This is a genomic window from Castellaniella sp. S9, assembly GCF_027257175.1.
Taxonomy (GTDB): domain Bacteria; phylum Pseudomonadota; class Gammaproteobacteria; order Burkholderiales; family Burkholderiaceae_B; genus Castellaniella.
Genome location: NZ_JAPFGD010000005.1, coordinates 225,209 through 338,261, shown reverse-complemented (window position 1 = coordinate 338,261; position 113,053 = coordinate 225,209). Strand labels below are relative to the sequence as shown.

Genomic DNA, 113,053 nt, shown 5'->3' with positions numbered 1-113,053 from the left:
CTCGCGGGTCTCGTAGACGTGGAACTCCATCCGGTCCAGTTCGCGCAGCAGGTCGTTCGGAAACTCGATGTCGGCCTTGTCGATCTCGTCGATCAGCACGACGGTGGGCCGCTCGGACTCGAAGGCCTGCCACAGCACGCCTTGCACGATGTAGTTGCGGATGTCGTGCACCGAGGATTCGCCCAGTTGCGAGTCGCGCAGCCGCGACACCGCATCGTATTCGTATAAACCCTGATGCGCCTTGGTCGTGGATTTGATGTGCCATTGCAGCAGGGGCCGGTCCAGGGCTCGCGCCACCTCCTCGGCCAGCAGGGTCTTGCCGGTGCCCGGCTCGCCCTTGACCAGCAGCGGCCGTTGCAGCACAAGGGCGGCGTTGACCGCCATTTTCAGGGCATCCGTGGCGACGTAGCGCTCGGTGCCGTCAAAGCGTTCGGTGGCGGGCGGCTGGGGATTCGTGCTCATGTCGAAGAAGATTTCCCGGCGCCGGCGCGCGGCCGGCTGCTATAAGGTTCAAAGTTTCAGGACTGCATGCTTGGTTGCAATTATCGTACAATCATCAGGCCGCATCGGTCATGTGGGTTTCCAACCGATCGCATTTTCCGCAGCCTGGCCGCCCCAAGGTAGAAAGTCGGCCCCTTTAGGGGCAGCACGCGGAGGGCGCGGCGTGGGGCCTTTTTTAGCTAACAAAGAGACAATATGAAGTTGCGAATACAAATCGAGCGCTGCCTGGGCCCCCTGGCGATCGCGGCATCCTGTTTGTTTGCAGGGCAGGCCGTGGCGGCGGATGCCGCGCCGGTGACGGGCGATGCGCAGGCGGCAAAGGACAAGATTTCGATGTGCATCGGTTGCCACGGGATCCCCGGCTACAAGGCCGCCTATCCCGAGCTCTACCACGTGCCGATGATTGCCGGGCAGAACGCCGCCTACATCGTCGCGGCGCTCAAGGAATACGCCAGCGGCGCACGCTCGTTCGCCACGATGGAGGCCATCGCCCGGACCCTGTCCGAGCAGGACATGGCCGACGTGGCCGCCTATTATTCCAGCCTCAAATAATAAAGCCGGGGACCTCATGAAGAAATTGACGATCGCCTTGCTCGGCTCCCTTGCCTTTGTCGCTGCCGGCGCACAGGCCGCGGATCTGGCCGCCGGCCAGGCTGCCTTCCAGAAATTCACCTGCGCCTCCTGTCACGGCGAGGATGCCAAGACATCCATGATGCCAGAATACCCGATCCTCGCGGGACAGCACGCCGACTACCTGGCCCACGCCCTCACGGCCTACCAGCGCGGCCAGGCCGGAGCGCCCGTGTCGGCCAATGTGCGCAAGAACCCGATCATGGGCGCCATGGCGGCCCAGCTCTCGCCCACGGACATCGAAAATATCTCGGCCTGGCTGGCCAGCCTGCCGTCCCCGTTGGCGATCCGCAAGTAATCCGCCACGCATTCCGGTGGGCCCCTGAACCAGCGGATCCACCGGAAACACACCCTTCACAAGGCTGAAAACTACGGATCCTGCGTCGCGCGGCGCCGGATCAGGTCCAGGTATCGGTCATTGTCCAGCGGCACGCCCATGCGTTGGGCCTCCCAGACCACCTCGCCCAAAGCCTCCATGACCACGTGCGCGGCCTCGTGCTCGTCGCGGGTGCCCAGCAAGGCGCGCCACGCCGCACGGATGCCCGGCGGATGGTCGATCGAGACCTGCTCGGCGATCGCCAAGTGCATGGACAGGTGCAGGAAGGGGTTGGTGCGACCCGCCTCGACCGGATAGTCGCGCGCGGCGGCCTCGGGATCCTCGAGGTCGGCGTGGTATTCCGGGTGCAGACGGATCAGGTCCGCCGCCATGGTCTCCAGCGGCGTCAGGACGGCGCCGGCGCGTTCCTTGCGCCAGGCCTCGGTGAAAAATTCGCGGACTTGCTCGCGGGTGGGGTTGAACATGGCTGCCTGCTTGCGTGTTTCGACCATTTTACCGCCTTGCGGCGCCGCCCACGGCCGGCCTGAACGGTAGAATAAGGGGTTCGCGCGCCTCAATCCCGCGCGTTTGGGCTAAACTCTTATATAAGACTAAAATCCCCCCTTTCGTCATCATCCTCCCCCAGAGCAAACTGGAGCTTCCATGTCCTATCAACACATCAAGGTCCCGACCAGCGGCCAAAAGATCACGGTCAACGCCGATTCCTCGTTGAACATCCCCGACCAGCCGATCATCCCCTACATCGAAGGCGACGGCACGGGCCTGGACATCACGCCCGTCATGCTCAAGGTCGTCGACGCTGCGGTCGCCAAGGCTTACAACGGCCAGCGCAAGATCCACTGGATGGAAGTCTACGCCGGTGAAAAATCCACCAAGATCTACGGCCCCGACGTCTGGCTGCCCCAGGAAACCCTGGAGGCCGTGCGCGACTACGTGGTGTCGATCAAAGGCCCCTTGACCACCCCGGTGGGCGGCGGCATCCGGTCCCTGAACGTGGCCCTGCGCCAGGAACTCGACCTGTACGTCTGCCTGCGCCCGGTGCGCTACTTCAAGGGCGTGCCCTCGCCGGTGCGCGAGCCCGAAAAGACCGACATGGTGATCTTCCGCGAGAACTCCGAGGACATCTACGCCGGCATCGAATTCGAGGCCGAATCCGAGCAGGCCCGCCAGATCATCGAATTCCTGCAGGACAAGCTCGGCGTCAACAAAATCCGCTTTCCGGCGACCTCCGGCATCGGCGTCAAGCCCGTGTCGCGCGAGGGCACCCAGCGCCTGGTGCGCAAGGCGATCCAGTACGCCATCGACAACGACCGCCCGACCGTGACCCTGGTCCACAAGGGCAACATCATGAAGTTCACCGAGGGCGGCTTCCGCGATTGGGGCTACGAACTGGCCCAGCAGGAATTCGGCGCCCAGTTGATCGACGGCGGCCCGTGGTGCAAGTTCAAGAATCCCAAGACCGGCCGCGACATCGTGGTCAAGGACGTCATCGCCGACGCCTTCCTGCAGCAGATCCTGCTGCGCCCGGCCGAATACGACGTCATCGCGACGCTGAACCTCAACGGCGACTATGTCTCCGACGCCCTGGCGGCCCAGGTCGGCGGCATCGGCATCGCCCCGGGCGCCAACCTGTCCGATTCGGTCGCCATGTTCGAGGCCACCCACGGCACCGCCCCCAAGTACGCCGGCAAGGACTACGTCAATCCCGGTTCGGAAATTCTCTCGGCGGAAATGATGCTGCGCCACATGGGCTGGACCGAGGCGGCCGACCTCATCATCAGCAGCATGGAAAAGGCCATCCTGTCCAAGAAAGTCACCTACGACTTCGCCCGCCTCATGGAAGGCGCGACCCAGGTGTCCTGCTCGGGCTTTGGGCAGGTGATGATCGACAATATGTAATCGGTTTTTGATCGATTCATCGAAGTCCAGAAAGGCCCCGCTTTCATAGGAGAGCGGGGCTTTTTAGTGTCCGGTAGGGTATGGCTAAATCCGGGGCCATCGCATGAGTTTGGGGCCATATTTTGGGGCCATATTTGCTATCATGGCCCCAAAATTTCAGGATCATGGCCCCATGTCTCGTGCTTTTGCCTATGCGCTGCGCCCCGTCGTCATCAATGCCGCCAAACCCAAGGACAAGCCCTATGCCTTGACGGATGGCGGTGGGCTGTATCTGGAAGTATTGCCTACGGGTACGAAGGTCTGGCGCTACAAGTTTCATTTCGAGGGTCGTCGGGACAAGATCACCATCGGGCGTTACCCGACGGTTTCGTTAAAGGACGCTCGACAGGTTCATGCTGAATTGATGGACAAAGTGCTGAAGGGCGAGAACCCCAAGGCAGGCCGACAGAATCGGCCCGGGAGCAGCGGTGATGCCCCTGATCAGCTGACGTTCGAGACCTATGCCAGGAAATGGGTCGAAGAAACCCTGTTCTATCGTTCTGCCACCTACCGGGCGCAGCAACTGCGCTGGCTGGAAAGCCATGTATTCCCGACGATAGGTGGCCGCCCGCTGGCTGCTGTGGCACCCCGTGAGGTGCTGGATGTTCTGGAGCCTTTACGTACCACTGCCGTTACCGCCGAAGGCGTGCGGTCGCTGATTCAGCGCATCTACAACTACGCGATCCGCAATCTGATGGCTGACTCAAACCCGGCGCTGATGGTGCGTGGTGCGATCAGCGTGCCCAAGCGCACCCACCACAAGCATCTGCTGGAGGCGGAAGTCAGTCGGCTCTGGCGACAGATCCCGCGCCAAGGTGCCCATTTCACGACCCTGGTGGCCGCGCAGATGCTGTTCTATACCATGGTTCGTAAAAGCGAGCTGATCCGCAGCCATTGGGCAGAATTCGATCTGACGACCGGAATCTGGGATATCCCCGCCGAACGCATGAAGATGCGCAAGCGTCATCGGGTTTATCTGCCCCGTCAGGCCGTGGCCTTGCTGCAGGCATTGCAGCCCATGACAGGTCACCAGGATTACGTCTTTCCGACTATCTATACCAGCAGTGGCCGTGTGGCCCCCATGGGTGAAGCCAGTCTGAACCACTTCTTCAAACGGATCGATTTCGGTGTTCAAGGGTTTGCACCCCATGGCGTTCGTGGCACAGCGGCTACGCTGCTGCGGGAGCATGGCATCCGATCCGAGGTGGTTGAGCTGTTGCTGTCTCATGCCCCCAGGGGGCAGGTGGAGGCCGCATACAACCATGCAGAGCTGGGCCAGGAGCGCCGAGAGGCTTTGCAGTTCCTGGCGGATCATCTGGACCGGCTGGCTCAGCGGCCAGACTGAGCTTTTGCCATTGCCTGGATATCGGATAGACGCCACACGACGGTGCGGCCGCCGATCCGCATACCCGGTGGTGCGATCCCTTGCTTGACCCATTCGTACCAGGTGGATCGGCTGATCGGCAGAATGCCTGGCTGACCGGTCTTGGGGTTGCGGCAGATATCGGGCACGCGGACCAGAGTGTTGGAGGCGAAGAGTGGCCGGGTGTTTGCGGGAATGTGCGGCGGTGTGTCCATGGAACGATCCTTCTGTCATGCGTGGGTGGCTGCGAATGGGTAGGGATTGCAACCAGTGCTTTGCGGAGGCGCAATGCAGCGCCTGAGTGGGCTGATGCCGTTTCAGGCAGCCTTGCTGCGCTCGATCAGCGCATGCAGGCTGGCCGCCGTGATGCGGCTGGAGCGCTTGCCGATCTTGATGAGTTCCAGCTCGCCTTCATTGACCAGCCGATAGATGGTGGAGCGCGATACGCCCAGCTTGCGTTCTGCCACGCCGATGCGATAGAGCAAGGTGGTGCCGGTGGGCGGTTGGGGGAATTGAGCAGTCAATGTGCTTGTCATCGTCATGAGTCGATCCTTCTGGATTGCTGGTGAACGTGCCAGGCTGGGCGGTAGGTATGGATTGTGTGGCTTTGGTAGATGCCCGGAGGGACATCGGCCAAAGCGGGCTCGCCGGAGCCCTGGGGGCCGACCCGCCAAGATGCCGCGATGGGGGTCGGGTGCTTGGATCATCTCCGGCAGGGCCAGACGCTGGCCCGCCGGTGGCGGTTCGTCTGGGTGCTGGGGACTGCGGTCTTTCCCGCTGTCGTCAAAGGATTACGTCGCCATCCCTGATGCTGGGCATTCGGATGAATGCACCGGGCGCTTCCTGCGAAGGGAAGTCCCCGCCGCACGCAGCCATCCACGCCCCACGCGAGGGGCTGGCTGCGATTGGCGGATTTCATCGGTTTTGCTTCAACCCCGATGCCTGACAGGTTGCTGCGCAATCGCGTGCCGCGTGATCGGGCAGGGCGCAGTATTCATCGCTTGTTTCTTGTTAAAGAGCTGGTCTGCGTGAAGCAGTTAATGCCATTGTCAGCAATCTGCTAAGTTCTGTCAATAGGCAATCAGCTGATTGATTTTCTAAGCGATTCAAGGTTCTACTGAGGGGTGATTGAGCTTAGCGGCTACCTGCGCGAGCTGGAGATACGGAGCTGGGACAAATTGTTTGTGCCTGTGACTATCCCATGCTCAGGTGATGGTTATAAAATCGCCAATCTCCCTAGGGGGGTCGAAAAAAAGTTTGGTTCAGGCCGGTTCAGCTTGTTTCATGCGATAGGCACCGCGTTTTGACTAGCCGTTACAATTTGGCTGGCTGTAGATGAACCTTCATGCCGCAAAACAGCACAAAACAACAACGCCCCGTCACATCCAAATAACGGATTTATCTTATAAAATCCATACTATTAGTATGGTTATGGAAGCATATGGCCGATTTTCAACCTGTTCGAGATGCCTGTGAAGTCATGGGCGGAATGACCCCGTTGGCCAAGAAGCTGGGGTTGCCTGTACAGGTGGTCAGCAGCTGGGCAGCAGGGACGCGTCCGGTGCCCATTATTCGCTGCGTGGAGATCGAGGAACTGACAGGGGGGGAAGTCACCCGCAAGCAACTGCGGCCCGATGACTGGTGGCAGATTTGGCCGGAATTGCGGGGGGAAGACTGACTAAGCGGCCTTTCAGCAGAAAGTAGTAATTGATGGCTGCTTGCCATCGACGTGATTTTATTGTCACAGCCGATCCAATACTGTAAAGTGCAGTACATTTTCAGTGGTTGCCGGAGAGGCTATGAGCAATACCAAGACCGCTACGCTCACGTTTCGTGTCGATCCTGGGCTCAAGAACGGGCTGCGTATGGCTGCAGACCAAGAGCATCGATCTCTTTCCAATATGGTGGAGTTCCTGATTCGCGACTATTGCGAGCGTAAGGGGATCCCGGTCTCGCCCTCCGAAGAAGTCAAGAACAACAACGGAGTGCGGTCATGATCAGGACAGTCAAACAGGCCTGCCGATTCAATCCCATCATTCGTGATTACCGGATGAGTCAGGCGATTGAAAACCTCGCGGATCTCATCAACGATGCAGGCGATGGTCGCGAATTTTTCTCGCGCAACTTTGTCACCCACGGTATGGAACAGCTGTTCCGCGAAGGGTTGCTGCGCCTGTCCGGGAAATCCGACCAGGGGGTCTTCGAACTGACTCAGGCCATGGGCGGCGGTAAGACGCACATGATGATTGCGCTGGGGTTGTTGGCCCGACATACCCATCTCCGCAATGAAGTCCTGCCCACTGATCTGGCGTCACGACTTGAGTTTGGTCAGGCGCGCATTGCCGCCTTCAATGGCCGCAATAATCCGGACAATTATGTCTGGGGTGACATCGCCACCCAACTGGGCGAAGCAGAAGCCATCCGGCCCTATTGGGCCAATGGCCCCAAGGCGGTGGACCAGCGTCAGTGGAAAGCCATTATCGGTGATCAGCCCACTCTGATTCTGCTGGATGAACTACCACCGTATCTGGACAACGCCAGTACGCATAAACTGGGAGATGGCACGCTGGCCAACATGGTGGTCTACAGCCTGTCCAGTTTGATGAGTGCGGCCCTGGAACTGCCGAACTGTGCCATTGTGATTGCCAACCTGTCGGGCAGCTACAAGTCTCAGACCAAGGCGTTGACGGATGCGATCTCGAATCTGCAGCAGGAAACCCGTCGTCAGGCGATGACGATCACACCGGTGCAGCTGGCAGGCAATGAAATCTACGAAATCCTGAAAAAGCGCCTGATCGACGAACTGCCGGACGAGCGCACGATTTCCGAAGTGGCTGAGGAGTACGCACAGCAGGTTAAGAGGGCCGAAGATGGTGGTTACATCATTGCCAGTAGCATCGAGCAGATTGCCGAGCAGGTCAGGGAGACCTATCCCTTTCACCCCTCATTCAAGCACCTGGTGGCACTGTTCAAGGAAAACGAAGGGTTCCGCCAGACACGGGGGCTGATGCAGTTCACCGCCCGCCTGCTGAAAAGCGTGGACGAACGTGCGGCCGATGACGTTTTCCTGATCGGCACCCAGCATCTGAATCTGAACGATGACCAGGTCAAGGACGAGATCGAGCGTATTGCGCCAAAGCTGATGCCGGCGGTGACGCGCGACATTGCCGATGCAGGCAACGCCATTGCAGAACGCATTGATCTGGACCTGGCCAGCGACGCGGCACAACAATTGATGACGATCTTGCTGTCGTCCAGTCTATCGAGGGCCGTTGGTGGGCGTATTGGCTTGTCGGAAAGCGAGCTGATCGAATTTCTGGCGGCCCCGCAGCGCAAGCCAGACGAGTTCCTGCATGCCTTGCAGCAGTTGCGTGAATCTGCCTGGTACCTGCACCGTGAAGAGCAGCGTTTCTTCATCAAGGAAACGGAGAATCTTTCACGGCAGATCGAACGCAACGCTAAAGAAGTTCCCCAGCCCAAGGTGGATCAGGCGCTGATCAATCGCCTGACCGGGGTGCTGTCACCCAATAGCCGCATCGCCTATCAGGATGTACAGGTCTTGCCACGGTTTGAAGATTTGCGGCTGGGCGGCCCGCGCACGCTGATTGTCGTCAAGCCTGATGGCAAGGTGCCTCCCAGCGAGCTGCAGAATTTCTTTGATTATCAACAGGAAAAAAACAATCTGCTGGTCCTGACTGGGCAGGACAGCCTGATGGCGGATGCTGTAGAGGAACGGCTGCGCGAACTGTATGCGATCGAACAGATTTCCAAACGCTTGAAATCCGGCGATACCCTGTACGAAGAAGCGCGTGACCGCCTGGAAGAAGCTGAAGGCCGCTTTGGCAAGGCCCTGTCCGCCGCCTACAACTGCCTGTATGTGCCCATGAATGACGCGACTGACGGGCGCGACGTGCTGGGCAAGGTCAGCATCGATCAGGGACTCAAGCTGGGGCAGGGGGACCAGTCTGCTGAGGCGCAGATTGAAGCGCTGCTGGCCAGCCCACGGGCCGACTATAAACTGATTGCCGCGCTGGGCAGAGACAATTTTGATGAGTGTTTTGCCTTGGCAGAGACCTACCTGTGGCCCTCGGGCAGGGATAATCGGCGTACCCCCTGGAAGGACGTGGCCGCGCGTGCCAAATGCTCGCCCATCTGGCCCTGGATGCCGGGGGCCGGTGGCCTGGATGCGCTCAAGGCCGAGGCGCTGAAACAAGGCCGTTGGCGTTTGGGTGAGGATGGCTATGTTGAGAAGGGGCCGTTCCCCAAAGACAAGGCCACTGTCAACGTGTCGGTGATCAATGTCCGGCAAGAGACAGGTGAGACCGTCCTGTCCCTGACCCCGCGTCATGCAGGGGACAGCCCTGCCGTCTATTGGTCTACGCGCCCCGACGTGTCCGAGCAGGATCAGCGGGTGGATGATCTGGATAATTTCAGCACGGGTGAAGGCACCGTGTACTTTGTCGTACGTGAGCCGACGGGGCAGTACGAGAGTGGTCCCGCCACACGTTGGCTGGCTGACCTGAAGATCCGCCACCAGGTCGAACCCATTGCGGATAAGCGCAAGGTGACCTTGGCGGTGACGCCCCATGCAGAGATTTTTTACACCCTGGACGGATCCAATCCCAAGGACGGCATCCGCTATGAAGCACCGTTCGAGATTGGCTCGGCCAGTTGCCGTCTGCTGGTGTTTGCACAGGCAGGTGAGGCCAACAAGACAGCGGATTTTCCGATCCCCGCCAGTGGTGACAAGACGGTCCAGGTTGTGGATACCGCACCCGCCCGCCTGCAGGGCAAACGTATTTCATTGGATACGACCGAACGTGTCTTTGGTGTCATCAACCGCTTTCGCGATCAATCCGGTGCCCGCTTCAAGGGCGTGCGCGTTGAAATTGGTGAGGGCGAGAACACGGTCAGCATCCGCTTTCAAGAACGTGAAGTCACGGCCGCCATCATCGAGGGCGTGGTCAATAAGCTGCGCGAACTCTTGGGTGAACCGGATGCCTTGGTCAACGTGATGGTTGCCGACGGCATTCAGTTCGATACGGGCTTTGACCTGAAAGAGTTTGCCCGTCTGGCTGGCGTCGAACTGAAGCCGGGTGATGTCAGTCAGGAGCAGTAATCGTGGTAAAGACTGCAGGCAAGACCAAACCCCAGGCGCGTGAGCCCATCCCGCACACGTTGGGCTTTGGTGTGCCTGCCACATCGGATCCTCATCACTTCAGGGTGGTCATCCCCAAGGCCAATTCTGCCAAGGTGCAAATCAGTGAATACCTGGGGCTGCAGGCAGCCAGCCAGGATGCGGCAGTCATAGACCGAGTGTTGCTGGACCGCCCCCGCTGGACGGCGATCCGCGCCGAAGTGCAGCGAGCCTTCAATGCCCGCCTGGCCGCCCATGGCCTGAAAACGGCCACCTGGCGGGTGGGTGATAACCCGGTGGATCGTCTGCTGGGCAAGGAACTCTGCGTTCTGGCTTGGGCTGTCGAGCAGATGGACCCGGACAAGATCCCGGTCGCAGTCCGCAACTGGTTGGCCCTGCGCCCCGAAGAGCGTTGGTGGCTGTTTGGTATGACCGCCATGAGTACCGGCGGTTTGGCTGATGCGGACAGAGGCTGGCGTGCCGCCCTGAAGCACGCCTTGGGCGATGTAGCGCAAAGCGAGCTGCTGGCCCCCAGAGCCCGCAAGGGCAGCCGCAGTCAGACGGAGTCAGTACAGTCCAGCCTGGGGCTGTTCGGCGAGGACGTCTGATGGATGCACAAAGCCTTTTTGATCAGCTTCAGCTGCTGGATGAGTCGGAGCGCGTCGAAGCCAAGACCGCTACCAAGATCGGCACATCGGTGCTGGAGACCGTGTGCGCTTTCGCCAATGAGCCGGGTTTGGGCGGGGGCTGGCTACTGTTGGGGGTCGAGCAAGATGAATCTGCGCGCTTTCCAGCCTATCGGGTCAGAGGGATGGCCGACCCGGACAAGCAGGCCAGCGACCTGGCCACGCAAGCCCGTACCGTTTTCAATACCGCGATTCGTCTGGATATTCGCCCGGAGATCCTGGACGGCAAGACCGTCCTGGTGGTGTTTGTGCCGGAGATCAACTCAGCGGACAAGCCCGTTTATTTCAAGGCCCAAGGTTTGCCCAAAGGGGCATTCCGGCGGATTGGCAGTACAGACCAGCGCTGCACAGAGGATGACCTGGCCCTCTTTTTTGAAGGCCGCAAGCACGAAAGCTTTGATGCCAGCATCGTCCCGGATGCGATGGTAGAGGATCTGGCACCAGAGGCCATCACAGTTTTTCGCACCGCCCGCGAACGCATCAGCCCGACTGCCGAAGAGCTGCATTGGAATGATGATGAACTGCTGCAATCGCTGGGGGCGCTGCGCCGTGATGATGCGGGGGCCTGGCAGCCGACGGTCGCCGGGCTGATCTTGTTCGGCAAGCAGGTTACGTTGCGCCGCGTGTTTCCCATGACGCGGGTCGATTACATTCGCGTGCCGGGCCGTGAATGGGTGCCCGACCCCGACCATCGGTTCGATACCCTGGAACTGCGGGATTCCTTGCCCCGCTTGGTCCGCCGAGCCCAAGCCGCGATTATGGACGACCTGCCCAAGGCCTTTGGCTTGGCAGAAGGCGAGATTCAGCGGCAGGACCGGCCCTTCATGCCGGATCGTGTCATTCGGGAAGCCGTCGTCAATGCCCTGGTGCATCGCAGCTATCGCTCGCACGCGCCCGTGCAGATCATCCGCTACAGCAACCGTCTGGAGATCCGCAATCCGGGCTTTTCGCTGAAGGCCCTAGAGCATCTGGGTGAGCCTGGGTCCGTGCCGCGCAATCCGAAAATTGCTGCCGCCATGTATGACGCGGGCTTTGCTGAGACCAAAGGCAGCGGCATTCGTGTCATGCGCGACTTGTGTCGGGAAGCGGGCCTGGTCCCACCGCTGTTCGAGTCCGATCGTGGACAGGATCAATTTGTTTTGCGGCTTTTCTTCCATCATTTTCTTGGGGAAGCCGACCTGGCCTGGCTGGCCCGATTCAAACGCCTGCATTTATCTGACGATGAAGCGCGGGCGCTGATTGTGGCGCGTGAGAGTGGCGCCCTGGACAATGCCAGCTACCGTGAGCTCAATCGGGTGGATACGCTGACCGCCAGTCAGGCGCTCAAGCGACTGCGGGATGCCGGGCTTCTGGAGCAAAAGGGGCGTGGTTCGGCTACCTGGTATCGGCCGACTGCCGAGATGTTGGGTGATGCGCCTCAGGGGAATTCAGCGGCCCCGCATGATGTTCCAGACGGCACAGCACCGTTACCTAGGGACTTGGGCTCCTTATCTAGGGACCTGCCCCTCTTGTCTAGGAACCCTGATGCCTCAGCTGGCCCGCTGAATGCGGCCACTGATACGGCCCGCCAAGCCTTGCTGGCCGCGTTGCCAGGGACTTTGGGGGTGAAGATTGGTGGTCTGGGCAAACGTAGTCCACCGGCAGATGTGAAAAATGTATTGCTGGCGTTGCTGATCCATCAAACCTGGTCCCTGAGTGACTTGGGCGTGCTGTTGGATCGCAATCCTGAGTATTTGCGGCAGAAATACCTGCAACCTTTGTTGAGCAGCGGCCAGATCGCGATGATCCGCCCTGACAAACCGAATGACCCGGACCAGGCCTATCAGGCCGTCCATCAAAAGTGATGACTATCCCATGAGTGCACAGACAGCCCCCGCCCTGGTTCCTTTTGCGTTGAAAGATGCACCTGCACTGATTGAGACGGTGTTTCCAGTACAGAAGGTGTCGTTTGAGGCGCAGAAGGAGCGTAAATCTGGATCTGCACAAACGCTGACATCACTTGCGATGTTTTGGAAGGGACGCAAGCCGCTGATTCTGGTGCGCGCCATTGTGCTGGGCAGCCTATTGCCTGCTACTGAAGATGCTCGGGCGGATCTGGACATTTTTGAAAAATTAATGGCCTTTGACGATGAAGGCTTGGCCCGCCGCGCCTTGGCGGCCAATGCTTTTTCGGCCAGTAAGCTGCCTGAGCTGATTTCGGTGCCCGACCCCGAGGCCTATTTCAGCGGACGGGGTTGGCGGCGCGACCTGACGAGTGACGATAAGTTGGTCCTCTACCGGCAGGCTTTGGCGACATTCGACAGCTATGAAGCCAAGGCAGCGATTGCCAAACGGCCGGAAGAAGTGGATCAGGAATGGCTCTACGCGCCAGTGTGGGCCGCTGTCAACCGACATTATGCGCAGTGGGGCTTGGATGCGCATTCTTTCCCAGAATTGATCGAACAATTGGGCATGCTGCGCTATGGCCATCGGCCGCGCGTGGGCGATACGTTTTCGGGTGGTGGTTCCATCCCCTTCGAGGCGGCGCGTCTGGGTTGCGACGTGTATGCGTCCGATCTGAATCCCATTGCCTGCATGCTGACCTGGGGGGCCTTGAACATCATTGGCGCTTCGCCAGAACGCCGGGCTGAGATCGAAACGGCGCAGCGCCGAGTGGCCAATGCCGTGGACAAGGAAATCACGGCCTTGGGCATCGAGCATGATAAAGAGGGCAATCGAGCCAAAGCCTATTTATATTGCCTAGAGGCTCGTTGCCCAGAAACGGGCTGGCTGGTGCCTTTGGCCCCCAGTTGGGTGATATCTAAGGCCCGTAATGTGGTGGTGCAGCTCAGGCCAGATTTCAAGAATAAGCGCTTTGATATCCGTATCGCTAGTGGCGTGTCTGCAGCTGAGATGAAGGCGGCCGAGCAGGGCACAATTCAGGGTGGCGAGATGATCTACACGTTGGATAACAAAGTCTGGCGTACGCCCATCAAGACCCTGCGGGGTGACTATCGTCAAGAAGATGGTTCAACGGGAAATCGTCTGAGGCACTGGGAAAAAGAAGATTTTAAACCGCACCCTGATGATGTGTTTCAGGAACGGCTCTACGCCATCCAGTGGATCACCAAAGAGACCTTAAACGCGAGCCGGCAGGAAACGTTCTTTGCTGCACCAACAGACGCTGATCTGAAGCGCGAGCAATGCGTAGAAGAAATCGTTGCGAAGAGCCTGATCGAATGGCAGGACGAAGGCTTGATACCGGATATGGCGATTGAACCGGGCGACGAGACGACGCGCCTATTCCGTGAGCGCGGCTGGACGCACTGGCATCATTTGTTTAATGCTCGTGCGTTACTACTGCTCGTGTTGCTAAACAAAAGAAACTCAGAAGACATCTGGCCTGCTTTTAATAGCAGCGCAAACTATGTATCGAAGCTATGCTATTGGGCAACATCAGGTAAGAGGTTCTCAAAGGCGGATCCTTCTCAACAAACCGGTGGTGCGAGTGATAACTCTGTGAGTGTTTTCGTTAGCCAAGCCCTGAATCCATTTTATAGCTATTCACAACGTGCATTTAGCATAGTGAAAGATGAGTTTAGTGGGAAATATCCTTCCGGCAGAGGGAGGGTTGCGTCATCAGTAGTGGTGAAATCAGAGGCCGCTGCCATGGTAAATGCGACTCAGGATATTTGGATCACTGATCCTCCCTATGCTGACGCAGTCAATTATCACGAAATCACCGAATTCTTCATCGCCTGGCTGCGTAAGAACCCACCCAAACCTTTCGATAAATGGATCTGGGACTCGCGTCGTGCACTGGCGATCAAAGGATCGGGCGACGAATTCCGCCACGGGATGGTAGCCGCCTACAAGGCGATGACGGAGTATATGCCCGATAACGGCATGCAGTGCGTCATGTTTACGCACCAGAGCACGACCGTCTGGGGCGATCTGATTGGCATTTTCTGGGCAGCCGGTCTGCAGGTGGTGGCCGCCTGGTATATCGCCACCGAAACCTCGTCAGAGTTGAAAAAAGGGGGCTATGTCCAGGGTACCGTCACCTTGATGCTCAAAAAGCGTCCTGCAGGTGAGCGTGTCGGTTTCAAGCAGCGCCTGTTGCCTGCAGTACGCAAAGAGGTCGAAAAGCAGATCGAAACCATGCTGCACCTGAATGACTCTGTTCGGGATCAGCACGGAGAGCCAGTGTTCAACGATTCTGACCTGCAGATGGCCGGTTACGCAGCTGCTTTGAAGGTCTTGACGGCTTACACCAAAATTGGTGACGAGGATGTCACGACCTTTGCCTTGCGCCCACGCGCAAAGGGTGAAATAACCGTGGTTGATGAAATCGTGCAGCAGGCGGCAGAGACAGCCTCCAATTTATTGGTACCTGAAGGCCTGGCACCGGATGTCTGGCAGCGTTTGTCCGGTATCGAGCGTTTCATGCTGCGCATGATGGACATGGAGACAGCAGGGGCTGCCAAGCTGGACAATTACCAGAATTTTGCCAAGGCATTTCGGGTAGGTGACTATGCCCGCGTGATGGGCAGTATGAAGCCCAATAGTGCCCGTCTGAAGCGGGTGACGGAATTCGCTTCGCGCGATCTGGGTGACACCACGGAATTGGGTGCAACACATCTGGGGCAGCTCATCATCGGCCTGCAGCAGATGCTGAAAGACACCGAGGCGCAGATCGTCGTCGATCAGCTGCGTGCTGACATGGCCGACTTTCTGGAGATCCGGCCACACCTGGTTGAGTTATTGACTTTCATTGAGCACGCCACTCAGGAGCCGGAGGTGCGCAGTGCGGCCGAGGTGCTGGGTGCGCGCCTGAAGAACTTGCGGCTGGGTGATTGAGGCGTGCAGGCATGAGCATCCGACGCTTCTCCTCGCGTACGCATCGTCTGGATGCCAGCTTTCTGATGCCGCATCTGGCTGGTGCCAAGAGCTACAAGCGTATCGCGGGTTATTTCACTAGTTCCTTGTTTGAAGTCTCGGGCGAGGTGCTGGAACAGATCCCCGAGGTCAAGATCGTCTGCAACGTGGATATCCATCCGGATGATCTGAAGGTCGCCCAGTTGCGAGAGAGCAAGATCCTGGGCCGTTGGAACGAGCGCAGCCTGGAAGCAGAAGCCCTGCTGAACCGCGAACGTTACCGGCGTCTGGATGCCTTCCTGGCCCGTCATGGGCAGGCGGTGCGCATTGCCCCGGATGAGGTATGCGGGTTCGTGCACGGAAAGGCGGGCGTGATCACCCTGGCCGATGGCCGACGGCTGGGCTTTATTGGCTCGATGAACGAGACGCGCAACGGCTGGCAGCGCCACTATGAAATCCTCTGGGAGGACGAGTCGCCCGAAGGGGTGGCCTGGGTCGAGGCAGAATTCGACTTTCTCTGGAATGCTGCCAAGCCCTTGCCGCAGGCAGTGATCCGCGAGGTCCACCGGCGCAGCTACCGGCGCGAGATCGAATTTACAGAGGTCGACGACGATGAGGCGCTGGCGCCAGCCGCCTTGGTCGAATCCCCGCTGTACCGCGAGGGCCAGCAACTGCAGCCGTGGCAACAGGGGTTCCTGACAGAATGCCTGCGGCATCAGCGGCTGTATGGCGTGGTGCGGCTGTTGCTGGCTGATGAGGTCGGCCTGGGCAAGACCTTGTCGCTGGCGACGGCTGCTTTGACGCTGTGCCTGCTGGCCGACAAAGAACAAGGCCCCAGGCGGCCGGTCGTGATCTTTGCCCCGGCCACCCTGACCGAGCAGTGGCAAACCGAGATGCTGGACAAGCTGGGCATCCCCACCGCCCGCTGGGATACCGTGGGGAAAGCTTGGCTGGATGCGGATGAACGGGTGATTTCCGCCGCAGGACGTGAGCAGATCGTGCATTGCCCACTGCGTATTGGCATCGTGTCCACCGGCCTGATGATGCGCGATTCGCTGGAAAAGCAGCACTTGCTGGGCATGCGCTTTGGCGTTGTCATTCTGGATGAGGCGCACAAGGCCAGAAGCCGCCAAGGGTTCAGCAGGGATGCAGGAACACCGAATGCGCTACTGGCCTTTATGCGCGAAATTGCTGCCCGTGCGGATCATGTGCTGCTGGGTACGGCGACGCCTATTCAGACAGACCCACGTGATTTATGGGATTTGCTGGGGATCCTGCACCAGGGCCAGGGGCATTTCGTGCTGGGGCATGATATGGCACCCTGGCATCGCCCAGAAGAGGTGCTGGGTATTCTGGCGGGGAGTTCGCGGGTACAGTCTTTGGATCATGCCTGGAGCTTGCTGCGTTCGCCGCTGCCGCGTACCGAGTCCACCACTGAATCTCGTGCACGGCGTCTGTTTTCTGCGATCCGTGAGGATTTGGGACTGCAGAACGGAGAATGGCAGACCAATCGTGCTTTGGCTGACCTCAGCGAAGATACTCGTGAAATCCTGGAAGAGGAACTGGACCGACTGGTTTCTGGAGCCAGCCTGTTTCAGCGTGAGAACCCCATCGTTCGCCATGTCGTATTGCGCAAGCGCCAGCAGCTGGAACAGGCCCGGGATGCATCGGGGCAGCCGTTGTTGACCCCGGTGGGCGTTGCCGTGTATCCCGACCGGTCGTTGGTCAAACAGCCGCGTGCCTTTGATGTTCTATTTGAAGGCAAGGCATTGCGAACCTCAGAAGATTTTCGTGCTGCCTATGATGGTGCCCGTGCTTTCGGCCAGGTGCTGGCCAAGCGTGGCCGAGGCAGCGGCTTCATGAAAAACATGCTGGAGCAGCGAATCTGTTCCAGTATCTATGCCGGGCTTTCGACAGCCCGGCGCCTGGTGCAGGGTGAGTCCGTGCACGATGAGGAGGACGAGCAGGAAGAAGATGTCCAGCTTAAGACCCAGGAGGAGCACGAGGTGCTGGATGCGTTGATCGCCCGACTGGAACGCCTGGATGGTGATCCCAAGATGCAGGCGGTTGTCCACTTCCTGGATGCAGAAGGGTGGCGAGAACTGGGTGTCATCATTTTCAGCCAGTATTACGACACCGCCAAATGGCTGTCTGATGCCTTGGCTGCCCGGTACCCCGATGAGGTTATTGGCCTATACGCCGGAGCAGGGCGTAGCCGTCTCTACCAGGGGGGTGATAGCGTCAGCGCCGAGCGGGAAACGCTCAAGCGAATGGTGGCCGAGCATCAGATTCGTATCATGGTGGCGACTGACGCCGCCTGCGAAGGCCTGAATCTGCAGACTTTGGGCACCCTGATCAACGTGGATCTGCCTTGGAACCCGACAAAGTTGGAACAACGGATTGGCCGAATCAAGCGCTTCGGTCAAACTCGAAAGACCGTGGACATGCTGAATCTGGTGTTTGAACAGACCGTGGATGAAAAGATCTATGGGCGTCTGTCAGAGCGCATGAAAGACCGTTATAACCTGTTTGGGGCTCTTCCGGATACCATCCGCGATGAATGGATCGAGGATATCGAGACCCTGGGGGAGCGATTGGATGAGTATATCAACGCCCAGAAAAACGCCACGGGTTTTGATTTGCGGTACACAGGCACCATGATTCCACCTGAAAAAGACTGGCGAGAATTCACCGATGTGCTGTCGCGGCGAGACCTGGCTACGCTGATGAGTGCGGCGTGGGGGTGATGATAAGATCGTAATCGGAGGACTAGGCGGCCCGCTACTACCGCCTAATTTTACCCACCACCCAATTGATATAGGAGAAGGGAGGGCGCTTGTGTGTGGGCTGCCAACAGCCATTAAGGGTAAAGCGGAGCGCCGACGCTAATATACCTCACGGCTGCGTTTCGCGTCCAGCTCTTTCCCAAGATCAAATTTATTACCCCAAGCAGTAAACCAGTAATCGTTGGAGGACTGCACAGAGGAGAGACCTACTGCATCCAGGCCAAAAATCCGTCCGATACTTTCCTTGGTGGCGACACTAATGTAGGGACAGGCTATCAGATCGAGCATCAGCATCAACGTCTCGGCATCACGGTTGCAATGGGCCCTCATGTGTTCAAATTTGGCTATTATGTGTTTTTCCACGAAGGCCCTCAGCTTGTCATAGCGAACTTTGTCTTTTATATAGGACAGAAGAACCGTAATGGAAAAGTGATTCATGAAGCCAGCTGGACGAAAATAATCATCTGTATTTCCATCTTCTTTTATTAGGAAGTGTCGGAGAAGGACGGAAACAGGTAGCCAATATTCTCGACCTATCTTTGATAGGCAAATGAGGAGATAGAGGCTTTCAATCTCGCGATGTGTGCTCATCGTGTTTTTTTCGAGCAGTTGCATCACGTTGTCGTGAATGTATTTGAACAGCACATGCTTCAATTCGTATGGTAGGCCCTGGGCATGTAGGAAGTCTACTGTGGTCGTAATTATCCGGCACAGGCGGATTGTATGATTAACTTTCGGGCTCGCAGAATACGTGAAAAATGAAAACTCCATGATTGCCAGCAATGCATTAGAGAGACGCTTACGGTCACGATCCGATCTGTCGCTGGCAGCGTAGGCCTTGAGGAGTTTCTCCGTCTTATTTTCGGCTATGGCGAAGGTATAATTCAGTAGATCGCCATAGGTGACACCCGCCTCCTTGATGGCCGATTTGTACCGAATAATTAGACTGCTTGTGTTTATGGGGCATGCCAAGTTTTGCTTCGACGGCATGGAAGGGTCGGCTGGGGGCTCCTCCTCGCATACCGGATTTATTTCGTCATTAAGAAGGGTCGAGATACGCTCTTTGGCGATAGTGATCTCTGTAATGATTGGCTTTTGATAGTGTTTTATTTTTGCAGTATTAATACTTAGTTTTTTCGATTTGAGAATTTCCTGAAGTGTCTCAAATATCTTTAACTGCGTAGCCTCATCGTTGTAAAAAACGAAGAAATCGTCTACATACCGGAAGATTTCATAATCTACCTTGTGGGTTAAGTTTTGTCCTTCAGCTAGTTGCGTGACCAGTTCCGCATCGATCGACTGCAAAATGATCTCAGCGAAAATCCGAGAAAATTCTGGGCCAATGACAATACCGTTAGTCTCGTTATGGTTCAGGTTTTGCATGAGGGCATCGAACCGCCCTCCGAAAGTAACCTTTGAATCCTGCAGGCTGAATTTTGTCTGGTCCTTACCCAGAACAGACCAGGGCAGCGAGTGAGTGTAGATACTATCGAAGCACTTGTTTACGTCTAACTGCATCAATGCATTATATTTTTTCTCACTACAATGATATTTGTACGATTCAAAAAATCGATGAATATTCCGATATTTCTTGTAGACGAAATAAGAGCCAAGCTGTTCGTACTCGCGTTCCTCCTCTTCAACCCCGACAGTGGTGTCCATGCGCTCTTCATGGAGTTTGTCCTTGAAGTAAGCATAGCGCGACACCGATACTGGACGGCGAATCGAAAACTCGCTGATAGATGTGTAATATAGGATCAGTGCGCTGTGTGTTGCGTAGAACCTCGCCACATCAACCTGATTGCGTGGGTGAACGACACTCAGCGTTCGTCCATCAAGATTATGAGCGACACGAAAGTTGAAAGGGATAGTCGCCATCTTGCATTCTTTGATGGGCACGGAGCGGTACGTTTTTTCTTTACCCCACTCGATCACGACTTCGTTCGAAAAAACGGCCTTTGAGTCGATTCCGAATAGTAGTTGCATTGTCAAGTCGAGATTGTTTGTCTCGCAAATCCAGCGCAGCTTCTTATTTTCGATTTCGACATTGTGTTTCCGCAAGAAGCGATAATACCCTCGGTTGGAGAATGTGGGTGGCACCTCGAACGGTAGCATGTCCGTCAGCACGGACCTTTGCTTCCTGTGAGTGAGGGAGACGCGCCGCTTAGCCATATTTCCAAACCCTCACGATCGTCTGCAGTTCTCCTGTACCGAAATTATGGTACCTACGTTGCTCAAAACCTTTCGTAAATCTGAAATCTTTCAGTTGCTTTTGCAGGCTGGGTCGCTTGAGTTCAGAAATGCGTGACTTGAGCCGTTTATCAAGCAGCTTGAAGCTGGACAAGTTGGTTGCAACCGAATTGTTGAAATATATTCCGGTGACTGCGCATGACTTGCTATTAGAAAGGCGAGTGTTTCCTGTCAGAAATTTTATGCGGCCGACTAACTTTCTGAAAGCGCCCCTTGGATTTACTGGCTTCTCCCGCCAGTAGTCCGCAAACGTCGCATTCATCCGTGCCCGATACTTGGCTACCTTCGCTGCGCTTGGGCTGATTTCGAACCTTCCTGCTTCAATGAGAAAACGATAGCCAAGATACTCGAATTTCTTTAGGCTTGTATCGGCCAGCATGAATTCTGAGGTTTTGCCTGCGTTGTGCTTGAGCCCATTGTTTTCAAGGATCTCGATGATCAGGTCTTTGTACGAGCCGGGGTTTCCACCAGCTGGCGGTCGTGCGAATACCGCTACGATGTCATCAACAAATCGGCAATATAGAACCAAACCGGGGATTGCACGGATCGTCTTGTCTACTGGCGTCAGAAACAGCTCTGCCAGGTATGCGCTGATGCCGACACCTCTAGGAATACCGGTCAATGTGCCAGATATCTCGCCGTATGAGACTAGGACCTGCTTGATGTATTTCTTCGACGCAGGGCTTAATACGTGGTCACGATCCAGCTTTTCGACCAAGCGCTTACGGTCAATACTTTCATAGAAGGATGCGATGTCAGTGCGGACCAGTTCAAAAGGGAATTTGCTGCCGAGCATATCGCGGAGCTGACAGACCAAGTCGTGACGATTAGCCTGTTTAACACCATATATACGATGGATGTTACGCTGAAGCTGCTTGATGACAAAGAAGGTCTCAGGCTCCGCATCGATGCAGAATACTGGCTTTCCCTTTGGCCCATTTTTTTGGGAGAGGCTGATCTTGAAGCTCGGCTTGAGGATCCTCTGGCTGAGTTCATCCATCAGGGCATCAATGGCGGACGATTTAGTCGCTTTTAATGCAACTAAATCGTTCTTCAACGCAAGTAACTGCGCCTCGAGATCATCAGCTGTTAGCGTGCCTTTTGCTTTTCGTAGATCACGGATGGCCTGCACCTTGTCACGTATGGCTAGCGTGTGCGGTTCAAGCGTCGGGAAATAACGAGTTGCCAAGTCGGCACCCTTGCGGTTCTCGGTATCGTAGATGCGGCGAAAGTTCTCCGCAGTGAACATCTGATCGGGCATTGCTGGAAATTTATTCTATTTGGCAGTTAGTGGCGTCGCTGCTTCATCGACATAGCGGGGGTGTTGGAAACTTTGTTAACTCGATGTTACTGCAGCATCAGTCAGACCGTCCTCCGTCCGGTAGCAGCGCTCAGCCGCGCGGCCGGTATTCGCAGTCCATCTCCACGGGCGCGGGCAGCCATTGCCCTGATTTCGTCGCCTAAAACGCCGACTGTATCACTGCGCTCCTTTCTGCAAGGGGTGCGCTTCGCCGGGTACTCACCCGGTCCCTTCGTCTCTCTTCGTTCTCCTTCGGGCTGCGGCTTGCGTGCCCGCCCCTTTCCGGTCGTCCCTTCGTGATCCAGCGCGGCAAGGCGACGAACTCACGGCAACGGTGGCACTCCGGGCCAGACGTAGGTCTGCGGACACCGCAAAACCTACGAAAGGCTCGGAATCTTCGGCCCCGGTAGCCGATCAACCCCGAAAGGAGAAAGCACCCATGAACACGAATAGCACCGCCGCGCTGAGCTATGACAACATGAATGACGCACACCCCCTGTATGTGCGCAGCCCCAGCGGGCGCTATCGGCCCGCGACCGATGACCAGATCCTGGCCGCAGGCCGGGTGGCGGCCGAAAGCCTGATTGCCACTGATGATGCCATGTCACAGCCTGGCCGCGTGGCGAAGTTTTTCCAGTCCAAGCTGTCCGGACTGGGGCATGAATGCGCCGCGTTCCTGTATCTGGATTCGCAGCTGAAGCCCATCCGCTACATCGAGCAGGCCACCGGTACGCTGAGCCACGCCAGCATCTACCCGCGCGAGATCGTGAAGACCGCGCTTCGCTTGAATGCCGCCGCGCTGGTCATGGCCCATAACCACCCATCCGGGATTGCAGAACCCAGTCCGGCCGATATCAACATGACGCGGCAACTGAAGCAGGCGCTGGCCCTGATCGATGTGCGGGTCCTGGATCACATCATCGTCGCGGCGACCGATACCACATCACTGGCGGAACGCGGCCAGGTGTAAGGGATCGGGGCAGGGCGGGTGGCCGCCCTGCCATTTTGGCCTGATCGGCATCGTCGGCCCCTGACGGGCGCCTAGGGTCGCCCGTCAGGGGCCGGGGAAAGAGCGCAATTCAAAAGCAACAAAGCCGACCGGGTCATGGGTGCCCCGGTCGGCTTTGTCGTCTGGTGCCTGTGGCAAGGGCCACTGCGGGGACGCGGGCCATGGCCCAGTCAGAGCCCCGAGGGTGCGGGGCTAGGGGCGCTTGCCGCGCGGCTGCCGTGCGGGGTCATCGCCTGGGTCGGGCCGTCATCCCGTCTTCCGTGACTCCCGCCGCCTGAAACGCCGACGTGTACCACTTCCGCTTCTCCCTGCAAGGAGTTCGCTTCGCCAGGTACTCACCCGGTCCCTGCGCCTGCGGCTACGGGCTGCGGCTTGCGTGCCTGCCCCTTTTCGCTCGGCGCTGCGTGGTCCAGATCGGCACGGCGACGGAACTCACGGAAGACGGCGGCAAGACCGGAAAACCAGCGTAGACCCCACACGGAGGATATACGTTCCGGCTCAAGAATCTTCGGATCCGGTCAGCTGAAAAAGCAGTTCAACCCTTATTTTGGAGAATCAGACCATGAACACCTACGAAGCCAAACAGGCAGCCCGCAAGGCCCGCTATGAAGAACGTGCGGGGCAGGCACATGCACAATCGGATGCAGTCGCATCCCAGGCCAGCCGCATGGCCGATGCCATCCCCATGGGCCAGCCCATCCTGCTGGGGCACTATTCCGAAGGCCGCGACCGTCGCTATCGGGAACGAATCAGCCGAGGCTTTGAACAGTCCGTCGAGCTGCAGAAAAAGGCCGAGTACTACGCCAACAAGGCCGCAGCCGTGGGCAAAGGCGGGATTTCCAGCGATGACCCGGCCGCTATCGAGAAACTGCAGGCGAAGCTCGCCAGCCTGCAGGCGATTCAGGAAACCATGAAGGCCATCAATGCCATTTTGCGCCGCCATGCGAAGGCCGGGGCCGATGCGCAAGTGGCCGCCCTGGTTGCATCCGGCCTGACCTACGAAGAACGCGCCCGCGAGTTGGTGACGCCCGACTATGCCGGTCGGACCGGCTTTGCTCCGTATCAGCTGCAGAACAACAACGCCAACATCCACCGCACCACGGCTCGCATCAAGGAACTGGAATACGCGGCCGAGCGCACCGAGACCGAGCAGGCAGGCGACGGCTACATCTACCGCGAGGATTCGCAGGAAAACCGCGCCATGTTCCTGTTTGACGGTAAACCGGCCAAGGACACCCGCGACGTGCTCAAGCGCTGCGGCTTTCGCTGGAGCCCGACGCGCAGCGCCTGGGTACGCCAGCTGACCGGCAACGCCCAATGGGCCGCCAAGGACGTGATCCGCCACCTGGACGCCTTGAACCAGGCTTGACCACCTTATCCGCCCTGGGCCGGATCCCGGCCTGGGGCATCCCCCCAGACTTTCAATATTGGAGAATCACCATGGCATCATTGAACCGCGCGACCCTCATCGGCAACCTGGGCAAGGACCCGGAGATCCGCTATACCCCGGACGGCGCTGCCGTCTGCAACGTGTCGATTGCCACGACCAGCACCTGGCGTGACAAGGCCAGCGGCGAGCGCCGCGAAGAGACCGAATGGCACCGCGCCGTCTTCTACGGCCGCCTTGCTGAGATCGCTGGCGAATACCTGAAGAAGGGCCGCACCGTGTTTGTGGAAGGGCGCCTCAAAACCCGCAAATGGCAGGACAAGGAGAGCGGCACCGACCGCTACAGCACCGAGATCATCGCCGACCAGATGCAGATGCTGGGTGGACGGGATGACGGCCAGACGGGAGAGGCGAAGGCAGCGGCCGCAGGCGGCAGGACGAAGGGACGTAGTGGGCAGACTGCGGCTGCAGCCCCGGCGGCTGGATCCGCTGCACTGGAGGAGTCGGATATTCCGTTTTGAGAGACTGCATGAGCCCGGCTGGGTGATCCCGGCCTGGTCCTGCGTGGCACCTGGCCCGGCTTTGTCCGGGCCTTGTTGCGTTCTGGCTTGGTGGCTTTTGTGGGCTGCTGCTGATGGGCCAGGTGGTGGCCATTCTGGATCCGCTCTGTGCATCCTGTGGCCTGCCTGGTGCTGATGCTTGGCCCCGTTCCCAGGCTTCGCCTGGGGCCCTGTGCTGTGACGCTGCCTGCCCGGTTCCCGGTCAGGCTGGGCCGTTTAGTCCCCAAATTCGCTGCGCTCATTTGTGGCCTTAAACGTCCCACACATGACGCACCCCTGGCGGGGTGGGGAAAGGTTTTGTGGATCAATGACTTGCTGGAAACGGACCAGTTTTGGTGATGTAGGACAGATAGGGCACTGGAATGGCGCAAGCCATTGATCCAGCGGGAAGAACGGCGGCCACGACTGTGGCCGAATGGCGTGTAGACATTCTGGGCAGGACAAGAAATTTCATTTTGGAGACATGCCGGATACACCACAGAGACGAACCGGATACGCGACTGAGCTAGAGCGGCTACAGCTTCAGGACGGGATAAGGATACTTCGGAGGCGATTAGGGGCCATCCTTGGGGCATCCAGCAGGCAGTTTGGGTGCAGAAAGGCGTCAACTGATCTCCATTGAAGGTTCTGCCGCCTGTTCCAGGGCTGCATCGGGCCTCTGCAGGTGCAGGGTAGGGCTTTCGACTTGCGCCGTGGCCAGGTCATGCGCCAGCCCCTTGGTCCCCAGCCGGTCCACCCGCTCGGGCAGCTTGTCGGCATCATCCGTGAACACCGCAACCTCATGCCTCTCGCGTGAGATGCTGACGTAGTAGGTATCCTGGGCCGTGGTGCGGCTAAAGCTTTCCGCGTTGTATAGCACTCGGTCGCAGGTCAGGCCTTGGGCGCTGTGCGCCGTGGTGGTGTAGGCGTAGTCCAGGTGCAGCGGTCGGTCGGTGGGCAGGGTGATGCTTCTGTCGCCAGTTTCGATGGTGACGGTGCTGGCCTCGATGGCGACGACCTTCGCCAGCTGGCCGTTGACCAGGTCATGCTGGGCGTCATTGCGGGTGACGCGTACCTGATCGCCCACGGACAGTTCCGATTCGTTCAGGTGATAGACCGAGAGCTTGCCCATGGTCCGGGGGATGATTTCGATGGGCCCAGGTTTTGATGCGCCAGGGTTCACCGCCTGCACCGTGATGCGATCATGGCGGGGAATACTGGTCACCTGGTACAGTTCGCCGCGCTTCAGGCCGCACTGGTAGTCACGTTCCGGCACGACGATATCGCCCACGGTGTAGTACCGGGCGACACTGCGCTCGGCTCGTGTGGTGTCGTGGCGGGCAAGCAGCTCGCAGCGCTGACCCTTGCCCTCCAGGCCGCGCAGGGCGTGGATGCGGGCATTGATCGCCTGGCGCGAGGCGTTGGTGCCGGTCACGACAATCGTGCTGGCCTGTTGATCGACAGGCAGCCCCACATAAGCCTGGGCGATAGCCTCGTACCGGGCCGAGCTGTCGCGGGTCTTCTGGCCGTGTTCATCGACACTGAACTGATCCGGGATGGTCAGCACCCGATCCAGCAGCGGCAGAGAACGGCTGGCCTGGCCACTGGCGGCCAGCTGCACCGCTTGGCGCAGCCGTTCGGACCGCTGGCGCTGGATGTCGCCCATGAGCACGGTCTTCATGCCGTGTTCCTGCAGCATGGCAAAGGCGCGGCCCGCCTCGATGGCCTTGGTCTGGGCCGTGTCGCCCAGCAGCACCACCTTCGCGCCGGTGGGCTGGATGAGTGCCAGCAGTTTGTCCATCTGGCGCACAGGTACAACCCCGGCCTCGTCGATCACCACCACGGTCTGCGGGCCCAGCTGGCTGGTGAAGGGCCGCTTGTCGCTGGCGGCCAGCACCGAGGCTACGGTATTGGCCGGGACACCGTCCTTGCGGAGGTTCCGCACCATGCCACCGTAGGGGGCAAGCGCTACCAAGCTGTGGCCCTGCTGCTGCAGAATGGCCTGGGTGTTTTGCAGCGCGAAAGACTTGCCGGTCCCGGCCAGGCCCTGGATGCCGGCGATCTGATCGGTGTCGCTGGCGATCAGCATCACGGCTTCGCGCTGGCCTGGGGTCAGGCGCTCATCCAGGCCGGCCTCGGCTGCGGTGCTGGCGATGGGGGCCTGCCAGGCACGGCGGCCGCTGGCTTCAGCCGCCAGGATGCGGGATTCTGCCTCATAGGCCTTGCGTGTGGTGTAGCGCGGGCTTTCCATCAGGAGCCGCCCTTGGGTGATGGCCTGATCAACCAGCTGCAGGGCTGCATCCTGCGAGACCCCGCGCAGGCGCACCGCATCAGCCGCCCAGCCGTCACGGGTCATGGGTGCCGCCTTTGTGTCCTGGGTGCTGCGATAGTGCGGGGCTTCCTGGATCAGTGTCTCTGCCTGTACCCGGGTCTGGATGGCTGACTGGATGGCAGCGATGTCCGTATAACCGCCCGCGTGGCGCACTGCGCTTTGCAGCAAATCGGCCAGCGGCATGACGGATTCGCGCTCGGCCAGGTGCTGGATCGCCCAATCCAGCGATGCTTGGGCCACCAGATCGGAGGTCTTGCTGGTGCCGAGTCGTGGCTGCGCGCTTGCTTGCAGGCCTGCCTGGTCAAACCGCATACCGATGGCGTGGGCAGCTGTCTGCCATTCCTGCTGCAGCTCAGCTCGGCTGTAAGCCTGGGTCTTCTGCTGCCGGTGGGCGAGGGTGATGCCCTGGCGCAAGGCGTGCGAGGCCTGATCGCGGCTGGTACCGCGTGCAGCCAGTTCCGCCGTGATCCCCGCGCTGCGCTTGCTGAAAAATTCAATCTGTTCCCGGCTGATGTGGGCAAGCTCGATGTGGTTCTTCTCGTGGCGCACGGCATAGCCCAGCGCCCGGACATTGCGCTCCAGCGTTGCCTGGTAGATGGAGTCCGTCACCCGCAGCAGCTGAAAGATCTGTTCGTTGGACAAGGCCACCCATTGGCCGTCGGCCCGCTGGGTCAGGTTCATGAGCAGCGCGTGGACGTGCAGATGCGGGTCTGGCGCGGCGTCTTCCGTGGGCCGAGCCGTCTCGTGGCGAAACTTGGCGATGATGAGGTTGCCCGTGTGCTCCACCCGCGACTTGCCGCTCTCTTTCATGCGACCCATGGCCAGGTGCTGCTCGACATAGGTCAGGGCCGTGGCCACGGCGTCATCGTTCGCCTGGATCAGGCGCTCGTCGCCACCGATGAGTGCCTGCAGCGTGATGCTTTTGGGGGCACCGAAGGTCAGATCCAGAGCCGCGCGGGCCTTGGCGTCCTTGCGCACGGATTGACTGGCCGTGATGCCATGGCCAAAATCACCCTGCAGCATGGCTTTGAACCGGGCGGGGTCGATGGCCCCGACCGCGCCCAGGCGCCGGGCACCATCGCCTTGCCAGGTGGCGGCGCTGCCATCGCGGCTGTAGTAGTCGTCGGCCTGGTCGGCATAGTAGTGGGTCGCGAGGGCCGCACGGGCCCGATAGATCTGGCTGTGCGAGATCATGGGGTGCTCCGGGAAGTGAGGGGTGGTAAAAGATCAGCCAGCAGGGGCGAAAGGCGCGCCGGTGCTGGCTGTTGGGCGGAAGGGCAGGGGGATTACACAGGGTTTTCCACAGGAATTGTGGATGGCCTAACGACCCACCGGCGACCATCACAGACCTAAAATTGTCGCCGCTAGGCTACAGATAGGAGTCGCACATAGGCAAGCAGAACGGTACCTCTACGTTATAGATAGACGATACTTGCATCTTGTAGAGAACAAGTTGCGTGCGCCATGATCGGACTGTGCGTGGCAGGTGCGACGCGATTACATAGTTTCCCGGGAGGCATGGGTGGCGAAGATAGTGCGAGCTGAGCAAGAAATTTTTGACGAGTTGGCCAGGCTCTGCACCTCGCCCGGCTACGCGCATGCCATCGCCTATCTCTGTTTCCGTGACAACATGATCCGGTATTCAGGCGAGATGAAGGCCGAGGATATGCAGCACCTCTTTTCGAAGAGTCGGCTGATCCGCACTGAGATATTGACTCTTATCGGGCTTATGCTTAAAAGCCCGATTGACTACACGCTCCCGCCCCCCGGGATCCTTGAAAAGTACATCGAAGCTACGGAAACGCTGCTAGAAGAGATTCACCACGCGATGTCGGCTTCGTTTCGGCAGACCATTGATCCCACCAGGATCACCAAGGCAGGTTTCAATCCTTTCACGAGTGGTGCTGCGCTGCGCGAGCCGATCTTCTATGGCGGTGAGTCCGCGTACAGTTTTCAGTACCGGGACTTTGCGTCCGCAAAGTATGCGAATGATGAATCGTGGCTTATTGCGAACAAAGGCTTCTCGATCCTCGACGCGCGCAACGTCGTCTTTGCTATTTCCCGGTTGCAAGACGAAAAGGCTATCGCTGTCATGCACGCCATGCGTGAAAAGCCTCAAGAGACGTGGACTTTCCTGCCCAGCAATGCATTTTCGGTGCAGGAAATCGCAGACTACGGGTACTTCGACTCGGTAATTGTCGATAAGGTCCTCTCCGCTTTCGCGATCCCACCAGACGAATCTAACGAACGGTTCAGGGCGCTGCACGATTTCAATATCGCCAACGCCAGTCCGCTCATCCGCATGCCGGACGGCAATTTCCTGCTCTTCCATATCTACAGCCTCGTGGAAGCGCTGTATGAAGCGCCGTTTTACTGGATGGGGGATGACAAGACCTATGTCAGCACCGCTATGCGGAATCGCGGTATCTTCACCGAGCAGTTTGCCGTTGAACGCTTGCGGCAGGTATTCGGTGCGGAGAATGTGCTTGCCAACATCGATATTTACGAATCGAAGGATACCAAACTTGCAGAAATCGATGTGTTGGTACTGTTTGGCAATCGCGCCCTGGTCTTGCAGGCGAAATCTAAACGCCTGACGCTTGAGGCACGGAGGGGTAATGATTTACAGATCAAGGACGACTTCAAGAAGAGCATTCAGGATTCCAGTGATCAAGCCTATCGCTGCGCGAAGCTGATCGAGGAAGGCAAGTGCTCCTTCAAAGACGGCTCCGGCAACGTCGTGACGCTACCGGCAAGGCTCAAGCGAATCTATGTGATCTGCTTGGTTTCAGACCACTATCCGGCGTTGAGCTTTCAGGCCCGGCAATTCCTAAAATTCACGGCAACCCACACGATTTCGCCGCCCTTCGTCATGGACGTTTTCGCACTCGACGCGATGACCGAAATGCTCAGCTCGCCGCTGCACTTCTTGAGCTACGTGGATCGCAGGACTGGATACACCGACAAGCTAATGGCGTCGCATGAGCTGACGATCTTGTCCTACCACCTGAAACGAAATCTTTGGGTCGACGATGCGCACACCATGGTTATGCTGGACGACGATATCTCCGCCGACCTTGACCTCGCGATGCTGGTCCGGCGCGAAGGCATCCCCGGCAAGGGTACCCCAGAAGGCATCTTGACGCGGCTCGCCACGACGGCACTGGGGAGCATGGTCAAGGCAATCGAAGCCCGACCTGATCCCGCGACTATAGACCTTGGCTTCACGCTACTGACGCTCGGCGAGGACACTGTGCTTAAGGTCAGCGCTGGTATCGAACAGCTTGCCAAGCAGGGTATCGCTGATGGCAAGAATCATGATTTCACCGTCGGTCTGCGCAGTAGTGGCACCGGCCTTACGATTCACTGCAACGACGACCCGATTGGCGTTGCTGGTCCGGCACTGCAAGGGCACTGCTATGCGAGGAAATACACCGAGCAGGCCCAGACTTGGTTCGGGGTCTGTGTGCGGCCAAGTGATCAGATGCTGCGCTTCGGACTCAATCTGGACTTCCCATGGGAGCAGGACGACACCATGGATGCGCTAACGAAAAACATGGGCAAGCCGACCAACTTGACAGCCTTGCTCCGCCAAGCAGCCAAGGTGCGAACTAAGGTTGGTCGCAATGACCCGTGCCCATGCGGTAGCGGCAAGAAGTACAAGAAGTGCTGCCTTGGCTGACGCCCACCCATGGTCAAGTCGGCCACCGAGTGTTCTTGAAGTAGCCCAGTTCCGCCTGGATCTGATCGATTTTCGTGGTCTCGGCCGGATCCCAGTCCGGTATGTTCAAGTAGAGGATGTCCGAGGAGTGGCCTCGCTTTCCCGCTTGCGGCCTGTCTGTGGCAATGCCAACGACCGTTTTCACTGAACTGCATCGGCCACGGACGACAAGGCACCGCAGCATCAGTTCACGAGCACGCAGTTCTCGGTCTGCCGACTCGCCTGCTGTAAAGACGAATGCGACTTGGCAGTCCGCAACGACCACTCTTGCTGCCACGTGTTTGGTGGTCGGCTGCATGAACTCCAGAAAGGCATCCGCAAGGTTGGCGCGGTGACTGCGGGGTTGCATCGCCATCTCGACCAGCGCGAGCTCGTTTTGAGTGACCTCCCTGCGGAACATGTCAAGCATCCCGTCGGTGAGAAGGTCTTCGACAAAATGCTCGATCAGCCGGTCCCAAGCGTAAGAGGACTCGAGATCTTTGTTCCGTGCAAGGTAGTCAGGATGTTTGATCAGAGCCTCCCAGATGCCTTCTTGGATCAGCGCTAGTGCCGGCTCACCCGTGTTTGGATCGAATAGGCCAAAGTCTTCGCCGTTCTGGACATAGAGCGCAAGCAGGTCCTCTGCGCCAGAGCCAACGAAGATCAGCTTGGCGCCACGTTCGAAGATGCGTTCAGCAGCCAACAAGTAGCGAACGAAGTCTGTGATCGTCGTGAGTTCGCTGAAGAAGGCATGCAAGCTGAACTCATCAAGCAGGTGGACAAATCCATGACCCAAATCGCCCCACTTCAGGGGAACATTCCCTCTGCCGCCTAGGGAGACCGTGATTCGATGGAAGCGGCGGTCAGACTTTGGCGCCAGAACAACCTCTCGGCCATCGCTGCGAACCACCCGATCGGTGACGCGTAGCCAACGCTCGGCCCCCCAGATCTGTTGGACCGACTTGTCGATGGCGGCCTTTTGCCACCGCTCCCAACCCACGGTGTCGCCTGTGTCACGAAACTCAATCTCCTTCACAGAGATGATGATAATGTGGGGGCCGCACACCACCAAGCAGTCACACAGTTCTTTTCCGCCTTTGCCGACTGGGTTCGGGTGCGTCCACAGCCTCATGAAGCTGCGGGAGCTCAGGTCGTTGACCAAGCGTTCAGAAGGTGTGAGACCTACATTCATGAATCTGAGAGACGAGATATCCAAGTGGCAATGGGACCTATGGTGCGGCGACGCTGAAGGCCCGGTCAATTGTCTGGCCGTGCTTAATGCCCAGCCGATAAACAGACAGTTATGATAGACCGTTCATGGCTAATTGCAGTCATTTTCCATCCCGGAATGGCGCAGAGAGCTCGTCAAACTGCTGAATCGGCATTTGCACCCTGGCAACCGGCAAATCCCCCGCCAACGCCACATACCCCTCCAACACCGGCAGCGCCTGAATCTGCGCCGCCGTCACCACGTCTTCCACCGTCCGATCCATATTATCCGACGTGTTCCGATGATCGACACTGCGGCTGACGCTGTATTTTGGCCGCTCGACCTCGTGTTTGCCAAGGCTTTCACTCATGTCCCTAGCTGTCTGCGGGTCGGTGCGGGATCCACCCAGCACGACCAGGTTGCGGAAACTAGCCCGAATGGTGGTGGCCATCGTTCTGCCGTACAGGTGTTCCAGCTGGGATGTGCTCTGCAGGCCAGCCACGATGCGCAGTCCGTTCTTGCGGCCTTTGGTCAGACCCGCTTCCAGTGATGGCAGGGCTTCCAGGCTCGCCAGTTCGTCAATGAAAAGCCACCAACGCCTCCCCGTGCCTTCGGGCATGGACAGAATCGACGTGATGAAGACATCAGCCCAGGAGGACACCAGGGGCCGCATGGAGCTCATCATGTCTTCGCGCCAGTTGATGTACAGGTTGCCGCCGTCCGGCCTGTCCAGCCAGTCCCGGATGGAGAAAGGGCCAGGCTTCATGCTGGTGTGCTCGGACAGCTTGTTGGAGAGCACAAACCGGGCTGACGACAGGGCTTTGCTGGCCTCGCTGGATCCGACAAACAAGGATTCCGCCAGGGTGCCATCCAGGAATTGCTTGAGCACCTTCGGGTCTTCGATGGTGCACAGCCGGAACAGATCCATGATGCTGGCCTCGGTGCCTTGCAGTTGGTGCAGCTTCTTCGCGGTTTCGCGTAGCAGCAGCCGTCCGAAATCGTTCCACTCCTCGGCGTTTTTGTCCTGGCTCATGGGCACCAGGGAGTGCGCCAGGCGCTTCCAGTCGTAGTCGGCACGGACTTCGTTGAAGAAAGACCAGCCTTCGCTTCTCATGTCGTAGGGGTTCAGAATCACGTCGCCGGGTTGCCAGAATTTGCTCAGCAGATCGCCATTGGGGTCGATGACGATCATGCGGTCGTTGCGCATGGGTGGCTGGCCGGGCAGTTGGGACTGACGGTTGCGGGAGCGCGCCAGGACGGACGCCGCCATATTGCGCAGCAGCACCGATTTGCCGGACCCGGTGGCACCGCTGACCAGCAGATGCAGGTTCTCGTTCGCAGTAGGCATAGGGATGCCTGCCACGTCGATTTGTTGCCTGCCGGGTTCTGTGCAGAGCTTTGCCAGGTGTTTGGCGGTCGTCATCCGGGTACCGCGCACGAAACGCTTGTAGGCGGCCCCCTCGAAGCCTTCCGTTTTCGCAGTGCGGCCGATAAAGAGGATCAAGGCCAGGGCCAGCACCAGGCCCACACCCAGCGCCCCGTAGAGTAAGGGGTAGCCAGGGGTGAGTTTCACGAAATGCCAAGCCATCTGGCGATTCCAGTCGCGCCAGGCGATGCCGCTGCCGTAGGTGGCCGCCGTCATCCAGGCCCCGATGGGAAAGAGCGCCAGGGAGAAGGCGGCGATACGCCGCCGGGTGATGGGGGAGATCAGGGTAGACATGGATGCCTTTGTGGAATCAGGGGATCAACCACTGGCCCAGCGCCAGGCCTGCCAGCAGCCCGCCTAGCACACCGGCGGCGCCGCCGATGACCACGGCGATGAGTGCCATGCGCCGGGCGGCGTGGTGCGTGATGTGGGCACACTGGGCTGCCTCCTGGGCCAGGTGATCCAGCCGGGTGCCGGTTGCATCCAACATGGCCTGGATGGCCTGCCGGTGCTGCTCGTGGATGGGCTTGGCGGTGGCTTCCAGGGTGGTCGCCAGATGTCGGGCCAGTTGCTGGGGCAGGACCTGCTGGGTGTCAGCCACGGCCTGAACCTGCTGTTGGGCAGCATCCAGGCTTTGGCTGACGGTTTCGAGCCGATCCACGAGGCTGGCGACCTCGCCCAGCACCTCGTGGTACAGCAGGTCGAGCTTGGTGCGGGCGTGGCCCGGAGCCGGGCCTGGGGTCTGGGTCGCGTCCATGGCGGGATCAGGCAAAAAGCGCCGCAAAGGCTGCATTCATCTGCCGATCCACGGGCTGGGCCAGGGCGCGCAGGGCGTGCCGGTTGGAAAGCTGCGAGATCCGCGCATGGTCGCTGCGGTCGGCCGCCTTCAAGAGCGCCCGGTAATCCGTCTGGTCGGCCAGCACATCGGCGAGCGTCGTGCGCAGGTCGGCCAGTAGCTCGAAGACTTCGTTTTCGTAGATGGCGGCTTTGGGGTTGGCCTGCACTTCGCCGGTCTTCGCGGCATAGGCCAGGATCGAGGGGAATTCATCCTCGACACTGGACTCCACCCGGTTGAACAGGATGCGCACGCGCTCAGGATCCACACCCAGCTCGGCCAGGGCGGCCACGGTCTTGATGGTTTCGCGCTGGGCCTTGCCGGTGTTGATGACGGGCAGCACGAAGCAGCTCATTTCCTCGTGGGCTCCTTCGTAGCGCATCATGTGGTTCAGAAAATCCTCGATGTTGCTGGCCCCCACGTCCACGATGGCATCGTCACGGGTCAGCAGTTCTCGAAAGAGCCTGCCGAAGTGTTCACCGCGCAGCTGATCGACTGCCAGGCCCAGGTCTGCGCCGGTTTCGTTGGTGGACTCCACGGCAAAGATCTGGGCGCCATTCATGCGGGGGGCCAGCAGGTGAGAGGCGACGACGGTCTTGCCGACCGATCCGGTGTAGTTCAGGACTGCGACTTTCATGGGTTCATTCCTTGTCGTGTTGGGTTTCGGTGTCTTGCGATGCCTTGGCCCGGTTGGCCAGGCCTTCGCGGCGCAGGGCATCGAGGTCGATGCGCATGTCGCGGATCTTGCGCAGATCCCCTGGGGTCTGGATGCGGCTGGGTCGCCCCTGGATGGCATCCAGTGGCGGGGTGGGTTTGGCGGCGGGTGTCGTGTTGGGTTCGACTGTAGGCGTGGTGGCCGCCTGGCTTACTTCTTCAGCGGCCAGCCGCCTGGCCTTGCGCCAGCGGCGCAGCGTGGTGATGTAGGTGTTGTGTCGCACTGGCAGGCCTGCAGCGGCCAGATCCTCCATGATGGCGGCGTGTGGCACGCCTGCAGCCACCTGGGGCTCGATGAGCGGATAGAGCGCCCGCAGTTTTGCGGCCTGTCGCAGGCGCGGATCCAGGCTTTCCAGCACGGCTCGATAACGGGCGATGGGATCGGGTTTGAGCGGGTTGTCAGTCATGAAATGCCTTGAGTGAGGATTCAGTGATGCAGGGCCGGTAGTACGGCGGCTTGCTTGCCGTCCAGCCAGGCCAGGCCTGCGGCGTGGGCTTCGTCGTAGGCGCATTGATCATCGGCAAAGCGCACGGACTGGCCACGGGCGGGAAAGTGCCCGCAGCCGACTTCCTGGTTGTGATCGAGCAGGCGCAGCAGGTAGCCTTCGCCGTCGCCTTCGCGCGGCACGATCTCGAACGAGAAGCGCAGCCGGGCCTGGGCCAGCTCCATCTGGAACTGGCGGGCAACCGCCGGGATGCGGGCGGCCCAGTCGCAGCCGATACGATCCAGGGCGTCGGCGATGCTGTAGCCGCGCTCCTGCAGCCAGTCGCTGCGATCCAGCACCAGGGCGGCGGTCAGCGCTTCGCCCAGGCTCAGGGCGCCGATGCCCTCACGGGCGGCCCGATGGGCGATGGCGAGCATCTGGGTGTCGAGATTTGCGTGTGGGTTCTGGGACATGAGAACTCCTTGGCCCTGCGGGTTCAGGGCGGTGATGGGGGGATGGGTGAGGTGTGGCCCGAGCGGGCAGATGTCGATCCCTTGCTGACCGATGCAGCCGCTTGGCGGCTGCGCTGCGCGGCGGGCTGAGATGGACTGGGGATGAGGCGATCAGGTCTGATGGCAGACGGACTTATCCACAGACCGCTTCTGGTAGAGATAAGGTAGAAGAAAGGTAGAGCATGATTTGGACGGCTGAAAACCCGCATGAATGCTGCGTTTCAGCACTTGTGCCCGCCTTCTTATTACGACGAAAACGCCTTCTTATTACGATAAAGCGCCTTGTTATTACGATGCGCCCGCCTTCTTATTACGATGGCTGGAATAGCTTATCCACAGGCTGATTTCGGTTGATTTTTGGTCCTGGTGTCAGGCTCTTGAGCGCCTTGTTATTACGATGCTGACCGGCCGTTATTTCGGACCCAGCTGGCCACTTCCCGGCCTTTTTCCAGTCCGATCTGGGGGCTGGCGATCAAGTTCAGATCTGTCAGTTCTTCCAGTGCCTTGAGCAAGGCGGCACGGAAATTTCTCAGATGTCCGGTGTGATGCGCACGATCCTTCAGCCACTGCAGGCTGTAGCGCTGCTGCGTGTCGGCGGAGGTGGCGATCAGGCGTTGCAGGCTGCGGGCGAGATTGCCGCGCAGTTTCTGGCGCGTCTCCCAGTCAATCAGGGCATATTCCCGGTTGCCGAAGATCTGCGCCCAGCGTGGGTCGATCACCAGGGTGTAGACGCCATCTGCGTAGTCAAAGCCGCCCATCATGGGCAGTACCCGGCAGGCCGGATGCATGCCAAAGCTGTATTTGGCTGAGCCATCTGGCCGCCTGGCTTCGATGCACAGGGTAAAACGGGCTAGATCCTTCATGCCTTCATGCAGCCACTGGTAGCTGGCCCCACTGGTATTGCGCCCGATCCCGCGCAGAAAATCCGCGCGGTTTACGATGGGCCGCTGACCTGCGGGGCTGGTGGCTTGCAGGTACATAGCGTGCATCCAGATATCGGCATGGTCTTCGGATAACTGCTCGCCGCTGCCCGTAATCTGGATGTTGCGGGCGGACAGAAAGACGGTTTCCTTGTGCATGATGCTGGCCCCGCGCCGGATGGGTGCAAAGATGCCAGAGCGGGCGATATGGTTGGGAATGGCACGGGAGGTTTCGGAAATACCGGGCACGATGAAGGGCCGGATATCGAGCCCTGCGGTGGGTGACTGGGTTTTGGCCTCTGCGGCCTTACGGTGGGCAAAGCGCATGGCGTCTTCCAGGCGCTTGGCTGCGGCAGCTGGGGATCGGGTTAGGCGGCTGGTGTGGGTCAGCATGAAAAAGCTCCAGACAGGCCCGGATAAGGCCTGCCTGGTCGTGTGCAGTGCCTCACACGGGTACAGGGGGGATAGGGCCAGCAGACGGGGCTGCAGGCCGTGGATGAATGAGAGGGGTGCCTTACCCAGGCCCAAGCCGTCGCGGCTCGAACCACAGTTCCTTCAACCGGAACCGCTCGAAATACAGCACGATGTCCACGGTCTGGCGCAGGAAGGCCTGGATGGTGGCCAGGTCCAAGTTTCCACCCGTGGGCGACTGTTTGATGAGCACGGCCAGTCGGTCGAAGGTATCGGCTGCACCGTTGGCGTGGGTGGTCGTGACCGACCCTGGATGGCCAGTGTTCAAGGCGGCCAGGTAGTCCCAGGTCTCGGGCCCACGCAGTTCAGCCAGAAAGATCCGGTCCGGGGATAGGCGCATGCAGGCGGCCAGGCTGTCGGTGGCCGACACACGGCCTCGCGTGCCGCCATACATGAGATGGATGCAGTTGCGGTGGCGTGGGAGGATGAGTTCATGCACGTCCTCGATGGTGATAAGGCGTTCGTGGATGGGCACCCGGTCAATAAGCGACCGGGCGAAGGTTGTCTTGCCAGATCCCGTGGCACCGGCAACGACCAGGTTCTTGCGCGCCTGAATGGCCGCGTTCAGGAAGGCGGGGATGTCGCCTGCTGATTTGAGCGCCATCAGTTCTCGGTCGATGTCAGACAAACCGCCTGCACTGCATGCGGCTGCTGTGTCCGTCACCGATTCAAAAGCCCCCTGGGCCTGCAGTTCATCCAGCGTGAAGGCCGCCTGGGTGTGCTTGCGGATGTTGATGGCCATCGTCCCATCCAGGCAGGCCGGGGGCTGCACGATCTGACCGCGTTCGCCGCCCGGCAGCAGCACCGACAGAATTGGTGCTTTGGCCATGTGGTTGTAGGCCGCCAGGGCCGTGGCCAGGGCTTCCAGGTGCGGGTAGGTCAGCATCTCGCACTCGTGCAGCAGCCAGGTCCCACGGATGCGGGTGTAGAGCTCACCTGCCCGCACGATGGCGATCTCGGTGACTGCGGGATCGGCCAGGTGGGGGGCGAGCGGCCGCAAAAAGGTCTTGACCGCAATCGCCCGGTCAAAGGGCAGCGGCTCAGGGGATGGGTTCAAGGTCATAGACTTGGCTGAAGTCCAGGTCACGCGCGACCATGATGCCGATGCGTGTGCCCTGGTTCTTGTAGAGGGTGGGAGGGATGTCGAGCGACTTTTCCAGGATCTTGGCCACAACTTCCTGGCCGCCTTCTCGGGTGTTATCGAACCGGATGTTGTTGCTGCCGGACTGCCCCTGATTGGCCGCCCAGCTGCCGAAGTCACCGACCAGTGAGAGCAGGATGGCATTGCCAAAGCGCTGCCAGAAATGATTGTCGATATGGCCATCCAGGCCAGCTTCGCCCAAGGGTCCCGTACCCGGTGACCCGAGGTTCACGATGACGCCTGCTGGAGTTTCCAGCCGGTTCCAGGTGACAAAGGCGCGGGCTTGGCCCTGCACGATACCGCCGGACTGATAGCCCGTGAACTTGGTTCCGGCGTCGATCAGCTTCACTTTGCCGTTGGTGCTCATCACGTCGTGGGTCGCCAGGCAGGTCAACAGCCCCGCCTGGGTGCTGACCAGCTTGGTTTGCAGCGTGCAGTCGATCATGGTGCCCTGGGTGAGCAGGAAATTGCGGTCACCCAGTTGGCCCGCGACAGACGGGGCGAGCTCCAGGGGCCGTAGCTTGTCGGCAAGCGGTCCGGCGTCGGCCAGCGGCCCGCTGGGCCCCGTGGCGTGGCTGACTGCAGCGCCGCCGTCGGCGGCACCAGCATTCAGGGGGCTCGTGAGCCTGCGCTGGGCGACTTCATCCACGGGAGGCGGTGCGGCAGGCATGGGAGGCGGCACATAATAAGAACGGTTCGGCTCCGCGGCTGGTGCCGGAGTCTCGGGCTTGGGCGTTGGGGCCGGGCGTTCGACCTTGGGGGCTGTCAGGCGGTTGGTGATGCCGCTTTGGTCAGCTTCCAGGCCCGTGGCGCTGGTCTTCTCCGTATCGCGGCTCCAGGCCTTGAACAGCACGCCTGCGGCAACTGCAAAGGCCACGAGGAGGGTGAGCCACAGAAAGGCCCGGGCACCGCGCGGGGCACTGCGGCCGGTGTCGCTCAGGTCCAGGGGTTCGCGCTCCAGCGGCTCGCGCTCTAGCTTCGGGTGGGGTTGTTCATCGTTCATGGGATATTCCTTGCTGGGGCTTGCTTCACCCGGCGCTGCACGGCAGGCGATGTCGTCCCGGTATGCGCCGGTGGTGGCGTTGCGCCGTAGGTCTCGTTGTGGATGGCCAGCACCAGATCGCCCAGGCGCAGATGCCACAGGGCCGAAGTGCGATGCAGCACCATGGTGCGGTCGTCTGCCATGTGGAAATTGGTGATGACTTCCTGACCGTCGGGTGTCACTCGATAGACCGCCGGGATGTCTGCGCCAGGGGCAAACTGCAGCCAGGTCTGGCGGCCATCGTCCCAGGCGTGGACCGGGGCAATGGCGGTGTCGCCACTTCGCGTGTAGGCAAGCCAGTTCACGCGGGTGGGGGTTGCCTGCAGGGATCGCTCGATGGCGGCTTGCTGGGCGACCTGGTCGCGTTTGCGGGCTTCTGCGTCCGGGTAACGGATGACCAACTTGTAGAGGGCCGGGGCGCTGCGGCTGTCGCTGTAGGACAGCCGAAAGCTGTAATCGCGCTGGTCGGTCACCACGATCAAGTTGGTGTTCGCGTCCTCGGCCGTGGGCTTGAAGAACAGATGATTGTCTTTGTAGGTGAAGGCATAGGCCTGGCTGTCACCGAAGACGTGATAGACGTAGCGCTCTTCTGGGGCCAGCACGATGTGGGTGGCCACACCGATTACGGCATCCAGCTGGATCACGTCGGCCGCGTTGTAGTTCACGGTGCGCACGCGATGATCCAGGCGCGAGGCTCTGGGGGTTTCCAGGGCCAAGGCGGGCCCTGCAATCGCCAGGCTCAGCATCACGGCCAGTGCCTGACGGCTGGGGAGGTGGTCAAACATGGGATTTCCTTCTGATGCGGGGGCTGCTTTACCGGGACAGGTCGGCCGCCAGGTCATAGCTCGTCACCTGAAAGCCCAGCGGATTGCGCCGGGCCACGGCTTCGGTGAGCGGCACATCGACGTACTGGTAGGCCATGGTGGCGATGAGATGCCGCACCTTGGTGGTCTCGCCCGTGGTCACGTCGCGTTCGGTCTTGGAAAAGCGCACGATGGCGGCCTGGTTGGCCCCCAGGGTGATGGAGTGCACCTGCACGTCTACCATGCCCTGGGTGCCCAAGCGGGTGGTAACGGCCTCCGGGCCTTCAAAGCGTTTGCCGTAGGCCGTCTGAATGGGTGGAGACGACAGCAGGGCGCAGGTATCGAATTGCTCCTGGATGGTCTGCCAGCTGTAGCCTTCGCAGTTCAGCACATAGCTGTTCAGGAAATACTTGGCGATGCGCTGGCCGTAGTCTTCCAGCGGCTGGCCCAGACGGCTGACATGCTCGATGCTGCCCGTGGCATCGTCCACGCGCACCACATACATTTCCGGCGGCTGCTTCAACGGCGTGAGGCCCAGCACTGCGCCCACGGCTACCAGGGCCAGGATGCCAGCACCGGCCGCCACCTGCCAGGCCCGTTTGCGGCTGGCGATGAGTTCGCCCAGATGGTCGCGTTCCAGGCCTCGGGAGCGCTCCAGGTAGGCGGCGATGTCTTCGGATTTGATGGATTCGGCCATGGCTCAGACTCCGTCAAACGAGGGCGGCGTGGCGTTCACCGGCACGCGGGGAGAATCGGCGGGCTGCGGCGGCTGGGGCGCGTGAAAGGCGCAGCCAGCCAGCAGCCCTGTGAATGCCAGGGCGGCGATGAGGGATTTCATGGGTCAAAGGCTCCTGGCCTGCCGGGTGCGGCGGGCGGATCAGAGATGGGGGGGAAGACCGAGCCGTCGGCTGGCCCGGAGGGGATTACTTGGCGCGGGGGCGCAACATGCTGCGCAGGCGCAGCACCGAGAAGGCCCCATGGGCGGCTGCGCCGATGCCCAGACGGGCACCGAAGCCGTTGGATAGGCCAGCAGCCAAGCCGGGCAGCATGATCATGATGACCAGGCTGGCGATGCCGACCAGCATCTGAGCCCCAAAGAGCGACAAGATGTCTTGATCACCGGCATTGATCTGGCTTGCAATCATGCGGATGAGCTGGATATTCATTTGAAGCATCAGGCCAAAGATGAGGCCGGCCAGTAAGGCCAGGAACACGAAATTCAAGGCCTGAGACACCCAGCTGTTGAAAAGCGGCTTGGTGGGTTCAAACAGGGTGGCCGCAATGAAGATGGGCCCGGCGGCTACGACGAGCGCCATGCCCACCTTGCAGACCACAATGATGACCATCACGATGCTGCCCAGGACTGCGGCGTTGATGCGTACCAGAGTGGCCAGGATGCTGACAAGAATCTTCCATGTGGAAGGAAGAAATCCCAGCACAGCTCCATCTTCATCGGCACCCAGCATGATGTTCGAGGTCTTGCTGCTTTCGTTCTGGAGTTTGTCTACTTCCTGGGCCACATTGTCTGTGCCCATCGCGAGCTCAGTCACGTCGTCTGGCAGGGCGATCATGACTTTGGCAATGTCGTTCTGGTACAGCCCACCAGCGCCGAAGAACAGGGAAATGATGACCACCAGGATAGCCTTGCGAAAGAACTCCGTGACGGTCATACCGCCCTGTCCGTGCATCAGGGCAAAGGCGTAGATCACGAACTGCAGGGTGAGCCCCACGACAATGACCGGCATCAGGGCCTCGAATAAAGCTTGCATGGGACTGTTGACCGCATCACTCAGGACATTCTCGGTCTGGGTCATGACCCATTGCGCAATGTCGCTGGGTGCCGTGGGAGGGCTGATAGGGGGAGTCAGGCCAGACATGATGCTGCCTTACTCGGTCGTGCCAGTGGTATCACCAGCTTTGTTGGCATTTCCGAACCAGCCGCCGTAGACGTGTTCAGCACGAGCCTGCAGCAGATTGCGTTCGGCTTCCAGCTGCTGGGAGGCAAGCTGGATCCGGGCCTGTTCGGCCTGGATATTGGCCTGTTCGATCTGGATGCGTGCTTGGAGCTCCGCGATTTCCTTGGGGTTGGTGGTCTGGTTGATCTTGTCCTGCAGGGCGTCCACATTGGCCAGGCGTCGGGTCATGGAGTCGTAGGCCCTTTCGCTCATGGCCTTGGACGTGGCCTCGATGTTCAGCGCCCGTTTGGACAGGGCCTGGCGATCTTCCTGAAAATTTACTGGGCCCATCACCTGATCGGTGATGCGGTTCACGTCCCCATCCAGGCTGGATCCGCCAGACCGGTCCAGCAGATCCTGCGCACTGGCGGGCAGAGCTGCACGCAGCTGGTTACGGATGTCGGGATTGCCCACGACGTTGCCATAGCCGCTGGACTGGGTGAAGGCAGCCAACTGGCTTTTGGCGGTGGCCAGCTGTTCGGTCAGGTTCTTCAGCTGGTCCCGAGCAGTGAGCAGCTGTTCCTGCAGCTGGGCGATGGTGGCGGCATCGATAGTGGGGATGCCACTGGCGTGGGCAGGGGTCATAAAAGCAGCGGACAGGGCGATGCCCGCCGCAAGCAGCTTGCAGCGTGTCATGGGAATACTCCTGGAATGATTACAGGTGGCCGACGGGCATCGGCCTGTGGGATGCGTGAAGTGAGGCTGCCCGAGCGGGTCAGCTCTTGTTGATGACGCTTTGGTATTGCGCTTCGGTAATGCGGTGGGCCTTTGTGCGGCCCGACACGATGGCGTCTTCCTTTTCGTCGTAGGCCAGGTGAAGCGTGTCGGCTACGACCAATACGTTTTCAGCGTCCTTGATGACGGCGGGTACAGTGCGGGTGCGGTACCCCACCTTTCCGACGATGCTCCATGCAGTCTCTTTGAAGAGAAAGCTGTCGCCGTTGCGTGTGATATGAATGAGTGCCGGGTGGTTGCCTTTGTCAGCCTGCCAATACCCCACGAACTTCTCCCCATCCGGTTCCGTCTTGCATCCGGCCAGGAGAGTCAGCAGGGTGGCGCCGGTAGCGGCAATGAAATGTCGTCGATTCATGGGGTGTCCTGTGGTGAGGGGTTGGTGGAGGTCGCCTGGTGCCGTTTGAAGGCGGCCCAGGCATCAGCCACGCTGCAGGCGGGCCCAGCTTTTGTAAGCCAGGTCGCGCGTTCCGATGGTTTCAGGATGTTCCACCAAGCCATGCCCATGGCTTCGTCGGCGGTGGGTGGCCGATCGAGGTTTGCGGGGGTTACAGACATAGGTCGGGGCCCTCCTGTTCATGCGTCGGTGCCTGCAGCTGCAGAGGGTGATCGAAGCGCACGCCTATCAAATCAGCCACACGCTGGATGTCCACCGGTTCCGGCTGATGGCCATCCACTGCGTGGATGTGCAGGCTGTAATACTTGTGTACACCTTCCTCGAAATATTCCTGGTCCTCGCGAGGGGTGCTGGACGAAAACCAGAGATACGGCGTGTGCCGGGGATCGGAGGCAGAAGGTAGATCCAGGCCGTAGTCCTGGCCGATGCGCTGCAATTCGTCGGCATCGACGACTTCGCGTTCGATCTCGGCGGTGCCTTCGCTGAATTGGCCTGCCTCCCGATCTTCCGGTGTCCAGCGTTCGCCATAGATCGAAATCAGGAAGCGCTCTTCCGGGGGATCGGATTCCAGTGCGGGGCCAGTCAGGTCCAGGCGGTCATAAAAGGCGGGGTCGTGGTGATGCCCCCGGGCTGATTGCAGATCGTTTTGTTTTGACTGCTCCAGATCCTGGCGGCGCAATTCGTCCGCGCGCAGCCGATCCTGAGCATGGCGTTCATGCTTCATGGTGTGGTTTCCTTGTAATGGTGGCCCGTGGCGGATCATCTTCGTGGCGTCACGAAAATGATCTGGCAGGCTTTGTGAAGCTGCCTGCTGCGGGCGTCGGTGGCCGAACCGCTTAACAGTGGGCCTGTCGGACAGCAGCCAGATAGACCGGCAACCAGGCGGCGGGATCCGGCCCCGCCTGAGTCACCGCCTGTTCCGCAATCTCGGCCATGTCGGGGCTACCAGAGAAGACCAGCAGCTCGTCTTCGCAGCCAGACAGGTCGAGCTGCGCGACGGTGACACTTGCCCCTTGCTTGACCAGGAATGTGCGGCTGGCTTCACCCAGGCTTTGCAGCAGGGCGAATTCTGCAGGCGTCAGGCCGAACCCTTCGATGTAATCGCGGGCGCGGGCCTTGGGGTTGGGCAAGAGGATGAGCGTTGCGGTCTGCTGCACGAGTGACGGCCCTACGGGGTTTCCAGTGATGGCCCCCGGTTCCTGGGTGGCAAAGGCCAACACGCCGTTCTTTTTGCGGATCGTGCGGCTCGCGTCCTGCATGGACTCCTGAAAATGTGCGTCCTTTAAGGGATGCTGGCACTCGTCGTACAGATTGATGATGCGCCGCCCGTCGTGCAGGGCGTCGATCCGATGCTTCAGATACAGGGTGGCGGCCCCGCGCACGTCATCATCGTCCAGCAGTTCAGTCAGATCGAACCCGAAGATCGCAGGCTTGCCGCTCGTGGTCTCCAGATCCAGGTGATCGCCGGGATTGTCGAACACCCAGCCATACTCCCCGCCCTGACACCAGGGGGCCAGCCGCGCATGGATGGTGCTGTGCGACTCGTCCTCGCTGTAGGGGTTGGGTAGCAAGGTGTTCAGGGTAGACAAGGTCCGGGCAGGCCGGTCGATGAGCGTCACCAGCTGCTGCACCGCCTGGGTGATGTCGGCCCGCTGACGGGTGCTGACTGCTTCGCCCCGACGTTCGGCCAGGAACACCACCAGACGCACCATGAAGGCGATGTTGCCCTTGGTGGGCTCCATCTGAAACGGGTTCCAGCCAGTGGCTTCGCCCAGGCGGATGTTGAAGTAGTGCCCGCCCAGCGCCATGATGAGCACCTGCATGCCCTGGTCCTTGTCCCAGACCACGCAGGTTGCGCCAAACTTCTGGGCTTGGGTGAGCAGCATCCCCTGCAGCACGGTTTTGCCGGTGCCCGTCATGCCGATGATCATGGTGTTGCCAGGTCGCCGCTTGCCCGTCTCGTCCAGGTCTTCGGTGGAGGCGTGAAAGTTGAAGAAAAAGGGCGATCCGGTCTGGGTCTTCAGCATGGTGACCGCCGGCCCCCAGGGGTTGCCTGCGGGCTTGCCAGTCAGCTGGTTATGCAGGCTGGAAAAGCACAGGAAATTCAGTGAGGTGACTGGTACCGGCCGGGGCCGCCAGTGCCAGTTGCCCGGCAGCTGCGCCCAGAACCCCGCTTCCAGAGCCCGATCCAGTGGCCGAAAACCCACGGCATCTTCGGCCAGGGCCGTGGCTGTTTGGGCGAGCGCCTGGCGCACGCCTTCGGCTGTTTCGCCGTAGATGAGGATTGTTGCGTGGTGATCCCCCAGCCCCAGGCGGGCCGAAGTCAGGTCATCCATCACGTCCGAGAGCTGTGCGACTTGGCTGGCCGAATCGTCGCCTGAATCGACCAGCAGCTTGTGGTGCTTTTTCACGAGCTTTTTGGCTGCGGCACCCGTGTGGCTGCCCCAGGACTGGGTGAGCACGAATTCATGGGGCAGGCCAAGCAAGCGGTCCAGGTGGCCAGGCTTGGTGGCCTCGGGATAGTCGCGCAGTTCCATCATGCCAAAGATCCGGGATCCGGCCACGGTGCGCAGTTCGCCCAACTCCCCGTGCCGCCCGAAAATCGGCCGCGCATGGGGTAGGGTTTCGCGCAGGCGCTCCCGGCTGATTGCGATGGGCCGGTGGAGGCCCAAGAGCAGGAAGCCCAGGAGTTCAGCGGTTTCACTGAAGGCCAGACCGTTGCGGTCCACGATGCCGAGGATCTGCGGATCGTAGCGGTACAGGCCTGCAGTCAACGCCCGCAAGGTGTTGGTCAGCCGCTCGATGGACTCGGCCTGCCAGTGCGCCAGGCGCTGCTCGTTGGCTTTCTCCAGGCTGGCGAAGGTGCCCAGCACAGGATCTTCCACTGGATGAACCAACACCGTCAGGTACAGGTCGTTCACCATGAGGCCCGAGGCGTCGAACGTCGCCCGGTAGGCCGCATCGAACTGGGCGGCAAAGGGCTGCGCAAAGGTGCTATCCGGGTATTCCGTGACGCGCCTGCGGATGATGTGCGAATAGAGACCCAACGAACCCATGGGCAGGCCGCGCAGCACGTTATGCAGGGCTTCGATCCATGCTTTCAGTTCCGCCTGGGCGTAGGCGTCCGGGGCACGGCCTGCCACTTTGATGACCGCCAGGTATTCATGGTTGTCGCACGCGATGATGTGGTCTGTGACGTGGTGGGAATAGGGCAGGTAGCGGGAAACCAGCCGTTCATCGACGGCGAGAGCTGCAGCTGCTGTCATGGGTGATTCCTTCGGTGAATAAGGCTGCGCCAGGGGCGATCACGGTGATAGCCCTGGGGGGCGTAGCTGGATCCGCGCCAGAAGCGCTGGTTGCGGTTCATGCGGCGGGTCTTGAGCTCCAGCCACAGAACGTCGAGCGCCTTGTCGTCGTCGCGGGTGAGAATGGCCAGAGCGGGCATCACCACAAAGAGCAACCCCCACCAGGCGAGACCTGCCGTCATGGCTATGACCGCGATGCAGACAAAGGCCCCGAGCATGAGCGTCGTGGGAATGCCCATGAAGGTCGCCTTGCGCCCCAGGCCCTTGAACACGGGGTAGGTGTTGGGATTTTGGTGGGTAGCGGGTGTCTGGGCGGTGGAATCGGGGTGACCTGACCGTGTGCTGGTGGTGTGCGCTGCCATGGCTTACTTCCAGAGCAGCACGACCAGTTCCGCAGCGGAGCCCGCGAGCAGCACGCCGATGCCCCAGCGGATGGCGTCGTCCTTGCGCATGACTTCAGCGGAATACAGCACGAAGATGATGACGCCGATGATCACGGCGGCAATCGGCAGGATCACGTCCAGATTGTCCTTGAGCGTTTGCAGCGTCGTCTGAGCGCGTGAAAGGCCACCCATGGACTGGGCCAATGCCTCCTGATGGCCTGCCGCCAGTATCCAGAGTGTCGCCAGAGTGCGGGCGAATCGTCCTTGAAGTGTCTTGATTTTGATGCGTTGCAGTATCGGCATGGCATGGCTCCTGCCCCAGGCGCTGCGGTGCGCTGGGGTGATGGGAAAAGGAATGGGAAGTGACCGGGTCAGGTCTGAAGCAGGTTTGATGGCCTGGTCAGCGGTCTGGATCAGTCGGGCGAGTGGGAAAAGCCGTCGGCTGTGGGATAGGCAGTGAAGCCGTCCGGTGCGCCCGGAAGGGTGGTTTCCGCGGATTCGTCTCGCTGATTGGGTGAGCGATCTGGATTTTCCGGATCGTTGCCCGCCGTTATGGCGGCCGGATGTGATGCGGCAGTGCCTGTTTCTGCAGCGGCTGCTGGCTCCACCGATGGGCCGCCCGGATGGGCCACGGGTTTTAGGGCCGGTACCTGGATCCCGGCCTGGGCTAGCACCTTGCCCACATAGCCATTGGCAAAGCCCCGGTGAAAATTGCCCGTGTTGTAGCAGGACAGTGCAGCCCGCAGGGCTTGCTGCTGGTCCCGATGACTATTCAGCGCCCTGGCATAGCAATCGGACAGCACCATCTGGGCGGCCGCCAGATTCCGGCAGGGATCGAAGACCGTGGTGCTGGTAAGGCCCAACCAGTCCCAGTTGCGCACATTGATCTGGCCAAGACCCGCATCGAAGTCGATGCCTTGGGCAATCAGCTTTTCAGCTGCCTGGTTGGCTGCTTCCAGATCGTGCGGTTGCTGGGATAAGGCCTTGCCCTTGTGGTTCACGCCAATGGCATACTGCCGAGCACCAGACTCGTGACGGATCAGTGCATCGAGCGTGATTGGGTGGATGTTGGGTGCGCAGGCCAGGGCCAGGGCGGTCAGTTCAGCAAGCATGGATGACCACCTTCAAAGACTGCCACGCTGCCTGGGGTCAGACATCGAGAAGTTCCAGCCCTGGGCCCACTGACCGCCATGATCGGCATCCCAGCGAGCCTTGGCCGCCTCGTAGTCTTCGGCCTTGACCCAGCGCCCACCCATCGTGGGTCTGCCCACATAGCGCACGGACAGTTCATAGGTCCAGTCGTGATCGTTGTAGGCGACGCACCAGGTCGGCAGCTGAGTCAGCGTTACCGTGGACAGCGTCTGAACTTCATAGACGGGCTCCTGATTGCCGGTCGCGGCATCGTATCGATAGCCGCGCTTGCGCCATTTGTAGGCGGTGTCGGCATAGCTGCGGTTCAGGTAGTCGGCATCACACTTGCCCGCGCCGTGCGAGATGGCCTCCACCCGTTCGGGCATGCCGGGATCGGCTGCGGCTGGGCACTGGCCCAGAAAGGACCGGCGGGCAGCAACAGTAGCGTCCCAGTCCAGACCACGGCGGTTGAATCGCTTGATGCCGAAATAATGGTCGAGGGACGGACTGCATTCACCAGGCCGCAAGCTGGAGGACAAGCACAGCGTGGCTTCGCAGGCCAGACGCGGGATACCGGTCAGCAGATCGGCAGAGTCGGTCGCATGGGCAGCTGGAGCCAGAGCGCAGGCGAACGCCAGCGCCCCAGCCCGCAAGACGGGAAGGGTTTGCATGGGGGGTGTCTCCGGGGAAGGGGGAAAAGAGAAAAGCAGGTGGCCGCAATCGGGCCGAGGAGTGGTCAGCGCAAGCGCTGCAGGTTCTGCCGTGCCAGGTCTATCTGTTCAGGCCTGGCCATGGCGCGGACCAGGTGCACGGTTTCCACGGCAGCCCGGTGGGTGTCGCGCAGCTGGCCCAGGTCGGCCACGATCTGGCGCAAAAGCGTCAGTTCTTCCTGCAGGTTGTCGTCAGCCACCAAGCGACGACGAATGTAGTTGGACAGGGACAGCCCCGATAGGGCTGCCGCCTCGCCCAGGCGCGCAGCATGGGACGGGGTCACCCGGATGCGGATGAGCTCGGAGAGAGGTTCGTTCATGGGGCACCTGTTCGAAGGTTGCTCCGGTTTACATGATCCCCAGATTTTCGTGAATCCGCTGGATCAGATCCGGAAAGGTCAGTTGTTCCTGGTAGTACAGGCCCGCTGTTTTGTGAAATTCCTGCGTGAAGCGTTGCAGCAGTTCAGGGTCGTTGAAGATAAAGGCGGGGTTGTGGGCGATGACTTGCTCATCGCCTGTGCGAAAGCGCTGGGCCTTGCGGGCGACATAAGCGGGTTGCCGCATGAAGTCCTGAATCTCGTCCAGCGCCAGCAGGCAGTACACATCGTAGTAGTGGCGCAGGAAATTGGCCGGAAACTGGTTCGAAGCCTGAAGCTGCCGGAACTTGGTGGAAATCGTCTGCAGCTTCTCGACAAAGGTATGAGTGGGTGCGTAGCACAGGACATCCACCGCTCGATTATCGGTGACCGACACCCCGTGCTTGAACGCAGTATCCAGCGCCCAGGATGAAATGGTCACTGCGCGATTTGGGGCTGTGTCGTCAAAGCCCAGTTCCAGCAGTATCCCTTCCTTGATGCCCGCCACCTGCGGCGTCTGCGTGTCATAGAAGAGACGTATCCCGGCGCTGCGCAGCTTCGGGTCATCAAACTGTTTGTCGCGCGTGATGCTTCCGATACCGGGAATGCGAATGCGCTCGGTCAGCATGTCGTAATACGCGCCCCGTGAGGCGATGTGGGCGGGCCGGTCGTGATTCCGACCCGTCATCACCTTGACGTCGTCCGGTGGTTCGATCCGGATGTCGATGTCTTCCGAGAATCGGTGGATGATGCCAAAGCCTTTGGACAGGGATGTGCCGCCCTTCAACTCGAACTGGAAGCCCTGGGCCTGCAACCCCCACAGGCAATGCATGATCCAGTAGTCCTTTTCCACCAGGCTGGGGTCTATGCCCTTCTGATCAGCGACGACCAGGATCAGATCCCTGAAATCGGGGAGTTCATGCAGGAACGAGCTCATCCATCCAGGCCTTGACGTGTTTGCGGGTGGCTGCGTTGCCGTACAGTTCAGCGGCTTGAAGCAGTTTGGGGGATACGCGGGCGGGCCACAGCGTTCGGGCGCGATCCAGAACGTCATCGCGATCTTCGGCCAGTTCGTCCAGGTTGTTGAGCAGGTCAACGAACAGGAATTCAGGCGTCAGCTGATGGGGAAAGCGGGGTTTTACGCGGAAATCGAATTCCCGGTTGCCCAGCTTGAAGACGCCGTGGCGCTTACGGTTGTAGACCAGCGTGCGGTTGTATAGCTGCGTAGTGCCCAGGCCTACCGTGTTGTAGGCGGATGGTGAGAACAGCAGGAAATCCTTGTCGCCGCGTAGAAAGGATTGCACGACTTGACCGTCCTCCGGGGGCAGCAGCCCGAAGCGCGAAGACTTCGGTGCATGGTACAGGCCCTGTGCCAGTTTTTTCAGTCGTCCGGCAGCTACCAGCTTGCCTAGGTCGCGGTCCACCGCAGACGACAGGCGCGTCAGGTCTTCGCGCCGGTAGACATGTCCAGCACGAAGATAGTGGGCCAGCGCTGCCGCCGAGCCCTTCTGAGGTAGGTTGTCGAGGTGGTGTGTACTCATGGTACGATCAAAAACGCATGAAACTCCGTTGATGTTTCATGCATTTTACCTTGATCCATGATTTATCGGGGGGTCAAATGACGGTATCATTGCTCGCGTATACAGGTTGTCAGGTGTTCAACGCGCAGCCCACCAGGTGCATAGCTGGCTTTTTCGCAAGCGGGGCCATATTTGGGGCCATGATGGCGATATCTAAGTTATATCCATCTGATTTATATGAACATAAAGCAAGATTACAGGTTTTGATCGACAATATGTGATAAGCCTGTTGGATCTTTAGCCGGCCGCAAGGCTGGCTGGTCCGGGCCCCACTCTTCTTGGGAGGGTGGGGCCTTTGCTTTGTGCGCCCAGCATGGGCGCACTCCTGCGGGTGCAAGTCCCGCCACCCGACTTCATTGCTAGAATGGCGACCATCGCCGAACTTAACCTTTCCCGTCAATGGCCCAGAGTAACCCGAACGACATCCCTGGTTCGTTTTTTCGTGTCGACCTACGACGCCTTATCCTGTGGATGTGTATGTTCTTCGTATTTTTGGCCTTGGCGAATAGCTTGCATGCCGCTTACCAGGTTCAGCGCGGTTTGCTGCTTCAGCACAGCCTGGATGCGAACCGCAGCTACGCTGAGAAACTTTCACGCGTCACCGATTCGTTCCTTGAAAAGTCTACACAGGCACTCGCTGCCGCCGCGCTGGACGTCGGTGAGAGTCGGCTCGACCCTGCCGCCACACAAAAGGAACTGGATCAGGTCTCCAGTGTCACCGACACCTTCAACGCTGTTATTGCAGTCGACTCGACAGGGAAAATTTTCGCCGCTGAACCCGCGGGGGAATTCCGGGTGGGCAGCTATTTGCAAGCATCACAAGCCCGGGCACTGCTCGAGGCACAAGATTCCGCAGCAATCAGCGGCGCGTTCAGAGGGCCCGGCAACCGGTGGCTGATCCTTATTTCCTATCCCATCCTCACGGATGGACGTTATGCCGGATTCGTTGGGGGCGCAGTGTATCTGCAAGGGGGCAGCGCACTGCAAAACGCGCTGAATAAACTTCACTATCAAGACAGATCTTACTTCTATATCGTCGATGAAACAGGGGCGGTGGTTTACCATCCGGACCCGGAGCTGATCGGAACTTCGTTCAAGGGCTCGAAGCCCGTCTCTGCAGTGCTGCGCGGCGAAGTCGGAACCGAGCGCACCATCGAGAGCGGCGCTAAGGACCAGCTTGTCAGCTACGCACCCATCCCGTCTCCGAGTTGGGGCGTCGTTGCTCACCGGCCCACGGAGGTCGCATTATCGAATATTGACGAACTGTTCTTGCGCACGCTCTATTACTCCTTGCCGGTGGTTATTCTGAGTCTGCTGGCGATCTGGTGGTTATCTCGATTTATTGCCCGCCCTTTACGTGAGCTCGCAGAAGTCGCCGCCAACCTGGGTGATTCCGCGAACTTCTCGCGCATACGGTCTATCAAAGGTTGGTACCTCGAGGCCGCCCTGATCCGAAAAGGGCTGATGCGGAGCTTTTCGGCCATTGGCAGTCGGATGCGCCAGCTCCATATCGAAGGAACGACGGATCCGCTGACCGGCGCCCTCAACCGCCGTGGCCTGGACACTGCCATGGAACGAATCATGGAGGAAGAGAGAAACGCAGCCGTCGTGATGGTCGACGTCGATCACTTCAAGGCAGTCAATGATGAATACGGCCACGCCGTGGGCGACGAGGTCCTCAAAGCCATTACCGCGTCGATCATGGCTGAAGCCCGTAGCGAAGACGTGGTCGCCCGCATGGGGGGCGAAGAATTCGTGATCTTGTTGCCGGATTCGGGAGTCGGCCCAGCCCAGCACTTTGCAGAACGCTTGCGGTCTGCCATCGAAAGGACTGCTTTCGACAATGCGGGCAGCGTGACCATTTCCCTCGGGGTGGCCTGCTATCCGGAGCATGGCACGGACATACACGACGCGCTGGCTCTGGCGGACACTGCGCTTTACCGCGCGAAGGCGGCGGGCCGTAACCGCGTACACCTTGCATAGCGCCTGTCACTCGTTCTGCCGGTAGGTCCATGTCATCGCTCGACATGATGTATGCGATCACCTCGACGTCGAGAGCCCGTTCGGTCGGCTGCGCCCGTCAGACGTACCGCACCTAGGTGCATTCCCTAAGTGTCACATTTAGATGCGCCGTGCATAATGCGGTTCATGCAGGTGAGGAGACAGCCCTGCTTGGGCACAGCCGAAGATACGGCGTAAATCTGGCAGTACCCATAACAAATAGAATCTTGGCGGGGCCGACGACAAAATCGTCGGCCCCGTTCCATTTCAGGCCCGTGGATATGCGGCGAGGGCGAACCCCTGGATTGCGCGCATTGCGCATCCCGCCGTCATTTGTCGGGTATATCCGGCTTTGGCCGGCAACTCGCTGTCTTTGTGTATAATCTATGGTTTCCTGGCCGCCAGCCCCTCGTGCTGTGGCCCTGGGGCGGCGCCATGCCGCATATCGGCTTTTCCTTTCCGCGCGCGCCCGGCGCGGGACCCCGACTAGGAGCACACCATGCAAGGCCTGCATCTCACTGCGGATCTCTATCGCTGCGACTGTGATGGTTTGCTGATGACCGACGCCGAGGCGCTTGCCGGCCTGTGCCGGGAGGCGACGCTGGCGGCCGGCCTCACGATCGTCGGCGAGAAATGGCACGTGTTTCCCGATTACCAGGGCCAGCCGGGCGGGGTGACGGGGACCCTGTTGCTGGCCGAATCCCATCTGGCCCTGCATACCTGGCCCGAGCGCCGGGGCGTCACGCTGGATGTCTACGTGTGCAACTTCGAGGCCGACAATTCGGACAAGGCCGAGCGCCTCATGGGCGCCCTCGAAAGCGCATTCCAGGCCCGCGAATCGCAGCGCGAGCGCATCATGCGCGGCGACCGCGACGGGCCCGCCCGCGCCGGCGGCGAACTGCTGCTGGAATCCCTGAATGAGGACAGCGTGTATGGTTTTCGCTTTGCGCGGCGCCTGCTGGACCAGCGCACCGATTACCAGCACCTCGAGCTGCTCGAATCCGACGAATTGGGGTTGACCCTGCGGCTGGACGGCAGCCTGATGACTTCCGAGGCGGACGAGTTTTTCTACCACGAGGCCTTGATCCACCCGGCGGCGATCGCCCATCCGGATCCCCGCCGCGCCCTGATCGTGGGCGGCGGCGACGGCGGTGCCCTCGAAGAACTGCTGAAGCATCCGGGCATCCAGGCCACGCTGGTCGAACTCGACGGCGGGGTGGTGGACGTGGCGCGCCGGCATCTGGGCCGCATCAATCACGGCAGCCTGGACGACCCGCGCGCCAACGTGCGGATCGGCGACGGCGCGGCCTTCGTCCGTGATACGGCGGAACGCTTCGACCTGGTGTACCTGGACCTCACTGATCCCGAGACCCCGGCGGGGCCCCTGTATACCGAGTCATTCTTCGCCCATTGCCGGCGCATCCTGGCGCCCGGCGGTGCGTTGGTGCTGCACCTGGGCTCCCCCTTCCACGAGCCGGACCAGGTGAGGGGCCTGGCGGAGGCACTGGGCCGGACGTTCGAGCACGTGCGCGGCTATGGCTTGCATATTCCGCTGTACGGCTCGTACTGGTCCCTGGCCGTGGCCTCCGACACCCTTGATCCGGTGACGCTGCCCGCCGCCGACGTTGCAGCCCGCCTCGAGGTGCGTGGCGTCGAGGACCTGCAATACTACAACCCCGAGGTGCATGGCGCCCTGTTCGCCCTGCCGAATTTCTACCGGCGCCTCATGCCCTGCGATGCGGGCGTGCTGGCGTCCGCCTGAGGCGGCAAGGGCGGCACGCCTCAGTGCCCGCCCGACTTCGAAAACACGTTCAGGACGATGACGCCCGCCAGGATCAGGCCGATGCCCAACAGGGCCGGCCCGTCCAGCGCCTGGTGGAAAAAGAAATAGCCGATCAGGGCGATCGCCACGATCCCCGCACCCGACCACACCGCATAGGCAATGCCTACGGGTATGGTCTTCAGGGTCAGCGCCAGCAAATAGAAGGCGATGGCGTAGCCGACGGCGGTGACGGCCGCCGGCAGCGGCCGGGTAAATCCGTCCGAGGCCTTGAGGGCCGAGGTTGCGATGACTTCGGCCAGGATGGCGAAGCCCAACAGGATCCAGTTCATGGGGTGTCCTTGGACGGTGGTTGGCGCAGCAAAGCCATGACGGCGCCGGCCCCGCCTGCGGGCTCGTCGCATTGAATCCAGGCCTGGACGGCATCGAGCCGCGTCAAACGCCTGCGTACGGCATCCTTGAGGATGGCGACGCCGGTGCGCGAGCCGTGGCCCTTGCCGTGGATGATGCGGACGCAGCGGATGCCGTGATCCAGGCAGGATGCCAGAAACCGGTCCATGCGCTCGTCCATGTGCTCGAGTGTGCTGCCATGCAGGTCCAGGGTGGCCTCGATGGGCCATTTTCCGCGCCGCAGGCCGCGCAGCAGGTCCGGCCCGCAGCCGGCATGGAGGAAGTGGCGGGCTTCCGGATCGTACGGGGCGGCCGCCGGCAGCCCGCGCGTGGCGAGCGGGGCGGTGGGCGCCGGCGCGGGGTCCGGTTGGCCGGCGGCATGGGCGCGGCGCGCCCGCAGCCAGTCCTCGGGGGCCAGGCGTGAGGGGCCGGGCGCCCGGACCGTGGCGCTTCGCAGGGGTTGGACGAAGCGCACGGCCTGGCGAAACAGAGCCCGGTCGGCTGGATCCAGGGCGGCTTCGGCGCGCAGGCGCTCGAGCTCGGCCAGGCCTGCTTTAGAGGCCTTCATTCTCCAGCCAGCGTTGCGCGTCGAGCGCGGCCATGCAGCCGGTGCCCGCGCTGGTGATGGCCTGGCGGTAGACGTGGTCCATGACGTCGCCGGCGGCGAATACGCCCGGCACCGAGGTCATGGTCGCCAGCCCCTGCAGGCCGCTGCGGGTGACGATATAGCCGTTCTCCATGTCGAGCTGGCCCTCGAAGATCGCCGTATTGGGCTTGTGGCCGATGGCGATGAAGGTGCCGGTCACGGCCAGGTCCTCGGTGCCGCCCGTCTGGTTGTTGCGCAGGCGCACGCCGGTCACGCCCGAGTCGTCGCCCAGGACTTCGTCGAGTTCGTGGAACAGCTTCAGGCGCATATTGCCGTTGTTCACCTTGTCCATGAGCTTGTCCACCAGGATGGGCTCGGCACGGAACTTGTCGCGGCGGTGCACCAGGGTGACCGTGCGGCAGATGTTCGACAGGTAGAGGGCTTCCTCGACGGCGGTGTTGCCGCCGCCGATCACCACCGCGTCCTGGTTCTTGTAGAAGAACCCGTCGCAGGTCGCGCAGGCCGACACGCCGCGCCCCATGAAGGCCTGCTCGGAGGGCAGGCCCAGGTATTGGGCCGACGCCCCGGTGGCGATGACGAGGCTGTCGCAGGTATAGGTTTCGCCGGTGTCGCCCGTGAGGACGAAGGGCCGCTGGGACAGGTCCACCTTGGCGATGGTGTCGAACACCATTTCGGTGTTGAAGCGCTGGGCGTGTTCCATGAACCGCTGCATCAGGTCGGGGCCCTGCACGCCGTGCACGTCCGCCGGCCAATTGTCCACGTCGGTCGTGGTCATCAGCTGGCCGCCTTGCTCGAGGCCGGTGATGAGCACGGGCGACAGATTGGCCCGGGCGGCGTAGACGGCGGCGGTGTAGCCGGCGGGGCCGGAGCCCAGAATCATCACTTTGGCGTGTTTTGCGCTAGACATCACAGAAAATCCGTTGATCGATAACCCCGCAATTATAATGAGGCCATGGCAAGAATACCCGCACCGACATCCCGCGCCTCGCGCAATGTGCGCAACGGCCCCTCGCCCTTGCAGGCCCGCCTGACCGGATTGTTGCGCGAAGCGCGCTGGATACTTTTTGCCGCAATGGCGTGCTGGCTGATTTTGGTACTGGCGACCTGGAGCAAATCCGACCCGGCCTGGTCGCATTCCGTGCACAGCGGCGTGACGCAGAATCGCGGCGGCACCTTCGGCGCGCACGTCGCCGACTTCCTGCTGTTCCTGTTCGGCTATTCCGCGTGGCTGTGGGTGGTGCTGCTGCTGCGCCGCGTGGCCGCGGGCTTCTATCGGCTGACGCGCGTCGTCCTGCCCAACACCGTGCCCGAGCTCCTGCCGCGCGTGCGCTGGGAGGTCGGCATCGGCTTTGTGCTGCTGTTCCTGGGCTGCATGGGCATCGAGGCCTTGCGCCTGGGGTCCTGGGCCGGCCACCTGCCGGCGGGCGCCGGCGGACAGTTGGGCCAACTGCTGGCCCAGGGGCTGGCGCAGCTCATGGGCCATGCGGGCAGCACGCTGCTGCTACTGGCTTTCATCGTGATGGGTTCCAGCCTGTTCTTCGGCTTTTCGTGGCTCGACATCTCGGAAAAAGTCGGCTTCTGGATCGAGCGCGGCTTGCGCCGCCTGATCGAATTGAAGACCGCCTACGAGGATCGCCGTGTCGGCGCGACCAAGACCGCCGAGCGCCAGGAAATGGTCGAGACCCGCCAGGTGCAGCTGGTCCATGAACAGCCGGTGCGCATCGAGCCCTCGGTCACGACCGTGCCCAAGTCTTCGCGCGTCCAGCAGGAAAAGCAGCAGTCCCTGTTCACGCCCAAGGAGGATCCCGCACTCAGCGGCACGCTGCCCGCGCTGTCGCTGCTGGACCCCGTCGAGGAGGCGCGCGAGACCGTATCGCCCGAGACCATCGAGTTCACCTCGCGCCTGATCGAGAAAAAGCTCTCGGACTTCGGCGTCAGCGTGGTGGTGGTGTCGGCGCAGGCCGGCCCGGTGATCACCCGCTACGAAATCGAGCCCGCCACCGGCGTCAAGGGCAGCCAGATCGTCAACCTCGCCAAGGACCTGGCGCGCGCCCTCAGCCTGGTGCGCATCCGCGTGGTCGAGACCATTCCGGGCAAGAACCTGATGGGCCTGGAACTGCCCAATCCGCGCCGCCAGATCGTGCGCCTGTCGGAAATTCTGGGCTCGCAGGTCTATCACGCCAGCGGCTCGGCCCTGACCATGGCGCTGGGCAAGGACATCGCCGGCAATCCGGTGGTCGCCGACCTGGCCAAGATGCCCCACCTGCTGGTGGCCGGGACGACGGGTTCGGGCAAGTCGGTGGGGATCAACGCCATGATCCTGTCGCTGCTCTACAAGGCCGACGCCAGCCAGGTCCGGCTGATCCTGATCGACCCCAAGATGCTGGAGATGAGCGTCTACGAGGGCATCCCGCACTTGCTGGCGCCCGTGGTGACCGACATGCGCCAGGCCGCCAATGCACTGAACTGGTGCGTGGCCGAGATGGAAAAGCGCTACAAGCTCATGAGCAAGCTGGGCGTGCGCAACCTGTCGGGCTACAACACCAAGATCCGCGATGCGCAAAAGCGCGGCGAGCCCATCCCCAATCCGTTTTCGCTGACGCCCGATGCGCCCGAGCCGCTGGCGACACTGCCCACCATCGTCGTCGTCATCGACGAGCTCGCCGACCTGATGATGGTGGTGGGCAAGAAGGTCGAGGAACTGATCGCGCGGCTGGCGCAAAAGGCGCGTGCGGCGGGCATCCACCTGATCCTGGCGACGCAGCGGCCCAGCGTCGACGTGATCACGGGCCTGATCAAGGCCAACATCCCGACGCGCATCGCCTTCCAGGTCTCGTCCAAGATCGACTCGCGCACCATCCTCGACCAGATGGGGGCCGAGGCGCTCCTCGGCCAGGGCGACATGCTGTACCAGCCGCCGGGCACCAGCCTGCCGACCCGGGTCCACGGGGCCTTCGTCCATGACGACGAGGTGCATCGCGTGGTCGAGGCCCTGAAGGCCGACGGCGGCGAACCCGACTACGTCGACGGCCTGCTCGAGGGCGCCTCCGAGGGCGAGACCGGCGACGGCGTGAGCGCGGTCACCGGCTTCGCCGACCAGGAATCCGACCCGCTCTACGACCAGGCCGTCGAGGTCGTGCTGCGCAACCGCCGCGCCTCGATTTCGTCGGTGCAGCGCCACTTGCGCGTGGGCTACAACCGCGCGGCCCGCCTGCTCGAGCAGATGGAGCGCTCCGGCCTGGTGTCGGCCATGCAACCCAATGGCAACCGGGATATCCTGGTGCCCGCAGGAAATGTCTCAGATGATGATTAAACATTCACCGACGCGCGCGGCGCGACCGGGCCAGGGAATCCTCAAGGCCTGGCTGGCGGGACTCGTGCTGGCCTGTCTGCCGATGATGGCCCTGGCGGCGGATGCGCGCGCGCAGCTGCATGCCTTCATCGCCGACGTGCACACGGCTACCGGACAATTCCAGCAAACCATGGCCGGCGGCCAGGGCGCGGGCCGGACCCAGTCGGGCGAATTCTCGTTCCAGCGCCCCGGCAAGTTCCGCTGGCAGGTGCGCAAGCCCTACGAGCAGTTGATCGTCTCGGACGGCCGTTCGGTCTACCAGTACGATCCCGATCTGGCGCAGGTCACCCAGCGCAGCGCGCGCCAGGCGATCGGCGCCTCGCCGGCCGCCTTGCTGTTCGGCTCGGGCGCCCTCGAGGATTCCTTCGACCTGCAGGCGCAGCCCGAGCGCGACGGCCTGCAGTGGCTGCGCGCCCTGCCCAAGGGCGGCGATGCGGGCTTCGTGCACGTGGACATCGGCTTTGCCGATGGCTTGCCGCGGCGGCTCGAGCTCCTCGATGCGTTTGGCCAGACCTCGCGCATCGTGCTCGAGGACATCCAGGCCAATCCCGACATCCCCGCGGACCGCTTCGAATTCAAGCCGCCGCCGGGCGTCGACCTCGTCCGGATGGACTGACGATGGCGACTCAAGGCGACCTGCTGGGATCGGGGCCGCCGACGGCGGCGCGGGGCGGCGGTGCGCTGGCGGGCGCACCGTTGGCCGAGGCCTTGCGCCCGCGCAGCCTCGACGAGGTGGTGGGCCAGACGCACCTGCTGGGCGAGGGCAAGCCCCTGCGGCTGGCCTTCCAGTCCGGCAAGCCGCATTCCATGATCCTGTGGGGCCCGCCGGGCGTGGGCAAGACCACGCTGGCGCGCCTCACGGCCGATGCCTTCGATTGCGAATTCATCGCGCTGTCGGCGGTGTTTTCGGGGGTGAAGGACATCCGCGCCGCCATCGAGCAGGCCCAGCAGCACCAGGCCATGGGCCGGCGCACCATCCTGTTCGTCGATGAAATCCACCGCTTCAATAAATCCCAGCAAGACGCCTTGCTGCCGTATGCCGAGTCTGGGCTGGTCACCTTCATCGGCGCAACCACCGAGAATCCTTCTTTCGAGGTGAATTCCGCCTTGCTCTCGCGTGCTCAGGTCTATGTGCTGAAGCCGCTGTCCGAGGACGAGTTGAGGGAGCTCCTCGCGCGTACGCGCGAGCGCGCCTTGCCGGGGCTGGAACTGGATGAGGCCGCCATCGACGCACTGGTCGACTTGGCCGACGGTGATGCGCGGCGCCTGCTGAACCTGATGGAGCAGACCGGCACCGCCGCCGGCGCGGCCGGCATCGCGCGGGCCGACGCCGCCTTCGTGCGCGAGGCGCTGACCTTGAATGCGCGTCGCTTCGACAAGGGCGGGGACCAGTTCTACGACCAGATCTCGGCCCTGCACAAGTCGGTGCGCGGCTCGCATCCCGATGCGGCGCTGTACTGGTTTTGCCGCATGCTCGACGGCGGCGCCGATCCGCGCTACCTGGCGCGGCGCATCGTGCGCATGGCCTGGGAGGACATCGGCCTGGCCGATCCACGCGCCCTGCAGGTCGTCAACGACGCGGCCGCCACCTACGAGCGCCTGGGGTCGCCCGAGGGCGAGCTGGCCCTCGGACAAGCAGTGATCTATCTGGCCGTGGCCGCCAAGAGCAACGCAGGCTACATGGCCTACAACCGGGCCCGGGCCTTCGTCCGGCAGGACAAGAGCCGCGAGGTCCCGGTGCACCTGCGCAACGCGCCGACGAAACTCATGAAGGAACTGGGCTACGGGCACGAGTACCGGTACGCCCACGACGAGCCCAACGCCTATGCCGCGGGCGAGACCTACCTGCCCGAAGGCATGGAGGAGCCCGGCTGGTACCGGCCGGTGCCCCGTGGCCTGGAAATCAGGATCGCCGAAAAACTGGCCCAGTTGCGCCAGTGGGACGAGGAGGCTGGGGGCGAGGACTGACCACGCGCCTCAGCCGAACAGCTTGTTGGCGACCTCGGCGACGTGCTTGCCCTGGAAGCGCGCGCCGTCCAGTTCGTTTTCAGTGGGCTGGCGCGAGCCGTCGCCGCCGGCAATGGTGGTTGCACCGTAGGGCGCGCCGCCCGTGACCTCGTCCAGGCGCATCTGTCCCTGGAAACTGTACGGCAGGCCGACCACGACGCAGCCGAAGTGCAGCAGATTGGCGATGATCGAGAACAGCGTCATTTCCTGGCCGCCGTGCTGCGTGGCGGTGCTGGTGAAGGCGGCGCCGACCTTGCCGTTGAGCTTGCCGCTGGCCCACAGGCCGCCGGCCTGGTCGAGGAAATTGGCCATTTGAGAACTCATCCGGCCAAAGCGCGTCCCCGTTCCCACAATGATCGCATCGTAGTCCGCCAGGTCGGCCACCTTGGCGATCGGCGCGGCCTGGTCGAGCTTGTAGTTCGAGGCCTTGGCGACCCCCTCGGGCACCAGATCGGGAACCCGCTTGATGTCGACCGTCGCGCCGGCGGAGCGGGCGCCTTCGGCAACCGCCTCGGCCATCTGTTCGATATGGCCGTAGGCGGAGTAATAAAGGACGAGAACTTTCGACATAGTGGACTCCTGGTGTCGGGAATGGAATGCCTACGATACCGCAGCGGCGGCGGCTGGGATAGCTCGCGGCGCCGAAGGGTTCGGCGTAATTGAATACAATACGGCTTCTCCAATGATTCTATCCCCGGCCCCTCACCATGCTCGATCCCAATCTGCTGCGCAAAGACCTGCCGCGCGTCGTCGGCGCCCTGGCGCGGCGCGGCCTGTCCTTCGATTCCGACCGCTACCATGACCTGGAGGCCCGCCGCAAGGCTGTCCAGGTCCGCACCGAGGAACTGCAGGCCCGGCGCAATGCGCTTGCCAAGCAGATCGGCCAGCTGAAATCCCGGGGCGAGGATGCCAGCGCCGTGCTGGCCGAATCGCAGGCCATCCCGGACGAATTGAAGGCGCTGGAGCACGACCTGGCGGCGGTCCAGCAGGAATTGTCGCAATGGCTGATGACCCTCCCCAACCTGCCGCACGACAGCGTCCCGGACGGCGCCTCCGAGGTCGACAACGTCGAGGTGCGGCGCTGGCTGCCCGGCATCGCCGGCGCGGACGGCAATCCGGCCGGCCTGGGGTTCGAGCCCCGCGACCACGTTGCGCTGGCCGAGCCTTTCGGCCTGGATTTCGAATCGGCCCGCAAACTGGTGGGCGCGCGCTTCATGATGCTGCGCGGGCCGATCGCCCGGCTGCATCGCGCGCTGACCCAATTCATGCTGGACTTGCAGACCGGCGAGCACGGCTACACCGAGTGCTATACCCCCTACATCGTCAACGGCTCGACGCTGTTCGGCACCGGCCAGCTGCCCAAGTTCAAGGACGATATGTTCTGGGTGACCAAGGGCGGGCAGGGCAGCACGCCCGACGAGGATGAAGGCCCGGCCGAGGACCTGTACCTGATTTCCACGGCCGAGATCCCCCTGACGGGCACCGTGCGCGACACCATCCTCGAGGCCCGCGACCTGCCCTTGCGCCTGACTGCGCACACGCCCTGTTTTCGTTCCGAGGCGGGCAGCGGCGGGCGCGACCTGCGCGGCATCATCCGCCAACACCAGTTCGACAAGGTCGAGATGGTGCAGATCGTCCACCCCGAGCGCTCCTGGGAGGCCCTGGATGAAATGGTGGGCCACGCCGAGCACGTGCTGCAGGCCCTCGGCCTGCCGTACCGCGTGGTGCTGCTGTGCGCGGGCGACATGGGCTTCGGTTCGGCCAAGACCTACGACCTCGAGGTCTGGCTGCCGGCGCAGAATGCCTGGCGGGAAATCTCGTCGGTCTCCAACTGCCTGGACTTCCAGGCACGGCGCCTGCAGGGCAGGTTCCGCCCCGAAGGCCCGAAGGCCAAGCCCGAGTACCTGCACACCCTGAACGGCTCCGGCCTGGCGGTCGGCCGCGCCCTGGTCGCGGTGCTGGAGAACTACCAGCAAGCCGATGGCAGCATCGTCGTGCCCGAGGCCCTGCGGCCGTACATGGGGGGGGTGGATCGCATTGCCGCCGAGTGACGGGACGGGTTTCAGCGGGCGGCGGGCCGCCCGCGCCCCGAAGTCTGCCGCCTGGTTTTATGCTAAGATGCGCGACTCGACACGCAATGCATCGTACCCGGAGAGGTGGCAGAGTGGTCGAATGTACCTGACTCGAAATCAGGCGTACGGTAACCCCGTACCGTGGGTTCGAATCCCACCCTCTCCGCCAGAATCCCCCCGTCAAACATTGATTTGCGGGGGGTTTTTGTTTAGAAAAGAATTTCAGACCCACACATAGGAGACAGTGAGTGACCCATTTTCACGTCCGAATTGGCGATAGTGTCCAGTTCACCAAGACCGTTACGGAAACCGACGTCGTCCTGTTTGCCGGGATATCGGGCGACTTTTCGCCCAACCACACCGACGAAGCGTTCATGCAACAGTCGGTTTATGGCCGGCGGATCGCTCATGGCGCACTGCTGGTTGCGTTCATGTCCACCGCGTCGACGCACATGCAGCAGCGGAGCATTGCACAGGGCATTGACACGACCCCGGTGTCCTTGGGCTACGATGGCGTACGTTTTCTGAAGCCGGTGTTTCTTGGCGATACTGTGACCGTGACCTACAAAATCGCGACTGTGGACGACGAACGCTTGCGGACGGTCGCCGACATGGAGGTCCATAACCAGCGATCGGAGCTCGTGGCGGTGGGCAAGCACATCACCAAGTGGGTATTGAATGCACCCGGGGGGCTCGTATGAAGAAGGTCAGCATTGTCAGCGCAGCGCAGGCGGCCGAGCTTGTCGAAGACGGTTCGACCATCGCTATTTGTGGTTGTGAAAACGTTCTGACGCCCGACGCACTGTTGCGCGCGATCGGTGAGCGCTATGCGCGCACGGGCTCGCCGCGCGATTTGACGGAGATCCATCCCATTATCGTGGGGATGGGCGAGAACCTCGGCCTAGAGCATCTCGCACAGCCGGGCATGGTGCGCCGAGCGATCGGCAGCGGCTATAGCTACCTCAAGACCTCGCGCTATACGGAACTGCTGAAACAGGACGCATTCGAGGCGCACCTTGTGCCCATGGGCACGGTTTTCCAGATGATGCGGGACACCGCCGCTGGCAGGCAGGCCACACTGACCCAGGTCGGCATCGGCACCTTCGTCGACCCCGATGTCGAGGGTGGGGGCATCAATGCCCGGGCCGCCAACTCTCTTGCCCGGCGCGTCGATATCGAAGGCGAAACCTATCTGCGCTATGACGTCGAGCCCGTGCACGTTGCTTTGCTGCGCGGCACCACCGCCGACGAATACGGGAACATCAGCCTGGAGGACGAACCGGTATCCCTTGGGGTCAAGACGCTGGCCATGGCGGCCAAAGCCTCTGGCGGAAAAGTCATCGTGCAGGTGCGGCGCATGACCCAAAGCGGGACATTGCACCCTCGCATGGTCGAGATTCCCGGTATCCTGGTCGATGCCGTGGTTGTGGTCCCCGATCAAAGCGTGTCGGGTGGCGACATCCTCAATCCGGCGTTGACAGGACAGATCCGATTGCCCCTGCAGAACATCGAGCCTTTGCCGCCCAGCGTGTCTCGAATCGTGGTGAATCGGGCGGCCGATGAAACCGGTGAGCACCAGATCGTGAATCTGGGGGTGGGCATCCCCGTGAATATTCCAAAAATCCTGATCGAGCGAGGGCGTTTCGACCAAGCCGTTTTCTTTCCCGAGCACGGCTCCATCGGCGGCGTGCCGGGCGAACGGGCCATATTTGGCACCAATATCAATCCGCACGCCATTATCGACTCCACCCAGGTCTTTGAATATTTTAACGGCGGCGGGCTGGATATGACCTTCCTCGGGTTTGGTCAGATTGACGCCCAGGGCAATGTCAATGTCAGCAAATTCAACGGCATCATTCCCGGATGTGGCGGGTTCGTCGACATTACGCATAGAACGCCACGGGTGGTGTTCTGCGGTTTATTTTCCGCCGGTGGTGCGCGCATCGAAGTCACGGACGGGCATCTCGACATACAGACCGAGGGGCGCTATTCGAAATTCGTTCCCCATGTAGAGCAAATTACTTTCAATGCTCGCGAAGCCTTGCGCAAGGGCCAACAGGTTCTCTATGTCACCGAGCGGGCCGTCTTTTCTTTGCAGGCTGACGGTTTGCAAGTCGAAGAAATCGCCCCTGGCGTGGATCTGCAGACGCAGGTGCTGGACCTGATTCCCTTCAAGGTGCGTGTCAGCCCAACGCTGAAAACGATGCCGGCCGCACATTTTTCCTGAATGAAGCCAGGCGGAGTGCCGCTTGCCAAAGGAGTTGACTGAATGAGTACATTTCGCCGCGAAATTCACACAGACGTATTGGTTGTCGGCAGCGGGGGCGCCGCCTTGCGCGCCGTATTGGAAGCCGACGGCGCCGGCGCCGAGGTGCTGGTGGTGATCAAAGGGGAATTCCGCAAAAGCGGCGCCACATTCCATAGTGTGGCCGAGGTTGGGGCGTTCAACGTGCCCGACGCGGCCGGCGACCCCCTGGACAGCCCCGAGGTGTTCCTGCAGGACATCCTGACTGCCGGACAAGGGATGGCGGATCCTCGTCTGGCGGGCATCCTGGCAAACGAGGCCGAAGACGCGCTGCATTATCTGGAGCAATACGGCGTCCATTTCGAACGGCGGGAGGACGAGGACCGCTACCTCACCTATCGCGCCTGCTTTTCCTCGAAATCGCGCTCGCATGTCATCCAGGATCACTTCAAGCCCATCGTCAAGGCGCTGGGCACCGAGGCCTCGCGGCGGGGCATCCGCGTGATGGATCGCCTGATGATCGTCGATCTGATCGCACAGGATGGCCAGTGCCTGGGTGCCGTGGCGCTGGATCACAATGGCGACACGGTGATCATCCGTGCCAAATCAACGATATTGACGACGGGTGGGGCGAGCCAGCTGTTTGCCAAGAATCTTTACCCCTCGGACATTACCGGTGATGGCTATGCCATGGCCTATCGTGCCGGCGCGCATTTGGTCAATATGGAATTCATGCAGGCCGGCGTCAGTGTCATTACGCCTTTCATCAATCTCTTCGGCAATTATCTCTGGGACGCCCGGCCGAATCTGACCGACCGGAACGGGCAGCCCTTCGTGGAGGACTACCTGCCCGAAGGCTTGTCACTGGACGCGGTCATCGCACAAAAAGAGCGTCATTTCCCCTTCAGTTCCAGCGATATTTCCAGATACATAGAGATTTCCATCCAGAAGGCGATAAACGATGGCCGCGGCACGGACGAAGGCGGCGTCTATATGGATTTCATCGGCCGCGATTTCACGCAGATCCTGGCCGACAAGGACCGCAGCATCGCCCGAATGTGGCCGCTGACTTACCAGTGGTATCAAGAGCGTGGCGTGGATCTATACAAAGACAAGATCCAGATCACGTGCTCGGCGCACGCCATCAATGGCGGTCTGAGGATAGACGCGGACGCACAGTCCAACTTGAAAGGCTTGTTCGCGGCAGGAGAAGTGGCGGCGGGCCCGCACGGCGCTGATCGACTGGGCGGCAACATGTCAGTCACGTGCCAGGTGTTTGGCGGACGCGCTGGGCGGGCGGCCGCGGAGCGTGCGCAGCGGTTGGCAGACCATCCGCCATTGAGCAAGGACGTGGCGGAACACTTGCATCCCGCTGCGTTCAGCGGGCAAGGAAAACACTCGCTCGAGACCCTTCGCCAGGACCTGCAGAAGGCGGCGAATCGCTATTTGCTGATCCTCCGGGACGAAACAGGCCTACGGCAATTTCTGCGGGTTTGCCGGCAGGTGCGTCAGGCGTTGCTCGAGGACACGTGCGTCGAAACGGCTGCCCAGAAGGTGGCTGCACTCGAATTGAGCAACATGATCCAGGTGGGCGAGCTCATGGCGACTGCGGCGCTGGCTCGGCCTGAAAGCCGTGGTAGCCACTACCGCGAGGATCATCCCGAATCCGATGCGCGTTTCTCGCGCAACGTCATACTCGACCGAAACCACCCGGATGGCCACTTTATTGCCCGTCTGGCAGACCTCTAGAAAGGACAGTACCGTGCAATTGCTGCAAGCTTTGAACGACGCGGGACAGCGTCAAGTATTGTTGGTTGACGACGATGACCAGGCACGCGTCCTTGATACCGTGCACAGTGTTTATGCGCTGGCCCAGCGGGCCATTGCCGAAGACAGCACACTTGCCGGCCTGGCCATGAAATTTGCCGGCTCTGCGACGGTCGACATTCAGGCTTTGGCGGCTGAAGGTCGCTTGCTGGCACCGCTGGATCATCCCGATCCGGCCCATTTGCTGGTCAGCGGCACCGGGCTGACGCATTTGGGCAGCGCCCAGGGGCGCGACCAGATGCATCGCGATACCGCCAAATCCGAGCAGTTGACCGATTCGATGAAGATGTTTCGGATGGGTGTCGAGGGCGGCAAACCGGCGCAGGGTGAAACGGGCGTCCAACCCGAGTGGTTCTACAAAGGGGATGGCGACAGCATCGTACAACCGGGGGCCGATTTGTTGGTGCCGGAATTTGCCCTCGACGGCAGTGAGGAACCGGAAATCGTCGGCTTATACATCATCGATGCAGACGGTTGCCCACGACGCCTGGGTTTTGCATTGGGCAACGAATTCTCCGACCACATCACCGAGCGCCAAAACTACCTCTTGCTGGCCCATTCCAAACTGCGTTCAGCCAGCTTCGGCCCTAGCCTTTTGCTGGGCGAATTGCCGCAGGACGTCCGAGGGACGTCGCGTATCCTGCGCCAGGGCAAGACCCTGTGGGAGAAGCCCTTCCTGTCGGGCGAAGCCAATATGTCGCACAGCCTGGGCAACCTGGAGGCCCACCACTTCAAATACAAGGGGTTCTGCCGTCCAGGGGACGTGCATGTGCACTTCTTCGGGACGGCTACCCTCAGCTTCAGCGATGGCATCCGTACTGAACCGGGCGACATATTCGAGATCGAGGCGTCGCCGTTCGTGCTGCCGCTGCGCAACGCCGTGCGGCGCGAAGCCGCAAGACGCGTGAGGGTGCGTTTGCTATAGCGAATGTCTCGCGCTGGTGGTGGAATAAGCGGGGCGGCCGGATAGGCGTCGATGGGCAGGACGCCGGCGGCAACGGCTCGAAGTCATTCAACAGCTTCCCTGCGGTGCCGTTCCGGCTGCTCCCTTCTAAGTTCGGCCAGGGTTCTGATCTGCCGCCCGTCGCTATTGAAGTTTTCCATCGAAAGCCATGCGAGGAAGGCTTTTTTGAGTGATGGCCATTCTTTGTCGATGATGGAAAACCACGCGGTGTCACGCGAGCGCCCCTTATAGATCACCGCCTGTCGAAATATCCCTTCGAAGCTGAATCCGAGCCGCTCCGCGGCCTTCCGGGATGGGGCATTCAGACTGTCGCACTTCCACTCGTAGCGGCGGTACCGAAGCTCGTCAAAGACATACTTCATGACGAGGAACTGTGCTTCGGTGGAGGCTCGCTTCTGCTTGAGGAGCGGAGAAAAGGCGATGTTTCCGATTTCGATTGCGCCGTGGCCGGGGTCGATCCGCATCAGAGCGAGTGTGCCGACGGCCTTGCCCAGCGCGTTGTCGATGACCGCATAGTGTTTGGGGTCGGCGCCGCGCGAGATGCCTTCGGCGTAGCGAAGGTATTCGCCGGCATCCCGGAAGGGGCCCGCAAACATATAGGTCCAGTCGCGGCCATCCGGCGCGGAACTATAAGCGGCGTATAGGTCCCGAGCGTGATGCTCCGCATCCAGGGGTTCGAGGCGGCAAAAGGCGCCCTGCAGCGTCACGTCCCCCGGCAGCGGGCGGGTGGACCAGTCGGTCAGCGGTTCGCCGATCGGCTGTCCATATGGATTGGAATTCTGGGCCATGGCTTTCCTTGCGCTCTTTCTTGCTTCGACTGGAGCATTCTAGGAAAATAACGTCCTATTCAATAGGGTCAAGAATTGCGAAAATGACTGGGACATCGACCCTGGACCTGCGAGACTTGGAACCGCGGCGTGGGCTGGACGCGCCGGTCTATCTGCAGCTGTACCGGCGCTTTCGGGAGGCGATTGCCGCCGGCAAGCTGCGCCCGGGGGATCGGGTGCCATCGATACGCAGTCTCGCCAGCGAACTCCACTTGGCGCGGGGCACCGTCGAACTGGCCTACCAGATGCTGACCAGCGAGGGATATTTCGAGGCACGCGGACCCGCCGGCACGGTGGTCTCGCCGCGCCTGGGCAGCCTGGGTGGGACGGGTCGTACGGCGTCGCCCAAGACGCCCAGCAAACCGGTGGAGCAGTCGCGGACGGTATCCGACGAGCCCGCACCCTTTCAGTTCGGTTTGCCGGGGCTGGATGCGTTTCCCCGCAAGACCTGGGCCCGCCTGGCCAACCGCAGCCTGCGCGTTCTCGGTGCCGCTGCCATGAATTATCCCGATCCGGCCGGATACGAGCCGCTGCGGCGCGCCGTTGCCGCCTACCTGGGCATATCCCGCGGCGTCGCTTGCTCCCACGAGCAAGTCTTTATCACGGCCGGCTATCGGGGCGCCCTGGAACTGATATGCCGCACCCTGTTGCGCAGCGACGACCTGGGCTGGCATGAGGATCCCGGCTATATCTATACCCGGGAATTTTTGCAGCACATCGGGATGCGCCTGGCACCCATCCCCGTGGATGAGGAAGGCTTGAACGTCGAGGCCGGGCAGCGGCGGGCCCCGGATGCCCGTTTCGTCGTGGTAACGCCCACGCACCAGTGCCCCATGGGCGTGGCGCTGTCATTGCCCCGGCGGCTGGCGCTGCTGAAGTGGGCGCAGCGACGGTCGGCGTGGATCATCGAGGACGATTATGACAGCGAGTTCCGCTACCATGGCCGACCGCTGCCCGCGCTGAAAAGCCTGGACCGGGATGAGCGCGTGCTATACACCAGCACCTTCAGCAAGGTGCTGTTTCCGGGGTTGCGCCTGGGCTATCTGGTTGTGCCAGAGGCGCGTATCGGACAGTTTCGCGAGGCGGCGAACCACCTTCCCGGTCCAGGATCCATCTGGCCGCAGGCGACCGTGGCCGAGTTCATGGCGGAAGGCCATTTCGCCCGCCATCTGCGCAAGATGCGCTTGCTCTACGCGCAGCGGCGTAACCATCTGGTCGATGCGCTGACACCTGTGTTCGGAGCGAGGCTGCACATCGCAGCGGCACAAGTCGCCGGAACACATGTTCTGGCGATGCTGCAGGGCCAGTGCAGCGACAGGGATTTTGCCGCCGCGGCGCAGTCCCATGGCTTGGCGATCCAGGCGCTGAGCCATTGGCGAATGCGCGGACCGGGGCCAGGGGGCGTATTGATGGGGTTCGCCAACATATCCGGGGCCGAGGAGGCCATGGTGCTGACTCGGCGCCTCATGGAAGCCACCAAAACGGTGTGAGGCCACGCACTCGTTCATGGACGTTCACGCTTGGTAGCATTTTATTCCGGTAGCCCGGGCACAATGGACCTCCTTGTGTGTTGGAGCGAAGAATGAAAAAAATCGTATTGGTATGCGCGATGCTGACGATGTTTTCCGCCTGTGCCGTCTATACGCCCAGCGGTTCGGTGATCGTCGATCCGGATGGCCACGGGCAGCGCCACTGCCCTCCCGGCCAGGCGAAAAAGGGCAATTGCTAGTGCCGTGTCCATCTCTGCTTCAGGCGCCCCGCGTTACACTGAGCACAGGTTTTTTTCCGAATCTTCCATAAGGAGTTGTCCATGCTCAAAGGCAAAAAAGCGGTCGTTACCGGCTCGACCAGCGGCATCGGCCTGGCGATTGCGCAGGAACTGGCGCGCCAGGGGGCGGATCTGGTCATCAACGGGTTCGGCGACGCCGACGCGATTGAACGCGAGCGCGCCGGCCTGGAAAAGGACTTCGGGATCAAGGCCGTCTACTTGAACGCCGACCTGATGGATGAGCAAGCCGCGCGGGACTTCATCGCGCAATCGTCCCAGGCGCTGGGCGGTATCGACATCCTGGTCAACAATGCCGGCATCCAGCACACCGACCTGATCGAGGATTTTCCGGTCGACAAATGGAACGCCATCATCGCCCTGAACCTCTCGGCCGTGTTCCATTGCTCGGCGGCCGCGCTGCCGGGCATGAAACGGCAGAAATTCGGCCGCATCATCAATATCGCCTCGGCGCACGGCCTGGTGGCCTCGGCCAACAAATCGGCCTATGTCGCCGCCAAGCACGGCGTGGTCGGCCTGACCAAGGTCACGGCCCTCGAGAACGCGGGCACCGGCGTCACCTGCAATGCCATCTGCCCCGGCTGGGTGCGTACGCCGCTGGTGGAAAAGCAGATCCAGGCGATCGCGCAGCAAAAGGGCCTCAGCATCGAGGATGCCGCGCGCGAATTGCTGGCTGAAAAGCAGCCGTCCCTGGAATTCGTCACGCCGCAGCAACTGGGCCAGGCGGCCGTGTTCATCGCCTCGGACGCGGCGGCACAGATGACCGGCACCACGCTGTCGATCGACGGCGGCTGGACCGCGCGCTAAGGAGGCCTCGCGATGCTGATGGTGCTGTCTCCGGCCAAGAAGCTGGACTACGACACCCCGGTGCGCACCACGCGCCGGTCGCTGCCGGTATTCCCCGACGATACGCGCGAGCTGGTCGGGGTGCTGCAGCGCCTGTCGGCCGGGGATCTGGCCGGGCTCATGAGTCTGTCGGACGCGCTGGCGCGGCTGAATGCGGAGCGCTATGCCGCCTGGGTGGACGCGCCCGATCACCAGCACGCGCGCCAGGCGGCCCTGGCCTTCAATGGCGACGTCTATGAAGGCCTGCGGGCGGCGGAACTCTCCGATGCGCAACTCGATTGGGCGCAGGATCGCCTGGCGATCCTCAGCGGCCTCTATGGAGTGTTGCGGCCGCTGGACCTGATCCAGCCCTATCGCCTGGAAATGGGGACCCGCCTGCGGACGGCCCGGGGTGCCACCCTGTATGCCTTTTGGGGCGACCGGATCGCGCAGGAACTGAACCGGCGCCTGGACGCCTTGTCAGGCGATCGCGTGCTGCTCAATCTGGCTTCCAACGAGTATTTCAAGTCGATCGATCGCAAGGCGCTGCGCGCCCGCGTGGTCGAGTGCGTGTTCCAGGATGAAAAGAACGGCGCCTGGAAGGTCATCAGCTTCCATGCCAAGCGCGCGCGCGGCCTGATGGCGCGCCACGTCATCGACCATGCGATCGAGGCCGTCGAGGATCTGCGCGGCTTCGAGGCCGAGGGCTACGCCTATGCGTCCGAGGCCTCATCGGACGATCGCCTGGTGTTCCGAAGGCCGGCCTGACGAAAACGCCATGCACAAATTCCTGCCGATCGTCCTGTTGGTCATGTCCAATGTGTTCATGACCATCGCCTGGTATGGGCACCTGAAATTTCCCAACAGCCCGCTGGCCAAGGTCGTCCTGATCAGTTGGTCGATCGCCCTGGTGGAATACTGCCTGGCGGTGCCCGCCAACCGCATCGGACACGCGGTCTATTCGGCGGCGGAACTCAAGACCATCCAGGAAGTCATCACGCTGGTGGTGTTCGCCGGATTCTCGGTCCTTTATTTGAAAGAGGCCCTGACGGTGAACCACGCGATCGGCTTCGCGCTGATCTGCGCGGGCGCGTATTTCGTGTTCAAGGGGCCGTTTTGAGGCCGCATGTAGACGCTATCAAGGCCGCGCCTCGGACGTAGCCGCCGCGGGCGGGACGTCCGGCTCCAGCCCGCGCATCTCGTGGCGGATGAGGCCGGCGGCCTTGACCATCTGGCGCAAGGGGTAGGCCAGGGTGGCGAGCTCGCCCTCGGTCTCGAGGGTGGTGGGTGCCGCCATGTCGCGGTCCTCCAGGTAGGCCTGCGTGGCATCCAGCGCCTGCCGGATGCCGTCGGGGACGTGGTCGAGTTGCGCCAGGATCGGGACGACCGCCGAGATCTGCGAGGCCAGGGCGTGGTGCTGGATCAGCAGGTTGTTGAGTTCGGGGACGTGGCGCTGGCGGCGCACCGGCTCGTCCATCATGCGGTAGAACGCCGAGGCGAAGTTTCCGAATGCGATGTGCACGTTCTTGCGCGCCACGCGCCAGCTCATGTCCGCGTCGCGGGCACGTCCGTCGTTTTCGTTCCCTGCGGCACGGGCCGCCCGCGCGGCCTGGGCATACGCCAGCCCGGTCCTGAGGAAGCGCTGGTTGGCCCGCAGCAGGGCCGCCGCCAGCGGCGTCATCACGTTGCGCTCCCACGCGGGCAGGATATAGCTGCAGCTCAGCGCCAGTGCCGAGCCGATCAAGGTGTCGATCAGGCGCTCGCCCACGACGGCGTTCGATGCGGGGACGAGGAAGTGGAACACCAGCAACACGAACATGGTGTTGAACACGGCCGAAAGCATGTAATTCACCTGCACCAGGCTGTAGCCCAGGATGCTGCACACCACCAGGATGGCCAGCAGCGTGGTGCTGCTGTGGGTCAGGGTGAACAGCCCCAGCGCCGCCGCGCAGCCGATCAGGGTGCCGGTCACGCGCCAGCCGTTGCGCTGGCGGGTCAGCGCAAAGCCGGGTTTCATGATGATGATGACGGTGAGGATGATCCAGTAGCCGTGCGCCGCGATACCGGGTGCCACGTCGCGCAGCAGCGGCAGGGCGCCCAGGATCGCCGCCACGGTCATGGCGAGCAGGGCGGCGATGGCCACCCGCAGGGCGTAGCGGAAATGCGGCGAGTCGCTGCGCAGATTGCTGGTGAGCATGCCCAGGCGCCATTTCTGGCGCGACAGGAAGCGGTTCAGCGACTTGTCCAGGCGCAAATCGGCCGGCGGCGTGTCCCGGTCCACCGCATGCTCGGAATGGCCGGCCATGCGCGCGACCAGGCGCGCCATGTTGCGCATCCGCCGCTGGATCTGGACCAGCAGCGCATAGATTTCCGGGTGCTCGGCCTCCAGGCCGCCGCTGCGCGCTTTCTCCATTTCGTATTCCAGCGCCCGCAGTTCCGCCTTGACGCTGTTGCGCTCGCGCGCGTGGCGGTTGCGGGCGACGTTCAGGGCAATGCCTGACACATTCGCCGCCAGCTTGTTCAGCGCGTCGCGCACGAACAGCAGGATGTCGCTGTCGGGCATGGTGCGCCGCAGGGTGGCGTAGTCGGTGTGCGTGGCCACCATGGTGTCCAGCAGCCCGACCATGTCGACGAAAATGTTCAATGAGCTTTGCCGCAGCCGATCGCCGCGCCCCGGCTTGCCGCGGGGCAGCTCGCGCAGGACCATGTCGCGCGCCGCCTGGTGGGCCTCGGTCATCTGGGCCTGCGTCCGGATCAGCTTGCGGTAGCTGTCCTCGAGATCGAGGTCGACGTCGTAGAAGCGGGCGCGCGCCGACATGTAGTCGGCCGTCGCGAACAGCGCCACCGACAGGGCCTGCTGTTCCTCGCGGTGCCACAGCAGCCGATGGGCGAGGGCGCTGTAGGCCAGGTAGAACACCCCGCCCAGAAATGAATAGGCGGTGTGCTGCAGGACGTCCGCGGTCGACAGCGGCGTGCGCATGGTCAGCGTCATGATCAGCAGGCAGGCGAACCCCAGCAATCCGCCCTGTTTGCCAAAGACCGTGAACATCGAAAACACGAAGCACAGCAGCGGCACCACCAGCCAGACCATCACCGGATGCCCCGAAGCCAGGCCGCTGGCGGCCGCCGTCAGCGAGCCCAGCAGCAGCGCCGCCAGCATGCCGTTGAGGCCGTAGCGGCGCGGCCCGCCGGGCTGGTCGATCACGGCCACGCAGGCCGCGCCGATGGCGGCGACCATGCCGATGGCATACAGCTGGAACAGGCCGACGATGACCAGCGCCGGCAACAGGACGCCCACTGCCTGGCGCAGCCCGCCAAAGAAATAGTGGCTGTAGATGAAGCGCTGGAACTGGGCGATGAATGAATTCATGCGATGGCGCGGCAGGCCGGCGGCAACAAAACAGCAGTATAGGGAAAACGGCGCGTTGTGGCGCGCGCTTGCGGCGATTGCTGCAACGCGGTAAAGTAGCTGGCCTGCCGCCATGCGCGGCCGGTTCCCCACAGGCGCATGCCCGGGCCACACGCCCGGTTTTTTACGCCCGCGATTCGTTTGTCCCTGGCAGGGCCACAAGCCTCGGCCGGGACTTCCATTTCTACCTCCCGCGTTCAATGAACGCTTGCGTCACGTGTCAACGGGTGCAGGCTGGTTCCGCAGGGTGTCCGGGCAAAGCGATTCCGTGAATCGCCCAGCGCCGGTGCATGCTGAGGGTCGCCAGGACTGGCCCAGGCCTTCAGGGGCCGGTTGGTGCGTTGCGCTGGTCATGAAAGGAAAACATCATGGAACTCAATGGCGCCGATATTATCGTGCGTTGCCTCATCGAGGAAGGCGTAGACCATGTCTTTGGCTACCCTGGCGGCGCAGTCCTCTACATCTACGACTCCATCTACAAACAAGACACCTTCAAGCATGTTCTGGTGCGCCACGAACAGGCCGCCGTGCATGCCGCCGACGCGTATTCGCGTTCCTCGAACAAGGTCGGCGTCGCACTGGTGACCAGCGGTCCGGGCGTGACCAACGCGGTGACGGGCATCGCCACGGCGTACATGGATTCCATCCCCATGGTGGTGATCACCGGCCAGGTGCCCAGCCATGCGATCGGCCAGGACGCGTTCCAGGAATGCGACACCGTCGGCATCACGCGGCCCTGCGTCAAGCACAATTTCCTCGTCCGTGACGTCAAGGACCTGGCTGAGACCATGCGCCGCGCGTTCTACATCGCGCGCACCGGCCGTCCCGGCCCCGTGCTGGTCGACGTGCCCAAGGACGTCAGCGTGGCGATGTGCAAGTTCGCGCCCAAGCGCGGCGAGACCGTCATGCGCTCGTACGCGCCAGTGGTCAAAGGCCACCAGGGCCAGATCAAGAAGGCCGTGCAGATGCTGCTGGCCGCCGAGCGCCCGATGATCTATGCGGGCGGCGGGGTGGTGCTGGCCAATGCCGCCGACGAGCTGCGCAAGCTCGTCAACATGACCGGCGCGCCTTGCACGACCACGCTGATGGGCCTGGGCGCGCTGCCCGGCACCGATCCCAAGTTCGTCGGCATGCCGGGCATGCACGGCACCTACGAAGCCAACATGGCGATGCAGAACTGCGACGTGCTGATCGGCATCGGCGCGCGCTTCGACGATCGCGTCATCGGCAACCCGCGCCATTTCGCCCAGGTGCCCCGCAAGATCGTCCACATCGACATCGATCCGTCCTCGATCTCCAAGCGCGTGCGCGTCGACATCCCCATCGTGGGCGACGTCAAGGACGTGCTGCAGGACTTCATCGGCCTGTACGGCCAGGCACTGGCCGAAAAAGGCCCTGAGCCCGGCTCGCTCGATGCCTGGTGGCGCCAGATCGACACCTGGCGTGAACGGAAGTGCCTGGACTACGAGACCTCCGACACCCTCATCAAGCCGCAGTTCGTCATCCAGAAGCTCTGGGAGGTCACGCGCGGCCAGGCCTTCGTCACCTCGGACGTGGGCCAGCACCAGATGTGGGCGGCGCAATACTACCCGTTCCCCGAGCCGCGCCGCTGGATCAATTCCGGCGGTCTGGGCACGATGGGCGTGGGCCTGCCCTATGCGATGGGCGTGCAGATGGCCAACCCGGACCGCGACGTCGCCGTGATCACCGGCGAAGGCTCGATCCAGATGAATATCCAGGAGCTGTCGACCTGCAGCCAATACCGGCTCACGCCCAAGGTGCTGTGCCTGAACAACCGGTACCTGGGCATGGTGCGCCAGTGGCAGGAAATCGAGTATGGCTCGCGCTATTCCGAATCCTACGTGGATGCGCTGCCCGATTTCGTGAAGCTGGTCGAGAGCTACGGCCACGTGGGCATGCGCATCGAGAACCCCGCCGACGTCGAACCCGCCTTGCGCGAGGCCTTCACCAAGCACAAGGACAGGCTCGTCTTCATGGACTTCATCACCGACCAGACCGAGAACGTCTGGCCCATGGTCAAGGCCGGCCGCGGCCTGACTGAAATGCTGCTGGGCTCAGAGGATCTGTAAGGGGGAAACCATGAAACACGTGATATCCGTTTTGCTGGAAAACGAGCCTGGCGCACTGTCCCGGGTGGTGGGGCTGTTCTCGGCCCGCGGCTACAACATCGAGACTCTGACCGTCGCCCCCACCGAGGACGCCACGCTCTCGCGCATGACCATCGTCACCGAGGGGTCCGACGAGGTCATCGAGCAGATCACCAAGCACCTCAACCGGCTGGTGGACGTCGTCAAGGTCGTCGACCTGTCCGAGGGCGCCCACATCGAGCGCGAACTCATGCTGATCAAGGTGCGCGCCGTGGGCAAGGAGCGCGAGGAAATGAAACGCATGGCCGAGATCTTCCGCGGACGCATCATCGACGTCACCGACAAGACCTACACCATCGAGCTCACCGGCGTGCAGGAGAAGATCGCGGCGTTCATCGGCGCGCTCGACCGCACGGCCATCCTGGAAACCGTACGCACCGGCGTGTCGGGCATTGGACGCGGCGAACGCGTACTCAAGCTCTGATCCGGCCCTCTGCTTCCCTTTTTCAACCCGAATCCAAGAACAACCGGAGTCATCCATGAAAGTTTTCTATGACAAAGACTGCGACCTGTCCCTGATCAAGGGCAAGAACGTCGCCATCATCGGCTACGGCTCGCAAGGCCATGCCCACGCCCAGAACCTGCACGATTCCGGCGTGAACGTGACCGTCGGCCTGCGCAAGGGCGGCGCCTCCTGGAAGAAAGCCGAAGGCGCCGGCCTGCAGGTCAAGGAAGTCGCCGAGGCGGTCAAGGGCGCCGACGTGGTCATGGTGCTGCTGCCCGACGAGAACATCGCCGAGGTCTACCGCAACCAGATCGCCGGCAACATCAAGGCGGGCGCCGCGCTGGCCTTCGCCCACGGCTTCAACGTCCACTATGGCCAGGTCGTGCCGCGCGCCGACATCGACGTGATCATGATCGCCCCCAAGGCGCCCGGCCACACCGTGCGCAATACCTACACGCAGGGCGGCGGCGTGCCGCACCTGGTCGCCGTGCACCAGGACGTCAGCGGCAAGGCGCGCGACCTGGCCCTGTCCTACGCCATGGCCAATGGCGGCGGGCGCGCCGGCATCATCGAGACCAATTTCCGCGAGGAAACCGAGACCGACCTGTTCGGCGAGCAGGCCGTGCTGTGCGGCGGCACCGTCGAACTCATCAAGGCCGGCTTCGAGACCCTGGTCGAGGCGGGCTATGCGCCCGAGATGGCGTACTTCGAGTGCCTGCACGAGCTCAAGCTGATCGTGGACCTGATCTACGAGGGCGGCATCGCCAACATGAACTACTCGATCTCGAACAATGCCGAGTACGGCGAATACGTCACCGGCCCGCGCATCGTCACCGACGACACCCGCGCCGCAATGCGTCAGGCCCTGGCCGACATCCAGTCGGGCGTCTATGCCAAGAACTTCATCCTGGAAAATGCCGCCGGTGCGCCGGAACTGACCTCGCGCCGCCGCCTCAATGCCGAATCGCAGATCGAGCAAGTCGGTGGCAAGCTGCGTGCGATGATGCCCTGGATCGCCGCCAACAAGCTGGTCGACCAGTCCAAGAACTGATCGCCGCGGTGTACCGGCCAGGCCTGCAAGCCCGGCCGGTCCCCGCAGCACCCCGGGGGCGCACGGCTGAAATGCCGCGCGCCCCGTTTTTTCCGGCGCCGGCCGACCGTTTTGCGCGGTTGCAAAGGGATGATTCCCCGCCGGGAATTGGGTTATCCTTGCGCCTACCATGAAAACTCCCCCATATCCCCATCCCGTGGTGGCGCGCGAAGGCTGGCCCATCCTGGCCATTGCCGTGCTGGTGTCCGTGCTGGTGTCGCTCTGGTCGGGCTGGGCATCCATCCCATTCTGGCTGTTCACGGTGTTCGCCCTGCAGTTCTTTCGCGACCCGGTGCGCGAGGCGCCCGAAGGCGCGGGTGCCGTGCTGTCGCCCGCCGACGGGCGGGTCGTCTGCGTCGAGGACGCTCATGATCCCTACGCCGGCCGCGACGCGCTCAAGATCAGCGTGTTCATGAACGTGTTCAACGTGCACTCGAACCGCTGTCCGGTCGACGGCCGGGTGCGCCTGCTCGAGTATTTTCCGGGGACTTTCTTCAATGCCTCCCTGGACAAGGCCTCGCTCGAGAACGAGCGCAACGCGATGGTGCTCGACACCCCGGACGGCCACGTCGTCACCGCGGTGCAGGTGGCCGGCCTGGTGGCCAAGCGCATCCTGTGCTATGCCTCCGCGGGCCAGGATCTCTACGCGGGCCAGCGTTACGGCTTCATACGCTTCGGTTCGCGGGTGGACGTATACTTGCCACCAGGGGCGCGGCCCCGCGTGGCCATCGGCGACAAGGTGCACGCCACCAGCACGGTGCTGGCCGAGCTGCCCGAGATCTCCGGCGATGCGCCCGCAGCCGGCCCCGATGCCGAAGCGATCCCTGGACATTGATTCGATGACCGACGAAATCCACCGTCGCCGCAGCATCTACCTGCTGCCCAACGCCTTTACCACCGCCAATCTGTTCGCCGGCTTCTACGCCGTGGTCCAGGCCATGAACGGCCGCTTCGAGGTGGCGGCGATCGCCATTTTCCTCGCCATGGTGTTCGACAGCATGGACGGACGCGTGGCGCGCCTGACCAACACCCAGTCGGCTTTCGGCGAGCAATACGACTCGCTGGCCGACATGATCTCGTTCGGCATGGCGCCGGCGCTGGTGATGTACGAGTGGTCGCTGCAGGGGCTGGGGCGCTGGGGCTGGCTGGCGGCATTCGTCTACGTGGTGGGCGCCGCCTTGCGGCTGGCGCGCTTCAATGCCAACATCGGCGTGGTCGACAAGCAATATTTCCAGGGCCTGCCCAGTCCCGCGGCGGCGGCGCTGGTCGCGGGCTACGTCTGGCTGGCGGTGGACAACAAATTTTCCTTTGCCGACGGCATCCTGTCCTGGTCGGCTTTCGGGCTGACGGTCTACGCCGGCCTGGCCATGGTGTCCAACGCGCCGTTTTTCAGCGGCAAGTCCTTCGCCCTGGGGCGCAGCGTGCCGTTCTGGGTGATGCTGGTGGTGGTGGCGGTGTTCGTGTTCGTCTCCAGCGATCCGCCGGTGGTGCTGTTCGGCCTGTTCGTGCTCTACAGCCTGTCGGGGTGGTTCACCTGGGCCTGGCGGGTGCGTCGCGCCCGCCGGCTGGGGCAGCGCCTGCGCGAGGCGGGCGAGGCGCACCAGGATGAGTCCCGCTGACGCCATTCGCGAGCAGGCCTGCAATCCGCTATAATGCCTTGCTTCGCCTATTTCCCGGGCGAATGATTTCAAGTTGTTATATCCCACGGCAGCGCATCCTCGATGCTGCCGCATGTCATTTGAGGACAATGAAATGTCAGTTGCAAATATCGTCAAGTCCGACATCGTCGCGCAATTCCAGCGCGCCCAGGGCGATACCGGATCCCCGGAGGTCCAGGTCGCCTTGCTGACGGCCCGCATCAACGAGCTCACCAGCCACTTCAAGGCGCACACCAAGGATCACCATTCGCGCCGTGGCTTGCTGCGCATGGTCAGCCGGCGCCGCAAGCTGCTCGACTACCTCAAGGGCCGCAACCCGGATTCGTACCGCGCCCTGATCGAAAAACTCGGCCTGCGCAAGTAATGCCCCGGGGCTTGGCTCCCCGCGCATCAACCGCGGACGTCGCGACATCGGTTCGCGGCGACCGCGGTTTTTTTTCGTAAGAATACGTAAGGATAAACTGTAATGTTCAATAAAGTGAGCAAGTCATTCCAGTATGGCCAGCACACCGTCGTCCTGGAAACCGGCGAGATCGCCCGCCAGGCTTCGGGCGCCGTGCTGGTGTCGGTCGACGACACGGTGGTGCTCGCCACGGTCGTGGCCGCCAGGACCCCGAAAGCCGGGCAGGATTTCTTTCCCCTGACCGTCGACTACGTCGAAAAGACCTATGCCGCCGGCAAGATCCCGGGCGGCTTCTTCAAGCGCGAAGGCAAGCCCTCCGAAAAAGAAACCCTCACCTCGCGCCTGATCGACCGTCCGCTGCGTCCCTTGTTCCCCGAGGGCTTCTACAACGACGTCCAGGTCATCATCCACACGATGTCGGTCAACCCCGAGGTCGACCCCGACATTCCCGCCCTGCTGGGCGCCTCGGCGGCCCTGGCGATTTCCGGCATCCCGTTCAACGGCCCCGTGGGGGCGGCGCGCGTCGGCTACATCGATGGGCAGTACGTCCTGAACCCGACCGTCTCGCAGATCAAGGGCGAATCGCAGCTGGACCTGGTGGTGGCCGGCACCGAGGCCGCCGTGCTGATGGTGGAATCCGAGGCCCAGCAATTGCCCGAAGACATCATGCTGGGCGCGGTGGTGTTCGGCCACGAGCAGATGCAGGCCGCCATCAACGCCATCCATGACCTGGTGGCCGAAGCCGGCAAGCCGGAATGGGATTGGCAGCCGGCCCCGCGCAACGAGGCCCTGGCCACCGCCGTCCGTGCGGCCGCCTACGACGGCCTGAAGGAAACCTACCAGATCCGCGACAAGCAGGCCCGCACGGCGCGCCTGCGCGAGGTCTATGCCGAGGTCAAGACCAAGCTCGCCGAGCACGCCGCGGCACGCGGCGACGCGGCGCCCGACAGCGTCGAGGTCGACAACATGCTGTTCGACCTGGAATCCCAGATCGTCCGCGGCCAGATCCTCAACGGCGAGCCGCGCATCGACGGACGCGATACCCGCACCGTGCGCCCGATCAGCATCCGCCTGGGCGTGCTGCCGCGCGCACACGGCAGCGCGTTGTTCACGCGCGGCGAGACCCAGGCGCTGGTGGTCACCACCCTGGGCACCAAGCAGGACGAACAGATCATCGACTCGATCATGGGCGAGTACCGCGACCGCTTCATGTTGCACTACAACATGCCGCCGTTCGCCACCGGCGAGACCGGCCGCTTCGGCGTGCCCAAGCGCCGCGAGATCGGCCATGGCCGCCTGGCCAAGCGCGCGCTGCTGCCGCTGCTGCCCAGCGCCGAGGAATTCCAGTACACGCTGCGGCTGGTGTCCGAGATCACCGAATCGAACGGTTCCTCGTCCATGGCCTCGGTCTGCGGCGGCAGCCTGTCGATGATGGACGCCGGCGTGCCCGTCCGGGATCACGTCGCGGGCGTCGCCATGGGGCTGATCAAGGAAGGCGGCAAGTTCGCCGTGCTGACCGACATCCTGGGCGACGAGGACCACCTCGGCGACATGGACTTCAAGGTCACCGGCACCGTCACCGGCGTGACCGCCCTGCAGATGGACATCAAGATCCAGGGCATCACCAAGGAAATCATGCAGGTCGCTCTGGCCCAGGCCCGCGAAGGCCGGCTGCACATCCTCGGCAAGATGCGCGAGGCCATCGACGGCTCGCGCAACGAGCTGTCCGATTTCGCGCCGCGCATGCTGCGCCTGAAGATCAACCCCGAAAAGATCCGCGACGTGATCGGCAAGGGCGGGGCGACCATCCGCGCCCTGACCGAGGAAACCGGCACCCAGATCGACATCGGCGACGACGGCACCATCACCATCGCCAGCGCCGACCTGGACCGCGCCCACGAGGCCGAACGCCGCATCAAGGAACTGACTGCCGAGGTCGAGGTCGGCCAGGAGTACGAGGGCACCGTCCAGCGCCTGCTGGACTTCGGCGCCATCGTCCAGGTGCTGCCGGGCCGCGACGGCCTGCTGCACATCTCCGAGATCGCCAACTACCGCATCGCCGACATCAACGACGTGCTCAAGGTCGGCCAGACGGTGCGCGTCAAGGTCCTCGAGGCCGATGACCGCGGCCGCCTGCGCCTGTCGGTCAAGGCCCTCGGCGGCATCGAGCTCCAAGGCGGACCCAGCGCCCCCGTGGCGGCCGACTAAGGTTTGTCGACCCGCGCGGCCCGCGGGCCGCGCCTCATGGAAAAAAGGATGCCGTTTGCCGGCATCCTTTTTTCCTGGTGGATTCGGATGGGGCCCCGCGCTATTGGGCCGCCAGCACGATTTTCCCGATCTGTTCGCCCGCGTCCATCATGGCGTGCGCGCGGGCGGCCTCGCGCAAGGGGAAGGTCGCATGGATCACCGGGCGGATGGTGCCGGCCGAGAGCAGCGGCCATACACGCTCGCGCAGCGCGCGGGCAATCGCCGCCTTGACCTCGACCGGGCGGGCCCGCAGGGTCGAGCCGGTCACGGTCAATCGCCGGCGCATCACCTGTCCGCAGTTCAAGGTGCCCTTGGCGCCGCCCAGCAATGCGATGATGACCAGCCGGCCGTCGTCGGCCAGGATGTCGATGTTGCGCGGCAGGTAGTCGCCGGCAACCATGTCCAGGATCACGTCCACGCCGCGCCCCTGGGTGAGTTCGCGGATGTCGGCCACGAAATCCCGGGTCTTGTAGTTGATGCCGCGCGCGGCGCCCAGCGCCTCGATGGCCTCGACCCGTTCATCGCTGCCGGCCGTGGCATAGACCGTATGGCCCAGCGCGGTCGCCAGGCGGATCGCAGTGGTGCCGATGCCGCTGGCGCCACCGTGCACCAGCAGGGTCTCGCCCGGCGCGAGGCCGCCGCGGTCGAAGACATTGGTCCAGACGGTGAAATACGTCTCGGGCAGGGCGGCGGCCTCGACGAGGGATAGGCCCTCGGGGACCGGCAGGCATTGCACGGCCGGCGCCACGCAGTACTGCGCATAGCCTCCGCCGGCCACCAGGGCGCAGACCTCGTCGTTCATCTGGAACCCGCCGGCAGCCGGATCACCGCCGACGATCCGGCCGGCGATCTCGAGGCCTGGCAGGTCCGAAGCCCCCGCGGGCGGCGGATAGCTGCCCTGGCGCTGGAAGACATCAGGCCGGTTGACGCCGGCGGCGGCAACCTCGATCAGGACTTCGCCCGGCCCGGGCACGGGATCGGGGCGCTCGACCCAGCGCAGGACCTCGGGGCCGCCGGGTTGGGAAATTTCAATGGCATGCATCGTTGGGGCTCCTGTGTGTGCACAAAGCGTTCACCGCGGCGGCCTCGGATGTCGTGCCCCAGGCCGCGCGCACGGGGCGAATCGGTACGAGAATGCCCTCTATTATGCGCTACACTGACACGCCGCCATGGGCGGAAGGCCCCGGCGGCCTTGACGGCGCGCTCCTCGCGCATCCGGGGCCGGGCGATGCGTTGGTTTCAGGCGGGGAGGGTGCCACGTGGTCTGCGGTGTCACGCGCGACGGCAAGCAGCCGCCGGGGGCGGCGGTCGAGGTCTTTGCCGGTGCCGTGCCGGCCGATGACCCCGCCTGGATGGGACAACGCCTGGCGCGTGCCGAGTTGGCGCAGGCGGCACGCTTCGTGCACGCGGCCGATCGGCGTGCCTACCTCGCAGCGCACGCATTGCTGCGCGTCGCTCTGGATCACGTCGCCGGCCGGCGTGGAAAATGGGTGTTCGAGGCCGATACGTACGGCAAGCCCAGGCTTCGCAATTCAAAGCCCCAGCTGTTTTTCAGTATGTCCCACGCTCGCGGTCGGGTCGCGGTGGCGGTTTCGCGCCACGGGCCAGTCGGCGTCGACGTCGAGACGGACGATCGTGCGCATGCCCTGTCCGGCATGGACGAGGCGTGGCTATCGGCGAGCGAACGGTGCGCGCTTGCGCGGATGTCGGGCGATGGTCGCGGCGAACAGCGCCTGGCCTGGTGGGTGGCCAAGGAGGCGCTGGTGAAGGCGCTGGGCCTGGGGCTGCGCCAGCCTTTGCACGAACTGGAGCTTCCGGTGTTTTCGGCGCCGGATGGGGTGTGCCGCTGGCCGGCGGATGCCGGGCTCACCGCTGCGGGCGCCTGGATGCACGCCTTGCATTTGCCGCCCGCATTTGGGCCACGAACATCCGCCGCCTGGCCCCTGCGGGTGTTTCGCGGCGCGGGCTTCCGCCTGGGACTGGCCGTGCGCTGGCCCAGCGCAAACGGCCCCGTGCCTGGCGACGTCCGTACGCCCGCCCCCGCCATTGCCTTGCACGAGTTGTCTCTGGATTCGGCCGTACCGGTTTTCATTGCCTCTGCTTGATGGGGATATCCGCGCTGATCGGGCTGTCGGCCCAGGATTATGCGTTACACTCTCTGGCTTCACCCGTGGAAGCGTGCCAGAGCGGTTGAATGGACCGGTCTTGAAAACCGGCGATGGGGCAACCCATCCGTGAGTTCGAATCTCACCGCTTCCGCCAGCAGGCCGTTCCCGATGGGTCCGGGCGCGCCCCAGACATCTAACGTGGCCCATGCTGCCGCCCGTCGCCGCTCAACACGGCCGGGCGGATTTTTCAATGGCCGGGGCCTTGTACGTCATCCACACGCTGCTGCAGTTCATTCGCCGGCATCGCGTCCGTCTTGCCGGGCTCGTGCTGTGCGCCGGGCTGAGTGCCGCACCGGTTGCCGCCGCGGCCTGCGACGGCGAGCGATTCGTGCGCCTGACCGCGGCGGTGGAATTCGACCCCGCGGAACTGGCGGAATTCCGCGCCATGCCTGCCTTGCGCATCGCCTCCATGGACGCCGCGCCCATGACGCGCTACGACCCGGGGCAGGGCACCTATACGGGCATCAGCGTCGACGTGCTGTGCTTCATTGCCGGCCGGCTGGGCTTGCGCTACGAGATCATCCCGGGGCGCGACCAGACCGTCGCCGAAAAAATCCGTCAGGTCCAGGCGGACGAAATCGACATGTTGATGCCGCTGAGCCAATTGCCCGAGCGTACGCAGCGCGGCATTTTTACGGCGCCCTATTACGAAAGCTACTACGCCATCATCGCCCGCAAGGGGCGGCACCTCCCGATCGACGGCCTGGCCGACCTCGCGCGTTATCGCGTCGGGATCGTGGAGGGCGTCTCGCTGGGCCCGGCCCTCGCCCAGGTCGTGCCGGCGGGCCAACTGCGGACCTTCGACCAATCGGTCACCGAGGATGGCCTGTTCCAGGCGGTGCGCAATGGCGAGATCGACGTGGCCGTGTTCAACAAGAACATTTTCATCGAAAAGCGCTACCAGCATGAGTTCTTCGACCTGGAGGTCGCCCATACTCTCTACCACTATCCGCGCGCCTATCGGTTCTACTTCAGCCGTACGCCGCGCCACCAGCGCATTGCGGCGGCCTTCGACCGCTATCTGGAGGCGATGGACATTTCGGACTCCATCGTGGCGCATGAAGATGCCGAGCGCCGGTTCTTCGACCAATACGTGACGCAGCGCAGCCAGCGCATCCTGTTGCAGGGGGCCAGCGTGGCCGCCGCGCTGCTGGCCCTGGCGTTCTACCTGGCGCTGCGCAAGTATCGCCGGCTGACGCATCTGCTGGCCGACAGCAATCGGCATGTGCTGCAACAGCAACAGGCCTTGCGGGCCGCCTACGAGGAACTGGAAAAGCAGAGCCAGACCGACATGCTGACGCATCTGGCCAATCGCCGCCACTTCGACCAGGCGCTGGCGCGCGAGCATGGGCGCTGCCTGCGCACGGGTTCGCCCCTGAGCCTGCTGCTGATCGACGTCGACCATTTCAAGCAAGTGAACGATCACTACGGCCACGCCGTGGGTGACGACTATCTGCGCGCCGTCGCCAAGGTCCTGGCGCGCAGCGTGACCCGCTCCGCGGACCTGGCCGCACGCTACGGCGGCGAGGAATTCGCTTGCCTGCTGCCTGATACCACCATGGACGACGCGTGCGTGGTCGCCGAGCGGATCCGCGAGGGCGTGTCACAGCTGGAACTGCCCAATGTCCGGGCCGGCACCACGCGATTGACCCTGAGCATCGGCATCGCCACCTTGTCGGGCGGCGCAGCCGGCGCGCGGGAATTGGTGGCCCGGGCTGATGCTCAGCTCTATGCCGCCAAGCGCGCGGGGCGCAATTGCATTCGCACCGCGGTGCTCGACAGCTGAGCGCGGCGGCCCTGTACAATGTGCCCTCGGCGCTAGCGAGGGCGGGACGAGGTTCCGTACGGGCGATCGCCGATGGATCATTTTGAACGCATTGCCCGAGTGGTGAAATCGGTAGACACAAGGGACTTGAACAATTTGAGCCTCCGGGGGGAAACGCCCGGAGTGAAGCCCGTCAAAGTCGGCGAACGCCCTGGATACGACCGTATCCGAGCCAACGCCGAGCCAAGCCCGTGCCGCAAGGCGGGGGAAGGTGTAGAGAGCAGACGGCGGGCACCTACGGCCGCAAGGCTATGGTGAAGGCGTGCTCCAGACCACGAACGGTGCGCGCACCGGCGGCGAAAGCCGAAGTGGCAAGAAAATCCCTGGCCGAAAGGCGTGCCGGTTCGAGTCCGGCCTCGGGCACCACTGATGCGTCTACGACGTCGAACATCACTCTTCGTCGGCACCCACAGCTCGTTCTTCGAATGCGGAGCGCACGGCTTCTACCACACGTTCCGCCCGATGGGCATTGTCCAGCTGTGGATACGCTTTCTTCAGCTTGCCGGACACCTGCCAGCCGTTTTCCTTGAGAGAGCGAATGACGCGGTTCGCGTCCTGATCCGACATTTCCAGCACCTCCTTGAGCCGCTCCTGAGCACGTTGGAAGATGATCAGCACACGGGCCTCATCGGCCATTTCGGTGCGAACCGTATGCGCAACGACCTGCGCTGTGTACAGGACGTGCTCGGTCAAGTCGGGATAGCGCCATGCGAATTGCGCGTCGTCGTAGTCATCGAAGACCAGGTTGCTCCGGGTACCATCCTCGTAGACGGCGAGTTCGCCAAATCGGTAGGATGTGGCGTAGCGTTGCATGAATGGCCGCGAAAACACTTCCAGCGTACGGTCGTAGCGCGTCCGGAAATCGATCGAGCTCGTGATGGTGGCCGACACCGGCAGGATCACGCCATCAGGCACCGCCTTATCGCGGATCAGGGTGTCGTTGATCAGGAAGCGATGGATCCGGCCATTGCCATCCCGCATCGGGTGTATATACACAAAGGCGAAGGCAAGTGCCGCGGCCCGGGCCAGCGGCTCGGCGCCCCGTGTCGCCAACTCGAATGCTTTCAGGCCATCGAGCTGTTGCGGCAGCGTCTCATATTGCGGGGCAATGTAGTGCACGATATCCTCGCGCATGGTCGCCTGCCCCACGAAGACAGGTGAGCGCCGCAGGCCCAGTCCGACGGCATCATGGCCCAAAATACCGGCTTGCAACGTGTGCAGACTGTCCTGGCTCAGCGGATCCTCGATATGGCCACAGTACTTGGCGATCACATGGGCAAATCGCTGGACCCTGTCGGCCTTGTCTGCTTCCTTCTCGATGAGAAAGCTCGCACGCGATTCCTTGAACGTCAGCCAACTGGCCGTGCGCATCAGGATGTCGGCGCCAAAGGTCTGGTACAACTCGCGCAGTGCGGCATCCAGGTCGAATTGCAGCGCTTCCTGTACGGCCTCGGTACGGCGGACCATGGGGCAAAACCCCGGTACGCCGGGAAGGTTGTCGTTGATGCGCCAGCGTCGCATCCGCAGCGGCTTGACGCGGGTCAGGTACCGCCGCGGCGAAATGGCATCGACGTAGCCGCCATTGGTCACATCCGGCACATCCAGATGCTGCCCGGTCAGCCACTCGTACAGGAATCCGGTGCGGCGGGCATATTGGCCGAAAGGCGCTTGTCGGCACCAGGCTTCGATGGGTTCTGGGCCAGCCGCCGCAAACAGACGGGCGAAAAATTCGATGTGAATTTCTTCGTACTTGAGTCCAAACTCGAAAAGTCCCGCGAAGTCATCCGTCGGCTGGTAGCTGGCGGGGTACTTGTTTTCAACATATCCGTTGCTCTCGCGGCTCACGCGTGTCGTGCCGATCACTGACTCGACGCGCAGGGGTTGTGCGAGTGCGATACCGTAGCGGTCGGCGAGTGCCTTGAAGCCTACTTGCATTGCCGAATTTCCTAACGAGAGCCAAAAAATGATACTCAGGAGGATATAGTACGTGAAAACGATAATTCAGTGGATGCAAAAACGCTAATATCTGCTTGAATTTGATAACAATCAGGCTATTTACGCCGAAAACGACAAAATTGTCCGAGGCCCTCGGTCCTGGGCCTGGGGCAGGGCGAAGGCCTTGCGCGGCGACGCTTTTCGACCATGCTGCGCGATACGCCCATATCGGCCGCAATCTCGGCGTCCGTCCAGTCTTCCAGACGAAGCCGGATATGGGTCTTCTGGCAAGCCAGGGGCAGCTCCTCCAGCACGATTTCTACTTTGCACAGACCGGATTCTGACGTTGCATCAACAAACAGAGCCATATCGGTTGACACAGAGGTTGCGGCGGCTTACCCTAGGCGCCGATGGATGGTTGGGTTGGTTATTTGCATCCGCGCCCACGACAGGGTGCCGATTCGTATATTTCACGCCTGGTGATCCTGCCTCTGAGCATATGCTCGCAATCAACAGGAGTTCTACATGAGTACGCAACGCGAATTCGGCATTGTCAAATGGTTCAACGACGACAAGGGCTTTGGCTTCATCACGCCCGAGGGCGGCGGCAAGGACCTTTTCGTTCATTTTTCGGAAATCACCGGCAACGGCCACCGCAGCCTTCAGGAAAACCAGCGCGTCAGCTATATCGCGGGCATGGGCCAGAAAGGCCCGCAAGCCCAGTCGGTCGAGGCCGCCTGATCCACGTCGGATCCAGAACAGGCCCGGATCCTTTGCGATGCCGGGCCTCGGGCCATCAGGCCCCCACAGGCAGTGACATGCGGCGGGACCGGGCCTCGGCCTAGGCCTGCCGCCGGCCTTTTCGTCCGAAAAAGTCACTGGCTCGCCGCTGTTTGGCGGCGGACGTCCTTGAAACAAACGCGCTACAATACAGGGTTACTCAATTCTGCCGGAATCGGTGCCTTGGTTTGGGGCGCCGATTCCCGGCGGATTTCGTCTGATGGGATCAACCATACATGAGCCATACCCGCAAGCGCCTTGTCATGGGCAACTGGAAGATGCACGGCAGCTTCGCGGCCAATGCCGCGCTGCTCGATGAACTGGTGGCCGAGGCCCCGCAGGCCGGGGACGCCGAGGTCGCGGTATGCGCGCCGTTTCCCTACCTGGCCCAGTTGCAGGGCACCCTCGCGGGCTCGCCGATTTCCTGGGGCGCCCAGGACGTCAGCATCCACACGCAGGGCGCCTACACCGGCGAGGTCTCGGCCGGCATGCTGGCGGATTTCGGCTGCACCTGGGTGTTGTGTGGACACTCCGAGCGCCGCGCCCTGCATGGTGAAACCAGCGACCAGGTCGCGGCCAAGGCGGCGACCGCCCTGGCCGCCGGCCTGACCCCGGTGGTGTGCGTGGGCGAGACCCTCGACGACCGCGACGGCGACCAGGTCGAATGCGTCATCGGTGACCAGCTCGAGCCGGTGCTGGCCCTCGGCACCGAGGCCCTGGGACGCCTGGTCATCGCCTACGAGCCGGTCTGGGCGATCGGCACCGGGCGCACCGCCACGCCGGAACAGGCGCAGGCCGTTCATGCCTTCATTCGCCAATCCCTGACGCAACAGGGCGCCGGCCAGGTGCGCATCCTGTACGGCGGCAGCGTCAAGGCCGGCAACGCCGCCAGCCTGTTCGCCCAGCCCGACATCGACGGCGCCCTCGTGGGCGGCGCCTCGCTCGTGGCCCAAGAATTCCTGAACATAGCGGCCGCCTGAGGCCCGGAGTCCCCTGATCATGCAATGGATGTCCTCGCTCCTGTTGACCCTCCAGGTCATTTCCTCGATCCTGATCATCGTGCTGGTCCTGCTGCAGCAGGGCAAGGGCGCTGACATGGGCGCTGCCTTCGGCAGCGGCTCGGCAGGCAGCGTGTTCGGATCCGCGGGCGCGGCCAACTTCCTGTCGCGCGCCACCAAGTGGGCGGCGGTCGTGTTTTTCGTGACCACCGGCGCCCTGGCCTGGGTTGCGCACCATCCTTCGGGCTCGCCCCTCGAAGGCGGCGTGATGCAGGGTTTCACGGCCCCGGACAAGAACGTCGCCCCGGCGGGTTCCGCAGTACCCTCGGTCGGCTCCGCCGTCCCCGCCGCCGGCGATACGGCCGCATCCGGCAATGCCGCCTCCGCCGTGCCGTCGGCCACGGGCGTCCCGTCCGTGGACAAGGCGGCGCAATCCGATCCCTCGGTCCCCAGCGTGCCCGCGAAATAAGGAATCATGCTAGAATGCCGCTCTTTGCCGAGAGGCAGACGCCGTCGTGGTGGAATTGGTAGACACGCTATCTTGAGGGGGTAGTGGCGAAAGCTGTGCGAGTTCGAGTCTCGCCGACGGCACCACCGAATAGTCACGGAAGGTCTAAAAAGCCCGTAAGAATCGACGTCTTACTGGCTTTTTTGCCGCCGGGCCGTCCTTGTCATCCTGGGCAATAGCAGGCCCTCCTACCCCAGCAAGGCCCCCCCCGCCCACCAGGCCGCATACAGCAGCACGCCGAAGTAGACGATGGTCAGCACTGTGCCCAGGTAGCCCAGCAGCACGAACACGCCATCGCGCTGGATCATGCCAATGGTCAGCAGCAGGATGCCCACGGCCGGCGCGGTGTTGGAGAACGGGATCAGCCCGAAAGGCGCCATGAGCAGCAGGCCGCCCAGGACCAGCACGCAGCCGTTGAACATCGTCATGCGGCCGGCGGTGATGTGCAGCGCACGGGGTCGCACCCAGGCATCGATGCGCGATACGAGGTTCACCCCTTTGCGCATGATGGGCACCAGCTTGGCGGATTCCAGGCGGCGATCGAGGATGCGGTCGGGCAGCCACGGCATGCGGTTCAGGGTGATGGCGACCCCCAGCAGAACGATGGCCGCCCCGAATACCGTGGAGACCCCCGGTATGGAAACGGGGAACAGAAAGGGCAGGGTCGCGAGTGCGCACAGCAGCAGCAGCCCCTGTTCGCCGATGGCGGCCACCAGTTCACGGAAAGTCACGGTTTCGCCGCGTATGCCATCGATGGCTTGAGTCAGTGTGGCACTGAGCGTGCTCGAGGTGTCGTCGAATTGCATGAAATCCCGGAATATCAGATGGACGATCCGCGTCTTGCCGCGGGCCGTTGCGCCGGACGCGCACAGTTGGAGGAGCCGTCGAGATTGTAGTATCCGATCCCTGCCATAGCCAGCATGTACGACACCGCCTCGCCGCTAAATTTCCGGTCCCACCGGCCGTAGATCATGCTAGGAGTCGCTGATATCCTGAGCGGCCCGCACACCGGATCTTTCAACGAGGCATCGCAGTCATGAGCGCTCTTGAGGCGGTGGCTTTCTCCACGACGCCCGCGGCGGCCGGCGTATCGACCCCCGCCCGCCGGGATACGCCTGCAGGCGAGGTTCATCTGGGCCTGCGCACTGCCGGCACGGCCTCGATTTCCGATGCCGGCCGGGCGCTGGCCGACGCCGTGGGCGGGGCGCGTGGTTCCGATGACATCGAGGACAGCAATCTGCCCGACCAGATCAAGAGCGTACTGCGCCACATCCGCGAACTGCGCCGCATGCTCGAACAACTGGTTCTCCAATTACGGCAGGTACAGGCCGATGCCCGGATGGAAACCCTGGTCAGGCGGGCTCGCGAGCAGCAGCTGCAGGCCCGGATCTCGACGTATAACGCGGCGATGATCGCAGCCATGCACAAGCTCAACAGTCTGATGAACCGCGTGGGCCTGGACAGCGCGCAGAAAATGGCCACGGTGCGACTGGCCTTGAAATAAGCTTTTTTCCCCATGTCCGCCGAATTCTGACATCATGGTCTCGAGACAAGAGACCTATTGCGTGCAGGCCGTGCGCGGCGCTGGCGCATGCGCTGCCTCAGGAGGCGACATGAGCATCCCGGAACCCTCGAGGCGCCGCCTCATGCTGTTGCGCCACGCCAAATCCGACTGGCCCGACGGCGTCGATGATCACGACAGGCCGCTGCTGGCGGGGCGCGGCCGGCAAGCCGGCGCCCTGATGGGCACGTACATGGCAAAGGAAGGCCTGGTGCCCGACCTCGCCCTCGTGTCGACGGCCCGCCGTGCACAGGAGACCTGGGCCTTGGCGGGCCTGGCCTTCGTCCCGCCGGTCGCCCGGCGCGACGAGCCGCGCATCTATGAGGCGGCCGTCGGGTCGCTGTTCGAGGTCGTTCGCGAGGCCGACGCCCAGGTCCGTACCTTGCTGCTGGTCGGCCATAATCCGGGGCTTCATGGCCTCGCCCTCACGCTGGTCGGGGCGGGCGGCGCGGAGGATCTGGCCCTCCTGCGCGCCAAATACCCGACGGCCGGATTGGCCGTGATCGATTTCGGTGTCGGGGGCTGGGACCGGTTGCGGCCCGCCACGGGCACGCTCGAGCGCTTCGTGACGCCGCGCTCGATAGACCCGGCGCGCTGACACGGACGCCGCGTCCGCGGCCCGGCCACGATTCCTTATAAGGCCGGCGGCAGCGACGGGCAGGCAATCAGGTCCGTCACCCCGAAATCGTGGCCCAGCCTCGAGATCAGCGCCGTGACTTGGCCGCGATGGTGGGTCTGGTGGTTGAACAGGTGCAGCAGGATGAATCCACGGGTGTGCGTCTTTTGCTGCGGCACGGATAAGGAGGTGTACGTCAGCGGGGCGTCCAGGTGTTCGGGCCGCATGGCCAATACCAGGTCCTCGAGGTCGGCGGCGGTTTGCCGGTGCTCGCGGGCCAAGGCCTGGAAATCGGCGTACAGCTCCTGGTCCAGGCCGGCGACCTTGAACGGCTGCCCCCGCAGCCTGCCCAGCCATACGCGGTCGGCCAGCAGGATATGGTTCAGGGTGCCGTGAATGCTGCCGAAAAAAGCATCCATGTCCAGCTTGCGCTCGTCGTCGCTCATCTCGGCGCAGACCGTGTACAGCTGATCGTTCATCCAGCGGTTATAGCGGGCCTTGATGTGCAGTATCTCTAGTCCGTGCATGGCGCCATGTCCTCCGTCACCTCGTCGACGCCCGCCGTGGATCGTGCGGGCATGAGTGTCATGCGACCCGGGAAGTGCGCCGGCAGGTCCGCCGTTTGCAGCCATTCCAGGGCATAGGGCCACAGCACGTCCCGAAAGCGCTCGTGGAAAAATGCGAAATGGCCGATCCGTGCCAGGCCGAGGTCCTGCGGATGGATGCACAGGTGGCGGCGCTCGCTTGCGCGGTAATACCTCAGCAGCCGATCCAGGGCCGCCTCGGTGCCGTAAGGATCGTCCTCGGTGCCCACGGCCAGGATCGGTGCCGTGACGCGCTCGAAATTCCGCGCCAGGGCGGCCGCTTCCGGCCCGCCGTCCGGTGTCCTGGCGCCGCGACGCACCGAATCCTCGAAGCGCGGCGTCATGCGCGCCCAGTCCAATGCCACGCCTTTGGGGGTGTCCTCCATCCAGCCCAGGCGCTTGGCCGGCACGTGGCCCAGCGCGTGGGCGAGGATCGGCATCAGCACATGCCATTTCAGGTACATGCCGCGGCGCTTGCCCGGCATGTAGTCGCGCCAATAGGCGAACTGCGCGCCCATGGTGAATATCCGGCGGATCCGGCCCGCCGACTGCGCCAGGCCGATGACGAAGCCGCCGATCGAGTGGCCCACCACATCGATCGGCTGCCCCGGGAAATTCAGGGCGGCATATTGCAGCGCGCCCTCGAAGTCCTTTTGTCCCCAATCGATCCAGTCGGCGTCGAGCCGGCGCAGCGAACCCCGGCGGGACTCTCCGATGCCGCGGTAGTCGTAGGTCAGGACGTCCCAGCCATGTTCGTGGAGGTAATCGGCGAATCGCGAATAGTAGTGGCAGCGCACCGCGGTGGCCGAGTTGATGAGGGCGACGGGTCGCGGGTGTCCGGCGGCCGTGGTGTGACGCCATTGAAAGCCGCCCAGCGGATAGCCGTCAGTGGCGGACATCAGGATGGGCTCAGGCACGCAATCGCTCCATTGCAGCAGGATCCAGCAGGGCGCGCGCGGCCTCGCCGATCCTGCGCACGGCCCACTCGGTCCGTGCATCGAAGGCGCAGGCGTGGCTCAGGCGCATGCAGTTGCGGTATTTGCCCGCGGCGGAAAAGATGTCGCCGTGGGCGATGACGATGCCGCTGTCGCGCAGCATCGGGTCCAGGGTGTGCGTGTCGAAGAGTTCGGGCAGCTCGACCCACAGTGTAAAGCCGCCGCGCGGCTGGCTGACGCGTGTCCCCTCGGGGAAATAGCGCCGTATCCATTCGGTCATGATGTCGCGCTGGCGCTGGTACTGGCGCCGCATCCGCCGCAGGTGCGTCGGATAATGGCCCTTGCGCAGGAATTCGGCGACCGCGATCTGCGGCAGCGGCGCGGTCGGCCCCGAATTGGTGTATTTCATGCGCAGCACTTTGTCGAAATAGCGCCCAGGGGCGATCCAGCCCACCCGCAGCCCGGGCGCCAGGGTCTTGGAAAAGGAGCTGCACAGCAGCACCCGGCCGTCCTCGTCCAGCGCCTTCAGGGCGGGCGGCCTGGGCCAGCCGTAGGCCAGGTCGCCGTAGATGTCGTCCTCGATGATGGGCACGTCGAAGCGCTGCGCCAGGCGGATCAGGCCCAGCCGGCGGTGCTGGGGCATGGTATAGCCCAGGGGATTGTTGGCGTTCGGAATGACCTGGATCGCCTTCACGGGCCAGCGCTCCAGCGCCAGCTCCAAGGCCTCGAGGCTGATTCCCTGCAGCGGGTCGCAGGGGATCTCGAAGACCTGGACGCCGGCTTCCTTGAGGATCTGCATCATGCCGTGATAGCTGGGTGAGGCGATGGCCACGATGTCGCCGGGCGCGCACAGGACGCGCACCGCGCAGCTGAGGGCCTCCTGGCAGCCGGTGGTGATGATCAGCGCGTCGGGGGTGGCGCGGTATCCGGCGTCCGCCGCCAGCCTGGCCAGCTGTTCCCGCAGGGCCGGCACCCCTTGGATGTCGTTGTAATGCAGGCTGGCGATGCCCGCATGCCGTCCTTCACGCGCAAGCGCAGCCTGCAGCGGCCGCAGCGTCGGGGTGTCCACGTCGGGCATGCCCCGGCCCAGCTGGACGGTTTCGCCCTCGCGTTCGAGGTCGAGCAGGTCCTGGACCTGCCCCCAATCCGTGACGTCGGTGGGCCGCAGGTTGGGCTTGCCCATTTGCGGCAGTTCGGGCGCGCGGCGCGCAGCCGGCACGTACCAGCCGGAGCGGGGCCGGGCCTCGACCAGGCCCGACATTTCCAGCCAGCGATAGGCCTGCTGCACCGTCGTCAGGCTGACGCCGTATTCAAGGCTGAGGGTGCGCACCGACGGCAGGCGGTCGCCCGCCGCGTGCAGCCCCTGCTCGATGCGGGAGCCCAGGGTGGTGGCGAGGTCGAGGTAGCGGCTCATGGGGCGGTCAACGGCGTGGGAGACAGATGGATCAGGCTCTACTGTAAGGCTGATTCTGTTTGCCGAATAGATACAGAGTTCCTCGATTTCAGGCATTCATGCCGTTGGTGCGCCGATCTGTATCCTTGAAATTCTCGTTTTCTGTATTGTCGATACAGCCCATGAGGAGGGTCAGAGTTCTGGCAGGAAGCGGCGCAAGGCGCGCTGCATGATCTCGGCGATCAGGGGGCGGCGCTGGTGACAGCGCGACACGGGACCGGCGACGACGATGGAAAGCCGGCGGGACTGGACCGGCAGGGACAGGGACACGCCGATCAGGTCGGGCAGGTATTCCGAATTGCTTTGGAAATAGCCGCGCTCCAGCGAACTGCGGATCTCGGCTTCGACCTCGTCGATGCTCATCGGCGTGGTGTCCGTGAAGCGCTCGAATTTGATCTTGCGGTAGATCGATTGGCGCTCTTGCGGCTTGTACTGCGCCAGTATCGCCCGGCCCGCCGAACTGGCCTGGATGGGGACGAGGCTGCCCACGTGGGCGAAATAGCGAACCGGCTGGGTGGACTCGGCGACGTGCAGGAACATGACGTGGGTGTTGACGCACGTGCCGATGGCGGTGGTCTCGCCTGTCTCGCTCATGATTTCCTTGGCCATTTGCAACAGCGCCTCGGGCAGGGGGTCGGCCTCGCTGATGGGGGCGATGGTGGCCGCCCATTGAGGGCTCGGATAGAACCCGCCGCGCGCGCGCGGTTCGTAAAGATACCCCTTGGAGGTCAGCGTACCCACGAGATTGAAGGTGCTGGAGCGGGGCCAGCCGAGGTGGTCGGAAATTTCGGCCAGCGTGGCCGGACGCCTGTGCTGGGCAAAGAACTCGAGGAGTGTCAGGACATTGGCGGCTTGTTTGACCAGCATGGTGTCTGCCTTGTTGTTGATGTTCGTCAATAAAGATCAAATATTCATGTATGTGAATTATATCCTAGTTATTTCCAATGGAAGAGGGGGATATCGCCTTAGGCACGGGTTTTCACTGATTCCTTCCTCTTCGCCATAATTCAATAATTTGGACAAATAATTCACATACAGGATTTATAAGGAGGCAGGCATGGAGATCGGCGAGGTTGCGGCCGCCCAACCGTCCAGTCACGGCGGGCAGGTGTTGCGCTATGAAAAATTGTTCGTCGGGGGCGAGTGGGTCGATCCGCTGGATGGAGGATTGCTGGACAGCATCGATCCGGCGACCGGACGGGTCTGGGCGCACGTGGCCTATGGCGGTCCGCAGGACATCGACCGGGCGGTCACCGCCGCGCGCAGCGCCTTCGACGGCCCCTGGGGACGGATGCCCGGGTGGGAGCGCGCGGCGCTGTTGCTGCGCCTCGCCGATCTCTACCAAAAACGCGCGCCGGCGCTCGCCATCCTCGAGTCGCGTGATTCGGGCCGGGCGCTGCGTGACGCGCGCGTCGACGTGGGCGCCCATCACCAATGGTACCGGTGGTATGCCTCGCTGGCCGACAAACTCTCGGGACGCACGATCCCGATGGACGATTCCGTGCACGTCTACACCACCCGCGTGCCGGTGGGCGTGGTCGGGGCGATCGTCCCTTGGAACGTGCCCTTGATGGCGGCAACCTGGAAGATCGCGCCGGCCTTGGCGGCGGGGTGCACGGTGGTCCTCAAGCCCGCCGAGCAGACGCCGGTGACGGCGCTGGAATTGGCAAAGCTCATCGAGGAGGCGGGATTCCCGCCCGGCGTCGTCAATGTGGTGCCGGGATACGGGCACGAGGCCGGCGCCGCCCTGGTGGCGCATCCGGGGGTCGACAAGATCACTTTCACGGGCGAAGGGCGCACGGCCAAGGACATCCTGCGCACCGGGGCCGACAGTTTGAAGCGCTTTTCCTTCGAGCTGGGCGGCAAGGCGCCTCATATCATCTTCGCCGACGCGGATCTCGAGCAGGCGCTGAATGCGGCGACCGGCTCGGCCTGGACCCTGTGCGGCCAAAGCTGCGCGCTGGGTTCGCGCGTGCTGGTCGAACGGCCCGTCTACGACCAGGTCGTCGACGCCTTCGCGCAGCGCGCGGCGGCCGTGCGGGTGGGCATGCCGCTGGACGAGGCGACGCACATGGGTCCCCAGGCGCACCAGGCACAGCTCGACAAGACCCTGTCCTATATCGGCATCGGCGTGGAGGAGGGCGCGCAGCTGGTCACCGGCGGCCGGCGCCTGGACGCGCCTGGGCTTGCCGACGGCTACTTCGTGGCGCCCACCGTCTTTGCCGGGGTCCACAACCAGATGCGCATCGCCCGCGAGGAGATCTTCGGCCCGGTGGCGGCCCTGATTCCCTTCGACGGCGAGGATGAGGCCGTCGCGATCGCCAACGACACCTCGTACGGCTTGACGGCGGGGCTGTGGACCCGCGACGTGGGCCGCAGCCATCGCGTCGCCGCCCGCATCGATGCGGGCATGGTCTGGGTCAACACCTACCGCTACATCCGCTGGACCACGCCGTACGGCGGCATGAAGGCCAGCGGCTGGGGCCGCGAGAACGGCATCGAGGCCCTCGACAATTTTCTGGAAACGCGCACCACGATCGTCAGCACGACCGGCAAGTTTCCCAATCCGTACGCCCAATAACAAATCAGGAGATTCGAATGCGTCTGGAAAACAAACTCGCCGTGATCACGGCCGCTGCATCCGGGATGGGGCGGGCCGGTGTGGAGCTGTTCCTGCGGGAAGGCGCCCGCGTGGTGGCGGTGGACCTGAATGCCGAGGCATTGGCGGACCTCGCCGCCACGGTGTCCGCGGGCGATGGCCGCCTGGCGACGGTGGTCGCTGACCTGGGTACCGAGGAGGGTGCCAGGAACAGCATTCACGAGGCCGCCGGCAAGCTGGGCGGGATCGACATCCTGTGGGCGCATGCCGGCATGCCGGGCCCCGGACCGATCGAGGGCCTGGACATGGCGCATTATCAAAAGGCGATGTCCCTGAACGTGACCTCGGCGATCCTCGGTGCGGCCGAGGCGGTGGGATACATGCGCAAGCGCCAGGGCGGCTCGATCGTCTTCACCTCGTCGATCTCGGGCCTGGTGGGCTCCATGTTCAGCCCGATCTATTCGATGGCGAAGTTCGGCATCGTGGGTCTGGGGAAATCGCTGGCCCAGAGCTTCGCCGCCGACGGCGTCCGGGTGAATGTGGTGTGCCCGGGCCTGGCCGACACCCCGATGAAGACCGGATTCACCGGCCGCGGCGGTAATGCCGCCCAAGCCGCCGAGAATGAAAAGCGCTTGCTGTCCACCGTCCCGATGGGCCGGCTCGCGCGGCCCGAGGAGGTCGCCCACGCGGTGCTCTGGCTTGCCTCGGACGATGCCTCGTTCGTCACCGGCGTGGCGCTGCCGGTCGACGGCGGTTACACCTGCCGCTGAAGCGGCTTGCATTTCAAGCGCGCGGCCGCGCAGGCCGCGCATGACCACTCTGGCGACGAGGGTCGCCGCAAGGAGGAGACAATGCAGATGATAAAGACGAGAAAACTGTTGGCGATCGGCGTCTGCGCGCTGACGGCCATGGGATTTTCCTGGTCGACACAGGCGGCCGATACTGTCAAGATCGGCGTGCTGGTTCCCCTGACGGGCGCCACTGCGGCCGACGGCGATCGGCTGCTGCGCGCGCACAAGCTCGCGGCCAAGCAGATCAACGAACAAGGCGGCATCAAGTCGCTGAACGGAGCCCAGGTGGAGCTGGTGGTTGCCGACACCCAATCCAAGCCCGAGGTCTCGCGCAGCGAGGCCGACCGCCTGATTTCGCGCAGCGGCGTCAGCGTGCTCATGGGCGCCTGGGCGTCGGCCGCCACGATACCGGCCCTGCAGGTCGCGGAACGCTACCAGACGCCCTTCATCGTCACCAGCGCGGTGACGGACAGCATCACCGAAAAGGGCCTGAAGTACGTCTTCCGCGTGTCGCCCAAGGGCAGTTGGGCGGCCGACAGCGTCATGGACTTCATGAAATACATGGGCGACAAGGGCGCCTCCATCAAGAAGGTCGCGATCGCATTCGAGGACGGCCCGTTCGGCCAAGGCGTGGCCAAGGGCTACAAGACCCGCCTGCAGGCGCGCGGCATCGACGTGGTGGCCGAGGAAAGCTTCCGTACCGGCTCGGCCGACCTGAGCACCCAGGCCGCGAAGCTGAAGGCCAGCGGCGCCGACCTGGTGTTGATCGTGTGCTACGTGGATGACGAAACGGTGTTGCTGCGGGCGATGGCCGCGCAGGAATACCGGCCGTTCATCCTGGGCTTCGGCGGCCACGTGCATCCCACCCTGCTGCAATTGGGCGACCTGGTCGAAAACACCTTTGGCGTGGTCGAGTGGATGCAGGACGTGAAAAAGCCCGCCGCCGAGGCGTTCGTGAAGGCCTACCAGGCCGAGTACGACGGCGAGATCCCGCTCAGCCATTCGGCGCAGGCCTATGCATCGACCTGGACGGCGGCGCTGGCCCTCGAAAAGGCCGGCTCGGCCGATCCCGTCAAGGTGCGCGACGCGCTCGCCGGCCTGAATCTGCCCGATGGGCCCGCGTCCCTGCTGCCCGAGGAGGCGCTGGCATTCGACGAGCACGGCCAGAACCACGTGCGCTATGTCATTGCACAAGTCATCGGCAACCAGTTCGTCACCGTATGGCCTGAATCCGTCGCCAGCAAGCAGGTCGTGATTCCCAAGTAAACCCGAATCCGGAAGCCACCCCCATGACAGTCGGACTCTTTCTGCAAGCTTTGTTCGGCGGCCTGGCCAACGGCGCGATGTACGGCCTGATCGCCGTGGGCCTGACCCTGGTGTTCGGCGTGATGCGGATCATCAATTTCGCCCACGGCGAGTTCCTGATGATCGCCATGTACGCCGCGTACTTCGCCTGGGCGCTGGGCGGCCTCGATCCCGTCCTGGCCGTCCTGGTGGTGGCGCCTCTGCTGATGGTCTGCGGCACGCTGCTCTACAGCGGTCTGCTGCGGTTCGCGCTGCGCGTGCCCGAGATCAACCAGATGGCGGTGACCCTGGGGCTGTCCCTGTTGATGCAATATCTGGCGCTGCTGTTCTTCACGGGCGACAATCGCCTGGTCATCCTGCCGCGTTCGACCGAAGGGGTCGGCATCGGCTCGGTCATGCTCCAGGTGCCGCAGCTGATCGCCGGCGGGGCGTCCCTGCTGTTGCTGGGCCTGCTGTATTTTCTGCTGCGGCGCACGGACTTCGGACTCATGATGCGCGCGGTCTCGCAATCGCACGAGGGCGCGCAGCTCTCGGGCATCGATATCGGGCGCGTCTACCGATGGGCGATGGCCGTGGGGATCGGGACGCTGGGCGTTGCCGGGCCGCTGCTCGTCTCGGTGCTGTATGTCAACCCGCACGTCGGCGCGCTGTTCACGCTCAAGGCATTCGTGATCGTGATCGTCGGCGGCTTGGGCAGTTTCGGGGGCGCGCTCCTGGGCGGCCTGATCGTCGGCGTGGCGGAAAGCATCGCCGTCGTGTGGTTCTCGGCCTCGATCGCGGCCGCCGTTCCGTTCGTCCTCCTGATCCTCATTCTGCTGTGGCGGCCCGAGGGCCTGCTGACCTGGAAAGGGGCGCACCGATGAAGCAATACACCGCATTGATCGTCGTGTTCCTGGTGGTGATCCTGGCGTTCGCGGGCGCCCTGAGCGACCGCTATCTGATGGACATCTTCATTCTGACCTGCTTCTATGGCGCGCTGTCGGTCGCCTGGAACCTGATGGCCGGCATGGCGGGGCTGATGTCCCTGGGTCATGCGCTGTTCGTCGGCATCGGCGCCTACAGCGTGGCCTGGGGCACCAGCGTCCATGGCTGGCCGCCGCTGCTCACCTGGCCCATGGGCGTGGCGCTGTCGATCCTCGCCGCCTACGTCATCGGCGGTTTGTGTTTTCGCTACGGCCTGCGCGGATATTTCTTTGCCATCGCCACCCTGGCCTTCAGCGAGGTCGCGTTCTTCGTCGTCTCGGCCACCGAGCAGCTCGGGCGCTCGGACGGCATCATCCTGCCGATTTCCGACCAGGGGTTGGCGCAATTGCAATTCATGGAGAAATGGCCGTACGGGCTGATCATCGGCGCCATCCTGCTCGGCACCATGCTGCTCAGCCGCCTGCTGCTCGATTCCCGCACCGGCTATTACTGGCGCGCGCTGCGCGACAACGAGGATGCCGCGCAGGCCCTGGGCGTCGATGCCCGGCGGATGAAGATGCGCGCCTTCCTGATCAGTGCCGCGATCTCGGGCTTGTGCGGCGCGTTCTATGCGAATTATGTGGCGTTCGTCGACCCGCGTTCGGTGCTGGGCATCGATCTTTCCATACAGCTGCTGGTGTTCTCGATCATCGGCGGCATGTCGCAGCTGTGGGGGCCGCTGCTGGGCGCCGGGATCCTGGTGCCGGTCAGCGACTTCCTGCGCAGCCTGACCGCGATCCAAGGCAGCAACGTGATCTTTTATGCCGTGCTGCTGATGGTGCTGGCGCTGGTCCTGCCCCAAGGACTCTCGGGGTGGCTGGTCGCGCGCTGGCGCGGCCGCAGGCGGCCGCGTGCCGCCGAGGCCTCGGGCGATAGCCAGGCGGAGGCCGCGCCATGAACGCCCTGCTCGAGGTGGAAGGCCTGTGCAAATCGTTCGGCGGCTTGCAGGCGGTCAAGGATGTGAGCTTCTCGGTGCGGCCCGCCGAGGTGTTCGCCGTCATCGGCCCCAACGGGGCCGGCAAGACCACGCTGTTCAATTGCCTGTCGGGCGCCTTGCGCAGCGACGCGGGGCAGGTCCGCTTCGACGGTACGCGCATCGACGGCGCGCCGCCGCACGAGATCTGCCGGCACGGCCTGGTGCGCACGTTCCAGATCGTCAAGCCGTTTCGCGGCATGACGGTGGCCGAGAACGTCAAGGTGGCGGCCTTTTCCCGCCACCCCTCGGCCCGCGAGGCGGAGCGCGCGGCGCGGCGCGTGCTCGAGGACGTGGGCATGGACGAACTCGCGGACGTGGACGCCGATACGCTCAATGTGGCGCAACTGCGCCGGCTCGAGATCGCGCGTGCCCTGGCGACCGAGCCGCGGCTGTTGCTGCTCGACGAAATGCTGGCGGGCCTCACCGGCCCCGAGGCGCAGGCCATGTGCGAACAGATCCGGGGCCTGGCGGCCCGGGGAATCGCCGTGATCGTCGTCGAACATTCGGTGCCGGTGGTGCTCAGCCTCTGCGAGAACGCGCTGGTCTTGAATTTCGGCGAAATGCTGACTCATGGGCGGACGGCGGAGGTGATCCGCGATCCGCGCGTCCAGGAGGCTTATCTGGGGAGCACCGGTCAATGAGTGTGTTGAGCGTGGCGGGCATCACCGCCGGATACGGCCGGATGGACATCATCCGCGACATCGACATCGACATACCCTCGGGCGGACGCGTCGCCCTGGTGGGGTCCAACGGAGCGGGCAAGAGCACGATCGTCAAGACCATCAACGGACTGATTCCAGCGCGGCGCGGGACGATTTCCTGGGACGGGCGCGAGATCGGCCGCACCAAGGCGTCGGAGCGCACGCGCGAGGGCATCGCGACGGTGCCGGAGGGCCGCCTGCTGTTTCCCGAGTGCACCGTCGTCGAGAATCTCGTCGCGGCCTCGACGTTCAAGCGCGCCAAGGCCCTGCGCGAGCGGACGCTGGAATACGTGTTCGACCTGTTCCCGCGCCTGTCCGAGCGTGCCGGCCAACGGGCCGGAACCCTGTCCGGCGGCGAACAGCAAATGGTCACCATCGGGCGTGCGCTGATGACGTGTCCGCGCCTGCTGATCCTGGATGAGCCCTCCATCGGCCTGGCGCCTCGCGTGGTCGAGGAGATCTTTTCGGTGCTGGGCCGTTTGACGGAAACCGGCCTGAGCCTGCTGCTGGTCGAGCAGAACATCCAGCTGAGCCTGCGCTCGGTGGACTACGCCTATGTGCTGCAGCGCGGCGAACTGGTCAAACAAGGCCCCAGCGGCGCGCTCATGGACGATCCGCAGGTGCGGGCGGCCTATCTGGGCACTTGACGGGCATGGAATCGAACCCCCCATCCGATGGCCGCGCGGCACCGCTGGACGGCGTACGGGTCCTCGACCTGAGCTCGATCGTCATGGGACCTTATGCGTCCCAGATACTGGGCGACCTGGGGGCGGACGTCGTCAAGCTGGAACCCCCGTCGGGCGACATGATGCGCGCCGTCGGCCCCATGCGGCATGCCGGCATGGGCGCGATATACCTGCATTTGAACCGCAACAAGCGCTCGATCGCCCTGGATCTGAAGGCGCCCGAGGGCCGCGCGGCCTGCCTCGACTTGATCGGCAAGGCCGACGTGCTGCTCTACAACCTGCGCCCGCAAGCCATGGCGCGGCTGGGCCTGGATTACGAAACAGTCGCCGCCCTCAACCCCCGGCTGGTCTACGTGGGCGCCTATGGGTTTGGCGAGGAGGGGCCTTATGCGGGCCGGCCCGCGTACGATGACCTGATCCAGGGCATGACCGGGATCGGTGCGCTCTATGGACGGAGCGCCGAGGGCGCGCCGCGCTATGCGCCGCTGACCCTGGCGGACCGGGTGGTGGGCTTGCACCTGGCCATCGGCGTCCTGGCGGGCGTGGTCCAGGCCCGGGCGACCGGCCGTGGCCAGCAGATCGAGATCCCCATGTTCGAGACCATGGCCCAGATGGTGCTGGGCGATCATCTGGGGGGACGGACCTTCGAGCCCGCGCAGGGGCCTGCGGGCTATGCGCGCCTGCTGGTGCCCTACCGCCGGCCGTACGCCACCGCCGACGGCTACATCAGCGTGCTGATCTACAACGACAAGCACTGGGCGCGGTTCTTCCGCCTCATCGGCCGCGAGGACCTCCTGGGGGATGAACGCTACGCCACGCACACCGCGCGTGCCGAGAATATCGATGCGGCCTATCGCCTGGTCTCGGACGCCCTGTCCTCGAACACCAGCCGCTACTGGCTGGAGGCGCTCAACGGCGCCGACATCCCGGCCGCCCCGCTCTATGGTCTGGACGATCTGATCGGCGATCCTCATCTCGAGGCGGTGCGGGCGGTCCAGACGCTGGCGCATCCCTCGGAGGGCCGGATCCGGACGCCGGCGCCGGCCGGCCGGTACGGCGCCAGGCCCTTGCGGGTGCGGCGCCCCGCCCCCCGCCTGGGCGAGCACACCCGCGAGATCCTGCAGGAGGCGGGATTGGACGATGCCTTGATCGACGACTTGCTGGCCCGGGGCGTCGCCGCAGCCGCCGAATAGCCTAGCCTTGTATTGGAGGATCTTTTCTAAATATTGTTGAACAATTAATATAAATGTGTTGTACTATCTTGGCTCCGACGCGTCTGGGCCAGGACGTGCCCCCAGGTCATTCGCCGGGTCATTCCATACGGCCCGCATACACGGACAGCACCATGCGCTCGGACTGGGTCAGGTAAGCCTCCAGCGTCCTGGCGGCTGCTTCCGCATCGCCGGACTCGAACAATTCCAGCAGATGGGCGTTTTTATCGACGAAGGGCGCATGCAGGTATTCAGGATCGTCCAGCAGGCCGAAGGCCAGCCGCAGTTCCGCGGCAATGTCCGAGAACATTCTGGACAGGCGGGCGCTGTCGGCGAGGGCCACGATACCCGCATGAAAGGCCATGTTGGCCGAACCGACCTCCAGCCACAGGCCGGCGTCGCGGGCCCGGCGCGCATCCTCGTTGGCCTGGATCATGCGTTTGTGCGCGGGATGGCGCGGCCATGCCTGGGCCAGGGCCTGGCATTCGATCAGGCGCCGCACGCGATAGATGTCGATGATGTCCGCGATCGTGGGCACCGCCACCGAGACCCCCCGATTGGGTTCGTGGCGCAGCAGGCCTTCCTTGGCCAGGATGCGGAAGGCCTCGCGCAGGGTGTTGCGCGAGACCTCCAGCTGTTCGCTCAGGGCCGCCTCCGACAGCCGCTGGCCGGCGCGCAGCTGGCCGTCGATGAGCCGCCGACGGATATTTTCAGCGACGGTATCGGTCAGGCTTGGCGTGGCGCCGGGACTGGAATAAGGTCTGGAGTTCATGGGGAACCCTGTGGGGTGTCGGGCACGCGTCCGGGCTGCGGCCCAGGCATGCGGGCGTTGGGGCCGGATTGCTCAACAATCCGGGGCTACGGTTTCAATCATAAGGAAGCGGCATGGACTTGAACAGTGATCTGGGTGAAAGTTTTGGCGCGTGGCGCATGGGCGACGACGCCAGCATGCTCGAGGTGGTGACCAGCGCCAATGTGGCTTGTGGATTCCATGCGGGCGATCCCGCCGGCATCCTGCAGACCCTGCGCGAGGCGGCGGCGCGTGGCGTCGCGGTGGGCGCGCACGTCGGCTACCCGGATCTGGTGGGCTTCGGGCGGCGCAACATGGATCCCACCAGCCGGGAACTCGTGGCCGACGTCATCTATCAGATCGGCGCCCTGCAGGGCTTGGCGGCCGCCGCGGGTACGCGGGTGCGCTACGTCAAGCCGCATGGCGCCCTGTACAACACCATTGCACACGATGCGCGCCAGGCCGACGATGTGATCGCCGCCATCCTGGCGGTCGACGAGACGCTGGTGTTGATGGGCCTGGCCGGCTCGCCCCTGTTGCAACGGGCCCGGGACCGTGGCCTGCGCGTGGTCGCCGAGGCCTTTGCCGACCGCGCCTATACGCCGCAGGGGGCGCTGGTCTCGCGTCGCGAGTCCGGCGCCGTGCTGCACGATCCCGCGCAGGTCGCCGACCGCATGCTGGAACTCGTGCATACCGGCCGGATCACCGCCGTCGACGGCAGCTCGGTGGCCTTGCAGGCGGACTCGATCTGCGTGCATGGCGACAGTCCCGATGCAGTGGCGATGGCGCGCGCCGTGCGCGCCCGCCTGCAGGCCGCGGGCGTCGCCCTGCGGCCGTTCGCGGACGCCCTCGCGGAGTAGTCGACGTGCGTGTCCTGCCCGCCGGCGATCGTGCCCTGTTGGTCGAACTGGACTCCCTCGAGCAGACCCTGGCCGTGTTCCAGGCCTTGCAGCGGCACGCGCCGTCGGGGGTGGAGGAGGTCGTTCCGGCGGCCCGGACCTTGCTCATACGTTATCGGCCGGCAGTCCTGTCGCCGCAGGCGCTTGCGGCGCACGTGCGCCGCCTGGGCGGCATGCCCGGCGATGCGCCGCGTAGCGCCGCCCCGGCGCCCGGCGGACGCCTGGTCGAGATCCCCGTGCGCTACGAGGGCGAGGATCTGGAAGCCGTGGCGGAACTGCTGGGCCTGTCGCGCGTCGAGGTGATCGAACGCCACACGGGCATGGAATTCCAGGCCGCCTTTGCGGGTTTTGCGCCGGGGTTCGTGTATCTGGCGGGCGGCGATCCCTGCTTTCACGGCGTGCCGCGGCGGCCCTCGCCCCGGACCCGCGTACCGGCGGGCTCGGTGGCGATGGCGGGCGACTTCAGTGCGGTCTATCCATCCGAAAGCCCCGGCGGCTGGCAGTTGCTGGGGGTGACGCCGTGCCGCATGTGGGACCTGGCGCGGGCCGAGCCCGCCCTGGTCCAACCCGGATTTCGCGTGCGTTTCCGCGACCTGGCGCGCAGCGGCAAGGCCATCCACCTGCCGGGCGCCGCCGCACCGGCCGCGTCCACCCAGGCCCGGCCGCGCGCGGCGGCCGCCGGCCCCGACCGCCTCGAGGTCGTGGCCCCGGGCTTGCGCACCCTGGTGCAGGACCTGGGCCGGCATGGCCAGGCGGGCCTGGGCGTGTCCCTGTCGGGCGCGCTGGACCACGGCGCCTTGCGGGCGGCCAACCGCATCGTCGGCAATCCCGTGGACGCCGCCGTGCTGGAAAACCTGCTGGGCGGCCTGGCGCTGCGTTGCCATGGGCGAGCGGTGGTCGCGGTGACGGGCGCGGCGGCCGACATTGAAATCGTCACCGCCTCCGGGCGGCGAGTGCCCGCCCGGACGTGGCGGCCGCTGGCCCTGGACGACGGCGAGACGCTGCGCATCGCGACGCCGCACGCGGGCGTGCGCTGCTATGTGGCGGTGCGCGGCGGCTGGGGCGTGGAGCCGGTGCTGGGCAGCTGTGCGACCGACACCTTGTCGGGCATCGGCCCGGCGCCCCTGGGGGCCGGCGACGTGCTGGCCGTCGGCGCGTCGCTCGCACGGTCGTCGCTGGCCGCGGTGCTGCCCGATCTGGAGCCGCCCGCCGGCCTGGCGCGTGCGGGCGATACGGTGGCCCTGGATATCGTCCTGGGTCCTCGGGCCGACTGGTTCACGCCCGCGGCCCTGGCGCTGCTGGCCGCTCAGCCGTGGACCGTGACGCCGCAATCGGATCGGGTCGGCATGCGGCTGGCCGGCACCGGGCCGCTGGCGCGCCGCATCGGAGGCGAATTGCCCAGCGAGGGCGCGGTGGCCGGGTCGATCCAGGTGCCCGCCAGCGGCCAGCCCGTGCTGTTCCTGGCGGACCACCCCTTGACGGGCGGCTATCCGGTGATCGGCGCACTCGCCAGCCATGAACTCGATCGCGCCGCGCAGATTCCCGTCGGCGCCCATTTGCGTTTCCGGCCGCTTGGGCCGTTCAAGGAAATCCAGCCATGATACGTAAAGTCCTGATCGCCAACCGCGGCGAGATCGCCGTGCGCATCGTGCGCGCCTGCGCCGACTACGGGGTGCGCTCGGTCGCCGTCTACGCCGACGGCGATGCCCAGAGCCTGCACGTCCGCATGGCCGACGAGGCCTGGGCCCTGGAAGGCGTGCGGCCGTCCGACACCTACCTGGACATCGACAAGCTGCTGGCGGTGGCGCGCAAGGCCGATGCGGACGCCGTGCACCCCGGCTACGGGTTCCTGTCCGAGCGCGCCGAGTTCGCACAGGCAGTGATCGATGCCGGCATGGCCTGGATCGGCCCGCCGCCCGAGGCCATCGAGGCCCTGGGCGACAAGGTGGCGGCGCGCCGCATCGCCCAGTCGGTCGGCGCGCCGCTGGTCGAGGGCACGCCCGGTCCGGTGGACTGCGCGGCCGAGGCCGTGGCGTTTGCCGAGGCGCATGGCTTGCCGATCGCCATCAAGGCGGCTTTCGGCGGCGGCGGCCGCGGCCTGAAAGTCGCGTGGCGCATGGACGAGGTCGCCGAGCTCTATGAATCCGCGGTGCGCGAGGCCACGGCGGCGTTCGGGCGCGGCGAATGCTATATCGAACAATTCCTCGACCGCCCGCGCCATATCGAGGCGCAGGTCGTGGCCGATACCCATGGCCATGTGCTGGTCCTGGGCGATCGGGATTGCTCGCTGCAGCGGCGCAACCAGAAATTGGTCGAGGAGGCGCCGGCGCCGTTCCTGGATCAGGCGCAACGCACCCGCATCCACGAGGCCGCGCGCGCCATCTGCGCACGCGCGGGCTACGTGGGCGCGGGCACGGTGGAATTCCTGCTGGCGCGCGATGGGCGGATTTCCTTCCTCGAGGTCAACACGCGCCTGCAGGTCGAGCATCCCGTGACCGAGGAAACCACCGGCCTGGATCTGGTCGTCGAACAGTTGCGCATCGCCGACGGCCTGCCGCTGTCGCTGGCGGCCACGCCGGCGCCGCGCGGCCACAGCCTCGAGTTCCGCATCAATGCCGAGGACCCCGGGCGCGGCTACCTGCCGACGCCGGGCCGGATCCAGCGGTTCGCGCCGCCTGCCGGGCCGGGCGTGCGGCTGGACAGCGGGGTCGAGACGGGCTCGACGGTGCCGGGCACCTTCGATTCCTTGATGGCCAAGCTGGTCGTCAGCGGCGCCACGCGCGAGCAGGCCCTGCAGCGGGCCCGCCGTGCGCTGCGCGAATTCCACATCGAGGGCGTCGCCAGCGTCCTGCCGTTCCATCGCGCGGTGCTCGAGGCGGCCGACTTCATCGGCGAATCCGGTTTCCGCGTCCATACGCGCTGGATCGAGACGGAATTCCAGGCCGAGCTGCCGGCCGCCGACAGGCCCGAGGCGGTGGCCGACGCGCCTCTGCTGCGCACCTTCGTCGAACTCGATGGTCGCCGCGTCAGCCTGGGCCTACCGGCCGCGCTGCTGCGCGGTGCGGGACCGGCCGCGGACGCCGGCGACCAGGCGGCGGCCGATCCGGCCTCGGACAAGGCGCCGGATGCGGCCGTTCCGGGCGGCGTGGCGGCCCCCATCACCGGCTCGCTGCTGGCCTGGAAGGCCGAGGACGGCGCCCGCGTCGAGGCGGGGGACGTGATTGCCGTGATGGAAGCCATGAAGATGGAAACCCATGTCCAGGCGCCCTGCGCGGGGGTCCTGCGGCATGCGCGGGCGGCGGGCGATGCCGTCGATGCCGGCGCGACGCTCGGCCGAATCGAGTAGGGTGGTGCCCCGGGTTTTTCCACCTGCTCCTCCGGGATAACGAGCATGTCGAAGTCCTTGCGTTGTACGCGCATCTTTCTATAATTATGAATTATTAATAATTATCTGGAGACGCGGATGGCGGCCCGCATCGTGCAGAAAATCCTCTACCAGGAGGTCGCCGATCGGCTGCGCGCCATGATCCGGTCCGGCGAGCTGAAGGCGGGCGAGTGGATCGATGAGGTGCGCTTGACCGACTTGTTGGGCATTTCGCGCACGCCCCTGCGGGAAGCCCTGAAAGTCCTGGTGGCCGAGGGCCTGCTGCGCATCGAGCCCCGGCGCGGCTGCTTCGTCAACGAGCTCTCGGCCCGCGACCTGGACGATATCTTTCCCCTGATGGCGATGCTCGAGGGGCGCTGCGCCTACGAGGCGGCCCGCAAAGTCAGCGACGCCGATCTCGAGCGCCTCGAGCCGCTGCACCTGGACCTGCGCCGGTACGCCGAACTGGGGGACATCGACCTGTACTACGAGGCCAATGCCCGGATCCACGAGGCGATCCAGGCGCTGGCCGACAACCACTGGCTCTCGGACCTGATCGACAACCTGCGGCAGGTGATCAGCCTGTCGCGCCACCGCAGCCTGGCCCATCCCGGCCGGGTGCGGGAATCCTGCGCCGAACACCTGGCGATCTTCGCCGCCCTCAAGGCGCGCGACGCCGAGGGCGCCGAAGCGGTCACCCGCAAGCACCTGATGCGCCAGCTGGAGGCCCTGCACATCATGGCCCGGCAAGAGGCCGAGCAGCCAGGCGCAAGTCCGGCGGTGGCCGATGCCGAATTGTCCGGAGACGGCTCATGACTTCGTCCGAATCTTCCGAAACGCGCCCGGCCACGGACCTGGCGTTGGCCGAGCCCGCGCCGCAAGGCGCCGCGGGCATCCTGGCGCGCCTGGCGCGCTGGCTGGAGCGCGATCACCTGCCCGACCTGGACGAGGTGCGGCCGATGTTCGAGGCCACCCTGACCGACATGGCCGCCAATCGCCTGGCCAAGCAATGGGGTGGCCGCTACCTGGCGGCCGACGGCGACGAGCGCCGTTCCCTCCTGGCCGGCCTGGTCCGCGCCGGGGTCGAGCTCGAGCCGCGCGGCGACAAGGGGCTGCGCCTGTTTCGCCGGCTGTATGCGCAGAACGACAATCTGCGCCTGCTGGTGGACCTGCGCGCCGACATGCTGCGCTGGCGCAACCAGGTGGCCGGCCTGTCGGTCCTCGAGCAGGAGCTGGGCGGACTGCTGTCGAACTGGTTCGACGTGGGCATGCTGGAGCTGCGCCACATCAACTGGGATTCGCCCGCGTCCCTGCTGGAAAAACTGATCCAGTACGAGGCGGTGCACGAGATCCGGTCCTGGGACGACCTGCGTCGCCGGGTGGCCGAGGATCGCCGCTGCTATGCCTTCTTTCACCCGCGCATGAGCGACGTGCCGCTGATCTTCGTCGAGGTCGCATTCGCCGAGCAGATGGCCGCCAATGTGCAGACCTTGCTCGATCCGGCCAAACCCATGGACGACCTGTCCAAGGCGCGCTGGGCGATCTTTTATTCGATATCCAATACGCAGCCCGGGTTGCGCGGCATCAGCTTCGGAAATTTCCTGCTCAAGCGGGTGATCGACGAATTGCTGGTCGAGCTGCCCCGCCTGAAGTCCTTTGCCACGCTCTCGCCCATACCGGGCTTTGCCGCGTGGCTCGAACGGCAGGATGCCGCCGCCCTGCGCGAGCTGGTGGCCGACAAGGCCGAACGCCAAGCCTTGGCCGAGGATCCGCAGGCGGGCAAGGCGTGGGCCGAGCGCCTGCGCACCGAGGCGATCGGCCAGGCGTCCGATGCCTCGCGCAAGACCGGCCTGCGTCTGGTCGCACATTACCTGACCACCCTGAAGGACGGCCATCCCGTCGATCCGGTCGCGCGCTTTCACCTGGGCAATGGCGCGCGCATCGAGCGCATCAACTGGGCGGCGGACGTGTCGGCCAAGGGGCTGGCGCAGTCCTGCGGGGTGATGGTCAATTACCTGTACGAGCCGGATCGCCTGGATGAAAACCTGGCGCGGCTGGCGGCGGGCAAGCCGCGCGTGGGGCGGGCGGTGCAATGGCTGTAAATACCGGCCATCCCATGTCCGGTGCGGACGTGCCCGCGGGGCGCGTGGTGCTGGGCCGCGAAGCCGCGGTCGCCACGGTCCTACTGGAACACCCCGGCCGCCTCAATGCCATCACCATTGCCATGTGGCGCGCTCTCGAGAACGCCTTTCGCGGTTTCTCGGCCGATGCCAGCCTGCGTTGCGTGGTCGTGCGGGGCGCGGGCGGCCAGTTCGCGGCCGGCGCCGACATCCGTGAATTCCCGCAGGCACGCGCCGACATCGAGGGTGTGACGGCCTATCACCGGGATGTGATCGCGCCCGCGCTGGATGCCGTCGGCGCTTGCATGCATCCGGTCGTCGCGGCGATCGAGGGCGTCTGCGTGGGCGGCGGCCTCGAGATCGCCAGCCGCTGCGACCTGCG

Annotated in this window: 104 protein-coding genes and 3 tRNA genes (2 of these 107 cut by a window edge); 61 read left to right on the top strand and 46 right to left on the bottom strand. The window is 63.2% G+C overall.

Annotated features, from left to right (window positions below):
- A protein-coding gene (locus tag OOZ48_RS10650) for an AAA family ATPase (RefSeq protein ID WP_269498107.1) crosses the window boundary here: on the bottom strand, positions 1-462 show its 5' portion. Its footprint begins 402 nt before the window's first position; the window shows 462 of its 864 coding nt (coding positions 1-462); its start codon is at positions 460-462; the stop codon falls past the left edge of the window.
- A 234-nt stretch (positions 463-696) separates the two neighbouring features.
- Here OOZ48_RS10650 and OOZ48_RS10645 point away from each other — a divergent pair, with 234 nt between their 5' ends.
- A complete protein-coding gene (locus tag OOZ48_RS10645) occupies positions 697-1,053 on the top strand; it encodes a c-type cytochrome (protein WP_269498105.1) in 357 nt (118 codons plus the stop codon).
- Positions 1,054-1,069: 16 nt separating this feature from the next.
- Complete coding sequence (locus OOZ48_RS10640) at positions 1,070-1,429, top strand: c-type cytochrome (RefSeq protein ID WP_269498103.1); 360 nt, start codon at positions 1,070-1,072, stop codon at positions 1,427-1,429.
- Between the two features lie 71 nt (positions 1,430-1,500).
- Here OOZ48_RS10640 and OOZ48_RS10635 read toward each other — a convergent pair whose 3' ends face one another.
- Entirely contained in the window at positions 1,501-1,932 is a 432-nt protein-coding gene (locus OOZ48_RS10635; RefSeq protein ID WP_269498200.1) for a DUF1841 family protein, read from the bottom strand.
- Positions 1,933-2,110: 178 nt separating this feature from the next.
- Here OOZ48_RS10635 and icd point away from each other — a divergent pair, with 178 nt between their 5' ends.
- Positions 2,111-3,367 (top strand): NADP-dependent isocitrate dehydrogenase, encoded by a 1,257-nt coding sequence (icd, locus tag OOZ48_RS10630; RefSeq protein ID WP_269498101.1) that lies wholly within the window; start codon positions 2,111-2,113, stop codon positions 3,365-3,367.
- Positions 3,368-3,539: 172 nt separating this feature from the next.
- Positions 3,540-4,751 (top strand): tyrosine-type recombinase/integrase, encoded by a 1,212-nt coding sequence (locus tag OOZ48_RS10625; protein ID WP_269498100.1) that lies wholly within the window; start codon positions 3,540-3,542, stop codon positions 4,749-4,751.
- On the opposite strand, the gene OOZ48_RS10620 is transcribed toward OOZ48_RS10625, so the two are convergent.
- Both OOZ48_RS10620 and OOZ48_RS10615 read right to left on the bottom strand, forming a co-directional pair.
- A complete protein-coding gene (locus tag OOZ48_RS10620) occupies positions 4,736-4,984 on the bottom strand; it encodes a helix-turn-helix transcriptional regulator (protein ID WP_269498098.1) in 249 nt (82 codons plus the stop codon). The two genes, OOZ48_RS10625 and OOZ48_RS10620, sit on opposite strands and share 16 nt — an antisense overlap.
- A 102-nt stretch (positions 4,985-5,086) precedes the next feature.
- Positions 5,087-5,311, bottom strand: a complete 225-nt coding sequence (locus OOZ48_RS10615; RefSeq protein WP_269498096.1) for a helix-turn-helix transcriptional regulator — start codon at positions 5,309-5,311, stop codon at positions 5,087-5,089.
- An 899-nt stretch (positions 5,312-6,210) separates the two neighbouring features.
- On the opposite strand from OOZ48_RS10615, the gene OOZ48_RS10610 reads away from it, so the two are divergent.
- From OOZ48_RS10610 to OOZ48_RS10580, 7 genes are all read left to right on the top strand, one after another.
- The gene (locus tag OOZ48_RS10610; protein WP_269498094.1) at positions 6,211-6,447 is read left to right on the top strand and encodes a transcriptional regulator; all 237 of its coding nucleotides are present in this window, start codon (positions 6,211-6,213) and stop codon (positions 6,445-6,447) included.
- Between the two features lie 121 nt (positions 6,448-6,568).
- Complete coding sequence (locus OOZ48_RS10605; protein ID WP_269498092.1) at positions 6,569-6,766, top strand: hypothetical protein; 198 nt, start codon at positions 6,569-6,571, stop codon at positions 6,764-6,766.
- Positions 6,763-9,888 (top strand): anti-phage-associated DUF499 domain-containing protein, encoded by a 3,126-nt coding sequence (locus tag OOZ48_RS10600; protein ID WP_269498091.1) that lies wholly within the window; start codon positions 6,763-6,765, stop codon positions 9,886-9,888. Before OOZ48_RS10605 ends, OOZ48_RS10600 begins: the two co-directional genes overlap by 4 nt.
- Before the next feature lie 2 nt (positions 9,889-9,890).
- The gene (locus OOZ48_RS10595; RefSeq protein ID WP_269498090.1) at positions 9,891-10,514 is read left to right on the top strand and encodes an anti-phage-associated DUF3780 domain-containing protein; all 624 of its coding nucleotides are present in this window, start codon (positions 9,891-9,893) and stop codon (positions 10,512-10,514) included.
- Positions 10,514-12,436 (top strand): ATP-binding protein, encoded by a 1,923-nt coding sequence (locus OOZ48_RS10590; protein ID WP_269498088.1) that lies wholly within the window; start codon positions 10,514-10,516, stop codon positions 12,434-12,436. The genes OOZ48_RS10595 and OOZ48_RS10590 overlap by 1 nt, the downstream gene beginning before the upstream one ends.
- A 10-nt stretch (positions 12,437-12,446) precedes the next feature.
- A complete protein-coding gene (locus OOZ48_RS10585; protein WP_269498085.1) occupies positions 12,447-15,431 on the top strand; it encodes an anti-phage-associated DUF1156 domain-containing protein in 2,985 nt (994 codons plus the stop codon).
- Between the two features lie 11 nt (positions 15,432-15,442).
- Positions 15,443-18,196 (top strand): phospholipase D-like domain-containing anti-phage protein, encoded by a 2,754-nt coding sequence (locus OOZ48_RS10580; protein WP_269498084.1) that lies wholly within the window; start codon positions 15,443-15,445, stop codon positions 18,194-18,196.
- Positions 18,197-18,334: 138 nt separating this feature from the next.
- On the opposite strand, the gene drt3b is transcribed toward OOZ48_RS10580, so the two are convergent.
- On the bottom strand, positions 18,335-20,407 hold the full coding sequence (gene drt3b, locus OOZ48_RS10575; RefSeq protein WP_269498082.1) for an antiviral reverse transcriptase Drt3b: 2,073 nt from the start codon (positions 20,405-20,407) through the stop codon (positions 18,335-18,337).
- Positions 20,400-21,746 carry an antiviral reverse transcriptase Drt3a gene (gene drt3a, locus OOZ48_RS10570; RefSeq protein WP_269498079.1) on the bottom strand — a complete coding sequence of 449 codons (1,347 nt, stop codon included), beginning with the start codon at positions 21,744-21,746 and terminating at the stop codon, positions 20,400-20,402. The genes drt3b and drt3a overlap by 8 nt, the downstream gene beginning before the upstream one ends.
- 478 nt (positions 21,747-22,224) lie before the next feature.
- Here drt3a and OOZ48_RS10565 point away from each other — a divergent pair, with 478 nt between their 5' ends.
- From OOZ48_RS10565 to ssb, 3 genes are all read left to right on the top strand, one after another.
- Positions 22,225-22,755: a JAB domain-containing protein gene (locus OOZ48_RS10565; protein WP_269498076.1), complete on the top strand. Its 531-nt coding sequence runs from the start codon at positions 22,225-22,227 to the stop codon at positions 22,753-22,755.
- 601 nt (positions 22,756-23,356) lie between these two features.
- Positions 23,357-24,163 carry a DUF3560 domain-containing protein gene (locus tag OOZ48_RS10560; protein ID WP_269498074.1) on the top strand — a complete coding sequence of 269 codons (807 nt, stop codon included), beginning with the start codon at positions 23,357-23,359 and terminating at the stop codon, positions 24,161-24,163.
- 71 nt (positions 24,164-24,234) lie between these two features.
- A complete protein-coding gene (gene ssb, locus OOZ48_RS10555; RefSeq protein WP_269498072.1) occupies positions 24,235-24,702 on the top strand; it encodes a single-stranded DNA-binding protein in 468 nt (155 codons plus the stop codon).
- 643 nt (positions 24,703-25,345) lie between these two features.
- Here ssb and mobF read toward each other — a convergent pair.
- Entirely contained in the window at positions 25,346-28,246 is a 2,901-nt protein-coding gene (gene mobF / locus OOZ48_RS10550) for a MobF family relaxase (RefSeq protein ID WP_269498070.1), read from the bottom strand.
- A gap of 328 nt (positions 28,247-28,574) precedes the next feature.
- On the opposite strand from mobF, the gene OOZ48_RS10545 reads away from it, so the two are divergent.
- A complete protein-coding gene (locus OOZ48_RS10545) occupies positions 28,575-30,734 on the top strand; it encodes an SEC-C metal-binding domain-containing protein (protein ID WP_269498068.1) in 2,160 nt (719 codons plus the stop codon).
- A gap of 13 nt (positions 30,735-30,747) precedes the next feature.
- Here OOZ48_RS10545 and OOZ48_RS10540 read toward each other — a convergent pair whose 3' ends face one another.
- The 24 genes from OOZ48_RS10540 to OOZ48_RS10425 all read right to left on the bottom strand — a co-directional run bounded on the left by OOZ48_RS10540 (position 30,748) and on the right by OOZ48_RS10425 (position 50,761).
- On the bottom strand, positions 30,748-31,944 hold the full coding sequence (locus tag OOZ48_RS10540) for a hypothetical protein (RefSeq protein ID WP_269498067.1): 1,197 nt from the start codon (positions 31,942-31,944) through the stop codon (positions 30,748-30,750).
- Positions 31,945-32,083: 139 nt separating this feature from the next.
- The gene (locus tag OOZ48_RS10535) at positions 32,084-33,682 is read right to left on the bottom strand and encodes a type IV secretion system DNA-binding domain-containing protein (RefSeq protein WP_269498064.1); all 1,599 of its coding nucleotides are present in this window, start codon (positions 33,680-33,682) and stop codon (positions 32,084-32,086) included.
- A 16-nt stretch (positions 33,683-33,698) separates the two neighbouring features.
- Positions 33,699-34,145 (bottom strand): hypothetical protein, encoded by a 447-nt coding sequence (locus tag OOZ48_RS10530; protein WP_269498061.1) that lies wholly within the window; start codon positions 34,143-34,145, stop codon positions 33,699-33,701.
- A gap of 7 nt (positions 34,146-34,152) precedes the next feature.
- Positions 34,153-34,860, bottom strand: a complete 708-nt coding sequence (stbB, locus tag OOZ48_RS10525; RefSeq protein WP_269498059.1) for a StbB family protein — start codon at positions 34,858-34,860, stop codon at positions 34,153-34,155.
- A 4-nt stretch (positions 34,861-34,864) separates the two neighbouring features.
- The gene (locus tag OOZ48_RS10520) at positions 34,865-35,344 is read right to left on the bottom strand and encodes a hypothetical protein (protein WP_269498058.1); all 480 of its coding nucleotides are present in this window, start codon (positions 35,342-35,344) and stop codon (positions 34,865-34,867) included.
- Between the two features lie 20 nt (positions 35,345-35,364).
- The gene (locus OOZ48_RS10515) at positions 35,365-35,835 is read right to left on the bottom strand and encodes a hypothetical protein (RefSeq protein ID WP_269498057.1); all 471 of its coding nucleotides are present in this window, start codon (positions 35,833-35,835) and stop codon (positions 35,365-35,367) included.
- Positions 35,836-36,266: 431 nt separating this feature from the next.
- Positions 36,267-37,187, bottom strand: coding sequence for a TrfA (locus OOZ48_RS10510; protein ID WP_269498055.1), 921 nt, complete (start codon positions 37,185-37,187; stop codon positions 36,267-36,269).
- Between the two features lie 121 nt (positions 37,188-37,308).
- Positions 37,309-38,328, bottom strand: coding sequence for a P-type DNA transfer ATPase VirB11 (virB11, locus tag OOZ48_RS10505; RefSeq protein WP_269498054.1), 1,020 nt, complete (start codon positions 38,326-38,328; stop codon positions 37,309-37,311).
- On the bottom strand, positions 38,306-39,409 hold the full coding sequence (gene virB10 / locus OOZ48_RS10500; RefSeq protein ID WP_269498052.1) for a type IV secretion system protein VirB10: 1,104 nt from the start codon (positions 39,407-39,409) through the stop codon (positions 38,306-38,308). The genes virB11 and virB10 overlap by 23 nt, the downstream gene beginning before the upstream one ends.
- Positions 39,406-40,233: a TrbG/VirB9 family P-type conjugative transfer protein gene (locus tag OOZ48_RS10495; protein WP_269498050.1), complete on the bottom strand. Its 828-nt coding sequence runs from the start codon at positions 40,231-40,233 to the stop codon at positions 39,406-39,408. The genes virB10 and OOZ48_RS10495 overlap by 4 nt, the downstream gene beginning before the upstream one ends.
- Positions 40,234-40,261: 28 nt before the next feature.
- Entirely contained in the window at positions 40,262-40,948 is a 687-nt protein-coding gene (locus tag OOZ48_RS10490) for a virB8 family protein (protein WP_269498048.1), read from the bottom strand.
- Positions 40,949-40,951: 3 nt separating this feature from the next.
- A complete protein-coding gene (locus tag OOZ48_RS10485; RefSeq protein WP_269498046.1) occupies positions 40,952-41,089 on the bottom strand; it encodes a conjugal transfer protein in 138 nt (45 codons plus the stop codon).
- Between the two features lie 85 nt (positions 41,090-41,174).
- Positions 41,175-42,065 carry a type IV secretion system protein gene (locus OOZ48_RS10480; RefSeq protein ID WP_269498045.1) on the bottom strand — a complete coding sequence of 297 codons (891 nt, stop codon included), beginning with the start codon at positions 42,063-42,065 and terminating at the stop codon, positions 41,175-41,177.
- A 72-nt stretch (positions 42,066-42,137) separates the two neighbouring features.
- Positions 42,138-42,842, bottom strand: coding sequence for a type IV secretion system protein (locus OOZ48_RS10475; protein ID WP_269498043.1), 705 nt, complete (start codon positions 42,840-42,842; stop codon positions 42,138-42,140).
- Positions 42,843-42,921: 79 nt separating this feature from the next.
- Positions 42,922-43,296: a hypothetical protein gene (locus OOZ48_RS10470; protein WP_269498040.1), complete on the bottom strand. Its 375-nt coding sequence runs from the start codon at positions 43,294-43,296 to the stop codon at positions 42,922-42,924.
- A gap of 190 nt (positions 43,297-43,486) precedes the next feature.
- Positions 43,487-44,059 (bottom strand): hypothetical protein, encoded by a 573-nt coding sequence (locus OOZ48_RS10465; RefSeq protein ID WP_269498038.1) that lies wholly within the window; start codon positions 44,057-44,059, stop codon positions 43,487-43,489.
- A 112-nt stretch (positions 44,060-44,171) separates the two neighbouring features.
- The gene (locus tag OOZ48_RS10460) at positions 44,172-46,601 is read right to left on the bottom strand and encodes a VirB4 family type IV secretion/conjugal transfer ATPase (protein ID WP_269498036.1); all 2,430 of its coding nucleotides are present in this window, start codon (positions 46,599-46,601) and stop codon (positions 44,172-44,174) included.
- Positions 46,598-47,002, bottom strand: a complete 405-nt coding sequence (locus OOZ48_RS10455) for a type IV secretion system protein VirB3 (RefSeq protein WP_269498035.1) — start codon at positions 47,000-47,002, stop codon at positions 46,598-46,600. Before OOZ48_RS10455 ends, OOZ48_RS10460 begins: the two co-directional genes overlap by 4 nt.
- A 3-nt stretch (positions 47,003-47,005) precedes the next feature.
- Complete coding sequence (locus tag OOZ48_RS10450) at positions 47,006-47,326, bottom strand: TrbC/VirB2 family protein (protein WP_269498033.1); 321 nt, start codon at positions 47,324-47,326, stop codon at positions 47,006-47,008.
- Between the two features lie 110 nt (positions 47,327-47,436).
- Positions 47,437-48,135: a lytic transglycosylase domain-containing protein gene (locus OOZ48_RS10445; RefSeq protein ID WP_269498031.1), complete on the bottom strand. Its 699-nt coding sequence runs from the start codon at positions 48,133-48,135 to the stop codon at positions 47,437-47,439.
- A gap of 12 nt (positions 48,136-48,147) precedes the next feature.
- Positions 48,148-48,825 (bottom strand): TrbM/KikA/MpfK family conjugal transfer protein, encoded by a 678-nt coding sequence (locus OOZ48_RS10440; protein ID WP_269498030.1) that lies wholly within the window; start codon positions 48,823-48,825, stop codon positions 48,148-48,150.
- A gap of 65 nt (positions 48,826-48,890) precedes the next feature.
- Positions 48,891-49,184, bottom strand: coding sequence for a plasmid mobilization protein (locus tag OOZ48_RS10435; RefSeq protein ID WP_269498028.1), 294 nt, complete (start codon positions 49,182-49,184; stop codon positions 48,891-48,893).
- A 28-nt stretch (positions 49,185-49,212) separates the two neighbouring features.
- Positions 49,213-50,157: a nucleotidyl transferase AbiEii/AbiGii toxin family protein gene (locus OOZ48_RS10430; RefSeq protein ID WP_269498026.1), complete on the bottom strand. Its 945-nt coding sequence runs from the start codon at positions 50,155-50,157 to the stop codon at positions 49,213-49,215.
- Positions 50,138-50,761, bottom strand: coding sequence for a hypothetical protein (locus OOZ48_RS10425; protein WP_269498023.1), 624 nt, complete (start codon positions 50,759-50,761; stop codon positions 50,138-50,140). Before OOZ48_RS10425 ends, OOZ48_RS10430 begins: the two co-directional genes overlap by 20 nt.
- Positions 50,762-51,277: 516 nt before the next feature.
- Here OOZ48_RS10425 and OOZ48_RS10420 point away from each other — a divergent pair.
- The gene (locus OOZ48_RS10420) at positions 51,278-52,783 is read left to right on the top strand and encodes a sensor domain-containing diguanylate cyclase (protein WP_269498022.1); all 1,506 of its coding nucleotides are present in this window, start codon (positions 51,278-51,280) and stop codon (positions 52,781-52,783) included.
- 517 nt (positions 52,784-53,300) lie between these two features.
- Positions 53,301-54,563, top strand: a complete 1,263-nt coding sequence (gene speE, locus OOZ48_RS10415) for a polyamine aminopropyltransferase (protein WP_269498021.1) — start codon at positions 53,301-53,303, stop codon at positions 54,561-54,563.
- Positions 54,564-54,583: 20 nt separating this feature from the next.
- Here the strand turns inward: speE and OOZ48_RS10410 are convergent, their stop codons facing one another.
- The 3 genes from OOZ48_RS10410 to trxB are packed head-to-tail and all read right to left on the bottom strand — an operon-like array spanning position 54,584 to position 56,485.
- Positions 54,584-54,913, bottom strand: coding sequence for a DMT family transporter (locus OOZ48_RS10410; protein WP_269498019.1), 330 nt, complete (start codon positions 54,911-54,913; stop codon positions 54,584-54,586).
- On the bottom strand, positions 54,910-55,539 hold the full coding sequence (locus tag OOZ48_RS10405; RefSeq protein ID WP_269498018.1) for a Smr/MutS family protein: 630 nt from the start codon (positions 55,537-55,539) through the stop codon (positions 54,910-54,912). The genes OOZ48_RS10410 and OOZ48_RS10405 overlap by 4 nt, the downstream gene beginning before the upstream one ends.
- The gene (gene trxB, locus OOZ48_RS10400) at positions 55,526-56,485 is read right to left on the bottom strand and encodes a thioredoxin-disulfide reductase (protein WP_269498016.1); all 960 of its coding nucleotides are present in this window, start codon (positions 56,483-56,485) and stop codon (positions 55,526-55,528) included. The genes OOZ48_RS10405 and trxB overlap by 14 nt, the downstream gene beginning before the upstream one ends.
- Before the next feature lie 45 nt (positions 56,486-56,530).
- On the opposite strand from trxB, the gene OOZ48_RS10395 reads away from it, so the two are divergent.
- The 3 genes from OOZ48_RS10395 to OOZ48_RS10385 are packed head-to-tail and all read left to right on the top strand — an operon-like array spanning position 56,531 to position 60,898.
- The gene (locus OOZ48_RS10395) at positions 56,531-58,891 is read left to right on the top strand and encodes a DNA translocase FtsK (RefSeq protein ID WP_269498014.1); all 2,361 of its coding nucleotides are present in this window, start codon (positions 56,531-56,533) and stop codon (positions 58,889-58,891) included.
- Entirely contained in the window at positions 58,881-59,546 is a 666-nt protein-coding gene (gene lolA, locus OOZ48_RS10390) for an outer membrane lipoprotein chaperone LolA (RefSeq protein WP_442867567.1), read from the top strand. Before OOZ48_RS10395 ends, lolA begins: the two co-directional genes overlap by 11 nt.
- Positions 59,547-59,548: 2 nt before the next feature.
- A complete protein-coding gene (locus OOZ48_RS10385) occupies positions 59,549-60,898 on the top strand; it encodes a replication-associated recombination protein A (protein WP_269498012.1) in 1,350 nt (449 codons plus the stop codon).
- Between the two features lie 9 nt (positions 60,899-60,907).
- Here the strand turns inward: OOZ48_RS10385 and wrbA are convergent, their stop codons facing one another.
- Positions 60,908-61,507, bottom strand: coding sequence for an NAD(P)H:quinone oxidoreductase (gene wrbA / locus OOZ48_RS10380; protein ID WP_269498009.1), 600 nt, complete (start codon positions 61,505-61,507; stop codon positions 60,908-60,910).
- Positions 61,508-61,644: 137 nt separating this feature from the next.
- Here wrbA and serS point away from each other — a divergent pair, with 137 nt between their 5' ends.
- From serS to araD1, 6 genes are all read left to right on the top strand, one after another.
- Entirely contained in the window at positions 61,645-62,988 is a 1,344-nt protein-coding gene (serS, locus tag OOZ48_RS10375; RefSeq protein WP_269498007.1) for a serine--tRNA ligase, read from the top strand.
- Between the two features lie 99 nt (positions 62,989-63,087).
- Positions 63,088-63,178 (top strand) — tRNA-Ser (locus tag OOZ48_RS10370).
- A gap of 79 nt (positions 63,179-63,257) precedes the next feature.
- Positions 63,258-63,710, top strand: coding sequence for a MaoC family dehydratase (locus OOZ48_RS10365; protein WP_269498005.1), 453 nt, complete (start codon positions 63,258-63,260; stop codon positions 63,708-63,710).
- Positions 63,707-65,236: an acyl CoA:acetate/3-ketoacid CoA transferase gene (locus OOZ48_RS10360; protein WP_269498004.1), complete on the top strand. Its 1,530-nt coding sequence runs from the start codon at positions 63,707-63,709 to the stop codon at positions 65,234-65,236. Before OOZ48_RS10365 ends, OOZ48_RS10360 begins: the two co-directional genes overlap by 4 nt.
- A 42-nt stretch (positions 65,237-65,278) precedes the next feature.
- On the top strand, positions 65,279-67,003 hold the full coding sequence (locus tag OOZ48_RS10355) for an FAD-binding protein (RefSeq protein ID WP_269498003.1): 1,725 nt from the start codon (positions 65,279-65,281) through the stop codon (positions 67,001-67,003).
- A gap of 13 nt (positions 67,004-67,016) precedes the next feature.
- The gene (gene araD1, locus OOZ48_RS10350; protein WP_269498001.1) at positions 67,017-68,006 is read left to right on the top strand and encodes an AraD1 family protein; all 990 of its coding nucleotides are present in this window, start codon (positions 67,017-67,019) and stop codon (positions 68,004-68,006) included.
- Between the two features lie 83 nt (positions 68,007-68,089).
- Here araD1 and OOZ48_RS10345 read toward each other — a convergent pair whose 3' ends face one another.
- Positions 68,090-68,833, bottom strand: a complete 744-nt coding sequence (locus OOZ48_RS10345) for a GNAT family N-acetyltransferase (protein ID WP_269497999.1) — start codon at positions 68,831-68,833, stop codon at positions 68,090-68,092.
- A 101-nt stretch (positions 68,834-68,934) separates the two neighbouring features.
- Between OOZ48_RS10345 and pdxR the strand changes: the two genes are divergently transcribed.
- The 5 genes from pdxR (at position 68,935) to OOZ48_RS10320 (ending at position 72,603) form a co-directional block, all read left to right on the top strand.
- On the top strand, positions 68,935-70,362 hold the full coding sequence (gene pdxR, locus OOZ48_RS10340) for a MocR-like pyridoxine biosynthesis transcription factor PdxR (protein ID WP_442867571.1): 1,428 nt from the start codon (positions 68,935-68,937) through the stop codon (positions 70,360-70,362).
- Between the two features lie 92 nt (positions 70,363-70,454).
- Positions 70,455-70,601 carry a hypothetical protein gene (locus tag OOZ48_RS10335; protein WP_269497996.1) on the top strand — a complete coding sequence of 49 codons (147 nt, stop codon included), beginning with the start codon at positions 70,455-70,457 and terminating at the stop codon, positions 70,599-70,601.
- An 81-nt stretch (positions 70,602-70,682) separates the two neighbouring features.
- Complete coding sequence (locus OOZ48_RS10330) at positions 70,683-71,465, top strand: 3-hydroxybutyrate dehydrogenase (protein ID WP_269497994.1); 783 nt, start codon at positions 70,683-70,685, stop codon at positions 71,463-71,465.
- Between the two features lie 12 nt (positions 71,466-71,477).
- The gene (gene yaaA, locus OOZ48_RS10325; protein ID WP_269497992.1) at positions 71,478-72,251 is read left to right on the top strand and encodes a peroxide stress protein YaaA; all 774 of its coding nucleotides are present in this window, start codon (positions 71,478-71,480) and stop codon (positions 72,249-72,251) included.
- Between the two features lie 10 nt (positions 72,252-72,261).
- Positions 72,262-72,603 (top strand): DMT family protein, encoded by a 342-nt coding sequence (locus OOZ48_RS10320; protein WP_269497990.1) that lies wholly within the window; start codon positions 72,262-72,264, stop codon positions 72,601-72,603.
- 18 nt (positions 72,604-72,621) lie between these two features.
- Here the strand turns inward: OOZ48_RS10320 and OOZ48_RS10315 are convergent, their stop codons facing one another.
- Positions 72,622-74,853, bottom strand: a complete 2,232-nt coding sequence (locus tag OOZ48_RS10315; RefSeq protein ID WP_269497988.1) for an FUSC family protein — start codon at positions 74,851-74,853, stop codon at positions 72,622-72,624.
- A 407-nt stretch (positions 74,854-75,260) separates the two neighbouring features.
- Here OOZ48_RS10315 and OOZ48_RS10310 point away from each other — a divergent pair, with 407 nt between their 5' ends.
- The 7 genes from OOZ48_RS10310 (at position 75,261) to pnp (ending at position 82,864) form a co-directional block, all read left to right on the top strand.
- Positions 75,261-76,982 carry an acetolactate synthase 3 catalytic subunit gene (locus OOZ48_RS10310; protein ID WP_269497986.1) on the top strand — a complete coding sequence of 574 codons (1,722 nt, stop codon included), beginning with the start codon at positions 75,261-75,263 and terminating at the stop codon, positions 76,980-76,982.
- A gap of 10 nt (positions 76,983-76,992) precedes the next feature.
- Positions 76,993-77,484, top strand: a complete 492-nt coding sequence (gene ilvN, locus OOZ48_RS10305) for an acetolactate synthase small subunit (RefSeq protein ID WP_269497984.1) — start codon at positions 76,993-76,995, stop codon at positions 77,482-77,484.
- Positions 77,485-77,539: 55 nt separating this feature from the next.
- Positions 77,540-78,556, top strand: coding sequence for a ketol-acid reductoisomerase (ilvC, locus tag OOZ48_RS10300; protein WP_269497982.1), 1,017 nt, complete (start codon positions 77,540-77,542; stop codon positions 78,554-78,556).
- Positions 78,557-78,725: 169 nt separating this feature from the next.
- Positions 78,726-79,430: a phosphatidylserine decarboxylase gene (locus OOZ48_RS10295; protein ID WP_269497981.1), complete on the top strand. Its 705-nt coding sequence runs from the start codon at positions 78,726-78,728 to the stop codon at positions 79,428-79,430.
- Positions 79,405-80,214: a CDP-diacylglycerol--serine O-phosphatidyltransferase gene (gene pssA / locus OOZ48_RS10290; RefSeq protein ID WP_269497978.1), complete on the top strand. Its 810-nt coding sequence runs from the start codon at positions 79,405-79,407 to the stop codon at positions 80,212-80,214. Before OOZ48_RS10295 ends, pssA begins: the two co-directional genes overlap by 26 nt.
- 133 nt (positions 80,215-80,347) lie before the next feature.
- The gene (gene rpsO / locus OOZ48_RS10285) at positions 80,348-80,617 is read left to right on the top strand and encodes a 30S ribosomal protein S15 (protein ID WP_269497976.1); all 270 of its coding nucleotides are present in this window, start codon (positions 80,348-80,350) and stop codon (positions 80,615-80,617) included.
- Positions 80,618-80,719: 102 nt separating this feature from the next.
- Positions 80,720-82,864, top strand: a complete 2,145-nt coding sequence (gene pnp / locus OOZ48_RS10280; RefSeq protein ID WP_269497973.1) for a polyribonucleotide nucleotidyltransferase — start codon at positions 80,720-80,722, stop codon at positions 82,862-82,864.
- Positions 82,865-82,964: 100 nt separating this feature from the next.
- Here pnp and OOZ48_RS10275 read toward each other — a convergent pair whose 3' ends face one another.
- Positions 82,965-83,945 carry an NAD(P)H-quinone oxidoreductase gene (locus OOZ48_RS10275; protein ID WP_269497971.1) on the bottom strand — a complete coding sequence of 327 codons (981 nt, stop codon included), beginning with the start codon at positions 83,943-83,945 and terminating at the stop codon, positions 82,965-82,967.
- A 217-nt stretch (positions 83,946-84,162) separates the two neighbouring features.
- On the opposite strand from OOZ48_RS10275, the gene OOZ48_RS10270 reads away from it, so the two are divergent.
- The 3 genes from OOZ48_RS10270 to OOZ48_RS10260 all read left to right on the top strand — a co-directional run bounded on the left by OOZ48_RS10270 (position 84,163) and on the right by OOZ48_RS10260 (position 86,857).
- Positions 84,163-85,008 (top strand): 4'-phosphopantetheinyl transferase family protein, encoded by an 846-nt coding sequence (locus OOZ48_RS10270; RefSeq protein WP_269497969.1) that lies wholly within the window; start codon positions 84,163-84,165, stop codon positions 85,006-85,008.
- Between the two features lie 67 nt (positions 85,009-85,075).
- Positions 85,076-85,165 (top strand) — tRNA-Ser (locus OOZ48_RS10265).
- Between the two features lie 96 nt (positions 85,166-85,261).
- Positions 85,262-86,857, top strand: coding sequence for a transporter substrate-binding domain-containing diguanylate cyclase (locus tag OOZ48_RS10260; RefSeq protein WP_269497968.1), 1,596 nt, complete (start codon positions 85,262-85,264; stop codon positions 86,855-86,857).
- A 274-nt stretch (positions 86,858-87,131) separates the two neighbouring features.
- Here the strand turns inward: OOZ48_RS10260 and OOZ48_RS10255 are convergent, their stop codons facing one another.
- The gene (locus tag OOZ48_RS10255; RefSeq protein WP_269497966.1) at positions 87,132-87,287 is read right to left on the bottom strand and encodes a hypothetical protein; all 156 of its coding nucleotides are present in this window, start codon (positions 87,285-87,287) and stop codon (positions 87,132-87,134) included.
- Positions 87,287-88,831 carry a Fic family protein gene (locus OOZ48_RS10250; RefSeq protein ID WP_269497964.1) on the bottom strand — a complete coding sequence of 515 codons (1,545 nt, stop codon included), beginning with the start codon at positions 88,829-88,831 and terminating at the stop codon, positions 87,287-87,289. Before OOZ48_RS10250 ends, OOZ48_RS10255 begins: the two co-directional genes overlap by 1 nt.
- Positions 88,832-89,356: 525 nt before the next feature.
- Between OOZ48_RS10250 and OOZ48_RS10245 the strand changes: the two genes are divergently transcribed.
- From OOZ48_RS10245 to OOZ48_RS10230, 4 genes are all read left to right on the top strand, one after another.
- On the top strand, positions 89,357-89,572 hold the full coding sequence (locus tag OOZ48_RS10245; protein ID WP_269497961.1) for a cold-shock protein: 216 nt from the start codon (positions 89,357-89,359) through the stop codon (positions 89,570-89,572).
- 275 nt (positions 89,573-89,847) lie between these two features.
- Positions 89,848-90,591: a triose-phosphate isomerase gene (tpiA, locus tag OOZ48_RS10240; RefSeq protein ID WP_269497958.1), complete on the top strand. Its 744-nt coding sequence runs from the start codon at positions 89,848-89,850 to the stop codon at positions 90,589-90,591.
- A 19-nt stretch (positions 90,592-90,610) separates the two neighbouring features.
- Positions 90,611-91,078, top strand: a complete 468-nt coding sequence (gene secG / locus OOZ48_RS10235) for a preprotein translocase subunit SecG (RefSeq protein ID WP_269497955.1) — start codon at positions 90,611-90,613, stop codon at positions 91,076-91,078.
- Between the two features lie 40 nt (positions 91,079-91,118).
- A tRNA-Leu gene (locus OOZ48_RS10230) sits at positions 91,119-91,203 on the top strand.
- A 102-nt stretch (positions 91,204-91,305) separates the two neighbouring features.
- Here the strand turns inward: OOZ48_RS10230 and OOZ48_RS10225 are convergent.
- Entirely contained in the window at positions 91,306-91,923 is a 618-nt protein-coding gene (locus OOZ48_RS10225) for an exopolysaccharide biosynthesis protein (RefSeq protein WP_269497952.1), read from the bottom strand.
- Between the two features lie 230 nt (positions 91,924-92,153).
- Between OOZ48_RS10225 and OOZ48_RS10220 the strand changes: the two genes are divergently transcribed.
- Positions 92,154-92,621 (top strand): hypothetical protein, encoded by a 468-nt coding sequence (locus OOZ48_RS10220; protein WP_269497949.1) that lies wholly within the window; start codon positions 92,154-92,156, stop codon positions 92,619-92,621.
- A 109-nt stretch (positions 92,622-92,730) separates the two neighbouring features.
- A complete protein-coding gene (locus OOZ48_RS10215; RefSeq protein WP_269497947.1) occupies positions 92,731-93,276 on the top strand; it encodes a SixA phosphatase family protein in 546 nt (181 codons plus the stop codon).
- A gap of 35 nt (positions 93,277-93,311) precedes the next feature.
- Here the strand turns inward: OOZ48_RS10215 and OOZ48_RS10210 are convergent, their stop codons facing one another.
- From OOZ48_RS10210 to OOZ48_RS10195, 4 genes are all read right to left on the bottom strand, one after another.
- Entirely contained in the window at positions 93,312-93,821 is a 510-nt protein-coding gene (locus OOZ48_RS10210; protein WP_269497944.1) for a DinB family protein, read from the bottom strand.
- The gene (locus OOZ48_RS10205) at positions 93,809-94,795 is read right to left on the bottom strand and encodes an alpha/beta hydrolase family protein (protein WP_269497942.1); all 987 of its coding nucleotides are present in this window, start codon (positions 94,793-94,795) and stop codon (positions 93,809-93,811) included. The genes OOZ48_RS10210 and OOZ48_RS10205 overlap by 13 nt, the downstream gene beginning before the upstream one ends.
- The gene (locus tag OOZ48_RS10200) at positions 94,788-96,227 is read right to left on the bottom strand and encodes an aminotransferase-like domain-containing protein (protein WP_269497939.1); all 1,440 of its coding nucleotides are present in this window, start codon (positions 96,225-96,227) and stop codon (positions 94,788-94,790) included. The genes OOZ48_RS10205 and OOZ48_RS10200 overlap by 8 nt, the downstream gene beginning before the upstream one ends.
- Positions 96,228-96,398: 171 nt before the next feature.
- The gene (locus OOZ48_RS10195; protein WP_269497937.1) at positions 96,399-97,133 is read right to left on the bottom strand and encodes an IclR family transcriptional regulator; all 735 of its coding nucleotides are present in this window, start codon (positions 97,131-97,133) and stop codon (positions 96,399-96,401) included.
- Between the two features lie 190 nt (positions 97,134-97,323).
- Here OOZ48_RS10195 and OOZ48_RS10190 point away from each other — a divergent pair, with 190 nt between their 5' ends.
- From OOZ48_RS10190 to OOZ48_RS10155, 8 genes are all read left to right on the top strand, one after another.
- The gene (locus tag OOZ48_RS10190; RefSeq protein WP_269497935.1) at positions 97,324-98,847 is read left to right on the top strand and encodes an aldehyde dehydrogenase; all 1,524 of its coding nucleotides are present in this window, start codon (positions 97,324-97,326) and stop codon (positions 98,845-98,847) included.
- Positions 98,848-98,864: 17 nt separating this feature from the next.
- The gene (locus OOZ48_RS10185; protein ID WP_269497932.1) at positions 98,865-99,635 is read left to right on the top strand and encodes an SDR family NAD(P)-dependent oxidoreductase; all 771 of its coding nucleotides are present in this window, start codon (positions 98,865-98,867) and stop codon (positions 99,633-99,635) included.
- 81 nt (positions 99,636-99,716) lie between these two features.
- Complete coding sequence (locus tag OOZ48_RS10180; protein ID WP_269497929.1) at positions 99,717-100,922, top strand: ABC transporter substrate-binding protein; 1,206 nt, start codon at positions 99,717-99,719, stop codon at positions 100,920-100,922.
- Positions 100,923-100,945: 23 nt separating this feature from the next.
- Complete coding sequence (locus tag OOZ48_RS10175; RefSeq protein ID WP_269497926.1) at positions 100,946-101,824, top strand: branched-chain amino acid ABC transporter permease; 879 nt, start codon at positions 100,946-100,948, stop codon at positions 101,822-101,824.
- Entirely contained in the window at positions 101,821-102,822 is a 1,002-nt protein-coding gene (locus OOZ48_RS10170) for a branched-chain amino acid ABC transporter permease (RefSeq protein WP_269497923.1), read from the top strand. Before OOZ48_RS10175 ends, OOZ48_RS10170 begins: the two co-directional genes overlap by 4 nt.
- The gene (locus OOZ48_RS10165) at positions 102,819-103,541 is read left to right on the top strand and encodes an ABC transporter ATP-binding protein (protein WP_269497920.1); all 723 of its coding nucleotides are present in this window, start codon (positions 102,819-102,821) and stop codon (positions 103,539-103,541) included. Before OOZ48_RS10170 ends, OOZ48_RS10165 begins: the two co-directional genes overlap by 4 nt.
- Positions 103,538-104,248 carry an ABC transporter ATP-binding protein gene (locus OOZ48_RS10160; protein WP_269497917.1) on the top strand — a complete coding sequence of 237 codons (711 nt, stop codon included), beginning with the start codon at positions 103,538-103,540 and terminating at the stop codon, positions 104,246-104,248. The genes OOZ48_RS10165 and OOZ48_RS10160 overlap by 4 nt, the downstream gene beginning before the upstream one ends.
- Positions 104,249-104,253: 5 nt before the next feature.
- Positions 104,254-105,480 (top strand): CaiB/BaiF CoA transferase family protein, encoded by a 1,227-nt coding sequence (locus tag OOZ48_RS10155; protein WP_269497914.1) that lies wholly within the window; start codon positions 104,254-104,256, stop codon positions 105,478-105,480.
- A 118-nt stretch (positions 105,481-105,598) separates the two neighbouring features.
- Here the strand turns inward: OOZ48_RS10155 and OOZ48_RS10150 are convergent, their stop codons facing one another.
- Positions 105,599-106,270, bottom strand: a complete 672-nt coding sequence (locus OOZ48_RS10150) for a GntR family transcriptional regulator (protein ID WP_269497912.1) — start codon at positions 106,268-106,270, stop codon at positions 105,599-105,601.
- Between the two features lie 113 nt (positions 106,271-106,383).
- Between OOZ48_RS10150 and OOZ48_RS10145 the strand changes: the two genes are divergently transcribed.
- From OOZ48_RS10145 to OOZ48_RS10120, 6 genes are all read left to right on the top strand, one after another.
- The gene (locus OOZ48_RS10145) at positions 106,384-107,148 is read left to right on the top strand and encodes a LamB/YcsF family protein (RefSeq protein ID WP_269497909.1); all 765 of its coding nucleotides are present in this window, start codon (positions 106,384-106,386) and stop codon (positions 107,146-107,148) included.
- 5 nt (positions 107,149-107,153) lie between these two features.
- Positions 107,154-108,788 carry a 5-oxoprolinase/urea amidolyase family protein gene (locus OOZ48_RS10140; protein ID WP_269497907.1) on the top strand — a complete coding sequence of 545 codons (1,635 nt, stop codon included), beginning with the start codon at positions 107,154-107,156 and terminating at the stop codon, positions 108,786-108,788.
- A complete protein-coding gene (locus OOZ48_RS10135) occupies positions 108,785-110,533 on the top strand; it encodes an acetyl/propionyl/methylcrotonyl-CoA carboxylase subunit alpha (protein WP_269497904.1) in 1,749 nt (582 codons plus the stop codon). The genes OOZ48_RS10140 and OOZ48_RS10135 overlap by 4 nt, the downstream gene beginning before the upstream one ends.
- A gap of 117 nt (positions 110,534-110,650) precedes the next feature.
- Positions 110,651-111,367 (top strand): GntR family transcriptional regulator, encoded by a 717-nt coding sequence (locus tag OOZ48_RS10130; RefSeq protein WP_269497901.1) that lies wholly within the window; start codon positions 110,651-110,653, stop codon positions 111,365-111,367.
- A complete protein-coding gene (locus tag OOZ48_RS10125; RefSeq protein WP_269497898.1) occupies positions 111,364-112,653 on the top strand; it encodes a malonyl-CoA decarboxylase domain-containing protein in 1,290 nt (429 codons plus the stop codon). Before OOZ48_RS10130 ends, OOZ48_RS10125 begins: the two co-directional genes overlap by 4 nt.
- A 14-nt stretch (positions 112,654-112,667) precedes the next feature.
- A protein-coding gene (locus OOZ48_RS10120) for an enoyl-CoA hydratase-related protein (RefSeq protein WP_269498195.1) crosses the window boundary here: on the top strand, positions 112,668-113,053 show its start. Its footprint extends 418 nt past the window's final position; the window shows 386 of its 804 coding nt (coding positions 1-386); it begins with the start codon at positions 112,668-112,670; the stop codon falls past the right edge of the window.

Bases quoted from the DNA above. Each gene is read 5' to 3' on its own strand.
- OOZ48_RS10645 (WP_269498105.1), top strand. From the start codon at position 697: ATGAAGTTGCGAATACAAATCGAGCGCTGCCTGGGCCCCCTGGCGATC.
- OOZ48_RS10640 (WP_269498103.1), top strand. From the start codon at position 1,070: ATGAAGAAATTGACGATCGCCTTGCTCGGCTCCCTTGCCTTTGTCGCT.
- OOZ48_RS10635 (WP_269498200.1), bottom strand. From the start codon at position 1,932: ATGTTCAACCCCACCCGCGAGCAAGTCCGCGAATTTTTCACCGAGGCC.
- icd (WP_269498101.1), top strand. From the start codon at position 2,111: ATGTCCTATCAACACATCAAGGTCCCGACCAGCGGCCAAAAGATCACG.
- OOZ48_RS10625 (WP_269498100.1), top strand. From the start codon at position 3,540: ATGTCTCGTGCTTTTGCCTATGCGCTGCGCCCCGTCGTCATCAATGCC.
- OOZ48_RS10620 (WP_269498098.1), bottom strand. From the start codon at position 4,984: ATGGACACACCGCCGCACATTCCCGCAAACACCCGGCCACTCTTCGCC.
- OOZ48_RS10615 (WP_269498096.1), bottom strand. From the start codon at position 5,311: ATGACGATGACAAGCACATTGACTGCTCAATTCCCCCAACCGCCCACC.
- OOZ48_RS10610 (WP_269498094.1), top strand. From the start codon at position 6,211: ATGGCCGATTTTCAACCTGTTCGAGATGCCTGTGAAGTCATGGGCGGA.
- OOZ48_RS10605 (WP_269498092.1), top strand. From the start codon at position 6,569: ATGAGCAATACCAAGACCGCTACGCTCACGTTTCGTGTCGATCCTGGG.
- OOZ48_RS10600 (WP_269498091.1), top strand. From the start codon at position 6,763: ATGATCAGGACAGTCAAACAGGCCTGCCGATTCAATCCCATCATTCGT.
- OOZ48_RS10590 (WP_269498088.1), top strand. From the start codon at position 10,514: ATGGATGCACAAAGCCTTTTTGATCAGCTTCAGCTGCTGGATGAGTCG.
- OOZ48_RS10585 (WP_269498085.1), top strand. From the start codon at position 12,447: ATGAGTGCACAGACAGCCCCCGCCCTGGTTCCTTTTGCGTTGAAAGAT.
- OOZ48_RS10580 (WP_269498084.1), top strand. From the start codon at position 15,443: ATGAGCATCCGACGCTTCTCCTCGCGTACGCATCGTCTGGATGCCAGC.
- drt3b (WP_269498082.1), bottom strand. From the start codon at position 20,407: ATGGCTAAGCGGCGCGTCTCCCTCACTCACAGGAAGCAAAGGTCCGTG.
- drt3a (WP_269498079.1), bottom strand. From the start codon at position 21,746: ATGCCCGATCAGATGTTCACTGCGGAGAACTTTCGCCGCATCTACGAT.
- OOZ48_RS10565 (WP_269498076.1), top strand. From the start codon at position 22,225: ATGAACACGAATAGCACCGCCGCGCTGAGCTATGACAACATGAATGAC.
- OOZ48_RS10560 (WP_269498074.1), top strand. From the start codon at position 23,357: ATGAACACCTACGAAGCCAAACAGGCAGCCCGCAAGGCCCGCTATGAA.
- ssb (WP_269498072.1), top strand. From the start codon at position 24,235: ATGGCATCATTGAACCGCGCGACCCTCATCGGCAACCTGGGCAAGGAC.
- mobF (WP_269498070.1), bottom strand. From the start codon at position 28,246: ATGATCTCGCACAGCCAGATCTATCGGGCCCGTGCGGCCCTCGCGACC.
- OOZ48_RS10540 (WP_269498067.1), bottom strand. From the start codon at position 31,944: ATGAATGTAGGTCTCACACCTTCTGAACGCTTGGTCAACGACCTGAGC.
- OOZ48_RS10535 (WP_269498064.1), bottom strand. From the start codon at position 33,682: ATGTCTACCCTGATCTCCCCCATCACCCGGCGGCGTATCGCCGCCTTC.
- OOZ48_RS10530 (WP_269498061.1), bottom strand. From the start codon at position 34,145: ATGGACGCGACCCAGACCCCAGGCCCGGCTCCGGGCCACGCCCGCACC.
- stbB (WP_269498059.1), bottom strand. From the start codon at position 34,860: ATGAAAGTCGCAGTCCTGAACTACACCGGATCGGTCGGCAAGACCGTC.
- OOZ48_RS10520 (WP_269498058.1), bottom strand. From the start codon at position 35,344: ATGACTGACAACCCGCTCAAACCCGATCCCATCGCCCGTTATCGAGCC.
- OOZ48_RS10515 (WP_269498057.1), bottom strand. From the start codon at position 35,835: ATGTCCCAGAACCCACACGCAAATCTCGACACCCAGATGCTCGCCATC.
- OOZ48_RS10510 (WP_269498055.1), bottom strand. From the start codon at position 37,187: ATGCTGACCCACACCAGCCGCCTAACCCGATCCCCAGCTGCCGCAGCC.
- virB11 (WP_269498054.1), bottom strand. From the start codon at position 38,328: ATGACCTTGAACCCATCCCCTGAGCCGCTGCCCTTTGACCGGGCGATT.
- virB10 (WP_269498052.1), bottom strand. From the start codon at position 39,409: ATGAACGATGAACAACCCCACCCGAAGCTAGAGCGCGAGCCGCTGGAG.
- OOZ48_RS10495 (WP_269498050.1), bottom strand. From the start codon at position 40,233: ATGTTTGACCACCTCCCCAGCCGTCAGGCACTGGCCGTGATGCTGAGC.
- OOZ48_RS10490 (WP_269498048.1), bottom strand. From the start codon at position 40,948: ATGGCCGAATCCATCAAATCCGAAGACATCGCCGCCTACCTGGAGCGC.
- OOZ48_RS10485 (WP_269498046.1), bottom strand. From the start codon at position 41,089: ATGAAATCCCTCATCGCCGCCCTGGCATTCACAGGGCTGCTGGCTGGC.
- OOZ48_RS10480 (WP_269498045.1), bottom strand. From the start codon at position 42,065: ATGACCCAGACCGAGAATGTCCTGAGTGATGCGGTCAACAGTCCCATG.
- OOZ48_RS10475 (WP_269498043.1), bottom strand. From the start codon at position 42,842: ATGACACGCTGCAAGCTGCTTGCGGCGGGCATCGCCCTGTCCGCTGCT.
- OOZ48_RS10470 (WP_269498040.1), bottom strand. From the start codon at position 43,296: ATGAATCGACGACATTTCATTGCCGCTACCGGCGCCACCCTGCTGACT.
- OOZ48_RS10465 (WP_269498038.1), bottom strand. From the start codon at position 44,059: ATGAAGCATGAACGCCATGCTCAGGATCGGCTGCGCGCGGACGAATTG.
- OOZ48_RS10460 (WP_269498036.1), bottom strand. From the start codon at position 46,601: ATGACAGCAGCTGCAGCTCTCGCCGTCGATGAACGGCTGGTTTCCCGC.
- OOZ48_RS10455 (WP_269498035.1), bottom strand. From the start codon at position 47,002: ATGGCAGCGCACACCACCAGCACACGGTCAGGTCACCCCGATTCCACC.
- OOZ48_RS10450 (WP_269498033.1), bottom strand. From the start codon at position 47,326: ATGCCGATACTGCAACGCATCAAAATCAAGACACTTCAAGGACGATTC.
- OOZ48_RS10445 (WP_269498031.1), bottom strand. From the start codon at position 48,135: ATGCTTGCTGAACTGACCGCCCTGGCCCTGGCCTGCGCACCCAACATC.
- OOZ48_RS10440 (WP_269498030.1), bottom strand. From the start codon at position 48,825: ATGCAAACCCTTCCCGTCTTGCGGGCTGGGGCGCTGGCGTTCGCCTGC.
- OOZ48_RS10435 (WP_269498028.1), bottom strand. From the start codon at position 49,184: ATGAACGAACCTCTCTCCGAGCTCATCCGCATCCGGGTGACCCCGTCC.
- OOZ48_RS10430 (WP_269498026.1), bottom strand. From the start codon at position 50,157: ATGAGCTCGTTCCTGCATGAACTCCCCGATTTCAGGGATCTGATCCTG.
- OOZ48_RS10425 (WP_269498023.1), bottom strand. From the start codon at position 50,761: ATGAGTACACACCACCTCGACAACCTACCTCAGAAGGGCTCGGCGGCA.
- OOZ48_RS10420 (WP_269498022.1), top strand. From the start codon at position 51,278: ATGTTCTTCGTATTTTTGGCCTTGGCGAATAGCTTGCATGCCGCTTAC.
- speE (WP_269498021.1), top strand. From the start codon at position 53,301: ATGCAAGGCCTGCATCTCACTGCGGATCTCTATCGCTGCGACTGTGAT.
- OOZ48_RS10410 (WP_269498019.1), bottom strand. From the start codon at position 54,913: ATGAACTGGATCCTGTTGGGCTTCGCCATCCTGGCCGAAGTCATCGCA.
- OOZ48_RS10405 (WP_269498018.1), bottom strand. From the start codon at position 55,539: ATGAAGGCCTCTAAAGCAGGCCTGGCCGAGCTCGAGCGCCTGCGCGCC.
- trxB (WP_269498016.1), bottom strand. From the start codon at position 56,485: ATGTCTAGCGCAAAACACGCCAAAGTGATGATTCTGGGCTCCGGCCCC.
- OOZ48_RS10395 (WP_269498014.1), top strand. From the start codon at position 56,531: ATGGCAAGAATACCCGCACCGACATCCCGCGCCTCGCGCAATGTGCGC.
- lolA (WP_442867567.1), top strand. From the start codon at position 58,881: ATGATGATTAAACATTCACCGACGCGCGCGGCGCGACCGGGCCAGGGA.
- OOZ48_RS10385 (WP_269498012.1), top strand. From the start codon at position 59,549: ATGGCGACTCAAGGCGACCTGCTGGGATCGGGGCCGCCGACGGCGGCG.
- wrbA (WP_269498009.1), bottom strand. From the start codon at position 61,507: ATGTCGAAAGTTCTCGTCCTTTATTACTCCGCCTACGGCCATATCGAA.
- serS (WP_269498007.1), top strand. From the start codon at position 61,645: ATGCTCGATCCCAATCTGCTGCGCAAAGACCTGCCGCGCGTCGTCGGC.
- OOZ48_RS10360 (WP_269498004.1), top strand. From the start codon at position 63,707: ATGAAGAAGGTCAGCATTGTCAGCGCAGCGCAGGCGGCCGAGCTTGTC.
- OOZ48_RS10355 (WP_269498003.1), top strand. From the start codon at position 65,279: ATGAGTACATTTCGCCGCGAAATTCACACAGACGTATTGGTTGTCGGC.
- OOZ48_RS10345 (WP_269497999.1), bottom strand. From the start codon at position 68,833: ATGGCCCAGAATTCCAATCCATATGGACAGCCGATCGGCGAACCGCTG.
- OOZ48_RS10335 (WP_269497996.1), top strand. From the start codon at position 70,455: ATGAAAAAAATCGTATTGGTATGCGCGATGCTGACGATGTTTTCCGCC.
- OOZ48_RS10330 (WP_269497994.1), top strand. From the start codon at position 70,683: ATGCTCAAAGGCAAAAAAGCGGTCGTTACCGGCTCGACCAGCGGCATC.
- yaaA (WP_269497992.1), top strand. From the start codon at position 71,478: ATGCTGATGGTGCTGTCTCCGGCCAAGAAGCTGGACTACGACACCCCG.
- OOZ48_RS10320 (WP_269497990.1), top strand. From the start codon at position 72,262: ATGCACAAATTCCTGCCGATCGTCCTGTTGGTCATGTCCAATGTGTTC.
- OOZ48_RS10315 (WP_269497988.1), bottom strand. From the start codon at position 74,853: ATGAATTCATTCATCGCCCAGTTCCAGCGCTTCATCTACAGCCACTAT.
- OOZ48_RS10310 (WP_269497986.1), top strand. From the start codon at position 75,261: ATGGAACTCAATGGCGCCGATATTATCGTGCGTTGCCTCATCGAGGAA.
- ilvN (WP_269497984.1), top strand. From the start codon at position 76,993: ATGAAACACGTGATATCCGTTTTGCTGGAAAACGAGCCTGGCGCACTG.
- ilvC (WP_269497982.1), top strand. From the start codon at position 77,540: ATGAAAGTTTTCTATGACAAAGACTGCGACCTGTCCCTGATCAAGGGC.
- OOZ48_RS10295 (WP_269497981.1), top strand. From the start codon at position 78,726: ATGAAAACTCCCCCATATCCCCATCCCGTGGTGGCGCGCGAAGGCTGG.
- pssA (WP_269497978.1), top strand. From the start codon at position 79,405: ATGCCGAAGCGATCCCTGGACATTGATTCGATGACCGACGAAATCCAC.
- rpsO (WP_269497976.1), top strand. From the start codon at position 80,348: ATGTCAGTTGCAAATATCGTCAAGTCCGACATCGTCGCGCAATTCCAG.
- pnp (WP_269497973.1), top strand. From the start codon at position 80,720: ATGTTCAATAAAGTGAGCAAGTCATTCCAGTATGGCCAGCACACCGTC.
- OOZ48_RS10275 (WP_269497971.1), bottom strand. From the start codon at position 83,945: ATGCATGCCATTGAAATTTCCCAACCCGGCGGCCCCGAGGTCCTGCGC.
- OOZ48_RS10260 (WP_269497968.1), top strand. From the start codon at position 85,262: ATGGCCGGGGCCTTGTACGTCATCCACACGCTGCTGCAGTTCATTCGC.
- OOZ48_RS10255 (WP_269497966.1), bottom strand. From the start codon at position 87,287: ATGTTCGACGTCGTAGACGCATCAGTGGTGCCCGAGGCCGGACTCGAA.
- OOZ48_RS10250 (WP_269497964.1), bottom strand. From the start codon at position 88,831: ATGCAAGTAGGCTTCAAGGCACTCGCCGACCGCTACGGTATCGCACTC.
- OOZ48_RS10245 (WP_269497961.1), top strand. From the start codon at position 89,357: ATGAGTACGCAACGCGAATTCGGCATTGTCAAATGGTTCAACGACGAC.
- tpiA (WP_269497958.1), top strand. From the start codon at position 89,848: ATGAGCCATACCCGCAAGCGCCTTGTCATGGGCAACTGGAAGATGCAC.
- secG (WP_269497955.1), top strand. From the start codon at position 90,611: ATGCAATGGATGTCCTCGCTCCTGTTGACCCTCCAGGTCATTTCCTCG.
- OOZ48_RS10225 (WP_269497952.1), bottom strand. From the start codon at position 91,923: ATGCAATTCGACGACACCTCGAGCACGCTCAGTGCCACACTGACTCAA.
- OOZ48_RS10220 (WP_269497949.1), top strand. From the start codon at position 92,154: ATGAGCGCTCTTGAGGCGGTGGCTTTCTCCACGACGCCCGCGGCGGCC.
- OOZ48_RS10215 (WP_269497947.1), top strand. From the start codon at position 92,731: ATGAGCATCCCGGAACCCTCGAGGCGCCGCCTCATGCTGTTGCGCCAC.
- OOZ48_RS10210 (WP_269497944.1), bottom strand. From the start codon at position 93,821: ATGCACGGACTAGAGATACTGCACATCAAGGCCCGCTATAACCGCTGG.
- OOZ48_RS10200 (WP_269497939.1), bottom strand. From the start codon at position 96,227: ATGAGCCGCTACCTCGACCTCGCCACCACCCTGGGCTCCCGCATCGAG.
- OOZ48_RS10195 (WP_269497937.1), bottom strand. From the start codon at position 97,133: ATGCTGGTCAAACAAGCCGCCAATGTCCTGACACTCCTCGAGTTCTTT.
- OOZ48_RS10190 (WP_269497935.1), top strand. From the start codon at position 97,324: ATGGAGATCGGCGAGGTTGCGGCCGCCCAACCGTCCAGTCACGGCGGG.
- OOZ48_RS10185 (WP_269497932.1), top strand. From the start codon at position 98,865: ATGCGTCTGGAAAACAAACTCGCCGTGATCACGGCCGCTGCATCCGGG.
- OOZ48_RS10180 (WP_269497929.1), top strand. From the start codon at position 99,717: ATGCAGATGATAAAGACGAGAAAACTGTTGGCGATCGGCGTCTGCGCG.
- OOZ48_RS10175 (WP_269497926.1), top strand. From the start codon at position 100,946: ATGACAGTCGGACTCTTTCTGCAAGCTTTGTTCGGCGGCCTGGCCAAC.
- OOZ48_RS10170 (WP_269497923.1), top strand. From the start codon at position 101,821: ATGAAGCAATACACCGCATTGATCGTCGTGTTCCTGGTGGTGATCCTG.
- OOZ48_RS10165 (WP_269497920.1), top strand. From the start codon at position 102,819: ATGAACGCCCTGCTCGAGGTGGAAGGCCTGTGCAAATCGTTCGGCGGC.
- OOZ48_RS10160 (WP_269497917.1), top strand. From the start codon at position 103,538: ATGAGTGTGTTGAGCGTGGCGGGCATCACCGCCGGATACGGCCGGATG.
- OOZ48_RS10155 (WP_269497914.1), top strand. From the start codon at position 104,254: ATGGAATCGAACCCCCCATCCGATGGCCGCGCGGCACCGCTGGACGGC.
- OOZ48_RS10150 (WP_269497912.1), bottom strand. From the start codon at position 106,270: ATGAACTCCAGACCTTATTCCAGTCCCGGCGCCACGCCAAGCCTGACC.
- OOZ48_RS10145 (WP_269497909.1), top strand. From the start codon at position 106,384: ATGGACTTGAACAGTGATCTGGGTGAAAGTTTTGGCGCGTGGCGCATG.
- OOZ48_RS10135 (WP_269497904.1), top strand. From the start codon at position 108,785: ATGATACGTAAAGTCCTGATCGCCAACCGCGGCGAGATCGCCGTGCGC.
- OOZ48_RS10130 (WP_269497901.1), top strand. From the start codon at position 110,651: ATGGCGGCCCGCATCGTGCAGAAAATCCTCTACCAGGAGGTCGCCGAT.
- OOZ48_RS10125 (WP_269497898.1), top strand. From the start codon at position 111,364: ATGACTTCGTCCGAATCTTCCGAAACGCGCCCGGCCACGGACCTGGCG.